Below are 95741 nucleotides of genomic sequence, written 5' to 3'. Positions count from 1 at the left end.
TTCGAGCCCCGTCCGTTCCGCCACCCTTTTAGGGGCGTAGTTCAATTGGTAGAGCACCGGTCTCCAAAACCGGGTGTTGGGGGTTCGAGTCCCTCCGCCCCTGCCAGAAAACAATCCTTTGCTTCGGCAAAGGATTTTTTTTGTCCAAAATTTGGTATTTACCTCATAAATTCGCCAGTGAAAAGGGTTTGAGTTTCACTGCGCGACACTCAAACCCCTCTCAATTTCTGCTTTATTGCGTCAATACTGGAAATTTAAGCAGCTGACGAATATGCGCCTGTTGATCGCTATTCTGCAGCCACACCGCATAGAGTGGGCGAACGGCAACGGGTGTATCTGGAATAACCATCAAATCGCTATAAATGCTGTGCCATGAGTCCGGTAAAAACGCGCAAGCGCCGGTGGTGTGGAGTAATTCACGTGTCACATGCGCTGAAGTTGTGGTCAATACTGGCACATCATCACTGGATAAATAACTTTCATGTTGATGAAAATCCGCACCCCATTCCAGTTTAATGTAATCATATTTTTCACGTTTCTCAGTCTTACGTGCACGGAAGAGCGCGAGTGAAATATGACCAATCTGTTGGCTGGTTAATTCATCCATTTTTGGCGCTTCGGTGGTGATCAAAAGATCCAATTGACGCTCATGTAATTGCTTTACCAGCAAATGCCGTTGTGCGATACGTGCTTCAAGATGAAGGCTTTCACGGTTCTCATAAAGCGTTTTTAACCAAGGGGTTAGATAAGCTTCCCATAACGACGCGCTGGCGCCTATCGATAGCTCATGATGCTGTTGTGTATGTGAAACTTCCTTTTTAGCCATCAGCCAGGTACTCATCAGGCTCTCTGCATAGGGTAATAAACGCTCACCCGCAGAGGTCAGCCGAATATTATTTCGATGACGGGTGAAAAGGTTGACTCCTAACTGATTTTCTAGCTGACGAATGCGAAAACTAACGGCAGATTGCGTGAGGTAAAGCGCTTCAGCAGCACGCCCGAAATGGCGTGTTCTGCTCACTTCGAGGAAAGTTTTCAGTAATTCCGTATCCACAGCATTCTCCCAAAAAATGTTTGTCGTACTGATTTAAATGTTTTGTTTTACACTCTGTCAAGCCTATCTAATACTCCGCGCCATAAATAGCACGGCCATAAGAGAGTCGGGAGCGTGTAAAATGGCGGATAGCTTCGCAACAACAAATCGTTTCTTTGATAACAAACATTACCCTCGTGGTTTTTCACGTCATGGTGATTTCACCATTAAAGAAGCTCAGCTTCTGGAACGCCACGGTTACGCCTTTAATGAACTGGACCTCGCCAAGCGTGAACCAGCGACTGATGAAGAGCGTTCGTTTTTAGAAGTATGTCGTGGTCTGCGTGAGCCGCAAACGGAAGCTGAACGTGTCTGGTCGAAATATACCGCACGTATTAAACGTCCTAAGCGTTTCCACACATTGTCTGGCGGTAAGCCACAGATGGACACTGTGGAAGACTTTAGCGATAGCGATGATTAAAAATAGCGGGGCTTCTAAAGCCCCGTTTTTTATTCCAGACTGTTGTGCAGAAAGATTAGCAATCGGTCAATGCTGCGATAACCCACCGCCTCCTGCAAATGCTGACGTGAAATCGTCTCCTCCCCTGCCAAATCGGCAATCGTCCTGGCGACTTTCAAAATGCGTTGCCACGCGCGCACAGAAAGGCCCAACGAATTCAACACAGCTTCCAGCCATATAGCATCGTCCTGTCTCAGTACACAGCACTGGGCAATCTCCGGATTAGATAAATGAGCGTTTATTTTGCCTGCTCGCTCAATTTGCCTCTGACGAGCAGCAAGGACGCGTTTAAGCACAGTCTCGCTGCTCTCACTGACTTCCTGTTTTTGACTTAAGGTTCCACTGGGTAGCAACGGGATTTCCAGAGACAGATCAAAGCGATCAAGAAACGGACCTGAGAGCCGGCTCAAATAGCGCAGCACCTGTTGCGGCGTGCATCGGTTATGACTGCCTTGATAATGCCCGGTAGGGCTGGGGTTCATGGCGCCAATTAACTGAAAGCGCGCTGGATAAGTGACTTTGGCGCGTGTACGGGAAATTGCGATCTCGCCGGATTCAATGGGCTCGCGTAATGCATCCAGTACCTTGCGGTCAAACTCCGGGAGTTCATCCAGAAACAGGACACCATTGTGCGCCAGAGAGATCTCACCAGGCCGGGGGAGTGCTCCACCTCCCACTAATGCATACAGCGAAGCGCTGTGATGAGGTGCTCTGAATGGCCTTCTGCGCCACTGATGATGGAGGTTTCGGCTGCTGACCAGGCTATTAATCGCTGCGCACTCCAGCGCTTCCTGGTCGTCTAAGGGCGGCATAATGCCGGGCAGGCGGGTCGCCAGCATCGTTTTCCCTGTGCCGGGCGGTCCAAGCAGTAACAAGTTATGCCCGCCAGCGGCAGTGATCTCCAGGGCGCGACGTCCTTGTTCCTGACCGATGATTTCGCTGAGATCCAGGCTTTCCTGTTGCAGCGCCTCAGGTTGATAATGCGCAACGGTGAGTGTCGATTGGTTATGCAGGAAAGCGCAGATCTCGAGCAGATGTTTACCGACAAGCGTTTCCCCTTGTTGGATCAATCCGACATCCTGTTGATTCTCTTCAGCTAACACCATCTGCCTGCCGGCTTGCAATGCGGCCATCGCTGCTGGAATGGAGGCCTGAACGCCACAGAGCGCGCCGTTCAGTGCTAACTCCCCCAGGAATTCATAGTGAGCCAGTTTCGCGTCAGGAAGCTGCTCTGAGGCCGCGAGAATCGCAATGGCGATGGGAAGGTCGTAGCGTCCTCCCTCTTTTGGCAGATCGGCGGGGGCCAAATTGATGGTGACGCGTTTAGCCGGGAAGGTGAATCCGCTATTGATAATGGCACTGCGCACCCGTTCCCGCGCTTCCTTCACCGTGGTTTCAGGCAAGCCAACCAGCGTTAAAGCAGGCAAGCCCTTGCTGATATGCACCTCAACCGTTACTAATGGCGCCTGCACACCGAGCGCCGCGCGAGTGAGAACCTTTGATAAAGACATAACCACTCCTTGTTGTCTTCATCATGCGAGGAGTAAATTCAGATTGCGAATGCGATTTAAAAACATCAGCGCCGGGTTCCAGTGAATCGACGGTTTTTACAATGTTTTCGCCGCAATTGAGGTCGATATCGCAGAATTAACAGAGAGGTTACGCAGTGTGCGTAATGAAAATTTTTCACAACTAAAAATAACCTTTAACTTACAAGGCGATAACCCACACCCATCGCTTGCGTCATAAAAAAACATTATGAAAATAATTGTCAATGCGTAGATAACTATGGTAACTCTGTAGGTATTACTTCGAACAATCGAAAAAACAGACAACACATGAAAGCCCTTCTACAAGTGATTAGCCTAGTCGTGATTAGCGTGGTGGTGATTATTATCCCACCGTGCGGGGCATCGCTTGGAGAAAGAAAGGCTTAAAAATCAAGCCCGGAATTCCAAAAACCCCCGCACCGAAAGGTCCGGGGGTTTTTTTTTGACCTGGCTAAATATCAGCGAATCAGCGAGGAACAGATTATGAGCAGTAGCATAAAATTCTGTTGTTCCCCAAGGAATACAGGAGAATAACGATGACAGGTGCACAGTGGGTAGTTCAGGCTTTACGCGCGCAGAGTGTCGACACAGTGTTTGGCTATCCTGGCGGCGCAATCATGCCAGTGTACGATGCGCTCTACGATGGCGGCGTGGAACACCTACTGTGTCGTCATGAACAAGGTGCAGTGATGGCGGCAATTGGTTATGCCCGCGCCACCGGTAAAACAGGCGTTTGTATCGCCACTTCCGGTCCCGGCGCCACTAACCTGATCACCGGTTTAGCCGATGCGTTTATGGATTCCATCCCGGTTGTCGCGATCACCGGTCAGGTTTCATCTGCGTTCATCGGCACCGATGCCTTCCAGGAAATCGACGTTCTCGGCCTGTCATTAGCCTGCACCAAGCACAGTTTCCTGGTTGAATCCTTCGAAGATTTGCCTTCCGTGATGGCCGAAGCCTTTGCCATCGCCCAGTCTGGCCGTCCCGGTCCGGTTCTGGTGGATATCCCGAAAGACATCCAAATTGCCAGTGGCGATTTAACCCCACACTTGCTGCCGGTTGAAGAGGCGATCAGTCACTCGCCAGAGCATATCGCGGAAGCCCGCGCATTGATGGCGCAGTCGCATAAGCCAATGCTGTATATCGGCGGCGGTGTTGGCATGGCACAAGCGGTGCCTGCATTACGTGCCATGGCTGAAGCAACCGGCATCCCAACGGTGTCCACGTTGAAAGGCCTGGGAAGCGCAGACGCCAGCAGCGATCTCTATCTCGGCATGTTGGGTATGCACGGCACCAAAGCTGCCAACCTTGCCGTGCAATCCTGTGATTTGCTGATTGCGGTGGGTGCGCGCTTCGACGACCGCGTTACCGGCAAGTTAGACACCTTCGCCCCGCATGCGAACGTCATTCATATCGATATCGATCCGGCCGAGTTGAACAAACTCCGTCGCGCGCACGTTTCGTTGCAAGGTGATTTGAACCAGGTGCTGCCCGCGTTGAGTATGCCAATGCAGATTGAAGGCTGGCGCACCGAAGTTAAAGCGATGAAAGCCGAGTTTGATTGGCGTTACGATCACCCAGGTGAAGCCATCTATGCTCCGCTGCTGCTGAAGCAGTTATCCGATCATAAAGCCAATAGCGCCGTAGTCACCACCGATGTCGGCCAGCACCAGATGTGGGCTGCACAGCATATGAGCTTCACCGCGCCAGAAAACTTCATCACCTCCAGCGGCCTGGGCACCATGGGCTTCGGTCTGCCTGCCGCCATCGGTGCGCAGGTTGCTCGCCCGGAAGACACCGTGATCTGCGTGTCAGGTGATGGCTCAATCATGATGAACATCCAGGAACTGGGCACCATCAAACGCGGCAAGCTGCCGGTGAAAATCCTGCTGCTGGATAACCAACGTTTGGGCATGGTGCGTCAGTGGCAGCAGCTGTTCTTTGATGGTCGCTACAGCGAAACCATCCTCACCGATAACCCCGATTTCCTCACGCTGGCCAGCGCCTTTGATATCCCAGGCCAGCACATTAGCCGTAAAGATCAGGTCGACGCCGCGATAGATGCTCTGCTGAACAGTGAAGGTCCTTACTTCCTGCATGTTTCGATTGATGAGCATGAGAACGTCTGGCCATTGGTACCGCCGGGTGCCAGCAACGCAAACATGATGGAGAAAACCGCATGAATCAGCATCAATTGTCTATCGAAGCCCGCTTCCGCCCTGAAATATTGGAGCGCATTTTGCGTGTTGTCCGCCACCGTGGCTTCCAGGTGTGCTCGATGAACATGGCATCTGCGATCAACGCTGAGAACATTAATATCGAGATGACCGTTGCCAGCCAGCGTTCTGTCGATTTACTGTCTTCGCAGTTAAGCAAACTTATGGATGTCGCCTGTGTCGAGATCCAGCAACAGACATCACAACAAATCCGCGCTTAGTCGCCAAAGGAAATAGCAATGAGTACGAAGAAAGCAGACTTTATTTGGTTCAACGGGGAGATGGTTAAGTGGGAAGACGCCAAGGTTAGCGTCATGTCTCACGCACTGCACTATGGTACTTCAGTGTTTGAAGGCGTACGTTGCTACGACTCACACAAAGGCCCAGTGGTGTTCCGTCACCGTGAACACATGCAGCGTCTGCACGACTCCGCCAAAATCTATCGTTTTCCTATCGCCGCCTCTGTTGATGAGCTGATGGAAGCGTGCCGCGAAGTGATTCGTGTGAACAAACTGAAAAGCGCTTACATTCGTCCATTGGCGTTTGTTGGCGACGTAGGTCTGGGTGTGAACCCACCAGATGGCTACACCACCGACGTGATCATCGCTGCTTTCCCATGGGGTGCTTACCTGGGTGCTGAAGCACTGGAAAACGGTATCGATGCGATGGTGTCTTCATGGAACCGTGTTGCACCGAATACCCTGCCAACTGCGGCTAAAGCCGGTGGTAACTACCTCTCCTCACTGTTGGTCGGCAGCGAAGCGCGTCGCCACGGTTATCAGGAAGGTATCGCTCTCGACACCAACGGCTATATTTCAGAAGGTGCTGGCGAAAACTTGTTCGAAGTGAAAGATGGCATTCTGTTCACACCACCGTTCACTTCTTCAGCACTGCCGGGCATCACTCGTGACGCCATCATCAAACTGGCGATTGATCTGGGTATCGAAGTGCGTGAGCAAACGCTTTCGCGTGAATCTTTGTATCTGGCTGATGAAGTGTTCATGTCGGGTACTGCGGCAGAAATCACCCCGGTACGCAGCGTTGACGGCATTCAGGTCGGTGCGGGCAAACGCGGTCCAGTGACCACCAAAATTCAAAGCGCATTCTTCGGCCTGTTCACGGGCGAAACTGAAGACAAGTACGGCTGGTTGGATCAAGTTAATCCATAACAAGACAGTTACGCGGGTGCCGCTGCGCCCGCGTCATATTTCAGACTGGAGTAAATAGAGCATGCCTAAGTACCGTTCTGCCACCACCACCCATGGTCGTAACATGGCAGGTGCACGCGCCCTGTGGCGCGCCACAGGAATGACCGACGCCGATTTCGGTAAACCGATTATCGCCGTGGTTAACTCATTCACCCAGTTCGTGCCGGGCCACGTGCACCTGCGCGATATGGGCAAGCTGGTGGCTGAGCAAATCGAAGCCGCCGGTGGTGTCGCTAAAGAGTTCAACACCATCGCGGTGGATGACGGTATCGCCATGGGTCATGGCGGCATGCTGTATTCACTGCCTTCGCGCGAGCTGATCGCCGATTCCGTGGAGTACATGGTGAACGCGCATTGCGCCGATGCCATGGTGTGTATCTCTAACTGCGACAAAATCACCCCCGGCATGCTGATGGCATCACTGCGCCTCAACATCCCAGTGATCTTTGTGTCCGGCGGTCCGATGGAAGCTGGCAAGACCAAACTGTCAGACAAAATCATCAAGCTGGACCTGGTTGATGCGATGATTCAGGGGGCTAACCCGAACGTCAGCGATGAAGACAGCGATAAAATCGAACGCTCTGCCTGCCCAACCTGTGGTTCTTGCTCAGGCATGTTTACCGCGAACTCGATGAACTGTCTGGCCGAAGCGCTGGGTCTGGCACAGCCGGGCAACGGTTCACTGTTGGCGACCCACGCCGACCGTAAAGAACTGTTCCTCAACGCCGGTAAGCGCATCGTTAGCCTGACCAAAAAGTATTACGAGCAGGATGATGAGCGCGTACTGCCACGCAACATCGCCACCAAAGCCGCGTTTGAGAACGCGATGACGCTGGATATCGCCATGGGCGGTTCCACCAACACCGTTCTGCACTTGCTGGCAGCGGCGCAGGAAGGCGAAATCGAATTCAACATGTCGGATATCGATCGCCTGTCGCGCAAAGTGCCGCACCTGTGCAAAGTGGCACCGAGTACGCCGAAATATCACATGGAAGATGTGCACCGTGCCGGTGGCGTGGTCGCGATCTTGGGCGAGCTGGATCGTGCCGGGCTGATCGACACCAGTGCGCGCAACGTTCTGCAGCAGAGCATGCGTGAGACCCTGGATCAGTACGACATCATGCTGACCCAAGACGAAGCCGTGAAGAAAATGTTCCGCGCGGGCCCAGCGGGTATTCGCACCACCCAAGCCTTCTCACAAGACTGCCGTTGGGACACGCTGGATGATGACCGTGAAAATGGTTGTATCCGTACCCGCGAACACGCGTTTTCTCAGGATGGCGGTCTGGCCGTGCTGTACGGCAACATCTCTGAAGATGGCTGTATCGTAAAAACCGCCAGCGTTGACGCTGAGTTGCTGACCTTCAAAGGCCCGGCAAAAGTCTACGAAAGCCAGGATGATGCGGTAGAAGCGATTCTCGGCGGCAAAGTTGTGGCTGGCGATTGCGTTGTCATCCGTTACGAAGGGCCAAAAGGCGGTCCGGGCATGCAGGAAATGCTCTATCCGACCACCTATCTGAAATCCATGGGCTTGGGTAAAGCTTGTGCGTTGATCACAGATGGTCGCTTCTCCGGCGGTTCTTCCGGTCTCTCTGTGGGTCACATCTCACCTGAAGCGGCGAGCGGCGGCACCATCGCGCTGATCCAGGATGGCGACATGATTGAGCTGGATATCCCGAACCGTCGTATCCATCTGGATCTGCCGGACAACGAAATCCACGCTCGTCGTGAAAAAGAGTTGGCGCGTGGCGAAGCGGCTTACACCCCGCACAACCGCGAACGTGCCGTCTCCTTCGCGCTGCGTGCTTATGCATCACTCGCGACCAGTGCTGACAAAGGTGCGGTGCGCGATAAGTCCAAGCTGGGAGGCTAACAACGAATGGCTGAGTCTCAACCGCTACCCGCGTCGCCTAACGGCGCGGAGTATTTGCGCGCAGTGCTGCGTGCGCCTGTGTATGAAATTGCGCAGGTCACGCCGCTGCAAAAAATGGAAAAAATTTCATCGCGTCTCGGCAACACCATTTTGGTGAAGCGTGAGGATCGCCAGGCAGTACACAGCTTCAAGCTGCGTGGGGCCTACGCGATGATTGCCGGACTGACCGAAGAGCAAAAAGCACGCGGCGTGATTACGGCTTCGGCCGGAAACCACGCACAGGGTGTGGCACTTTCGGGGAGTCGGCTTGGCATCAAATCACTGATTGTGATGCCGGTGGCCACGGCAGACATCAAGGTTGATGCAGTGCGCGCATTTGGCGGTGAGGTTTATCTGTTTGGTGCTAACTTCGACGAGGCAAAAGCCAAAGCCATCGAGCTGGCCGAGCAGCAGGGTTACACCTTTGTGCCGCCGTTTGACCATCCGGCAGTGATTGCCGGGCAGGGCACGCTGGCGATGGAACTGCTGCAACAAGATGCACATATCGATCGCGTGTTCGTGCCGGTCGGCGGTGGTGGCCTGGCAGCTGGCGTGGCGGTGCTGATCAAACAGCTGATGCCGCAGATCAAAGTGATCGCGGTAGAGTCGGAAGACTCAGCCTGTCTGAAAGCGGCGCTGGATGCGGGCGAGCCGGTGGATTTGGCGCGTGTCGGCTTGTTTGCTGAAGGTGTGGCGGTGAAGCGCATCGGCAACGAGACTTTCCGTCTGTGCAAAGAGTATCTCGATGACATCATCACTGTGGATAGCGATGCCATCTGCGCGGCAGTGAAAGACCTGTTCGAAGATGTGCGTGCGGTAGCGGAACCTTCGGGTGCGCTGGCGCTGGCGGGCATGAAGAAGTACATCCAGCAGCACGACATCAAAGGCGAGCGCCTCGCGCACGTCTTGTCGGGCGCCAACGTCAACTTCCACGGTCTGCGCTATGTGTCGGAACGCTGCGAAATTGGCGAACAGCGCGAAGCGTTGCTGGCGGTAACGATTCCCGAACAGCAGGGCAGTTTCCTCAAGTTCTGCCAGACGCTGGGTGGCCGTTCGATCACCGAGTTTAACTACCGTTATGCGGATGCCGACAACGCCTGCATCTTCGTCGGCGTGCGTTTAACGCGCGGTCTGGAAGAGCGCAGCGAGATCATCAGTCAACTGAATGAGAGTGGCTATAACGTCGTGGATTTGTCGGATGACGAGATGGCGAAACTGCATGTGCGCTACATGGTGGGCGGTCGTCCGTCGAAACCGTTGCGCGAGCGTTTGTTTAGCTTTGAGTTCCCGGAAGCACCCGGCGCGCTGCTGAAATTCCTGCAGACGCTGGGCGCGCACTGGAATATCTCGCTGTTCCACTATCGCAGCCACGGCACCGATTTTGGTCGTGTGCTGGCGGCCTTCGAAGCCAACGATCAAGAGCCGGATTTTGAAACCCATCTCACGGCGTTGGGCTACGAATGGCACGATGAGGCGAACAACCCGGCGTTCCGTTTCTTCCTCGCCGGGCAGTAGTTACAGCAGGTTCCAGAAAGCACTGATAAGCGGCTCCCCGAGCCGCTTTTTTTGTACACAGACGCCCAGTTCCAGCGGCGCGACCGACTCCACATTCTCCAGCGTCAGTACGCGATTGCGTACCGGCTCCGGGCTGTTCTCCAGCACCACATCTGGCAGCAGCGCAATACCACATCCCAGCGCCACCATTGAGACAATCGCCTCATGGCCAGAAACCGTGGCGTAAATTTGCGGATTCGGAATGCGATGGCGACGGAACCACAAATCGATACCGCGCCGCACCGGGCCTTGTTCCGGCACGATAAACGGAATCTGCGACCAATCAGGTTGCGCCTGTGTGGCCTGACTGCGCACCGCACACGGCAGGGCGGGCGCGATCAGCACCAGCGGAAGAATGGCGAGCGGCGTGAAGTCGATGCTGGCGGGCAGCGATTCCGGACGTCCGGCAATGGCCAAATCTGCCTCGCCAGATTGCACCATCTCAATTGCGTCGGCGGCATCGCCGGTGGTGAGTTTGATTTCCACCTGCGGATGTTCGGCGCGGAAGCGGTCGAGAATCGGCGGCAAATGGCTGTAAGCGGCGGTCACCGAGCAAAATATGCGCAGTTCGCCGCTCAGGGACGGGCCGTTTAGATCCATCACGTGGCGCAGTTGTTGATATTGCAATAAGGTTTGCTGAGCAAACTGCTTGAGGCGTTCACCAGCTTCAGTGAGCGTGACGGTGCGGTTATCGCGCAGAAACAGCGCGTGACCCACATCTTCTTCAAGGCGCTGAATCTGGCGCGATAGCGTGGAGGGACTGACGTGCATAGCACGCGCGGTGCGACCAAAGTGACAGCTTTCGGCCAGATGAAGAAAGAGCTTCAGGTCTCGTAAATCCATGCGCGTTTCACCTCAAAGGGTTGTTGCAAATTCTGCAATGTGACCTTGCTAATATATCAATTTAAGCAATAGATTTCCTGTCATATGATGGGGTCATTCGCGGCACTGAACAGGGTGTCGTTACCGAACAAAAGCAATCACAACATCTAACCGGAGTACCCATGGCTAACTACTTCAACACATTGAATCTGCGCAACCAGTTAGCGCAGTTAGGCAAATGTCGTTTCATGTCACGCGATGAGTTCGCAGACGGCGCAAGCTTCCTGAAAGGCAAAAAAGTCGTTATCGTTGGCTGTGGCGCTCAGGGTCTGAACCAGGGCCTGAACATGCGTGACTCCGGTCTGGACATCGCTTATGCACTGCGTGCTGAAGCGATCGCTGAAAAGCGTGCTTCTTTCCGCAAAGCGACCGATAACGGCTTCAAAGTAGGCACCTACGAAGAGCTGATCCCACAGGCGGATCTGGTGGTTAACCTGACGCCAGACAAACAGCACACCGCAGTAGTTCAGGCGGTTCAGCCTCTGATGAAAGATGGCGCAGCGCTGGGTTACTCACACGGTTTCAACATCGTTGAATCTGGCGAAACCATTCGTAAAGATATCACTGTGGTGATGGTTGCACCGAAGTGCCCAGGTACTGAAGTGCGTGAAGAGTACAAGCGTGGTTTCGGTGTTCCAACCCTGATCGCGGTTCACCCAGAAAACGATCCAAAAGGCGAAGGCCTGGCGATTGCTAAAGCCTGGGCTGCTGCAACCGGCGGCGACCGTGCTGGCGTCCTGGAATCTTCCTTCGTTGCAGAAGTGAAATCTGACCTGATGGGCGAGCAGACTATCCTGTGCGGTATGCTGCAGGCCGGTTCTCTGCTGTGCTTTGACAAGCTGGTGGCTGAAGGTCACGATGCGGCTTATACCGAAAAACTGATTCAGTTCGGCTGGGAAACCATCACCGAATCACTGAAATTCGGTGGCATCACCCTGATGATGGATCGCCTGTCTAACCCGGCGAAAATCCGTGCTTACGCACTGTCTGAGCAGCTGAAAACCATCATGGCTCCGCTGTTCCAGAAGCACATGGATGACATCATCTCTGGCGAATTCTCTTCCGGTATGATGGCTGACTGGGCGAACGACGACAAAAACCTGCTGACCTGGCGTGAAGAGACCGGTGCAACTGCATTCGAGAACGCACCACAGTTCGACGGCAAAATCGAAGAGCAGGAATACTACGATAAAGGCGTTGTGATGGTTGCCATGGTGAAAGCGGGCGTTGAGCTGGCCTTCGAAACCATGATCGACGCAGGTATCATTGAAGAGTCTGCTTACTACGAATCACTGCACGAGCTGCCGCTGATCGCGAACACCATCGCACGTAAGCGTCTGTATGAAATGAACGTGGTTATCTCTGATACTGCAGAATACGGTAACTACCTGTTCTCCTTCGCGGCAGTACCGCTGCTGAAAGAGTTCATGACCACGCTGCAGCCGGGCGATCTGGGTAAAGCAATCGAAGGCACTCAGGTTGATAACGCACAGCTGCGTGACGTCAACGAAGCCGTTCGTCAGCACCCAATCGAAGCGGTTGGCCGTAAACTGCGTGGCTACATGACCGACATGAAACGTATCGCGGTTGCTGGCTAAGCCACGCGCGACACAGTTTTCAGCATAAGAAGAACCCCGGCTTGCCGGGGTTTTTTTATGCCTGATCAGATAGGTTTCTCACAGCCAGCCACGACATAACTCTACAAGCCGCAATGCCATGGCGATTACGCAGTCCGTGTGTTTTGGGTCATTTAAGCGACGGGTGATAACGCAGTCTGGTGTCGTACAGGGGCTGGCGGTCCTCGCGCCGCTGCGCGGTACCTTCACTTCATTCGTCAGCCTGACGGAGCGGCGGGGAATGGCACATCCTGTGCCGCCCCGCCTTACGCCCGCGTCCTGCGGACTATCCTGGCATACTCACTACGTTCAGCACTGCGGATTGCCATCCCCTGTACGGCCCCAGCCTGCTCTTAAGCTTCAGTGCGTGTGGTAAAAAAGGGCACGATAGTGGAGGCCAGAGCGCCTCTGCTGCTGCAAGGGCTATCCGCAGCGGTGAGGCTTTTACGTTGGGCCAGGAGCCAGGTGCATGGATGCAACTGGCAGTTCGGGTTGGCCAGGATGGCCTTACCCTAACGGTCCGTCAGCACGACGTGAAAGCCGATGGCACCGCGTCAGCGGCGCGAGGACGGCCCGGCAGCAGCAGAGGTGCGCAGGCCAGCACTCCGGCATTCGTACCCAAACAAAAAAAGCTGCCACTTTAACAGTGACAGCCTTTGCATATTGGGCGTTAACTGACGAGCGTTAGGCCTGAGCCGGGTACCTCAAATCAATCTGCAACCATCACACCGCTTCGTACAGCGTCTGATGGCGCGTCTCTTTACAGGCAATCAGTGCAATCAGCGTCAGTACCGCCATGGAAGCCAGATAGAAACCGACCGCCTGCAAACCGTAGTTAGCGTTCAACCAGGTCGCAATATAAGGCGCAACCGACGCCCCGAGAATTGACGACAGGTTATACGAGAACGACGCGCCGGTATAACGCACTTCGGTCGGGAACAGCTCTGGCAGCAGCGCGCCCATCGGCCCAAAGGTGAGCCCCATAATGCTCAGACCCAGCAGCAGGAAGCCCATCACCAGAATTTGCGAACCGGAACCCAACAGCACCGGGAACATCAGCGCGAAAGCGATAATCATCAAAGTAATGGTGATCATGGTGCGACGACGGCCATAACGATCCGCCAATAGACCTGCAATCGGCACCATCACACCAAAACCAATCACTGCCACCATCAGCATCCACAGGAAGCTATTACGGGAGTAACCCAAGCCCGCAGGCGCTGGCGCAGTGCCGTAACTCATCGAGTACACGGTCATGATGTAGAACAGCGTATAGGTCGCCAGCATGATGAAGGTGCCAAGAATCGTAGCGGTCAGATGCTTGCTCAGCAGCGTGCCGATGGGCATTTTGACCTGCTTGTTCTCTTTCTGCACTTTGGCAAAAACCGGGCTTTCATGCAGCGAAACGCGCACATAGAGGCCAATCAGTACCAGTACGGCAGAAAGGATAAACGGCACACGCCAGCCCCAGTTCATGAACTGCTCATCGGTCAGCAACCAGGAGAGCAGCAGGAAAGTACCGTTAGCGAAGAAGAAGCCAATCGGCGCGCCGAGCTGTGGGAAAGAGCCGTAGAGCGCACGTTTCTTCGCGGGGGCATTCTCGGTTGCCAGCAGAGCCGCGCCGCCCCATTCACCACCCAAGCCCAGACCCTGACCAAAACGCGCCAGCGCCAGCAGCAGTGGAGCGGCGACGCCAATGGTTTGATAGCTCGGTAGCAGGCCGATCAATACCGTGGAGACGCCCATGGTCAGCAGCGATGCTACCAACGTCGCTTTACGGCCGACACGGTCGCCGAAGTGGCCGAACAGCGCAGAACCAATTGGACGCGCGACAAAGGCGATAGCGAAGGTCGCCAGCGACTGTAGCGTCGCGACGGTGGGATCGCCCTGCGGGAAGAAAATGTGCGGGAAAATGATCACTGCCGCAGTGGCATAAATATAGAAATCGAAGAATTCGATCGCGGTGCCGACAAGCGATGCCACGACCACTTTGCCGCGTGAGTTTACGGGCGTGTCGTCGTGTTTTTTGTCGAGTGTTTCTGTGATGGAGGCTTGCATGACTGTTTCTTAATTGTAAATGTAGACAGAGAATCTTACGCACCTGTTTTGCGGCATTCAATGACGAAAACCCGCGCCAGAACAGGCATTTTCGGCGAAAAAGTGGATAATTTCTGAGTTGTGGCAATCGACGGGGGATGGGAACGGGAAGTGTCACTTTTTTGGCGGGAATCTCTGCAAAAGGGCCAAATTAAAGTGACCCTTTAGCGTTTCCTGCTGGTTTTTGCTGAAATAATAGCCCGCAGGAGACATTTTTAGCTGTTAGGGCAAATGTAACAAATTTGCGATGTTAATTGCCCTGATGCGGCTGCGGCATCTCTTTATCATCCTTGTATTTTGCGGTGGCGATCCACGCGGCGCAGAACAGTGTCAGACGGGCGAAGAAGTAAAAGAACGCCATTAATCCCAGCACCGAACCAAAGGCTGCGCCGGACGGTGAGGTGGCCAGCTTTGGCAGCGTCAGCGTCATCACAAACTTAATCACCTCAAAGCCAATCGCCGCCAGCAGCGTGCCGCGAAACAGCGCTTTTTTGCGCGGCTTGTGGCGCGGAAGAATCCAGAAAATCCACAGGAACAACAGATAGTTGGCAAAAATGGAGATCGACAGCGCAATAATGGTCATCGCCGGACGCAGCCACTCGATATCCTCTAATCCCAACGCGTTGACGATGGCATTCTGCGCGGCACCGGCAATGGAGGTCAGCGACAGCGTAATCACCAATGCCAGCATCAGGCCGAGCAACGACACCAAATCACGCGCATACTTCTTCCACAACTTCTCTTGATCGTCCGGCTTCCGCTCCCACACATCGCGCGACTGCGCGCGCACCGCCTCGCGCAAATTGCCCATCCAGTTGATGCCGGAGTAAAGCGCCAGCAGCAAACCGGTTAGCCCGACCGTCGCGCGCTGCTGAATCGCGGTGTTCACGGTGTTCTTTAGCGTAGTGGCCAGCGTAGGATCGCTGATGCTGTTAACGATTTTGTTGATCAACTCGGTGAGTAAATCCTGATTCGACGCCAGCACAAAACCGACTGCCGCAAAGGAGACCATCAAAATCGGTATCAGAGATAGGAAGGAGAAGTAAGTGATCGCCGCACCAAACTGACTGCCGAGGCGATCGTTAAACCGATCCAGCGCGCGTATAAAATGCGCCACCGCCGGAATGGCCTGGAACCAGGTCGCAAAGCGCGACACGTTCTGGATTGAGCCATCCACGGTTTTGTTACCGGTCTTGATATCAATAAGCGGCTTCTTTTCAGCCGTGGATTCTTGGTTAGGTTTGTCTGTCATAGACGATAATCATCCTGTTCACTGCGAAATTAAAATTATAGCCCTTTATGTCACATACTCCTGCAACACCTGACTCAGCCACTCCATAAACACCCGCACGCGGCGTGCTACGTTGCGGCGATGTGGGTAAAGCAACGAAATCGGCATCGGCTTGGCCGGGAAGTGATGCAGCACTTCCACTAACTGGCCTGATTCCAGCAGTGGCTGCACGCCAATCGCGGGCACCTGAATAATGCCTAAACCCGCGATGCAGGCGGCACGATAAGTTTCGGTGCTGTTCACCGTCACCACGCCGCCGGTCTGAACATAGTGGCACTGCTTACCATCAAAATATTCAAACCCCAAAGAGGGCTGCCCCAGCTGCTGGGTGTAATGCACCATCGCGTGCTGTGCCAGATCTTCGAGGCGCACCGGCATGCCGAAGCGGGAAAGGTAGTCGGGACTGGCGCAGTTAATCAAGGCATGTGATCCGATTTTTCGCGCAATCAGACCCGAATCTTTCAGCTCGCCCACGCGGATCACGCAGTCAAAACCTTCACGAATCACATCCACCTGGCGATCGCTGCTGCTAAGCTCAATTTCGATGCCGGGATAATGCTGCAGAAACTCAGGCAAACGCGGCAGGATAAATCCGGTGGCCATGGCCACCGACATATCGACGCGCAACTTGCCGCTCAGGGTGGCGGGGTCGTGTTGGAACAGGCTGTCCATATCGTCGAGCATCGACAACAGATCAAGACAACGATCGTAGTAGACCAGCCCATCCTGGGTGAGATGAACACGTCGGGTGGTGCGATGCAGCAGACGCGTGCCCATTTGATTTTCCAGCGCCTGAAGCTGGCGCGATACGCTGCCTTTCGGTAGTCCAAGACTTTCAGCTGCACGGGTAAAACTGCCCATTTCTGCCACCCGCACAAAAACCTGCATTGCGTGAATTTTATCCATGTTGTTCACCGATTGTTGTTGTTAGTGAAACAGTGCTGCGTATTCCTCTGCGTTTATAGATCAATTTATAACGAATATCCTTATCCCGTGTTCAATTTTCCACTTGGAGCGAAACATGAGTCATAAAATTGCATTGATTACCGGCGGCAACCGCGGTTTGGGCAAGAATGGTGCGCTGAAACTGGCGGCCAAAGGTGTCGATATTCTTTTCACCTATCGTGGTCACGCGGAAGAAGCGCAGGCCGTGGTGAAAGAGATTGAGGCGCTGGGCGCGCGTGCTGTGGCACTGCAGCTGGATGTTGGCGACAGCAGCACCTTTAACAGTTTCGTGGCACAGGTGAGAGAGGCACTGCAAAAAACCTGGCAGCGCGACAACTTTGATTATCTAGTGAACAACGCCGGTCACGGTCACTACAAGCTGTTTGCAGAAACCACGGAAGAAGAATTTGATGCGCTGATCAATGTGCATTTCAAAGGGCCTTACTTCCTGACGCAGAAGCTGCTGCCCTTGATCGTTGATGGTGGTCGCATCCTGAACATCTCCAGCGGATTAACGCGCATGACGTTGCCGGGCTCAGGCACCTATGCCTCGGTGAAAGGAGCGATGGAAGTGCTGACGCGCTATCAGGCCAAAGAGCTGGGCGAGCGCCGCATTCGCGTCAATATTCTGGCACCGGGTGCGATTGAAACTGACTTCGGCGGTGGACGCGTGCGTGACACCAAAGATCTTAACGATCACATTGCCTCGGTGACATCGCTGGGTCGTGTGGGTCAACCGGATGATATTGGTGACGCGATCAGCGCCATCCTGAGCGAAGAAATCGGCTGGATCACCGCGCAGCGCATCGAAGCGTCAGGCGGACAGTCGCTGTAATCATGCACGCAGAGTGACGCGGCATTCATGCACGATAAATCGCGGCGCTACGCACTCCTTAGGATGGCCGTAGCGGCGCAATTTATTGCGCGTGTTTGAGATCTCAATCGCCCTGCTACGCAATCATGCGGTTGGTCGTTAATTGCCCATGTTTGAGATCTCAATCGCGCCGCTACGTAGCGATGCAGAGGACCGTAGCGGCGCAATGTATTGCGCGTGTTTTTAGATCTCGATCGTCCCGTCAATCACGGTCACTGTCTGGCCGCCAATCCAGATGTTATCACCGCTAAAACTCACCCGAATTCGCCCTTCACGCTGGATAGCGCTGCCTTGACGCGCACGATAATCCTCGGTTATCCCCTGCGCCGCGAAATAGCGCGCCAGACAGGCGTTGGCGCTGCCTGTTACCGGATCTTCGGTCAGGCTGCCGTTCTCAACCAGCAGCGCGCGCACCTCATACTGCTCACCGCACTCCTCTGGCAGCGGGCCAAACAACGCAGTGCCATTAACGTCGGCATGTTTTTGCAAACGCAGCAGATCCGCTGCGCTGGCCTGCACATCCAACACCGCCTGCGCGCTGTTCATCGGGATCAGCAGCCAGCGAATCCCCATATCGACAATGGTCGGCGTCTGGTGGGTATCAAAGGCTTCGCTGTTCAGTGCGCTGCTCATCAACGCGTCATCAAATGGCGTCAGCGTGACGTCGGGTGCGGCGAAGGCCAGCGCGCCATCCTCGCTAATGCGCACATCCACCAGGCCAACGCCGCACTCCTGCACGATCTTACCCGGTGTTTTCACTGTCCATCCCGCTTCCAGCAAGGCGTGAGCCGTGCCCAGCGTCGGATGACCGGCAAAGGGCAATTCCCCTTCAGTGGTAAAAATGCGCACCCGATAATCGGCCGCAGCATCCTGTGGTGGCAGGACAAAGGTGGTTTCCGACAAATTGGTCCAGCGGGCGATAGCGGCCAGTTGGGCGTCACTTAATCCCTCTGCATCCATGATGACTGCCAGCGGATTACCTTTAAACGCTGATGAGGTAAACACATCCACCTGCTTAAACGCGACTTTCATTTTCACTCCTTGCTGGTTGAGGCACTCTGAAATCCTGATTTACATCCTGCAGATTGCTAATGTCAGTCAACAGGACTATGAATAGGTTAAGAATTCTGGAATCGGAGTCCGCTATGTTAAAAGTTCTTGGTCGTACTTCTTCAATCAACGTGCGCAAAGTTCTGTGGTTGTGTTCAGAACTGGATCTCGCGTATGAGCTCGAACCCTGGGGTGAAGACCCGCAATCGCTGCACTCGGCGGAATTCATGGCGCTCAACCCTAATGCCATGGTGCCGGTGATCATCGAAGATGACTTCGTGATGTGGGAATCCAACGCCATTCTGCGCTATCTCGCCAACAGCAATGGCGGCGACTGGCTCTATCCTGAAAACCCACGAGCGCGTGCACCGGTGGATCAGTGGATGGACTGGCAAGCCACCGAACTCAATACTTCCTGGCGCTATGCGTTTATGTCACTGGTGCGCAACTCGCCCGCCCATCAGGATCCGCGTTTGCTGGCCGCCGCGATTAAAGGCTGGACGCACACCATGAATATTCTTGACCAGCATCTGCAAAAAACCGGGCGCTACGTCGCAGGACGTAACTTCTCGCTGGCAGACATTCCGGTGGGGCTTGCGGTCAATCGCTGGTTTGAAACCCCACTGGAGCACCCTGAATTTCCAGCCGTGCAACTCTATTACGAGCGTCTGACCGAGCGTGAGGGTTACACCACCTGGGGCCGCAACGGCAAGCCTTGATCCTGTCCCGGTGCGAGGCCTGTGATTTCGCAGGCTAGCGCACCGGTGCGTTTTAGTGCCCACGTATAACGCTCATCAAACGGATAACAGCAGGAGAGGCGCAGTGCATGTTTATAACGGTCGCTCAGCGAGTAGAGCGCTCCCGGCGTCACGCAAATCTGCTCCTGCAATAACCGATGGAACATCTCCACGGTATCCACTTTTCCGGGCAACTCCACCCAAAAAACAAAACCTCCTTTGGGCAGGGTAGCGCGGGTCCCCTGCGGAAAATGGCGCGCCATGATGCCGCGCGCCGCATCGAGATTGGCGGCATAGCGACGGCGCAGCGATCGCAAATGATGGTCGTAGCCACCACTTGCCAGAAATTCGGCGAGGGTCTCACACAATAGGCGCGACTCAGACATGGAAGAGACGGCTTTCAAACGGGCGATGGCCTGATGGAAGCGGCCGGCAGCGGTCCAGCCCACGCGGAAATCCGGCGCCACCGTTTTGGTAAAGCTGGTGCAGTAAATCACCCAGCCCTCGCTATCAAAGGCTTTCACCGGCGGTGATAGAGGCCAGTCAAACTGCAACTCGTCATACAGCCCATCTTCCAGCATCGGAACGTGGTAAGTATTCACTAACTTTGCCAGCCGCTTCTTATTCTCCAGTGGCATCACATAGCCAAGAGGATTCTGCGCGCCAGGCATGGCGATCAGCGCCTGAATACGCTTCTCCTGCAGCAGCATCTCCAGCGCATCCAGCGACAGCCCTTGCTGTGGATCGGTGGGGATTTCCAGTGCTTTCAGGCCCAGTGACGCCAGCAGTGGGAACAGGAAGAAGTAAGTGGGGGATTCCAGCCCAATGCAATCGCCAGGTTTCGTGACCGCACGCAGCGCCAGTTGTAAGGCTTCCATGCAGCCGTGGGTGAGGGTGATCTCTTGCGCAGTCAGATTGATGCCGGTGTGCAGACTGCGGCGCGCTATCTCCTCCCGTAAGCGCTCACTACCAGGCGGAAGCGCATAGCGCCCGATGATGTCGGGATTGTGCCGTAAAATGCCTGAGGTGATTCGTCCTAAGCGTGCTGCCGGATAGAAGGTGCCATCCTGCGGACAGGCCAGAGAGATATTGGTGTAATCGGCATTATTCTGCGCGGCAAACACCTGCTCAATCAGTTCCAGCTTCTGCGTGCTGGGGTCGTTGATTTTCGCGGGCAGCGATTTGACCGGACGCGTCACGGCCGGCATCACGCCACGCACGTAATAGCCCGATTGCGGACGCGCTTCTATCAGGCCGCGATCTTCAAGGATTTGCCAGGCATTAAGCACAGTATTGACGCTAACCTGATGCGATTGTGCCACGCGGCGGATAGCGGGTAGCCGTTTGCCCGGCTTCAGCGTGCCTTGATGAATCGACTCGGCAAAGCTATCAGCCAGCTGCTGATACAGCGTTTGACCGGATGAAAGGGGAAGGGACACAAAAGCCTCCGCGTGCAATGGGTACAATCTAAAATTAAGAAAACTGTATCCATTACAATAGTCGTTTTGTGTCTCTGTTTCCATTGCCCGGCACGCATTAGCATGATGTTAACTTTGAACCATCAGGAAGCGCATCATGCTCGACCCTTCATTCTTCAGCTACGTCACGGTGATGTCGATCACCCCCGGACCGAACAACCTGCTGCTCGCTACATCGGGCGTCAATTTTGGTTTTAAACGCACGCTGCCCATGCTGTTTGGCATTCTGCTCGGCTGTGCGATACAGATGCTGCTGGCTAGCATGGCGTTGGATGTGTTGCTGCACTGGATGGCATCCATTCGTTTGCCATTAACGGTGGTGGGGTGCAGCTATTTGCTGTGGCTGTCATGGAAAATCTTTCGGGCCGCAGCACCAGAAGCGCGTGAACGTCCGCGCCCGATGACGCTGGTGGGCGGCATCTGTTTTCAGGCGGTGAATCCCAAGGCCTGGCTGATGGTGACTAACGTGGCGCTGATGTACGCCAACAGCAACGGCGTCATCACGGTATTGCTGGGGTTTGCCGCATTGAACTTACCTTGCATCCTGATCTGGGCCGCGATGGGGGATCGTCTGCGCAGTCATCTGCAGGTGGCGTGGAAACGTCAGGCGTTTAACAGTCTGATGGCGCTGTCGCTGGTGGCCACCACGGCCTGGATGCTGTACGACGCGGTACTGCTGAGCTGAAATGAAGTGCACCCATAAAAAAGGCCGCTTGCGCGGCCTTATCAGTATTCACAGCAATCAGGATTGCCTTGTTACTTCCCCACCACGTGCGCCGTCTCGCGGGCTTCGTCGTTGGCTGCGTCAGGCGTAACGATTGGTGCGTAATCGAGCTGCAGTACGCGGCTGGTTTCCGCCAGAATCTTCTCGGTCAGCGCTACGTCACCGTTCATTTTACGGCCCCAGGTTGGGATCACCGCGCGGATTTTGGTCTGCCACTCTGGTGAACGCATCTGCTCAGGGAAGGCTTTCGCCATCAGCTCCAGCATAATCGGCGCTGCCGTAGATGCCCCTGGCGAAGCGCCGAGCAGGGCTGAAATCGAACCATCTTCAGAGGTCACAACTTCCGTGCCTAAACGCAGTACGCCGCCCTCTTTCTCATCGTTTTTGATGATTTGTACACGCTGGCCGGCAGTGACCAAACGCCAGTCTTCCTGCTTAGCCTGCGGTACATAAGCACGCAGCGCTTCCATCCGATCGTCATCGCTTTGCAGCACCTGATCGACCAGATATTTCACCAGGTCGAAACTCTTCAGGCCGACCTGCATCATCGGCAACAGGTTGCTGCCATTCATCGCGCCGAACATATCGAGCAGCGAACCCTGTTTCAGGAATTTCGTTGAGAAGGTGGCGAAAGGCCCAAACAGCAACACCTGCTTACCATCCAGCACACGCGTATCCACGTGCGGTACCGACATCGGCGGTGCGCCAACGCTGGCTTTACCGTACACCTTCGCCATGTGTTGTTGCACCACTTCTGGATTCTCGGTCACGAGGAAGGAACCGCCCACCGGGAAACCGGCGTAGCCTTTCACTTCCGGGATGCCGGATTTTTGCAGCAGTGGCAGCGCGGCACCACCCGCACCGATAAACAGCTGGCGCGTGATCAGCTGGCGATTTTGACCGCTGGCCAGATTATGCAGCGTCACTTGCCAGCGGCCATCGCTCAGGCGCTTGATATCACGCACTTCCTGACGCAGACGCAGGCGGAAATTGGCTTTCTTCTGTAAAGAGGCAATCAGTTGACGCGTCACTTCACCGAAGTTGACGTCGGTGCCCATTTCGGTCCAGGTGGCAGCCACTTTCTGTTTGCTGTCACGGCCATTCATCACCAGCGGAATCCACTGGGTGATCTGGTCGCGATCTTCTGAATAGTTCATGCCACGGAACAGGGTACTTTTTTGCAGCGCCTGGAAACGTTTGCGCAGGAACTCAACGTTATCGTCGCCCCAGACGAAGCTCATGTGCGGCGTACTGTGGATAAAGCTTTTTGGATTACGCAGATTGCCTTTCTGAACGTGGTACGCCCAGAACTGGCGAGAAATCTGGAACGATTCGTTGATCGCCACCGCTTTTGCAATGTCGATGCTGCCATCCGCCTTCTGCGGCGTATAGTTCAGCTCGGCCAACGCAGCGTGACCGGTCCCGGCATTATTCCAGCCATTGGAAGATTCCACCGCGACATCGTCAAGGCGTTCCACCATCTCAATCGACCAGTCTGGCTCCAGATCCTGCAGCCACGCGCCTAAGGTGGCGCTCATTACGCCTGCGCCGATCAGCAGTACGTCGACATCCTTTCGTTCCTGAAGGTTTGCGCTATCCATACCAGCGGCGGCGAGCGCCAGGTTTACCGCAGTAGTACTCATGAGGCGACATCTCCTCTCTCTGTTGACCTGAAGTTCAACAGGTTCGCAGGCGAAACAGCCACGCTTCTTTCGAGCGCGTCGCGCTATTTCTCAAAGGTTAAGACTCAGGTTTAAGTCAGGGGACGATAACGGTTAACTGCACGTTATGCATATGCATTTGAATATAACATTCTCGTATCGGAATTAAACGTTTGTTTATTTTTTAAAGGCCGAAATGATTCAGCATAAGAATTAATCAGCTCGACCCCGCTGTCATAAGGGATTTTTATCCCTTAATCAGAGGGTTATGGTAATGCAGTTGTTGCGATATTGTGAGAGGAATGCGCAGGGTAATGTTCAGAGAGTGAGCGGCGTCACATATTAACTGTATGATTAATATCAATTTGTAGTGGATTGATTTTTTATGCGGTTTTTATGTTGCGTGATATTTCGCCAGATCGTGTAAAACTAATGTTACATTTTTGTGGATGTTAATTTTTCGCCGCGTCAGACAGTGGTCAGAGGAAAAAAGCATTACGCGGCGGTGGGGATCACTTCTTAGCGAGGCGACGCCATGCAAAGCGGATGACAAAAAATTCAATCGCGCCCAGCAGCAGGAACCACAGGCAAAACACGATAGTGTAGAGCTGATTCAGGTCCTGCAAATGCAGCATCTCCTGAATCCGTCTGGACAATTCCAGGCCGAATTTCGGCGCGGGCAGCAGTAGCGCGGAGAGAAAGCCCAGCAGCAGGATTCCGCCAGGGATAATCAGCGTTTCAAACGGGTTTTTCATCGCAGGTTTCCTATTAATTAGCGCGGGCATTAGCGCATAAAAGCGTGCTGGCGTGCAATCCCTGTGCCGGGTAACCCTAAGAAAATTCTTCTATTCCATCCACTTAGCGTCATAAATAGCGCAAGTTAAGAGTTATAGCCTTTGCTATACTTAAATCCATGATTTTACTGTCTTTTTTTTGGTGATTTTGCGTGCTAGACTGCGCGCACTTTTTCATTACTGAACAATAGATGCGGAAAATCGCTCGCTTGAAAGCATTTTTCGCGGCATTGATTGAAAACCCATGACATTTATCGCAACTCTGATTCTGGCCTTTGGTATGTCGATGGACGCCTTCGCCGCAGCACTGGGCAAAGGCGCGTCGCTGCATCGCCCGAACTTCAAAGAAGCGCTGCGCACCGGCCTGATCTTTGGTGTCATTGAAATGCTGACGCCGCTGATTGGCTGGGCGATCGGCCTGGCGGCCAGCCGCTACATCATGGCATGGGATCACTGGGTGGCGTTTGCCCTGTTAACCGTTCTTGGTGGCCGCATGATGATGGAAGGTTTCCGCCAGACGGCGGATGATCCGTGCGAAGCGCCGCAGCGTCATGGCTTTATGGTACTGGCGATGACCGCGGTAGCAACCAGCCTTGATGCGCTGGCGGTGGGCGTCGGCCTGGCATTCCTGCAGGTGAATATTGTGCTCACTGCACTGACAATTGGCGCCGCCACGACGATTATGGCCACCACGGGCGTGATGGTCGGACGCTTTATCGGTCCGGTCATGGGTAAATGGGCTGAAGTGTTAGGGGGTGTCGTATTAATCAGCATCGGCTGCACTATTCTCAGCGAGCACCTTGGCCTGTTCAGCTAATTCAGGCATCTGCCAAACCCCTCATTTTGTGATCTGGCTCAAAAATAATTGCGTGAAAAACGCGCGTTAGTTATACTTTTCGCGTATTTCTTCAACAATTTTTGAGCCAGGTGTCCAATGAAACGTTTTTTCCGCTACGTGTTTCGTGCATATGTTGAGACTTTCAAGCACGTCCCGCCAGGCGCACTGCATTAATCGCACTTTATACCCTCGATAATCGCGGTCAGGGATCGACCTGTGGTTATCAATGATTTTCTTATCTCCCCCGCTCAATAACGCCGCGAATTTTCTCTCTATCAAAGGCTTAGTATCGTTAACCATCAGTTTTCGATCTGGCTATAGCCTGATGTTATACCCCGCTACCAAACAAGCATTCGTCACCTCTTAACCCGCATGGAATAGTCGATTCAGACCCTCTAACCCGTCTGAAACGAGAAACATCATGCTGATCCCACAACCCTATTTATTGTTCCTTGGCGATGTCACCGATCCACTGGCCGCTAAAACGGCGCGCGGCATTCACGTCTGGCGCCCTGAGCAGTGCGTCGGTGAAATTAAACTGCCGGGCTGTACTGTCAGCTTAGGTCTGGACGTGCTCGATATCGCCACGGCAAAAGAACGTGGCGCGAAAACGCTGGTATTGGGCACCGCCAATGCGGGGGGCTATCTGCCCGAGCACTGGCTCGACACGGTTAAAGGCGCCATCAAAGCCGGTATGAACGTGGCGAGCGGTTTGCACCATCGTCTGGTGGATGAGCCAGAACTGGTCGCGTTAGCCCAGGAATTTGGCGTTGAGCTGTTTGACCTGCGTCATATGCGTCCAAAACTGAATGTCGGCAGCGGCAAAAAGCGGACAGGTAAGCGTGTACTTACTGTCGGTACGGACTGCTCAGTTGGCAAGATGTACACCTCGCTGGCGCTGGAAGCGGCAATGCGTGAACGCGGTATGAAGGCGGACTTCCGCGCGACCGGGCAAACCGGCATTCTGGTTGCTGGTGAAGGCATTGCGATTGATGCGGTGATTGCCGACTTCATCGCCGGTGCAGTGGAAGCCCTGTCACCCGCCAATGATGCCGACCACTGGGATATCGTTGAAGGTCAGGGCTCGCTGTTCCATCCTTCTTATGCGGGCGTCAGCATGGGCCTGATTCACGGTGCACAGCCGCACTGGCTGGTGATGTGCCACGAAATGGGCCGTCCGCACATGCGTCATTTACCGCATCAGCCGATGGTGAGTTTGAAAGATTGCGTGGAGGCCAACCTGCGCGCAGCCGATGTAACCAGCGACAATGTTCAGCTGGCCGGTTTTGCTATCAACACCTCCAACTACAGCGAAGAAGAGGCCCGCGCCTATTGTGCGGAAGTCAGCGCTGAATTCGGCGTGCCTGCTACCGATCCGGTGCGTTTTGGTATCGCAGATATCGCCGCCCTGCTGCAGGAGCGTGGCTAAGATGCGGCGCATGCAGATTGAAGTGCTGGAGCTGCCGCTGGCGCGTCCCTTCGCTATTTCGCGTGGCACGCGTACCGCCGTTACTGTCATTCGCGTCACGCTGGAGCAAAACGGCTTTATTGGACGTGGCGAGTGCACGCCGACGCCGCGCTACGATGAAACACCAGACAGCGTTGAGGCGCAGCTGGAAGCGATGCGTGAAGATGTTGAAGCGGGCTTAAGCCGAATCGATCTGCAAAGCCGTTTATCTGCCGGTTCAGCGCGTAATGCGCTGGACTGTGCGCTGTGGCGTCTGGATGCCGCGCTGGCGAAGCAGACGCTGTGGCAGCAGTGCGAACGCGCTGCACCGCCTTCGGTGATCACGGCGGAGACTTTAAGCCTCGACTCCATCGAAAACATGGCGGCCGCAGCGGCTGATGCCGTGTCGCGTGGCGCCATCCTGATGAAAATCAAACTGAATCGTGACGAAATATTAGAGAAGGTGGCAGCCATCAGAGAGGCTGCGCCGCGTGCCACCTTGATCATCGATGCCAATGAAGCCTGGTCGGGCGTCGATCTGCACAGTCTGCTCACTGCGCTACAGGCTTACAACATCGCTATGGTTGAACAACCGCTGCCTGCCGGACAAGACCAGGATCTGCAACGATTTAACCACCCGATTCCGGTGTGTGCTGATGAGAGCTGCCATACGCGTGAAGACATCGCCGAGCTGCGTAATCGCTACGAGATGATCAACATCAAGCTGGATAAGTGCGGCGGCCTGACCGAAGCCTTAGCGATGGTCGAAGAAGCGCAAAAGCGGGATATGCGTCTGATGGTTGGCTGCATGCTGGGCTCCTCACTCGCAATGGAAGCTGCGCTGCCGGTGGCGATGGCTGCAGAACACGTTGATCTGGATGGCCCCATCTGGCTGGCCGCCGATAGCTCACCCTTCCTTTCCTACGCTCAGGGCCGAATCTGGCTGTAACCGCAAGAGGCAACGATGACGGACACTTTACTTACCCCCAACGCCGCCAGCGTTGCTGGTCCCGCGCCGGTACTCGCGATACAGGATCTCAGCGTCTCGTTTCGCGGCCGCAGCGGCGAAAATCAGGCACTGAAAGGCATCACTTTTGCCATTTATCCCGGTGAAATTGTCGCCGTAGTGGGTGAAAGCGGCTCAGGAAAATCCGTCACTTCGCTGGCGGTAATGGGCCTGCTGGCCGCTTCAGGCCGTATCGATCGCGGCAGTATGCAGTTCCGCGACCGTCGCGGCACAACCCACGCACTGGAAAAGTTGGACGACACTCACCGCCGCACTTTACGTGGTCGTGAGATGGCGATGATTTTTCAGGAGCCGATGACCTCACTCAATCCGGTGCTGCGAGTGGGCGATCAGTTGACGGAAGCGCTGCGTGATCATCAGATGTGCGATAAAGCCGCAGCGGATGCGCGTGCGCGGGCACTGCTGCGCCAGGTTCGCATTGCCGATGTTGATCGCGTCATGAAAAGCTACCCGCACTCGCTGTCGGGCGGCATGCGTCAGCGCGTGATGATTGCGCAGGCGCTGGCGTGCGATCCACAGCTGCTGATTGCCGATGAACCGACCACCGCGCTGGACGTCACCGTGCAGGCGCGCATCCTGCACATCCTGCGCGACCTGCAACGCGAGAAGCAGATGGCAGTGCTGTTTATCACTCACGACATGGGCGTGGTGGCGGAAATCGCCGACCGCGTGGTGGTGATGTTACGCGGTGAAGTGGTGGAACAGGGCACGGTCGCCGACATCTTCAATGCGCCGCAGCATCCTTACACCAAAGCGCTCCTCGCCGCCGTACCTAAACTGGGCGACATGCGCGAACAGCGCTGGCCGCAGCGCTTCCCACTGTTGGGCGCCACTCAGCCCGCCGATAGCGGTGAACAGCGCACCGCTCGTTATGACGAAACCCCGCTGCTGGATGTGCGCGGTTTAAAAGTTTACTACCCGATTCGCAGCGGCATCTTTTCTGCCTTGACTCATCAGGTGCACGCGGTGGAACAGATTGATTTCAGCCTGTGGCCGGGCGAAACCCTGGCGATTGTCGGTGAGAGCGGGTGTGGCAAATCCACCACCGGCCGCGCGCTGATGCGCCTGATTAAAAGTCAGGCCGACAGCATTCATTTCCAGGGCAGTGAAATCGCCAACCTGAAAGAGGCGGAGTTTCAGCCGCTGCGCCGCGAAATCCAGATGGTATTTCAGGATCCCTACGCCTCTTTAAACCCGCGTCTGACCGTGGGCTTTACCATTGCCGAGCCGTTGCTGCTGCACGGCCTGGTGAAATCGCTGGAAGAAGCCACGCCACAGGTCGATGCCCTGCTGAAAAGCGTTGGTCTATTGCCCGAACATGCCACGCGTTATCCCCATGAGTTTTCCGGCGGCCAGCGTCAGCGTATCGCGATTGCCCGTGCCATGGCGTTAAAACCCAAAGTTATCATCGCCGATGAGGCCGTTTCGGCACTGGATGTCTCCATTCAGGCGCAGGTGGTCAATCTGATGATGGACCTGCAAAAGGAGACTGGCGTCGCGTGGATTTTCATCTCGCACGACATGGCGGTGGTGGAGCGTATCGCTAACCGCGTGGCGGTGATGTATCTCGGCCAGATTGTCGAGCTTGGCCCGCGTCAGTCGGTGTTCAACCAGCCGCAACATCCGTATACCCAACGTCTGCTGGCCTCGGTGCCGGTGGCCGATCCACAGAACCGTCAGACCCGTACTTTCGAAGATAGCGAAATTCCTTCGCCGCTGCGCAAGTTGGGCGAAACGGTCACCAAACCCCGTTATCGCCAGGTTGCACCGCAACACTGGGTCGCTGACGACATTGCATCGCGCTAACGCTCAATACCAGGAGATTTCATGAAAACCCTTTTTCGCCGTTCGTCACTGGCTTTTGGCTTGACCCTAGCGCTGGCTGCCGCCGCGCAGGCGCAGGATCTGCGTATTTCGATGTATGCCGATATCACCGGTCTTGACCCACACGATACTTCGGACAACGTCAGCTATTCGGTACAGAGCGGCATCTTTGAACGCCTGTTCCAGTTCGATGCGCAGATGAAGCTGCAACCCTGGCTGGCGACCGGTTATACCCATAATGACAACGCCACCGAATTTACCCTGACGCTGCGTAAAGGCGTCACTTTCCAGGACGGCACGCCGTTTGATGCTGAAGCGGTCAAGGCCAACCTCGATCGCCTCGCCGATCAGACCAAAGGCCTGAAGCGCAATAGCCTGTATAAGATGATTGCCAAGGTCACGGTGCTGGCGCCGGACCAGGTGAAAATCGACCTCAATCAATCCTTTGGTGCCTTCATCAATACCCTGGCGCACCCATCAGCGGTGATGTGGAGCCCGGCGATCCTCAAACAATACCCAGAAGAAGCACAGTTGCGCCTGCATCCGGTCGGCACCGGTCCGTTCAAGTTTGTCGACTGGCAGCCGGGCAAGGCCGTTTCGCTGGTGAAGTATGATGGCTACTGGCAAAAAGGCTGGCCGAAGGTGGATAAAGTGACCTTCTCGCCCAGCCCGGAAGATGCCACCCGTGTTGCCGCACTGAAATCAGGACAGGTGGATGCGATCTGGCCGCTGCCATCGGATCTTATCGCCACCGTGCAGAGCGACAGTAAATTAGCGATCCAGCGCGATCCGAGCATCTATCTCTACTACATGGCGATCAACACCCAGCACAAGCCATTGGCAGACGTGCGCGTGCGTCAGGCGATCAACTACGCCATCGACCGTAATCTGTGGTTGAAAGTGGCGTTTGCCGGTATGGGCAAACCCGCTTCTTCCGCGATGCCGGAAGGGGTGCAGTTCTATCAGAAGCAGAGCGAGCCGAATTATCACTACGCTCCGGATGAAGCCAAAGCCTTGCTGAAAGCGGCCGGATACCCGAACGGTCTGGATTTGAAACTGTGGACCACTAACACCACCGCCAGCGTGCGTGCGGCGCAGGTGCTTAAAGCCCAGCTGGCGACCGTCGGCATTCGTGCCACAGTGACACCAATGGATTCCGGTACACGTAACGCCAAGCTGTGGGGCGTAAAAGATCCAAAACAGGCAGAGTTTGACCTCTATTACGGCGGTTGGTCGACCTCAACCGGTGATGCGGATTGGGCATTGCGCCCGCTGTATGCCACTGAATCCTGGGTACCAACGTCCTATAACGTCTCGTACTTCAGCAATCCGGATGTCGATAAAGCCATCGCCGGTGGGTTAGCCACTGCCGATCCCGCCAGGCGTGGTGAAGCTTATGCCGAAGCTCAAAAACTGCTGTGGAAAGAGGCGCCAGTTGCCTTCCTCGGCACGCCAGACAACCTGGTGGGCAAGCGCAGCAACCTGACAGGCGTGTCCATGCTGGCAGATGGCAACTTCCTTTATACCCAGGCGGCCTTTAAGTAAGAACTTGTCGTGATGGGTCGTCGCAAAGGGCGACCCTACGGCTCATCAGCACATTTTACGTAGGGTGCGCATTTATACGTACCTGGTCGCCATCCAAAAGGAACTGCATGTTCGCATACATTATTCGCCGACTGCTGGAGATGATCCCGGTCTTGCTGGTGGTCTCGCTGTTGGTGTTCGGCTTTATCAAGCTGCTACCGGGCGATCCCGCACGTATTTACGCCGGGCCAGACGCACCGATTGAAGCGGTTGAAGCCGCGCGCCAGCATCTTGGACTCAACGATCCGCTGCCGCAGCAGTACGTTAACTGGATCGGCGGGCTGCTGCGTGGCGATCTTGGCGTCACTTACCGCACGCAACAGCCGGTGCTGCAAGTGATCAAGCAAGGCTTTATGCCAACCCTATGGCTGGCGCTGGCGGGCTTCGCCTGGTCGGTGATCCTCGGCCTGTTTCTCGGTGTGCTGGCCGCACTGAAGCGTGGTAAATGGCAGGACTGGACATTGATGAGCGTCGCCGTCGGCGGCATCTCGATGCCCACTTTTTGGTTGGGCCTGTTGCTGATCCAGTTCGTTGCCATGCCCTTTGGCCTGTTCTCGGTGAGCGGGTTCAACAAGGCCAGCGACATCATCCTGCCTGCTATCACTTTGGGTTCCTCGGTGGCCGCCGTGATGGCGCGCTTCACCCGTTCCGCCTTCCTCGAAGTGGCGCAGGAAGATTATGTGCGCACCGCCAAAGCCAAAGGGCTGCGCAATCGGCTGGTGACGTGGAAGCACGTGATGCGAAATGCCCTGATCCCAGTGATCACCATGCTCGGCTTGCAGTTCGGTTTTCTGCTCGGCGGATCGATCGTCGTAGAGAGCGTTTTCAACTGGCCCGGTTTGGGCTGGCTGTTGATCGAGTCGATCAAAGCACAAGATCAGCCGGTGATTCAGGCGCTGGTGATGCTGTTCGTGTTTGAATTTATTGTGATTAACTTGCTGGTGGACCTGCTCTACGCCGTGGTCAATCCAGCCATTCGCCTGCGACAGGAGTCGTGATGAGTACAGAATCTCTCTCTGCCGCAACGTCACAGACCATCCGCTCACCGTGGCGCGATTTCCTGCACGCCTTTGTGCGTAATCCGCTGGCGATGGTCTCCGGTGGTTTTGTATTGCTGCTGGTTATTGTGGCGATCTTCGCGCCCTGGCTGGCGCCGTGGGATCCGATGGCACCGGACTGGATGGCCTTATCATCACCCCCTTCAGCGGCACACTGGATGGGCACCGATGATCTGGGACGCGACCTGCTGAGCCGCATCATCTACGGTGCGCGCATTTCACTCTATGTTGGCGTGCTGTCGGTAACGCTGGGCATGGTGGTGGGCGTACTCCTCGGTTTGCTGGCGGGCTATTACGGTCGCTGGATCGATATGCTCATCATGCGCGGTTCCGACGTGCTGTTTGCTTTCCCCGGCATGCTGTTGGCGATTGCGGTGGTGGCGATTCTCGGTCCGGGACTGAATAACGTGATTATCGCCGTGGCGGTGTTCAGCGTGCCGGTATTTGCCCGCATCGTGCGCGCCTCAACGTTATCGCTCAAACAGGCTGCGTATGTCGAAGCGGTGCGCTGCGCCGGGGCACCCGATCGTGTGATCCTGCTGCGCCACATTCTGCCCGGCACGCTCTCCAATGTGATTGTCTATTTCACCATGCGTATCGGCACCAGTATTCTAACGGCAGCGGGGCTCAGTTTTATCGGCTTAGGCCCGGAACCGGATGTGCCGGAGTGGGGTAATATCCTGGCGATGAGCCGCAGCATGATGATGGGCGGTTTATGGCACGTCAGCGTGTTCCCCGGCCTGGCGATTTTCATTACTGTGCTGGCGTTTAACCTGCTGGGTGATGCGCTGCGCGATACGCTCGATCCCAAACTAAAGAGTTAAACATGGATTTCCAACAATTGCAGCGCGATGGGCTGCTGCAACGCTGGCGCACTGAACGCCAGCTTGGGCAACCGCGCAGTGCTTGCGGCGCCACCAATCGCATTAGCGATGTGCCCGGCGTGCGCGTCGGCCATCACACGCTGGCAGACGGTGAGAGACAAACCGGTGTGACGGCGATTGTGCCGCCGGGCGATAATCTGTTTCTCAAGCCGTTACCCTGCGGCGCGGCGGTCTTTAATGGCTTTGCCAAGCCGGTCGGGTTGGTGCAAGTGGAAGAGTTAGGCGTGCTGCAAACGCCGATCTTGCTCAGTAACACGCTGGCAGTCGGCACGCTGTTTACCACGCTGGTACGCGATGCCATCAGCCGCAACCCGGAGCTGGGTCGCAGTTTGCCGACCGTCAATCCGCTGGCGCTGGAATGCAACGATGGCTGGCTGAACGACATTCAGGCGTTGTCGGTGACTGAAGCGATGGCGCAGGATGCATTGAACTCGGCGCAGGCCGATTTCGCCCGTGGCAGCGTAGGTGCCGGACGTGGCATGAGCTGTTTCAGTTTGAAAGGTGGCATTGGCAGCGCATCGCGCTTAATTCCTTCACTGAATGCCACTTTGGGCGTGCTGGTGCTGGCTAACTTTGGGGCACTCAATGCATTCACGCTGGATGGTGTGCGCATGGGTGACATGATTGGGCCGCTGCTGCCAGAACTGGCGCCGCAGCGTGATGCCGGGTCCATCATCATTATCATGGCCACCGATGCGCCGCTGGATGCCCGCCAGCTCAAGCGTATCGCCAAACGCGCCGGTGCCGGATTAGGCCGTTTAGGCAGCTATTGGGGACATGGTTCAGGCGATATTGCCGTGGCCTTCTCCACGCAAACACAGCCAATTCCGCCGGAGGATGCGGCGCTGGAACCGCTGCTCGCCGCCGCTGCCGATGCCACTGAACACGCAGTGCTGGATGCGTTGTTAAGCGCCGAAGCGGTGGGCGGTTTTCGCGGCCATCATCGTCCGTCACTGACGCAGGTGCTGGATGAATTGGCTAAATCTTAGGGTTGCGATTGGCTGTACTGCTAATGACAGGATCGCCATTCATAGCGTAATGCGTGTCACTTCAGTGCGTTTCGGTCGCCATTAATGGCGCCTTTTACAGCAGCGCTTGCGGTCAGCCTGAATGCTGCACTTGACCCACAATTACCCGTAGGGTCGCCATTTATGGCGACCCCGTCTCAACCCGCACGGAATTGAACTGACTCATGAAAATTTTCATCTCTGCTGACATTGAAGGTATCGCGGGCGTGATGCGTCCAGAACAGTGCTCGCCGGGCCAGGCGGAATACCAGCTGGCACGCGGGTTGATGGAACAGGAAGTGAACGCCGCCATCGACGGTGCATTTACCGGCGGCGCTACCGAAGTGGTGGTGGCAGACAGCCATGCGCAAATGACCAACCTGCGCGCAGAAAACATCGATCCGCGTGCGCGGATGGTGCAAGGCAAGCCGCGCGGTTTGTCGATGGTGGAAGGCATTGAGCAGCAGCCGTTTGATGGCCTGTTCTTTATCGGCTATCACAGCGCGGCGGGTGAACCGGGCGTGCTGGCGCACACCATTAACGGCCGTGCGTTCTGGCGCATTCATATCAATGGCAAAGTGATGGGCGAAAGCGATATCTACGCTGCCGCCGCCGCCGAACAGGGTACGCCGCTCTGGCTCGTCAGCGGTGACGACCAGCTACAAGGCTGGATCGCCGAACACTATCCGTCGGTGGATTACGTCTGCGTGAAACGCGCGATTTCCCATACCTGCGCCGAGTCCATCAGTCCGCAAGCGGCACAAAACGCCATTCGTGCTGCCGCCACCGCAGCGGTACAGCGTGCGCGCCAGGTCAGCACCACACGTTTGACCGCGCCGTATGAGATGCAGTTGCAGGTCAGTAAACCGGTGCTCGCGGATTTGTTCAGTCTGATTCCCGGCGTGAAGCTTATTGATGCCGTAACCGTGGGCTATCGTGCCGATCAAATGGGCACCTTGATCAGCCTGCTGAGTGCGTTCTCCTATCTGGCCAGCACCCAGTCATAATGCAGCCAGCATCGAAGGCCACTGAATGTGTAGCGGCGCAATATATTGCGCATCTGCCCAGCATCGAAGGCCGCTGGATGTGTAGTGACGCAATTTATTGCGCACCTTGCATCAACAATGCCGCTCCAGGAGAGTGCGATAAACCACGCCGCAGCGGTGTAGAGCAAGGCGTGGTGCAGGCATATTCCTGGCAGGTCGTACCGCATTTCCTGCTGGCTTTTGGTAACCTGCGCGCAATTTATATATAACAACGAGGCAGTCATGCAGCTCTGCAGTTTTTATCTTATTGACCAGGAAAGAAAAAGTTACGGAATCGTGCGGGAAGAGGGCATTGTTGACGTCGGTTCGCGCCTCGGCGCGGAGTGCCCGGACCTGAAATCTTTGTTACAACGCGGCGCGGTCAGCGACCTGGAAGCCTTTCGCTCACTGCCTGCGGATCACCCATACAGCGCGATTCGCTTTCTTCCGGTAGTGGAAAATCCTGGCAAAGTGTTCTGTGTCGGCATGAACTACGCGGACAAGCGTAAAGAGTTTGCCGAGACTATAGAAGCGCCAACGCTGTTTGTGCGTTTTGCCGATTCACTGGCAGGCCACGAGCAGCCGCTGTTAAAACCGGCCACCACACAGGAGTTCGATTACGAAGGCGAACTGGCAGTGATCATCGGCAAAGATGCCTATCAGGTTAAAGCGGCCGATGCGCTGCAACACGTTGCGGGTTACAGCTGCTTTATGGATGCCACGGTGCGTGACATGCAGTTCACCTGGTTTACCGCCGGTAAAAACTGGCAGCAGACCGGTGGCTTTGGCCCGTGGATGACCACGGCGGATGAAATTCCCGATCCGCAGCAATTGGCGATCAAAACCTGGTTGAATGAGCGTGAAGTGCAGAACGACACCACCGCCAGCATGGTGCATCCGGTGGCGAAAATCATCGAATACATTTCGGCGTTCAGCCCGCTGTCAGCAGGTGATGTGATCATCACCGGTTCACCGGGCGGCGTCGGTAAGAAACGCACGCCACCGCTGTTTATGTTCCCCGGTGATGTGATTGAAGTCGAGATCGAGAAGATTGGTCGTTTGCGCCACCACGTTGTTTGATCATTGGCGCTTAAATGAACCCATTGCCATTTAGGTGAAATAATAGTTCATTCTGTGGCAGGTGATAACGCCGTCTGGTGCCGCTCAGGGGCTGGCGGGCGGTCCGGCAGCAGCAGAGGTGCGCTGGACCGCACTCCAGCATGTCCACTCAAAGGAAAAAAGCGGGCATTATTAAAATGGCCGCTTTTGCGAATGTGATTTTCATTGACCAACGCCATGTAGCAATGGCGTCCGCTTAGCGCGTAAATCTCACCACGCGGCTGCGATTGAGCAGCAGCCGCAGCGAGTCACCTTCGCGCGCTATCACAAAGCGTTTTTCCCAAGGCCCATCCTGTGCAGTGGCGAGCACGCGATCGCCGCCCAGCGATTGCAACGTGGCATGAATGGCCGCTGGGCCAATGCCCATGATCAGCCGATCACCCTCAATCACCATTTCACTGCGCCAGGCATGCGCGAACCAACGGCCCTGAAGCTGTTCAAGGCTGGCACTGTCTGCTTGTACCGGCACAAAACGACGCGGCGCATGACCGATTTCACCGACAATGGCATCACCTTCATGACGCAGTTTTATCGGGAAGGTGCTGGAGAGCGACACCGCATCACCGTGCGGGTCGGCGCGCCATAGCGTTTCGCCAGCACCCAGCCAGGTCGCCGTGACACCTTTGATCTCCAGCCAGTCGGCGGCGTTTTCCGCCACGTATAAGCCCGGCGTCAGATCATGACCTTTCTCCGGCAGCGTGCGATTCAGCAGTGCCGCCATGACACGCAGTGCACTTTCTGACGTCGTCACATCTTCGCGGTTGGCGACAATCGCCACGCCCAGCTTCAACTCCGGATGCAACAGGAAGTAGCTCTTGTAACCCGCATGTGAACCGCCATGACCAAACAGCGTTTGGCTGCCCAGTGTGGAGCTGGTGATGCCTAGCCCGTAGCCGCTGATGCGGCCATCATTGAGGCTGCGCGGTGCGGTCAAACGTTGCAATACCCCTGCGCCGGGACCACTGTCCGCTAACAGGCTTTGCAGCCAGCGCGTCAGATGATTAACGCTGCCGGTGACACTGCCCGAGGCGGAAAGGTGTAATCCGGCGCTGGAGAGCTGCCACTGTTGGCCATTTTGCCAGTAACCCGGCACCAGTCCCGGCACGATGTCGAACCAGGTTTCCGGCGCGATCAAACTGATATCCAGCGGCTCGCAGATATATTGCTGCAGCAGATCGTTGAACAGTACACCTTTGGCTTTCAGCGCCTCTTCCACCAGGCGGTAACCGGTGTTGGTGTAAGAGATCTCGCTGCCCGGTGGATAGCTGAGGTCTCCTTCCTGTGCGACAAAATCCAGCAGATCGGCAGCGCTGGTGGCGTTGTACACCGACAATCCCAGCAGCGACAGGGTCTCGCGCACATCAGGTAGGCCACTGCTCATATCCAGCGCCTGGCCGACGGTGATCTGGCCGTTGGCGCCCGTAAGCTGCGGTAGATGCTGCACCAGCTTATCGTCGAGTTGCAGATAGCGGCGGCCCGGCCCGGTGACCAGCGCGGCAAACAGATGCTTGGTTATCGAGGCAAAACGCACCACGCTGTCGGCGCTGAAGGGGGTTTGCTGCGCCAGATCGGCCAGACCGGCGCAGTGTGTCGAGTGAATCTGATGGGCATCAAACAGGACTATCGCACCACCCGGTGCGCCGGGCTGCTGCCAGCCTTGTGTTATCTGCTGTGCCACCTCGGCGGCCTGTTGCCAGTTCGCGGTCATACTGGTTCCTCCCGCGTCACGCTGAGATCGAAAAGTGGTGCGATATCAGCGGCCTGTTGCCAGTTTGCGGTCATACTGGTTCCTCCAGCGTCATGCTGAGATCGAAAAGTGGTGCGATATCAGCGGCCTGTTGCCAGTTCGCGGTCATGCTGGTTCCTCCAGCGTCATGCTGAGATCAAACAGTTGAGCGGTATGCGGATGCTGGATGCGCCGCGCGCGCAAATCCTCCGCGCTCAACTGCTCCACCATCTCACCGTGCTGCATCACCCCAATGCGCTGGCACAGATGGGTCACCACCGCGAGGTTATGCGTCACCATAATGTAGGTGAGTTTGCGTTCGCTGCGTAGATCGCTGAGTAAATTCAGGATTTCGGCCTGCACTGACACATCCAGCGCCGACGTGGGCTCATCCAGCAGCAGCACTTCCGGTTCGGCAATCAATGCGCGGGCAATCGCCACGCGCTGACGCTGACCACCCGAAAGCTGGTGCGGATAACGAAAACGTACCGCTGCGGGTAAGCCAACTTCACTCAGCGCCTGGCTGATACGCTGTTCGGCGCGATCAAGCTGATGCACCAGCAACGGCTCATGCAAAATGCGGTCGATAGTTTGACGCGGGTGCAGCGAGCCAAAGGGGTCTTGAAACACCATCTGTACCTGGCGATAAAAAGCACGGCTGCGTTTGGCGCCCAGCTCCATGCCACCAAATTTCATGCTGCCTTGCCAGTCGGCATTGAGCCCGGCGAGAGCGCGCAGAATAGTGGATTTGCCCGAACCACTCTCGCCGACCATGCCAAAGCTTTCGCCGTTGGCGACGGCGAAGCTCACACCTTTCACTACCTGATGCGCACCAAAGGCGATGCGCAGGTTATCGATTTCAATCATGAAGCTGCCTGTAAATTCTGTGCGTTCGTTGAACGGTACGCATCCCTACGCATCCTGCGGGCGTAAAGCGGGCATGGGGGTAAAACCGCGTTGATGGGCAAGGCGTTATTCCCGCCACGCCGCATCGCGCTGCAATACCGGTAAACGCTCGCGCGGATGTTTTAACGAAGGCAAACAGGCCAGCAATCCACGGGTGTATGGATGTTGCGCCTGCTGCAATTGTCCTGCCTCCAGCAGTTCGACAATGCGTCCGGCGTACATCACCGCTACGCGATCGCAAAAGTGCGAAACCAGCGGCAGATCGTGACTGATCAGGATCAACCCCATGCCGCGTGCTGAAACCAGATCGTCAATCAGCTTGAGGATCTCTGCCTGTACCGTGGCATCCAGCGCGCTGGTAGGCTCATCGGCGATCAGCAGTTCTGGATCCGGTGCCAGCATCATGGCAATCATCACGCGCTGGCCCATCCCGCCGGAAACTTCATGCGGATAGCGCTTCGCCACCGCGGCGGCATCACGAATTTTCACCTGCTCCAGCAGATCAATCGCCGCCAGCATCGCTGCTTTGCGGCTGCCCCCTTTGTGCTCGCGCCAGGCTTCCGCAATCTGCTGCCCAATGGTCATCACCGGATTGAGCGAATATTTCGGGTCCTGCAGGATGAATCCCACCCGTTTACCGCGAATCTGGCGCAGTACCTTCTCGCTGGCGCCGCGCAGATCGATACCGTCAAAACGCAACACGTCGGCGGTGACTTCCGCATTACCCGGCAGCAACTGCATCAGACAGCGTGCGGTCAGGGATTTGCCAGAACCACTCTCACCCACGATGGCGAACTTCTCGCGGCCCACGCTAAAACTCACGCCGCGTACCGCTTCAAAGGTTTCTGTGCGACTGCGAAAAGCAATGCGCAGGTTTTCAATTTCCACCAGCAATTAGCGCTCCTTAGGGTCCAGCACGTCGCGCAGACCGTCGCCGAGAAAGTTAAACGCCAGTGAGGTCACGAAGATGGCGATGCATGGCATCAGCGGCACCCACCATTCGCTAAACAGGAAGCGGCGCGCGGTGGCAATCATGGTGCCCCATTCAGGTGACGGCGGTTGCGCGCCCATACCCAGAAAACCGAGGCTGGCGGCGGTGATGATGATGGAACTCATATCGAGCGTGACACGCACAATCAGGCTCGGCACGCACAGCGGCATGATGTGGCGCAGGATAATGCGCAACGGCGAGGCACCGGTGAGTCGGCTGGCGGCGATAAAATCGCTGTGGCGGAACTGCATGGTTTCGGCACGTGCCAGACGCGCATACGGCGGCCAGGCGGTTAAGGCAATCGCCAGAATCGCGCTCTCCACGCCGGGTTTTAGCGCGGCCACAAACGCCAGCGCCAGAATCAAACGCGGAAAAGCGAGAAAGATGTCGGTAATACGCATCAGCGTCTTATCCACAATCCCACCCGCGTAGCCTGCGATACAGCCGATCAGCAGGCCGAGCGGGGCGGTGAGCAGCACCACGGCGATCACCATACCGAGCGTGGTACGTCCGCCATAGATAATGCGCGTCCAGACATCGCGGCCGAGTTCATCCGTGCCGAGCCAGTGCGCCACGGAAGGCAGCGCCAGGCGGTTTTCCAGATGTTGTGTGCCGGGGGCAAAGGGCGTCAGCCACGGGGCGAACAGTGCCAGCAATAGCATAACGGCAATGACCGCCAATCCGGCCATTGCTAGCGGGTTGCTGCGCAGGCTGAGCCACAAGCGATAGCGTCGGCCCCACACCGCCTGACGGCGATTGGCTGGCGTATCGTCCAGCAGCCAGTCACGAGAGAAGAAGATCATTTTACGCGTGGGTCCCAAAGTCGATAGAGAAGGTCAGCCAGCAGATTCAGCAACACATACACAGTGCCGACCAGCAGCGTGGCACCGACCACCGGATTCATGTCGGCGTTCATCAGCGAGGTGGTGAGATACTGTCCGAGGCCGGGCCAGGAGAAGACGTTTTCGGTGACGACCGCGCCCTCCAGCAAGCCGGCGTAGGTCAGCGCCAGCACGGTGACCAGCTGCACCGCCACGGTAGGGAAGGCATGCCGCCAGATTACCCGGCGCGATGACAGTCCTTTAGCACGCGCGGTGATCACGAACTCGCCGCTCAAGGCATTGAGCATAAAGGTGCGCGTCATACGCGTGATGTAGGCCATGCTGAAGTAGGCGAGGATCAATACCGGCTGCGCCATATGTGCCAGCGCATCCCAGAAGGCGTCGGTTTCACCCGCGAGCAGCGAGTCGATGGTGAGAAAGCCAGTGACCTGCGGCACCATATCCTGCCAGATGATGTCCTGTCGCCCTGGGCCGGGAGCAATCCCCAACACCGCGTAGAATACCAGCAGGCTCAGCAGCGCCAGCACAAACACCGGCAGTGAATGCCCCGCCAGGCACACCACGCGGATGGTCTGATCGACCCAGGTGCTTTGCCGCACTGCCGCCCAGACACCCAGCGGAATACCGACCAGCGCAGCGATAATAATCGCCGCTGTCGCCAGTTCCATGGTGGCGGGGAAGAAGCGCGCAATATCGGTGGTCACCGGATTGGAGGTGAGAATCGATTTACCCAGATCGCCATGGAGTAATTGGTTGAGATAGTGGCCGAACTGAATGTAGAGGGGCTGATCCAGCCCCATCTCAATGCGCACGCGATCCACCACGGACTGCGGTGCGTTATCACCCACCGCCGCCAGCACTGGATCGGTGGGCATCACTCGACCAATAAAGAAGGTCAGCACCGACAGACCAAACAGCGTCAGCACCAGGCTTCCCAGGGTGCTGACGATTTTCTTCAGTAAAGGCATCAGGCTTTTTTCACCTGATCGTATGGCCATTGCTCCAGCACCGTCATGTGCACATCCGAGATGTTTTTGCCGCAGGCGACATTCTTGGTCTTCTGCATCATATAGATGAACGGACTTTTCTCGCGGCCCAACTGCTGAATCTGCTGATAGAGCGCAATACGCTTCGCCGGATCGGGTTCGTGCAGTGCCTGCTCGGTCAGCTTGTTGAACTCTTCATCTGACCAGCTGCAGCGCCAGGCTAGCGTGCGGCTGCGGGCATTTTCGCTGTTGTCGGTATTCACACAGAAGGCTTCGGTGTTGGAGTTAGGATCGAAATAGTCCGCGCCCCACACGGTCAGCGCCAGTTGATGCTGGCGCGCACGCATCTTGGTCAACACCTGGCGGTTCTCGGCAGCAATCAACGACACCTTGATGCCAATGGCGCCCAGTTGGGTCTGGATCGCCTGAGCGATATCGGGATAAGGCTGCATTGAGTAATGGTCGAGGGTGATCTCGAATCCATTGGGATAACCCGCTTCCGCCAGCAGCGACTTAGCTTTTGCCACGTCTTTATGGAACGGCGTGTCGTCCAGCGCGGCCGGGAAGCCGCTTGGCAGGAAGCTTTGATGGGTAATAAAGCTCATCGACAGAATGTTCTTCTGGATGCTGTCGTAGTCCAGCGCCCACTTCAGGGCTTGCCACACCTGCGGCTTTTTCAGGTATTCATTATTGGTGTTGCATGACATCAGCATGATGGCTGACAGCGACTGATTGACCAGCGACACGTTGCTGTCGTTTTTCACCTGCAACAGCTGCTCGGTGGTGAGATCGTAGGCCGCATCGACATCCCCTTTCTTCACCATCAACGCCTGGGCTGCTGGGTCAGTGATGTGCTTCAGGATCACGCGCTTAATCTTGCTCTGCGCAGCATATTGCGGGCTCAGTTCCAGAATCACCGTTTCGCTGGCTTTCCAGGTGCGCAGGGTGAAGGCGCCCGAGCCGGCGCTGTGCTGTTTCAGCCACGCATTACCGAAGTCGTTGTTCTGCTGGTTGGCTTCACAGGCTTTCTTCGACACGATGCTGCCGACGGTGGCGGAGAGGCAATACAGCAGGAAGGTTTCGGCTGCTGGCGCACCCAGCTTCATCTCCACGGTATGCGCATCTTTCGCGGTAACTAACTGCGTCACATTGTCTTTGGTGAAGCCAAACTGGTTGATGATAAACGCCGGGCTTTTATCCAGCTTGACGATACGTTCAATCGAATAGGCGACATCTTCCGCGGTGAGCGCTGTGCCATCGGCGAATTTCGCTGCCGGGTCGAGGTGGAAGGTGTAGGTGCTGTTATCACTGCTGACATCCCAGCTTTTTGCCAGCTGGCCGATCACCTTGTCGGCTTTTTGTGGATCGGGCGTGACCAGGCGCTGGTACATGTTGCCGCAGATCTGGCCGCCGGTGGCTTCAAAGCTTTCGTGCGGGTCGAGGCTGGTGATGTTGTCCAATTGCATTGCCATCACGAACATACTCGGTGGCGTATCAGCGAAGGCGGTATTGAGACTCAGATAGGAAAAAGCAGGGACGGCGGCGCATCCTGCGAGAAAACGTCTTCTGGTTACCATGACAACTCCAAGTTATTGATTATTAAAATTAAATTTATTTATTTTGCTGTTTTTTGTCTTGACTTTCCCGCAGTGCGGGAGGATTAATAATGGGATTAAGCCATTTGTTTCATGCGTAAAGACTTGCCTCTTTTTGGTGCAATTTGCCCCGCCAGCTGGCAGCGCTTGCGCTTTCTCCCGAATATGGAACCGATAAAACATGTCTGACATCTTCAACATTCCGGTCTTTGACGGTCACAACGATGTGCTCAATAAACTCTGGCAGCACCATCAGCCTGACGCAGTGCGGGCCTTCATGCAGGGCACCGGACGCGGTCAGATGGATCTTCCCCGTATCCGTCAAGGGAATATGGTAGGTGGGATATTTGCCACCTGGGTGCCATCTCACCCTCTGATTGCAAGAAGTGCGCCAGACCTCTCAGATTTTCCTCAGGAAATTATTGGCGCTGCGCGCGATGCCACTTTTTCGATGCTGGCGCTGCTGCTGCGAATTGAGCAGGCCTCTGAAGGACAAGTGAAGATTTGCCGCAGCGTGCGCGATATTCGCGACTGCATGGCAAAGGGCGTGCTGGCGGTGGTGATGCACGTGGAAGGAGCGGAAGCGCTGGATACCGATGGCGAATTGCTGGATATCCTGTATGCCAGCGGCCTGCGTACCCTGGGTCCGTTGTGGAGCCGACCCAATCAGTTTGGCGAGGGCGTGCCGTTCCTCTATCCGTCTTCACCCGATGTCGGTAACGGTTTAACCGCAGCGGGTAAGCAGCTGGTGCGTGACTGTAATCAGCGCCGCATCATGGTTGACCTGTCGCATATGGATGAGAAGGGCTTCTGGCACACGGCGGAGATCAGCGATGCACCGCTGGTGGCGAGTCACTCCAACGCCCATGTGATCAGCGCCCAGTCGCGCAATCTTACCGATCGCCAACTGGCGGCGATCAAAGAAACCCACGGCTTTGTTGGCGTGAACTTCGCCGTACCTTTCCTGCGTGAAGATGGCGATCGTCATGCACCCACCACCGTGGATGCCATCGTGCAGCATGTGGAGTATCTGCTGGAAAAAGTGGGTGAAGATGGCGTGGGCTTTGGTTCCGATCTGGATGGCGCCACCATGCCGGGCGACATGAAAGATGTGGCCGGTTTTCCGCTGGTGGTGAACGCGCTGGCGGCACGCGGTTATTCACGTGAACTGCTGGAAAAAATTTGCCACGGCAACTGGCTGCGCGTGCTCGAAGCGACCTGGGGCGAGTAATTATGCGATTACGACACATTGAAGTCTTTCAGGCGATTGTGCAGACCGGCAGCATCAGTGCGGCGGCGCGATTGCTCAATGTGTCACAGCCGAACGTGAGTCGCGTCTTGACGCATGCCGAGCAGCAGCTGGGTTTTGCCCTGTTTGAGCGTCGTGCGCAGGGCATGGTGGTCACCGCAGAAGGTCGGCGTTTACTGCCCGAAGTGGAAGATCTCTACCAGCGTTTACACTCCATCACCCAACTTACCGAGCAGTTGCGGCGCGGCGAGGGGCAAACAGTGCGTGTGGGTGCTGCACACGCTTTTGGTCAGATGGTATTAGCACCCGCACTGGTCAACTGGCGACAGCAGGCTGCATCGGTGAGTGTGGAGTTAGTGACCGAACACTTCAGCACGCTGTGTCAGATGATCATGGATAACCAGCTCGATTTCGCGCTGGTGTTTGGTCAGCAGGTGGATGCCGATCTGCTGGCGGAACCGCTGTTTCAATCCTCAATGGTGGCACTGTTGCCGCAGCATCACACCCATAACGAACCCGCCACGCTGGAGTGGTTGTGTGCCAATAACCTGTTGATGATGCAGAACCAGGATCCACTTGGGCGCGTGCTGCACCGTGCGTTGCGTGACAAAGGGCTGGACCCGGCGGTGTCGTTGTCGATCAAAACCTATTCGGTGATTGCCGATATGGTGCTGGCAGGCGGTGGCGTGGGCGTGGTGGATCTGTTTACCGCCTGCCGCTATGCCGACCAGCTAAAACTGCTGCCGGTGGCACAACCGCTGCCGTTTGAAGTGATGTTGATCAGCCGCCGCGATCAGCCGCAATCGCAGTCAACGTTGCAGCTGAAACAGGTGATTCGCAATAAGCTGTGGGAGATTGCGCGACAGTGTGAAACGCGGTTTTTTACCCGGTCGCCATGAATACCCTAATGCTTGCCACTTAAGCGCGTTTGGGTCGCCATTAATGGCGACCCTACAATGGCTTGGTGCGGTTTTCGTAGGGTGCGCATTAATGCGCACCGGGAATCAAACCCCATCCGTAATCGGTTTACGTACCAGCACCAAATACGCCAGTGCGCCCACCACGGCCACGCCTGCACAAATCATCAGCGCCAGGCTAAATGACTTGGTGGTGTCCAGCACCCAACCGGTGATCACTGGCGCGAACGAAGCAAACACAAAGCTGGCGAAGTTCTGGATGCTGCCCACGGAAGCGGTCATACGTGCGGTGACGTTAGCGTGAATCAAGCCCCAGCAAGATGTCCCGGCAAAGTGAATGCAGAACAGCGCCATGCCAATCAGCGTCACTGCACTGGTGGTGTCTGTTGCACGGGTGACGAAGGTGGTGAAGGCCGCAGACAGCAGCATGCCGCTGACAATCGATACCTTACGCACTTTCACCGCATCCATTCCACGACGCACCAACGCATCCACCACATAGCCGTTCAGCAACATGCCCGCGGCGCCAAACAGGAATGGAATCGCCGCCAGCAAGCCGGTGCTTTTCAGATCCAGATGGTAGGTCGATTGCAGATAACCCGGCAGCCAGGCGATGTAGAGCCACGCGGTATAGTTGATGCCGCTGAAGCCAATCATCATGCCCCACATGGTGCGCTGCTTGAACAAACCGCGCCACTCGGCAAAGCTCAGCGGCTCTTTGCGTGATGCCACGCTGCCGGCTTGCAGATAGTGAATCTCTTCACCGCTCAGTTTGCTGTTATCGCGGTTGCGATACATCAGATACCAGCCAATGGCGAGGAACATCCCGAGCACGCCGATGGTGACGAACATGCCGCGCCAGCCCATCACCAGCATCATCGCCGCCAGAATCGGTGGCGCAATCGACAGACCAATCATCGATGCCGCATTAAACATGCCCATCGGCATGCCGCGATCTTTGATGTTGAACCAGTCGTTGATCACCTTAACGCCGCACGGGTTCATCGGCGCTTCACCGATGCCCAATCCGATGCGTACCAGCACAAACTGGGTGAAGTTATGCACCAGACCGGCAGCGGCCTGGAACAGTGACCAGACAAACATCCCCAGCGCCAGCATGATGCGCGGACCCTTACGGTCCAGCAGCGCGCCGCAGGGCAACTGTGCCAGGCCGTAGGCCAGCGAGAACGCCGACAGCAGCACACCAATTTCGGTGGCGGATAAACCCAGTTCTCCACGAATGGTCATGTTTGCCACTGACAGCGAGCTACGATCGAGATAGTTGATGATGGCAGCAAACAGCAGCAGCAACATGGCGGTCAGCTGAATCTTCTTAATGCGCGGTGAGCGCACCACATCGCCGCGTGCCGGGACAAAGTCTTGTCCATCGGCGACGGATGTTGGCGCAGCGTCACGGCCACGTGCAGATGTATTTTCCATTGCAACCTCCCAGGTCTGGGGTCTTATCGTTATCGAGGGTTGGGGTCCTGCGGCAGCGAAACGGTGCTGCCACAACGGATTGCTTTGGAGACTAGAAGTAAACCGGTTGGGATGTTGCGAGGATGTTTCAGATTCGTGCGGGCGCTTCAGAATTGTGGTTTTTAATCGGTTTTTAATTGTACTGACGAATGCAGCGGATCATCGATGACTTCGCCGTACCAAGATGGTTATGTAACGCGCACAAAGCTTCGACATCCCGGCGGCTGATTAGCGCGGTCAGAATAGCCATATGTTCCTCCAGTGCCACGATGTTACGCTGTTTTAAATCCGTTTCATCCCATTGATAATGCGAGTGAAAAATCACAGAGATGATCTCCAGTGACTGATTGAAGAACGGATTATTAGCCGCTGACAGAATCAGCGTATGCATCTCTTTATCCAACGCGGCAAAGTGGCGGTAGTTACTGGCGATGGTGTCACGCATGGCACGGTGGCGATCTAACAGGTCGCGCGCCTGAATCCAGCGCTCATCACTGGAGGGGAGGTTGAGAAAGCGGGTAAGTGCATGTGTTTCCAGCATTTCACGCAGTTCGAACAGGTTCTCAGCGTATCGCTGATCAAACTTTTTCATGCGCCAATGGCCGCGCTTTACCGGTTCCAGCAGATCGTAACGCATAAACCGCAGCAGAAACTCGCGCACCACCACGGGACTGGTTTTCACTTGTTGCGCCAATTGCAACTCGCTAAAGCTGTCGCCGGGCATGAGTTGGCGTTGATTGATCAGATTAAAAAACGTCTGTTCAAACTGTCGCGCTTGCTGGTCAATCGGAGGCGTTAATGCACTAAAGCCATCCTCTTCGCTGGGATCGCGCACGATAACGTAGGTTTCCTCAACCTTATCCAGCACGCCGCGCTCATGCAGATGCTGCAAGGTATGGCGCACGGTGGTACGGCTGATATTGAACATTTCAGCCAGCGCAGCCTGTGGTGGCAGCGGAGAACGGATGTGCCGTTGGGCGATGCCTTCCAGCATTTGATTGATCACGTTCTGGCGTAAATTCAGGCTTCGGCTCATGCGGTTCTCCGGTTTTTTATTTATTAAAAACCACACAAAGCCCAAAAAAATTGGCCTGCCTCACAGTTCGGGATGTGCAAAAAGCGGATATCAGCGATTTTCGCCATAACTGCGACATCAGCACAGGAGAATCCCATGACAACAATGAAAACTCTGGTGGTTGCCGAACCACGCAAAATGGTGTGGCAGCAGCGAGAGAAACCGACAGCGGCCGCCCAGGAGGTTGTGATTAAACCGATCGCCGCCGGGATTTGCGGCACCGATATTCATGCCTGGGCGGGTAACCAGCCGTTCTTTAGCTATCCACGCGTGCTGGGCCATGAGCTGTGTGGCGAAGTGGTGGAACTGGGCAGTCGGGTAACGGGTTTCCAGGTTGGCCAGCGCGTGGCGCTCATTCCTTATGTTTCATGTCAGCAGTGCGATGCGTGCCTGAGTGGGAAGACCAACTGCTGCGAAAATATATCGGTGATTGGCGTACATCAGGATGGAGGCTTTTGTGAGTTCCTCAGCGTACCCGCCAGCAACCTGTTAGCTGTTGATGATGTAGAGCCGGAAGCGGCGGCACTGATCGAGCCTTTTGCCATTAGCGCGCATGCGGTACGTCGGGCGGCGGTGGCAGCGGATGAGCAGGTGTTGGTGGTCGGTGCCGGGCCGATTGGTCTCGGCGTCGCGGCAATAGCGGCTGCGGCGGGTGCCCAGGTAGTGGTGGCCGATACCAGCGAACCGCGACGCGCGCATGTCACAGACAAACTGGGGCTCGCGACCCTCAACCCTATGGCCGAGGATTTCGAAGCCACGTTGCGTGCGGAGTTTGGCGGACGTCTGGCGGTGAAAGTGATTGATGCCACCGGCAGCCCAGCGGCGATGAACGGTGCGGTGAAGCTGATTCGTCATGGCGGCACCATTGTGTTTGTCGGCTTGCATAAAGGCGATTTGGTGATCCCGGATATCGAGTTCCATAAACGCGAAACCACCTTGATGGGCAGTCGCAATGCCACGCACGAAGATTTCGCGAAAGTCGGCGAACTGATGGCGAGTGGGCAGCTACGCGCCGATATCATGTTGAATCGGCATTATGATTTTTCTACTTTGGCTGAGACCTTTGAGACAGAGGTGATTAATAATCGTGAGCTGATCAAAGGTGTGATTCATTTTGCGAGGTAGTCGGTGCGCTTAACTGCGCGCTGGGCCAGGCTCTGAGAATCCGTAGTATTGCCATTTATGATGCAATGCTTGTTTGTTAAAGCCTCATTCAACTAAGCTGCCTTTTAGAAATGGCAGCTTTATTTGCGTTTGCGCGCAAGTGCAATCTGGGGCTTTTAAGGGGCAGGTGATCCGCAGCAATGAACCGAATCTATTAAACCACTACAGGGTATTATAGCGCCAAGTCAACGAAGTCCCACATAGAATTTATGTTTACCGTACGTTCTATGAAGGTTGGCCTTCAACTCTCGATGTCATATTAACAGACGGAATTACGTGAAGTAGCGGTCTAAATTGATAAGGTCGATTGATAGTAAAAATTCTGCTATATCTGCCTGCAATCTGATTCAAAAAATTTAGGGATGAAGGCTATGTTAGTCAGCGAAGAGGGGCTGTTACGTTCTGGGTTCAGTTCTTCGGAATTGCAGATAGTTAAAAATAATGTCCAAAGCTATGGCGGGACGCTTGATGAGGCAATCCTTGACCTTGCAAGGCGATTCCGTACGCTCACCTGGATCATCGCCGCGTGCACAATCGTTTTTTTATTGCTGGTGTTGTTTAGTACCGGAATAAAAATTATTGCTGGTGGAGTGGCTTTCCTGTTTGGCATTGCGATTATGATGATTGGCCAGCCCCCAGTGCTTTGCTACAAGTCATGGCGCTACTGGCGGGCAAATCGGCCTTAATGTGACGAATGGTCTAAAGTCAGTAGGTCAAACACGACTTTTGCTTTTAGGCCATAGCCCACGATGTTCATTGTGAGCTTTGGCCTGCTCATACTGTCAACTTTTCGGAAAAAATCGGTAGGCATCGATCTGAAAAGACGCCACGCCCCGGCTTTTCTAGCTACTCCGAAAACACTGTATACACTGGCTGTAAGTGTGACTGCATTGTAAAAAGCGAGTCCAGTCTCAGGCTTAAAACCTAAGAACTCAGCCCCTTCCATAGCGGCGTCACCAAAAATACCTTCTGAATGAGCACTACCTGCAGGCGATAAATGATTGATAACTTCCTGTGATACACCATTAAATCCATCAGTAACGAGCACAGCCCCGGCCAGCATCCCAATCGGCGTCATCGTTGATATCATCATGAAGCCGGTAAAGAGAGCAATACCCGATATGGCAATATGGACAGCAGATAGGGTGTAACCAACAATTTTGTTGTTCTGCCTGACAAATTCGACCTTAGCGTACAGTTGCGCAGTCTTCATTCTTAATAACCTGTCTTGCTCAATAAGGTTATCTGTTTCTTCGCGAAGATTCTTTATGCAGGCAATGCATTCCTCATCGGTCTTTGCCCGCCTGGCAATCTTGAACTGAGCTTCAATAACATCCCTTATTTCCTGCACGAACTGGAGTCGGGTCAGTCCATCTTTAATGTGGAAGCCGCCTAGACGGTTGGCTGTTTCAATCAGTTTCCGGGCTTCAAGATTTACCATCGTTTCTGCCCAAGCCTTATTACGCCCATTCGAGCGCATCATAGCGAGTAATGCTTCATCCATTTCACAAATCCTTTGTTTGGTAGATGACTTGATAATACTTATTCAGACCCTTCTGTAAAATGAGAAATTAACGTGGGTGTTGGGTTTACACATATCCAGAATAACTTAGCGTGATTTTTCTTTTTATTGAGCGTCAGATACCCTAATACCTGTCGCTTAATCTACAGGTATTAGGCTATTGATCGCGAACAAGAATATTATGCCCGCAATGTGGCAAAAAAGTGTTCCCGCACCGCTTCGGCATCCACGCCGAGGCACAAGCGCTGTGGGCGGAGTCCGGCAAACGGATCTTCGCGCGAGGCGAGGGCGCTAAGGCGTCGTACTGTTTGACCGCGGCTGATGCCTTCCGTTATCACGCGCACTGGGGCTTCGGTCACGGTAAACGCCTGCGGCAATGCCAGCCAGGAAAGTGTCAAGGTGTCGTGCAGCGCCATGCCATCAAATCCCTCTTTTTGCAGGCTGTAGGCCAGATAAGGACGGCAGATGGCGCTCAATACCGGTTGATTTAACTGCCGCACTTCATCGCCGGTAATCAGAACCTTGTGCGTCACATCTAGCGGGAGAACCACCACCGGCAGCGCCGAGGCCAGCACCTGATCGGCAGCATGCGGATCTTTCCAGATATTGAACTCGGCAAACGGTGAGACGTTACCGGAATGGCCGTCAGTGCCAAAGGCACCACCCATGATCACTAACTCTTTCACCAGTGGAATGATATCCGGCGCTTGATTGATGGCGCTGGCGATATTGGTCAGCGGACCAATCGCCACGATGGTGATGGCATGAGGCTGCGCGCGCACGCTATCAATAATGAACTGCACCGCGCTGGGCGCATCTTCACTGTGTGAGTTCTCGAACGCATCACCCAATCCATCCAGACCGTGCAGCGTGGCGGGTGCAGAAGGGGCCAACGCCAGCGGACGCGAGCAGCCGCGATATACCGATGCTTCAATCCCCATCATTTCGCAGAACAGCCGGGCATTTTTCACCGCCTGGCCCACCGCCACATTGCCGAATACCGTGGTGATGCCCAACAGCTGCTGAGTTTTCGCCGCATAGGCCAGCGCAAAGGCATCATCCACGCCAATATCAGTGTCAAAAATCAGGGTACGCATCGGGATCTCCTTTTGTTCTTAAAATGGGTGATAAACAACCATTGCCACCAGGACATAAAAAGTCTAAATTTAGTCTATTAAGGAGGTGTTTATGAAAATCGAAACGATTAGCTATATCAAAAAAAATGCAGCCGCTCTCGATCTTTCCGAGCCAATTCTTGTGACGCAAAACGGCACACCAGCGTATGTTATTGAGTCTTGGGAAGAGCGCCAACAACGGGATGAAACGCTAGCTCTACTTAAATTGCTGGCCCTCTCGGAAGAGGATAAAGCTGCTGGGAAAGGTATGACTCGCGAACAGTTACTCGAAGGCCTGTGAGGATGATATGGAGCACAAGGATGAGCAGTTCACTATTATTTATCTCCCCACTGTTCGATTAAGTCTGGAAAAGATTTCTGCTTTTCATCGCCGTTTAGGTAACGATTACAACGCTATCATTGCGCGAGTGATTGACGAGTTTGAATCGCGAGTACGCAATTTTCCTTCAAGTTGCCCCGTGAGTTCCCAATTGGCTGATTTGGGTGTCACGCGTTACCGCGAATTCAACAGCAGTGAAAACTACCGCATATTATTTTCAATTGAAGAAAACACGGTGTTCGTTCATGTGCTTGTGTCATACCGGCAAAGCATCCAACAATTATTACTGCGACGCATACTTGTGCATTAATGACGCACTGATCTCTGGTGTATTGTCACCCCCGCTGCGCCAGCGTATTATCGTCCTTCTAAGGTGATGGCGTGCCACCTTCCCCAACCGCCGTTCTGGAAACAGACGGCTGATGACGCCTGACAACACTCGTATCCCTGCGCGGGAGACGGCGGTGTGTCAGGCGTTTTTCTGTCCTGCCGCGGCCCTGCGCGTAACTCATTTCAGGAGCTCCAAAAGTATGTTGAAGTCGTTACTGGCTGTTGTGCTTGGCGGTGCCGTGGGCTGCTCGCTACGCTGGCTCATTTCCCTGCGGTTCAACGCGTTGTTTCCTAATCTGCCGCCGGGCACCTTAATGGTGAATCTGATTGGCGGGTTTATCATCGGTGCAGCGTTGGCGTTTTTTGTCCGCAATCCGCATACTGACCCTTTCTGGAAATTGCTGATCGTCACTGGCTTGTGCGGCGGTTTAACCACCTTCTCTACCTTTTCAGCGGAAATTGTCGGCTTGCTGCAAACCGGTAAATACCTCTGGGCGATGTCGAGCGTGATGGTGCATGTGATGGGTTCACTGCTGATGACCTTCGCCGGCTTTGCGGTGGTGAATCTGCTGGGATAAAGGCCCTGCGCATCACGGGCTTGAAATAACGCCTAAGAGGTAGATACTGGTCGCTGTTCTGTTTGCGTGACAAGCAGAACCTGTCACCGATTTATCCGGACGATTAGGGAGCCCGTTGATGCGAAGTAACCCCAAATTCCTTAACCTGGTGTTGTTAAACGGTGAACCTGAGCAGAAACTGCGCGCGGCCCGTGCCGCCGGTTTCGATCAGGTCGAAATCTGGCGGGATGATGTGGAGGCCAGTACGCCGCAGCTGGCCCAAGAGTTAAACCTGGGATTTACCAATGTTCAGGTACTGCGCGACTTTACCGGCAGCCCTGACCGCGAACGTTTACAGAAGCGTGAAGAGCTGCGGCAGTTTATCCAGATTGCGCAGTCTATCGGTTGCAACACCATTCAGGCTCCGGCCACCACGCGTGAAGATTGCGTGGCGGAGCGCATCGATGAAGATCTGCGTTGGATGGCCTCGGAAGCCGCGCGCTATAACATGCGCATCATGTACGAACCCATGGCGTGGTGCAGCGTGGATAATACGCTGCCGCTGGCGTGGGAACGATTGCAGCGTCTGGACCAGCCGAATATTGGACTGGTGGTCGATCTGTTCCACATCTGTGCTTTAGGCGGTGATGCCTCGCAGCTGGATGGCATTCCTGCCGATCGTATCTATGAAGTGCAGCTGTGTGATATGGCAGAGATACCGCCGCAAGAGAGGGGCGCGTTGAGCGATTTTGCGCGTCACCAGCGCTTATTGCCCGGTGACGGCATTATTGAAGTGGATCGCTTTGTCGATAAGCTAAAAAGCGCCAGCTATCGTGGCCCGGTCGGCATTGAAGTGTTTAACGATGGGCTGAAAGCGCAACCGCCGGAAGTGGCCGCGCAACAAGCCTGGCGCGCATTAAATCGCTACTGGCCTTAGTCCTGCAAACACTGGGCAATGAATGCGGCTGCCTGCATCGCACCCTGTGACGAAATGGTGTGGCCGGTAGCGGCTTCATAGCGCGCTTCCACCGTGACGCCTGCCGCCTGCAGACGCGCTACCGCAGATTCACTCTCGCTAAACGGAATCACATCATCCACTTTGCCGTGAATCAGCAGGGCCGGGGTCTGCGGGTTGGGTGTTAATGCACCCTCAAAAGACAACCGGCCGGAAAACGCCACCACGCCCGCTAGCGGATAACGGCCAGATGCCAGTGCATCCAGCGCCATAATCGAGCCCTGAGAAAAGCCCACCAGAATGACTTTATCCCAGGCATCCGCCATACCGTGCTGCGCCATCAGCTGTTGCAGTGTTTCATCAAACGCCGCGCGGGCTTGACGCACGCGAGCGGGACGATTTTCTGGGGTAATGCCCGTTAGGCTAAACCACTGATAACCCATCGCATGTTCAAACGGATAGGGCGCATTCGGCGAGGCAAAAGCCACATCCGGCAGCAGGCTAGCCCAGTGCTGGCCGAGTACCGCCAGATCGTCGCCATTACTGCCCACACCATGTAAAAAAATCACCAACGCTTTTACCATCATCCTGCTCCTTAAAGTCCGTAATCCGCCATATCCGGGCCTACCGGCACAATCCCATTCGGGTTCAGCGCCTTAATCGAGTAGTAGCCCTGTTTGATATGGTCGATGTTCACTGTCTGACGCACACCTGAAACTGCCAGCATACTCTTCAGATAGCGATCGAGCAGCGGATAGTCGCGCAGACGGCGCAGGTTGCATTTGAACAGGCCATGATAGGCAACGTCAAAACGCACCAGCGTCACGAACAACCGAATATCGGCTTCAGTCAGGCGCTCGCCGAGCAGGAAGGTACGGCCATCTTTCATACGCTGTTCAAGTTCGTCTAACTGGCTGAACACATCATTAAACGCCTGCTGATAGCTCACCTGCGTAGTGGCAAAACCAGTGCGATACACGCCGTTGTTGAGACGTGGATAGATCGATTCGTTGATCGCGTCGATCTCAGCACGCAGATCCTCTGGATAAAGATCGAGGCTGTTGTCCGCCAGATAGCCAAAACCGCTGTTGAGCATACGCAGGATGTCAGCAGATTCGTTGTTCACAATGGTCTGCGTCTTTTTATCCCACAGCACTGGCACCGTGGCGCGGCCGGTAAAGTCAGCATCGGCGCGGGTATATAACTCATGGATGTACTCGGCTTTATTGAGCCAGTCACGATCAGCACCCGGATAATCACCAAAATGCCAGCCCTGAGCACCCAGTTGTGGCTCAACCACTGAGACGCTGATCACTTTCTCCAGTCCTTTCAGACTGCGTGCGACCAGCGTGCGTGAAGCCCAGGGGCAGATCAGCGCCACATACAGATGATAGCGATCCGGCTCGGCGGCAAATTCGCTGGAGCCGTCTGCGGTAATCCAGGGCGAAAACTGGACGTCTGACGGACAAATCCGCCCTGTTTATCGGTGGCTTGAACCGGATGCCACTCTGCGCTCCACTTACCGTTAACCAACATATGCTCGACTCCTCTCTGGTGATGGAGTGAGCATACCGCGCTGCCGCTTAGGTGATAATCCGGGCAAAACGGCTTTCATTGCTTCCAAATTGGAAGGAATCAGCCGGGAGGATGCTGCTGGAAATGATCGGCGAGGAAATCGATCAGTAAGCGGGTCTTCTGCGCCAGATGGCGGGCGGGAGGATAGAGGGCAAACAAGCCCATCGGCGGCGTGGCGAAGTTATCCAGCAGCGAGACAATTTCGCCTCGTTGTAGCGCTGGTGCGGCAATAAAACCGGGCAGACGGGCGATACCCAATCCGGCAATCGCTGCCTGCAAACAAGCTTCGGTATTGGAGAAACACAAGCGGCCACGAATCGGCATGCTGACACTGTCGCCGCAGGGCGTCACAAATGGCCAGTGCCAGGGATCGCGGAAGTTGGTGTCGCTAATACATTGATGCGTCGCGAGGTCACGCCAGTGCTGCGGTGTGCTGTGTTGCAGTAGATAGCCCGGCGAGGCCGCCACGCGAATCGGTACATCACCCAGACGACGTGCAATCAGGCTGCTGTCATCCAGTTTGCCAATGCGAATCGCCATATCGAAGCCCTCGTCGACGATGTTCACTGCACGATCGGAGAAGTTAACATCCAGTTCAATGAGCGGATAGTGACGTGCAAACGCCACGAGTACGCTGGCGAGCACCGCTGTACCAAAGGTGCCGGGCGCGCTGATTTTTAAGCGCCCCGTCGGTGTGGTGGCGTTTTCTCGCACCGTGGCGTCCAGCGTGTCGAACGCCTCCAGCAGCGTTTTCACGCGTTCGTAATAGGCGCGACCCACTTCCGTGGGTGACAGTGCACGCGTGCTGCGTTTAAACAACTGCACGCCCAGTTCTTGTTCCAGCCGGGAAACCAGCTTGGACGCCTGCCCGCTGCTGGTGCCAAGGCGCTCGGCGGCACCAGCAAAACTGCCGACTTCCAGCACAGCGACAAACATGCGGTCACAATCGAGGCGATCCATGGCGGTTCCTGAGGTGAAAAGGGTGAGTATACACACTCGTTAATGATCAACGATAAATCGCGTTGCTATCATAAATTGCTAAATGCGACAAAATGTCGCACAATCTCATCTGCTGTACGTCAAACAATGACGTATTGATAGTACACCCTCACCACACCGTCGCGGGTGGCGACAACAAGAGGTTTATATATGGCAACCAGCATTCGCTTAGACGATGATTTCGTTGAAGATGTGAGAACACATGCCGAAGCAATGAGTCGCAGCGTGCCGAAACAGATTGAGCACTGGGCCAGGATTGGTCGCATAGCAGAGGATAATCCCGATCTGACGTTCTCATTCATCAATGAGATCTTACTGGCTAAAGCAGAAATGGATAACGGCAAGGTCAAAAAATATGTGCGCAGAAAAGACCGGACAGGAAGTTGAAGTATATCAAACAGGTCGTTTTGAGAAGGCTTTTAACCGCCTGACGGAACAGGACAAAGAGGGTGTTGATGAAGAGATTGATCGCATCATTGCGAACCCAGAGATAGGCGAACGCAAGAAAGGTGATCTGAGCTATCTCTGGGTGCACAAGTTTTACTTGGGTAAGCAGCAATATCTGTTGGGTTACAGTTGGGTAGATCAGAGATTGGAAATCTATTTGCTGAGTCTCGGCACGCATGAGAATTACTATGATGAGCAGAAACGCCACCGCAAAGGTGACCTGAAACTTATCGGCTAAACGATCCTGCACTACAGCTTCCTCAAGTGGTGGAAGCTTTTTTTCATCCTCAAGCCCCTTCCAGTCGATTCACATTCAGTGCGCCCCCTCTTTTCCCTTGCAACAAAACCTGTTGAACTAGTTGTTCGCCTTTAGCTGGCCGGGAGCCATGCATGTCTTTGCTTCATCTGTCATCGCTGGCGGAGATTTCCGCCCTCGAATGGGATGCGCTGTTACCTGACGATCAACCGTTTTTACGCCATGCCTTTCTGCTCACTCTGGAAGAGAGCGGCAGCGTGCGGCCGGAAAACGGCTGGCAACCGGATCACTTGCTGTGGCGGGAAAAGGGCGTGCTCAGCGCCGCGTTGCCGGGCTATCGCAAACGCAATTCGCAAGGTGAATACGTATTCGATCATGCGTGGGCCGATGCCTGCCACCGCGCCGGCATTCAATACTATCCAAAATGGCTGGGTGCGATCCCGTTTAGCCCGGTCACCGGTGCGCGTTTATTGGGTGAAGGAGCCGCTATCAGCCAACTGCTCGCGGCGTTGCCTGATGAACTGGTACAGCATGGCCTGAGCGGTGCACATATCAATTTCACCACGCCGTTCGCCAACGATGTGATGGAACAGCAGCCCGACTGGCTCGCGCGTCTCGGCATCCAGTATCACTGGCATAATAAAGGCTACCGCGATTTTCAGGATTTCCTCGACACGCTGATGTCACGCAAACGTAAACAGCTGCGCAAAGAGCGTGAGCAGGTGCAAAGCAGCGGCTTTGAGTTCAACTGGTATCGTGGTGACGAACTCAGTGAAGATCAGTGGGATTTCGTCTACACCTGCTACGCCAACACCTATGCGGTACGTGGTCAGCGTCCTTACCTCACCCGGCAATTCTTTAGTCTGCTGGCCGAACGCATGCCGCGCTCGATTCGCGTGGCCATGGCCACGCTGCAGGGCCATCCGGCCGCCATGGCGTTCTATCTGGTGGATGGCAATTCGCTGTACGGGCGTTACTGGGGCTGTCTGGCAGAGTTTGACCGTCTGCACTTTGAAACCTGCTTTTATCAGGGCATGGATTTCGCCATTGCCGAAGGATTACAGCGTTTTGATGCCGGTGCGCAGGGCGAGCACAAACTGGTGCGTGGCTTCGAGCCGCAGATTACCCATTCCTGGCACTACCTGTGCCATCCGGGATTGCGTGAAGCCGTAGAAGAGTATTTAGTGCAGGAACGTGCAGGGATTCGCGCCTATGCCATTGAGGCGCGCGAAGCCCTGCCGTATCGACGCGGCGATTAATCTTCGCCGACAAAGCCGCCGGTCTGATGCTGCCACAGGCGCGCGTAGAGTCCATTGTGCGCCAGCAGTTCACGGTGGTTACCCATCTCCACGATTTCACCTTTATCCAGCACCACCAGTCGATCCATTTTGGCGATAGTCGAAAGGCGGTGCGCGATGGCAATCACCGTTTTGCCTTGCATCAGCGTTTCCAGGCTCTCCTGAATCGCCGCTTCGACTTCGGAATCGAGGGCGGAAGTCGCCTCATCCATAATCAGAATCGGTGCATCTTTCAGGAGCACGCGGGCGATGGCGATACGTTGACGCTGACCGCCCGACAGTTTCACTCCGCGCTCACCCACATGTGCATCCAGCCCGGTGCGGCCCTGTGGATCGGACAGCAGCGGAATGAACTCGTCGGCACGGGCGCGAATAATCGCCGCCTGCAGTTCATCTTCCGTGGCGTTAGGTCGCCCGTACAACAGGTTTTCTCGAATCGAACGATGCAGCAGTGAGGTGTCCTGAGTAATCATGCCAATCTGGCCGCGCAGACTCTCTTGCGTCACTTCGGCGATGTTGTGATCGTCAATCAGGATGCGCCCGCCGTTGATGTCGTACAGTCGCAGCAGCAGGTTCACCAGCGTTGATTTACCCGCGCCGGATGGCCCAATCAAACCGATTTTTTCACCCGGTTTGATATTCAGGTTGAGGCGATTGATCACCTGACGGCTGCCGCCGTAATCAAAGCGTACATCTTCAAATCGAATCTGCCCGCTCGTCACCTGCAGGTTTTTCGCCTGCGGTTCATCCTGCACGCTCAGTGGCTGCGCGATGGTGTTCAATCCATCTTGCACCATGCCGATGTTCTCAAAGATGCCGTTCACCACCCACATAATCCAGCCGGACATGTTCACCAGGCGAATCACCAGGCCGGTGGCTAATGCAATCGCACCGACGCTGATCAGCGACTGGCTCCACAGCCACAGTGCCAGCCCGGAAGTGCTGACAATCAATAGGCCATTCAGCGTCGACAGCGTGATATCCATGGTGGTGACCATGCGGCTGGCGTGCTGGGTTTTGTCGGTTTGCTCCTGAATCGCTTCGCGCGCGTAGCGCTTTTCCAAATCGTTGTGCGCGAACAGTTTGATGGTGGCGATGTTGGTGTAGCCATCGACTATGGTGCCCATCAATTTAGAACGCGCTTCTGAAGAAACCACCGAACGCTGCTTTACGCGCGGCACAAAGAAGCTCAGCGAGACGCTATAGGCAACGATCCAGATAATCAGCGGAATCATCAAACGCCAGTCGGCTTCGGCGAACAGCACCAGTGACGTCACGGCGTAGATCACCACATGCCAGATGGCATCCACCAGCTGCACTGCGGAATCGCGCAGGGAGTTACCGGTCTGCATGATGCGCTGAGCGATGCGCCCGGCGAAATCGTTCTGGAAGAAGTTCAGGCTCTGACGCAGCACGTAGTTGTGGTGCTGCCAACGGATCATGCTGGTCATGCTCGGGTTAATGCTTTGATGCACCAGCATATCGTGCAGCGCGATAATCACCGGCCGCAGAATCAGCGCGACAAAACCCATCCATAGCAGTACCTGCCAGTTGTCGGTGAACAGCGTGGCGGGCGTTGAGTGATTGACCAGATCGATGATGCGACTGAGATAGCTGAACAGCGCCACTTCAATCAGCGCCTGCGCTAATCCCACAATCAGCAGGGCGACAAAGCTCGGCCACACCTGACGCAGATAATAGAGGTAAAACGGCCAGACGCTGGAAGGGGGAGAATCGGTTGGTGCATCCTGGAAAATATTGATAAAACGTTCAAAACGACGATACAACATACAGTCACTCTTTCCGTTTGGTAAGAGTTAACAGCTTAGTGCAATTGAAAGGGATTACCGACATGGATCTGATCATTCGCGGTCGCGAACCAACCGATGCGGCCGCATACCAACGCCTTTATAGCCACCCTGAGGTCTATCGCTGGACCACGCAGCTGCCGTTTCCCAGTGTGCAAACCTGGCAGAAAAAATTCGAGAACATGGACGCGGCAGGCTATATCGGCTTTGTGGCCGAAATTGATGGCCAGATGGTGGGCGAGCTAACGCTGTTTGTTGAGCAGCGGCCGCGCACGCGCCACAGCATCAGTTTTGGTATCAGCGTCGATCCGGCGTTTGGCGGGCGGGGCATCGGTGAGAAACTGATTCGTAACGCCATGGATTATGCCTTTAACTGGCTCGGCATAGTACGTATTGAGCTGGAAGCGTTTCACGATAACGCACGAGCGCTGCGCCTCTATCAGCGTCTGGGTTTTGAGCAGGAAGGGGTGAAACGCAAAGCCTGCCTGCGTGAGGGGGAGTATCACGACATCGTGGTGATGGCGAAACTGCGCGATTAATGCTGAGTTGCGTTATACCTTGCGCCGCTACAAGACGGTGCGTGAGCCGTAGCTCACGCCTTGCTTGTAGGGCGCGACCTTTTGGATTGCGGGCGCGGGGGCACTCCATATTTGTGGTAATCGAGTCCAACTTTTGGGGTTCACTCCACAAGGTACGCCCTAATACCGTCTCTGTAGCGGTGCGATTTATCGCGCGATGTTGACCTGATTACTGACTCTTCTCCACGTACTTCTGCATGTTCTCTTTGGTCACCAGCTCGAACGGGATCCAGACGTGTGAATCCACTTTCTCGCCTTTAATCAGCTTCTGCGCCACATCCACCGAGGCTTTACCCTGACCAATCGCATCCTGGAACACGGTGACCTGCATTTTATCCTGCGCCATGGCTTTCAGGCCATCCGGCGTGGCATCGATCCCGCCGACCAGAATCTTCTTGTTGCTCTTCGCCAGCGCCATCGCAGCACCAATCGCCATTTCATCGTTGTTAGCGGCGACGATATCAATCGCCTCGCCGTTACCGATCCAGTTGAGCATCAGATCCATGCCTTCATTACGTGCATAGTTGGCCGGCTGCTTCTGCACCACTTTTATGCCCGGATATTTCGCCACCACCTGCTCCACATCTTTGGTGCGTTGCAGCGCGCCCGCATCAGTCAGATTGCCGATCATGATCGCCACATTGCCTTTGTAGTTGGCCATTTTCGCCAGGGCTTCCATTTGCAACGTGCCGGACTCGCGCTCATCCGAACCGACAAACACCACGCCCGACGGCAGCGTTTTGTCGCCTGGCGTGCGATTCACATACACCAGCGGGATTTTTGCCTGCTGTGCCAGCTTGGTCAGCTGCGGCGTGCTGGCGGAATCCACCGGATCGACGATGATGGCATCGACGCCCGCCCCGATAAAGCTCTGCACCTGATCGGTCTGACGGCCAACGTCGCCGCGCGCATCTTCAAATTGCACATCGAGTCCGCGCGCCTTGGCCTCTTTATCAATCGACTGGCGAATAATGGTTAAAAAGTTCTGATCGAAATACGCCATTGATACGCCGATTTTCTCTGCCAAAGCGGAGGCAGAACTGGACAGCAGGCCAAGCAACAGTATCGCCTTGAGGGTTTTCATCGCGGACTCCAGGGTAAGCTTGTTATTAGAATGAATGTTTCAATGAGAGTTAAAATGGCTCAATGAAATCATTTTCAGACTACGAGGGGGTAAGGACCCTGACAATCAACATGTATGGATTTTGCAGCTAAGCGCACATTTTGCTCGCGGGTGCATCATGCTGGCGGCCTCATGTGACGGGCCGGTGGATGATGATTTGCAGGCTCATAGTGATGTTGCGAAGGTTTTTCTCAGAGCTGGCGCACATTCCGGTGCAAAAGCATCGGCTTATTTAAGGTTCTGTGCAGCGCCGCACCCTGCTTTGTGGCAGATGCCAAAACGGACGCAAAATTACCGCAAGGATTCCTCCATTCGCACAATGACCACCTCACATCTGGCTCTCTATAGTTGCTGAACAGTGAAATTTAAGCGGTATTCCTGAACATCATCGCTTCGGAGCAGGACGCTCCTTCATCAAGGGGTTCAGCCATGTTACTAAGCAAAAAACGCAATGAGAACAGCCATGTGCGTATCTGGATCCTCTGTCTGATCCTGTTTCTGTCCGTGGTGGCGTATGCCGATCGTTCGATCTTGTCGATCTCCGGATCGGCGATCAAAGAGGAGTTTGGTCTGTCGGCGATCCAGCTTGGCCTGATCCTCTCGGCGTTTAGCTGGGCGTATGTGATCGGTCAGATCCCCGGTGGGATATTCCTTGACCGCTTCGGCACTAAAAAAGTCTATGGCGTGACGCTGGCGCTGTGGTCGGTTTCTACCATTTTGATGGGCTTTATAGGCGAATTTTCCAACGGCATGACCATGGCGCTGGTGTTGATGTTTGCGCTGCGCTTCGCGCTCGGCCTGATTGAAGCGCCGAGTTTTCCGGCCAATGCCCGTACCGTGATCATGTGGTTCCCCGGTGCCGAACGTGGCCGTGCTTCGTCTCTGTTTGCCTCAGCGCAGTATTTTGCCGTTGCCATCTTCTCACCGCTCTCCGGCTGGCTGGTGTCTCGCTTCGGTTGGGAGTGGCCGTTCTTTGTGCTGGGAGGCATTGGCGTGCTGGCGGTGTTTGTGTGGGGTTGGTATATGCGCAGCCCAAAACAGCATCCGCATGTGTCAGCCGCAGAGTTGAAATATATTGAGGAGGGGGGTGCGCTGGTGGATATCGATTCAGCGCAAACGCTGAAAGCCCGCCCACCGCTGAGCAAAGCGATGTTCAAGACCTTGCTCAGCAATCGCATGCTGTGGTGCGCCTATATCGGGCAGTACTGCATCATTGCGCTCAGCTACTTCTTTATCACCTGGTTCCCGATTTACCTGGTGCAGGCGCGTGGCATGAACATCATGGAAGCGGGCTTTGCCACCATCGCCCCGGCGCTGTTTGGCTTCCTTGGCGGCATCAGCGGTGGCTATATCTCTGACAAATTACTGGCTAACGGCTGGAGCCTGTCATGGGCGCGCAAAACGCCCTATATCGTCGGCATGCTGATGGCCGCCTCGCTGATTCTGGCAGCCGTGATCCCCACTAATGCCGGCATTATCGCCATTATGTCGTTTGCCTTCTTTGGCAAAGGCGTGGCGGCGGGCGCGGGAACCTGGACGATTGTTAGCGATACCGCACCGAAAGAAGCAGTGGGTCTGGCGGGCGCGATCTTTAATGGTATCGGGAATATGGCCGGATTTATCACGCCACTGCTGTTTGGCATCATCGTCGGTGTGACCGGCAGCTACAGTATTGGATTGGTGTTCGTTGGCGCGCATTGCATTGTCGCGGCGCTGCTGTTCCTGCTGGTCATGGGCCCGATTGAACGTGTCGGCGACGAGCAGGATTCGTCTGCAACATCCTACGAAACTCAGGGGAAACAAGATGGGATCAAAGCCGTTTAACGTGCTGCTGAAAGGGCCGCTGTTGCCGCAGCGGCTGCAGGATAATCTCGACGCGCATTTCACTACCTCGCGTCTGTGGCAACAGGAAGACCAGGCAGCCTGGCTGGCAGATCACGGTGCCAGCATCGATGCGCTGGTGACCAGCGGTAATGCGCTAATGGGTGCCAATGCAGAATTGCTGGCGCGTTTGCCCAATCTGAAAGTGATTTGCAGTAATGGTGTCGGCTACGACGCCATTGATATCGCGGCTGCCGAAGCGCGTGGCATTGTGGTGACTAACACGCCAGGCGTGCTCAACAGTTGCGTGGCCGATACCGGCATGGCGCTGCTGCTGGATGTGGCGCGCCGCATCAGCGCATCGGATCGTTATGTGCGCGCCGGTAACTGGCAAGCGAAAGGACGCTATCCGCTTACCACGAAAGTCGGCGGGAAAGTGTGCGGGATTGTGGGGCTAGGCGGTATTGGTAAACAGTTGGCGAAGCGCGCGCAGGCGTTTGATATGGAAGTACATTTTTACAACCCGCGCTCTCGCCCGGATGTGCCTTACACGCGACATGATTCGCTGCTATCACTGGCAAAGCAAGCGGATTTCCTGGTGTTGACGCTGCCGGGTGGCGCATCGACGCACCACCTGGTCAATGCTGAGGTGCTGCGTGCGCTGGGGCCACAAGGTTTTTTGATTAACATTGCGCGCGGCAGCGTGGTGGATGAGCAGGCGTTGATTGCGGCGCTTGAAGCCGGTGAGATTGCGGGTGCCGGTTTGGATGTGTTCGAGCACGAACCGGCGGTGCCTGCCGCACTGCTAAAGCGTGATGATGTGGTGATCACTCCGCATCTCGCCAGTAGCACCCATGAAACCATGGCCGCGATGGCAGATCTGGTGTTTGAAAACCTGCTGGCATTCTCGCAGGGTGAAGCGGTATTGACGCGGGTGGTATAGCTTCTGCTGCACGATAAATAGCGCCGTTACCGATGTATAGAGGAAAACGTAGCGGCTGCATAATGCTAAGTTGCTCACAGTTCATATGAAGTTTTCTTGAATCTCAAAATAATTTTGTAGTCTCGCTAGAATATTTCATATAATGTTAAATATTGCACTTTGATGTTGTGCGTTTCGGCGTTAACTTGCCTGCCTGATTTAATTTTCAGGCAGGGGAGCATATGAAGGGTGCAATTAGACATTTTCGGGATGATTGGCTTGAGCAGTTTTTTATTTATGCCTTACCACACAGGTGCCTCCCCAAAACAATTGAATCCGCGCTCGCGCTTAAGCTCGATATCATCAATGCCGCTAAAACGCATCGTGACCTGCGCTCGCCGCCCGGCAATCATTTGAAGCCCTAAAGCCTCCTTTGCTGGGGTATTACTCCATTCGCGTTAATGAGCAATATCGACTCATATTTCGCTGGATGAATGGCGAAGCCAGCGATCTTTATCTCGATCCGCATTCTTATAAAAACCACCGATAACCACTGCTTGTGGTCGAAAATTACCAGCAAAGAGACACAAAAATGAATCAGGCAAAACGTAAGCCCGCCAGTGTGGGTGATGTGCTGCAGTATGAGTTCCTCGAACCCCTCCATCTCAAAGTGAATGATTTAGCTGGGATGCTGAATGTACACAGGAACACCGCCAGTGCGATGGTCAATAACCATCGCAAACTGACTACAGAAATGGCATACCGTTTAGCGGCCGTTTTTGATACTTCCGTTGATTTCTGGCTCAACCTCCAGCGTTATCAGGACCAATGGGAAGTTGAAAATGATGCCCGCACGCAGGAAGAGTTAAGCCGTGTCATCCCGCTAAGCACTTTTGTGGCACAGCGCGGTATGCAGGTTGCCTGACGAGTTATAGCCCTAAACCCATACAGAAAAGCGTAGCGGCGCAATTTATTGCGTATCTGTCAGCAGCTCTGCGGCTGTAAACACGTACGATGAATCGTGCCGTTACCGCTCGCTGAGTTTTTCGTCCATCCATCTCCTGAATGGCCGCTCGAGATATGAGCGATAAATCACACCGCGAAAGATCGCACAAATCACTCCTGAAGAATATTTGCTCAGCTGCCGATACCTCTCCTTACCATCCACTGATATTAAGGAGCGATATCGTGATAAAGCTGATTAACGTTGACGAACTGCGGCAAGGAATGTTCATCCACAAACTGGAGGTTTGGTGGCTCAAGGACAAACGCATTCGCAACCAAATGCTGATCACCGATAAACGCCAGATCGCGATGATCCGCAATGAAGGGATCCAGCAAATCTGGATCGATCTCGATAAGTCGGTGCAGGCACCTGCAAAGCCTGCGCCGAAGAAAGCCATTCCGCAAACCCCCTTTTTTAAAGAGCTGGACCAGGCGCAAACCATCTTTAATCAGGGCAAGCCGCAGGTACTGGCGATGTTTAACGAAGCCCGTATGGGGCAGGGGCTGGATCTCGACTATACGATGGATCTGGTGGATGAGATTGCCGGGTCAATAACCCGTGAACCCACTGCACTGCTCAGCGTGGCGCGGCTGAAAAATCACGACGATTACACCTATTTGCACTCCATGGCAGTGTGCGGTTTGATGATCTCGTTGGGTAAAAAAATGGGGCTTGATGAGCACCAGCAGCGGCGTGTAGGCATGGGCGGATTGCTCCATGATGTGGGGAAATCGGCGGTGCCGCTTGAAATCCTCAACAAACCCGGCAAGCTCACTGAAGAAGAGTTTACCGTTATGCGTCAGCACCCGATTGTTGGTGCGCAGATGCTTATGGAGGCCGATGCGGGCGAAGACCTGCTGGATATCGCGCTGCATCATCATGAGAAATTTGACGGTAGTGGTTATCCGCATGGCCAGAAAGGGGAAGAGATCTCGCTGTTTTCCCGCATGGCCGCGGTGTGCGATGTCTATGATGCTGTCACCTCTAATCGTCCTTACCGCAAAGGCTGGACGCCCGCCGAGGCGATGCACAACATGCTGAGCTGGCGCGGCCATTTCGATAACACGCTATTGCACGCCTTTGTGCGCACCATTGGCATTTATCCGGTGGGATCGCTGGTGCGACTCGCGTCTGGGCGCGTGGCGCTGGTGGTGCAGGCTGGCGAAAAATCATTGCTGAAACCCAAAGTGCATGTGTTCTGGTCTTTACACGCGCAACGTGAAGTGAAACCTGAAGAGCTGGATCTCGGGGATTCGTTCTGCACCGACAGTATCACGGGGGCCGAAGACAATAGCCTGTGGCAGAACATCGACCTCAATCGTATCTGGGCACTGGAAACCGCCTAATTCGACTGCATTTTTATACTTTCTTTACGCCGGATTCCCGCCTTTTTACCCCTTCTTTATGCCGCGCCGCGCATGCTTGCAGCACTACCAAATCCTCTGGAGGTTGCTGTGAGCGTGGGCGTGATTACCGGCATCGTGCTGGTGTTTATCTTGTTGGGCTACCTGATTTATGCCCTGCTTAATGCGGAGGCATTCTGATGGCTGCGAATGCGTTTTTACTGATTGCGGTGTTCCTGCTGGTGCTGATGGTGCTGGCACAACCGCTGGGGCGTTTTCTTGCGGTACTGGTGGCCGACAAACCGCTGCTGCCGCGAACCGAGCGGGCGCTGTGGCGGCTGGCGGGCGTAGAAAACGGCGCGATGCGCTGGCCGCACTACCTGCTGGCGATTCTGCTGTTCAATGCGCTGGGTTTCTTGTTGCTACTGGCAATTTTGATGCTGCAAGGTTCGTTGCCACTGAACCCGCAACACCTGCCTAATCTGAGCTGGGATCTGGCGCTGAACACCGCCATCAGTTTTGTCACTAACACCAACTGGCAAGCCTACGCCGGCGAAAGCACGGTGAGCTACTTTAGCCAGATGGCGGGCCTCACGGTGCAAAACTTCCTGTCGGCGGCGACCGGTATTGCGGTGGCATTCGCGCTGATTCGCGGTTTTGCCAATCGCTCACTGGCTACGCTGGGTAACGCCTGGCGCGACCTGACGCGCATCACCGTTTATGTGTTATTGCCGATCAGCTTGTTGATGGCGCTGTTCTTCGTTTATCAGGGCAGCATTCAGACGTTTGAACCTTATCACGCACTCACCACGTTGGAAGGGACACAGCAAACGCTGCCGCTCGGTCCGGTGGCCTCGCAGGAAGCGATTAAAATGCTGGGCACTAACGGCGGGGGCTTCTTCAACGTTAACTCGGCCCATCCGTTTGAGAACCCGACCGCGCTGACCAACTTTGTGCAGATGCTGAGTATCTTCCTGATCCCCGCTGCGCTGTGCTTCACCTTTGGTCAGCATCTGGGCGACCGTCGTCAGGGCCATATGCTGCTGTGGGCGATGACCATCATGTTTGTGCTGGCAGTAGTGACCGTGATGTGGGCGGAGCTGCGAGGTAACCCGCACTTCCTGACGTTAGGGGCGGACAGCGCCATCAATATGGAGGGCAAAGAGACGCGCTTTGGCATCCTCAACTCCAGCCTGTTTGCGGTAATCACCACCGCTGCATCGTGTGGCGCGGTGAACGCCATGCATGATTCCTTCACCGCGCTCGGCGGAATGGTGCCGATGTGGCTGATGCAGCTGGGTGAAGTGGTGTTCGGCGGCGTAGGTGCCGGGTTGTACGGCATGCTGCTGTTTGTGCTGCTCGGCGTATTTATTGCCGGTCTGATGATTGGCCGCACACCTGAGTACATGGGTAAAAAGATCGACGTGTGGGAGATGAAAATGACCGCACTGGCGATTCTGGTGACGCCGACCCTGGTACTGCTGGGGACCGCACTGGCCATGATGACCGATGCCGGCCGCGCCGGTATGGCTAACCCCGGCATTCACGGCTTCAGTGAAGTGCTGTATGCCGTTTCGTCTGCATCTAACAACAACGGCAGTGCCTTTGCTGGCTTAAGCGCTAACACGCCGTTCTGGAACCTGTTGCTGGCCTTCTGCATGTTGATCGGGCGCTTCGGCATCATCATCCCGGTGATGGCAATTGCCGGTTCGCTGGCGGTGAAGAAAATCCAGCCGGTGGGCAACGGTACGCTGCCGACCCACGGCCCACTGTTTATCGCGCTGCTGATTGGCACCGTGTTGCTGGTGGGGGCGTTGACCTTTATCCCCGCGCTGGCACTCGGCCCAGTGGCGGAACATCTGCAATTAATTCAGGGATAACGGAATCATGAGTCGTCAACAACTGGCGCTGTTTGATGCGGCGTTAACGCGCACCGCCATGATCGATGCGGTGAAAAAACTCGACCCGCGCGTACAGTTTCGCAATCCGGTGATGTTCCTGGTGTGGCTGGGCAGCGTGCTGACCTCGCTGCTGGCTATCGGGATGCTCACCGGCCATCTGAGCGGCAATGCCGGATTTACCGCAGGGGTTGCCATCTGGCTGTGGTTCACCGTGCTGTTTGCCAACTTCGCCGAAGCGCTGGCGGAAGGGCGCAGTAAGGCGCAGGCCAACAGTCTGAAAGGCATCAGCAAAACCAGCGATGCGAAAAAACTGGCTGAGCCGCGCCACGGTGCCCAGTGGCACAACGTGGCGGCCGACACACTGCGAAAAGGCGATGTGGTACTGGTGGAAGCCGGTGACATCATCCCGTGCGACGGTGAAGTGCTGGAGGGGGGTGCTTCAGTGGATGAGAGTGCGATTACCGGTGAATCGGCTCCGGTGATCCGCGAATCCGGCGGCGATTTTTCGTCGGTCACCGGCGGTACGCGCATTCTTTCTGACTGGCTGGTGATTCAGTGCAGCGTCAATCCAGGCGAAACCTTCCTTGATCGCATGATCGCCATGGTGGAGGGCGCCAAACGCCGTAAAACACCAAATGAAATTGCGCTAACCATTTTGCTGGTGTCGTTGACCATCGTGTTCCTGCTGGCAACCGCAACCTTGTGGCCGTTCTCCGCTTATGGCGGTACGCCAGTGAGCGTGACGGTGCTGGTGGCGCTGCTGGTGTGCCTGATTCCAACCACCATCGGCGGCTTGCTGTCGGCGATCGGCGTGGCGGGGATGAGCCGCATGCTCGGCGCTAACGTTATCGCCACCAGCGGCCGTGCAGTGGAAGCGGCGGGTGACGTCGATGTGTTGATGCTGGATAAGACCGGCACCATCACGCTGGGTAACCGCCAGGCGACGCAGTTTATGCCTGCACCTGGCGTCACCGAGCAGCAGTTAGCGGACGCCGCGCAGTTGGCCTCGCTGGCGGATGAAACCCCGGAAGGGCGCAGTATCGTGGTGCTGGCGAAGCAAAAATTTAACCTGCGCGAACGCGATCTCAGCAGCATGGGGGCTAGCTTTATTCCGTTCTCAGCACAAACGCGCATGAGCGGCGTCAATGTGCAAGACCGCCTGATCCGTAAAGGCGCCGTTGATGCCGTTCGTCGCCATATCGAAGCCAATCACGGTCGTTTCCCGGCTGAAGTTAACGCCAGTGTGGAAGAAGTGGCGCGTGCCGGGGGCACACCGCTGGTGGTGGCTGAAGGGGCGCAGGTGCTGGGCGTGGTGGCGCTGAAAGATATTGTGAAAGGCGGTATCAAAGAGCGCTTCGCTGAACTGCGCAAGATGGGTATCAAAACCGTGATGATCACCGGGGATAACCCACTGACGGCGGCGGCGATTGCGGCAGAAGCGGGCGTGGATGATTTTCTTTCGGAAGCGACACCGGAAGCCAAGCTGGCGTTGATTCGCCAGTATCAGGCAGAAGGGCGCCTGGTGGCGATGACGGGTGACGGCACCAACGATGCCCCTGCACTGGCACAGGCCGATGTAGCGGTGGCCATGAACTCGGGTACGCAGGCGGCGAAAGAGGCTGGGAACATGGTCGATCTCGACTCCAACCCGACCAAACTGCTGGAAGTGGTGCACATCGGTAAACAGATGCTGATGACGCGCGGTTCGCTGACCACCTTCAGTATTGCCAACGACGTGGCGAAGTATTTCGCCATCATTCCAGCCGCCTTTGCGGCGACCTATCCGCAGCTCAATATGCTGAACGTGATGGCGCTGCACTCGCCGAACTCGGCGATTTTGTCGGCGGTGATCTTTAACGCGCTGGTGATTGTGTTCCTGATCCCGCTGGCACTGAAGGGCGTGAGTTATCGCCCGATGAGTGCTGCTGCTCTGTTGCGCCGCAACCTGTGGATTTACGGTGTGGGCGGACTCGTGGTGCCGTTTATTGGTATTAAAGCCATCGACCTGCTGCTGACGCTGTTTGGCCTGGTTTAAGGAGAAGAGAAATGAGTCAGTTACGTCCGGCTATTGTATTGTTAATACTGCTGACGCTGTTAACCGGCGCGGTTTATCCGTTGCTGACCACGGGTTTGGCGCAGTGGTGGTTCCCGTCTCAGGCCAACGGCTCGTTGATCGAGCAAGATGGCGCGGTGCGCGGCTCCGATCAAATCGGGCAAGCCTTCAGCCAGCCGGGACACTTTTGGGGCCGCCCGTCGGCCACCGGCGATACGCCTTACAACGCGTTGGCTTCCAGCGGTAGCAATCTGGCGGCGAGTAATCCGGCGCTGGATAAAGCCGTGGCGGAACGCGTGGCTGCGCTGCGCACCGCCAATCCACAGGCTCCTGCTGCGGTACCGGTTGAGCTGGTGACGGCATCGGCGAGTGGACTTGATCCGGATATTTCGCCGGAAGCCGCACTTTGGCAGGCACCCCGTATCGCTGCGGCACGCAATATGGCGCTGAAGGATGTGGAAGCGTTGATTGCCCGCAACACCGAACGCCCGCTGCTGCCGTTTATCGGTGAAGAGACGGTGAACGTGCTGCGACTGAATATGGCGCTGGATGCGTTGCAGGGATAAAACCCGGTACACATCAATACGGCATTGAATACGATGCGGTTTATAACGAGGTGCGCATCAATGCGGCATTGAATACGATGCGGTTTTTGACCAGGTGCGCATCAGTGTGCACCCTACAGGTTTGTAGGGGCGTCATTTATGGCGACCGTTTTGATGAGCGCGCCGATGACGACTACGCGATTTGTCGCACGTTGGTATGACGGATAACGAATGAACGATGAAATCACCCGCCCGGACCCCGATGCGCTGTTGCTCAATCACAGTGACAGCCATCGCGGTAAGCTGAAAATCTACTTCGGTGCCTGTGCGGGCGTGGGCAAAACCTTCGCCATGCTGCAGGAAGCACAGCGCTTACGTTCGCAAGGCCTTGATGTGCTGGCGGGGGTGGTGGAAACCCATGGGCGTGAAGAAACCGCTGCGCTGCTCAACGGCCTGGCGGTTTTGCCACGTCGCGCCACTGGGCGTTCACGGCACGCTGAATTCGACCTCGATGCGGCACTGGCACGCCACCCGGCAGTGATTCTGATGGACGAATTGGCGCACACCAACGTACAGGGTTCGCGTCATCCCAAACGTTGGCAGGACATCGAAGAGTTGCTGGAAGCGGGCATCGACGTGATCACCACCGTTAACGTGCAGCATCTGGAAAGCCTCAACGATGTGGTGGGCGGCGTGACGGGCATTCAGGTGCGCGAAACCGTACCCGATCCGTTTTTCGATAGCGCCGATGAGGTGGTGCTGGTGGATCTGCCACCGGACGATCTGCGTCAACGGCTGAAAGAGGGCAAAGTCTACGTCGGCGATCGCGCTGAACGTGCGATTGAAAACTTCTTCCGCAAAGGCAACTTGTTTGCCCTACGCGAACTGGCGCTGCGCCGTACCGCTGATCGTGTTGATGATCAGATGCGGGCCTGGCGCGATCAGCAAGGCCGCGACAAAGTGTGGCACACGCGCGACGCTATTTTGCTGTGCATCGGTGACGACACCGGCAGCGAAAAGCTGGTGCGCACCGCTGCGCGTTTAGCCGCCCGTCTCGGTAGTGAATGGCATGCGGTGTATGTAGAAACCCCGCGCCTCAATCGCCTGCCGGAAGCGCGTCGTCGCGCTATTCTGCGCACCCTGCAACTGGCGCAGGAACTCGGTGCGGAGACGGCCACGCTCTCTGATCCCGATGAAGCCCGGGCCGTGCTGCGTTACGCACGTGAGCACAACCTCGGCAAAATTGTCACCGGACGCCAGCCACAGCGACGCTGGCGGCGCGACAGCTTTGCTCAGCGTTTGGGGCAGCTCGGCCCAGACCTCGATTTACTGGTGGTGGCACTGGATGAACCGGTGCGCGACGCGCCGCATCCGCTGGGCGGTAAACAGGCCAACAGTGATAAGTGGCGGCTGCATCTGCGCGGCTGCCTGATGGCGATTGCGCTGTGCATTCTGGTGACGACCGTGGGTCGCTGGCTGTTGGTGGAGTTCGATCCGGCCAACGGCGTGATGATTTATCTGTTGGCCGTGGTGTTAGTCGCGCTGCGCTTTGGCCGCTGGCCTTCGGTGTTTGCCACGGTGATCAATATCCTGGCCTTTGACCTGTTCTTTGTCGCCCCCACCGGCACCGTGGCGGTATCGGATTTGCAGTATCTGGTGACCTTCGCGGTGATGCTGGCGGTAGGGGTGATCGTCGGGAACCTGACAGCAGGCGTGCGCTATCAGGCTAAAGTGGCGCGCTATCGTGAACAGCGTGCGCGCCATCTGTATGAGATGGCGAAATCGCTCGGCAGCGCGCTTACGCCGCAGGATATCGCCGCCACCAGCCAGCGCGTGATTGATGTCACCTTGCAGGCACGCAGCCAGCTGCTGCTGCCGGATGAGCAGGGTGAGTTACAGGCGGTGGGTGAGAGCAGTATTGGTACGCCGCCCGATCTCGGCATCGCCAAATGGAGCTTTAGCAAAGCGCAACCCGCAGGGGCAGGCACCGATACCTTGCCTGCGGTGCCGTATCAAATTCTGCCGTTGAAAAGCGGGAGTCACTGCCGGGGTTTATTGGTGGTTGAGCCAGAGAATCTGCGCCAACTGATGATTCCCGAACAGCAGCGTCTGGTGGAAACCTTCACGGTGTTGATCGCCAACGCGCTGGAGCGCATGGCGCTGTCGCAGAGTGAAGCGGCCTCACGGCTGGCGGCAGAGCGTGAGCAACTGCGTAATGCCCTGCTATCGGCACTTTCACACGACCTGCGAACCCCGCTGACGGTGCTGTTCGGTCAGGCGGAAATGCTGATGCTGGATTTGGCCGGGGAGGACTCAAAATATGTCGGGCAGGCCAATCAGATTCGTGAGCAGACGTTAAGCACCATTCGGCTGGTGAGCAATATGCTGGATATGGCGCGTATTCAGTCCGGCGGTCTTAACCTGCGCGAAGAGTGGGTGGCGCTGGATGAAATGATTGGCGGCGCGCTGAGCAGTATGGGGCCGTCGCTAACAGGACACGATTTTGCACTCGATTTGCCGCCGGAATTGGTGCTGATCAAAGGCGACAGCGCGATGTTAGAGCGCGTGTTCACCAACCTGATTGAGAACAGCCTCAAATATGCCGGTAACGCCGCGCAGCATGGCATTCGCGCCTGGCGTGATAAAGAGCGGCTGGAGATTGCGGTGTGGGACAACGGTCCGGGCATCGCCGTTGAGAACATGACGCGTATTTTCGACAAGTTTGCGCGCGGTGATAAGGAGTCGGCTGTGCCCGGTGTCGGGCTGGGTTTGGCGATCAGCAAAACCATAATTGAATCCCATCGCGGACGCATCTGGGCGGAAAATCGACCGGAAGGGGGCGCAGAGTTTCGCTTGTCACTACCGCTGCCAGCGGCCCCTGAAATTTCTGAAGAACCGCTGAAATAACTTCACACAAGTTCGGTTATAATCGACCACTTGTCTGTTGATTAATGGGAAATTATGGAACGTTTTATCGAGAACCTGATGTATTCATCGCGCTGGTTGCTGGCACCGGTTTACATTGGACTTTCGCTGGGGCTGCTGGCGCTGACCGTTAAATTTTTCCAGGAAATTTTTCACCTGTTGCCCAACATTCTCAGCATTGCTGAGAACGATCTGATTCTGCTGCTGCTGTCGTTGGTCGACATGACGCTGGTCGGCGGCTTGCTGGTGATGGTGATGCTCTCTGGCTATGAAAACTTTGTGTCCAAGCTGGATATTGATGAGAACAAAGAGAAGCTGAGCTGGCTGGGCAAGATGGATTCCGGCTCGCTGAAGAACAAAGTCGCGGCCTCAATTGTGGCGATTTCATCGATCCACTTGCTGCGCATCTTTATGGACGCGCGCAACGTCGAGAACAGCAAGCTGATGTGGTACGTGATTATCCACCTGACCTTTGTGCTGTCGGCCTTTGTGATGGGCTGGCTGGATAATATGTCGAAGGTGGAGAAGAAGTAATGTCGTGTGCCGGGTGCGCATCAATGCGCACCTTACGATAATCAGCATCACCCCCAAAATCTGCACCCTACGAAAAATCCACATCATTCCCGAAAGTCTGCACCCCTGGTAAAATCAGCATCATCCCCGAAAGTCTGCACCCCTGATAAAATCAGCATCATTCCGCGTAGGGGCGCCACTCATGGCGCGCTGGTCAAACACCGCAATAATATTGCGCCCTGGTTAATCACGGCGTTGCTACTTCACCCTGTTCAAACACCGCGTTGATGTTGCGACCTGGTCAATCACCGCACCGGCTGTGCCCCGGCCAGTTTCGGCATAACTTCCCTAATCATCGCGAAAAAATGCCGCATCCTGGCAGGATAATAACTGGCCCACGGATAGGTGAGCCACACCGGTAGCGGCGGTGCTTGCCATTCGGGCACCAGTTGAATCAGATTCCCTTCGGCCAAATCCTCCTGTACCACCCACGAAGAGATAATCGCGGCGCCCATGCCCGCCAGGGCGGCTTTGCGGACGGCATATAAACTGTCACTGGCGAGACGGGGCGCAATCGCCAGGTTCATCGGCTGAGCATCACTCAACCGCTGTAGCGCCAGCTCGTTGCGATAAAAGCTGGTTAATGCCAGCCAGGGCAAGTCGGGGAGTTGAGTGACGTCCTCCACGGGCGGATATTGCGCCAGCAGTGAGGGCGCCGCCACCACAAAGCGTGGGACCTCAGCCAGTAGAATCGCCACCAGCGAGGGATCGTTCACCACGCCAACCTGAATCGCGCAGTCGACATTTTCGCTGATGAAATCTGGCGTGCGGTCATTGAGCATCCACTCCACCGTCAGGCGTGGATAGCGCTGCAGATACGCCACCAGTGGGTCAATCAGTTGGTCCTGGCCAAAAGCGTGCGGCGCCCGCACGCGCAGCGTACCGATTGGATCGTCGTTGGAACCGGTTAGCTCATCTTCCAGCGCATGCCAGGTTGCCAGCAACTGTCGCGCCTGGGCATAGCAGCGCTCACCATCATCGGTGAGTTTCAGTGCGTGGGTGGTACGCAGAATCAGCTTGAGACCCAGCCGCTGTTCTAGCGCCTGCAAACGGCGACTAATGGTGGGCTGCGTGGTGCCCAACTGTGCCGCCGCCGCTGACAGCGACCCACTTTCAACAATGCGGATAAAGGTCTGCATCAATTCAATGCGGTCAATACTGGTTGGATTGTTCATACGCACCACGCATAACAGTTCTGTTATTGATGAGTCTACCGCGTATGGCCGTGACGCGCTTTAATAAGCGCACTTTCACGGGGGAATCCACTATGTCAGCCATTTCGCAATCTACTGCATTGCCAGCTGAAAAACTGCCAGCGCCGCTGGTGTTCACGCTTGCTGCAGGTGCCGGGCTTAGCGTGGCATCGATTTACTACAGCCAGCCGATGCTGGATATCATCAGCAAACAATTTAACGTCGGTATCGGCAGCGTGGGTATGGTGCCAATGCTGACCCAGGCGGGATATGCACTCGGTATTCTGCTGCTGGCACCGCTCGGTGACCGCCATGACCGCCGCACCATTATTCTGATAAAGGGCCTGATGCTGGTCGCCGCGCTGTTGCTGTGTGGCTTCTCTGGCGGCCTTAACGCGTTACTGATCGCCAGCTTTGTCACCGGCTTAACCGCTACCGTGGCGCAGGACATCGTGCCTGCTTCGGCGGCTCTCGCGCCAGAGCGCAGCCGCGGTAAAACCGTTGGCACGGTGATGACCGGCTTGCTGGTCGGTATTCTGCTGTCACGCGTGGTGAGCGGCGTGGTGGCGGAATATCTGGGCTGGCGTACCATGTACATGGTGGCGGCGGTTGCCGTGCTGTTGATTAGCCTGGCGCTGTGGCGTGTGTTGCCGCGCTTCAAACCGGGCACCTCTGTCAGCTATCCGCGTCTGCTGCTGTCGCTAGCGCACCTGTGGCAGCATCACCAGACGCTGCGCCGTGCGGCGATAGCACAGGGTTTGCTGTCAGTGGCATTCAGCGCTTTCTGGTCAACACTGGCGCTGATGCTGAGTGAACGCTTCCATTTTGATAGTGCAATAGCGGGGGCATTTGGTCTGGCGGGTGCAGCGGGTGCGCTGGCGGCGCCGTTGGCGGGAAGCGTGGCGGATCGCATCGGCCCTGCACGTGTCACCCAGTATGGTGCCACGCTGGTGATGGCGTCCTTTGCGCTGATGTTCCTGCTGCCACTGTTGCCGGTTCCGGCTCAGATCGGCCTGATCATCATCAGCACCATCGGCTTCGATTTGGGCGTGCAGGCCACGCTGGTGGCGCATCAGACACTGGTCTACAGCCTGGCACCAGAAGCGCGTAGCCGACTGAATGCGCTGATGTTTACCGTGGTATTTATCGGCATGGCGACCGGTGCGGCACTCGGAAGCCTGGCGCTGGCGCACTTTGGCTGGACCGGCGTGGTGGCGCTCTCCACACTTGCCGCTGCGCTTGCGTTGCTGATTCGTCTGGCGAGTCGTCAATTGAAAAACTGATCGTCAATCCTGTGCCAGGATTAAGGGAGAATGTTATTTAAAAACGGAGCGTTATGAACTTCCTGGCCTGGACCGCCGCCACCGGTGGTCTGTTACTTCTGATGTCACTGGCTTCCGGTTGGATACACCGTGGGCCAGTGACCTCGTTTGGGCTCTACCTGCTTGCAGGCATCTTGTGTGGTCCGTGGGTCTTCAATCTGCTGCAAATCGACATCATCGGGCACGCCAATCTTGCCGCCCACCTCACCGAAATCGCCATGGCAGCCTCGCTGTTTATCACCGGGCTCAAGTTACGTCTCCCGCTCAACGCACATGCCTGGCGTGTCGGCGTGCGATTGGCCTTCCCCGCGATGTTGCTTACCGTAGGCGGTATGACGCTGCTGGTGCATTGGATGACCGGCTTCGATTGGGCGCTGTCACTGGCATTTGGTGCCATCGTGGCACCCACCGACCCGGTACTGGCGAGTCTGATTTCCGTCAACGATGCGCGTGATGATGACGCGTTGCGTGTGGCGCTCTCCAGCGAAGCGGGCATGAACGATGGTTCGGCGCTGCCGTTGCTAATGTTGGCGCTGCTGTTGCTGGCGCCTGAAAGCATGGATATCAGTCATTGGGGCACATGGGCGTTGAAAGACGTGTTGTGGGCTATCGCGGGCGGGCTGGGTATCGGTTATTTGCTAGGACGTTTGATCGGGCAATTAGCGACCCAGTTGCGCAGCGCCCACGAGGATATTGCCCCCAACGATTTTCTCGCACTGGCCCTGATTGCGCTGAGTTATGCAGCGGCGCAAGCCGTGGATGCTTCTGGCTTCCTCGCCACCTTTGCGGCGGGCGTGGGGCTGCGACGTGCGGAACTGCGGGTGGTGAAGCACTATCCGCAAGAGGAGTTGTCAGAAGAAGAGCAATACCTGCCCGCAGAAGCGCGGGTCAATCCCAACCAAAGGCTGGCACACGGTGGCAGCGGTATGGTGAAATCAGTGGGCCTGGTGGTCGGCGATGCGTTGTCATTTGGTGATACCATCGAGCGGCTGCTGGCCGCCGCGATGATGGTGGTGCTGGGAGTCACACTGGCGCAGCACTGGAACCTGACCGGCATTGGCCTCGCACTGCTGCTGTTCGTGATAGTGCGTCCGCTGGCGGTGTGGATCACCACCTGGCGCTGCGAAATTCCCCTGATGCGCCGCCTGCTGATTGGCTGGTTAGGGATTCGCGGCATCGGCAGTATTAATTACATCGCTTATGCCTGGGTGCACGGCATGCGTGGCCCGCAGGCAGAGCAAATGGTGGATATGGCGTTGACGTTAGTGGTGTGCAGCATCGTGCTGCACGGCATCACGGTGACGCCGTTATTAAACTGGCGTGCCGCCCGTCAGGCGGCGCGTGCGCAACATAATCAAAAGTGATTTTCTGGAAATTACTGGAGTCTGTTATGAAAGCCATATTGATCGCCCTCGTTGGGCTCTCGCTTTCCGCCCCTCTCTTCGCCGCTGACGGTGATAACACCAGCGAAGAGAATGTGTATGCCAGCCAGCTATGCCATCTGGTGAGCACGGAAAAAAAGACCAGCGATCTGGATACCTATACCGCGAAGATGAAGTCTCAGCTGGCCGCCAGCCAGTCTTCTTCGGCGATGGATAAGCCTGAATTCAATGAAGAAACGGCGCAGGAAGTGATCAGCGCCTGGATGGAACTGGGCGAGGATGAGCGTGCGCAGCTGCGCCATAATCAGCAGCAGTGTGAGCAAACTGTGATGACCCAATTCCAGCAGCAAGATTAAATCCCCGTCATACTTCAAACTGTAGCGGCGTTGGCTGCGTTTGTTCGCCCCGGTCACTTACTACAGTAAGCTCCCGGTGACTCACGCACTTGCCGCCTTGCCACAGCTCGAATTATTTAGGGGATTAAATCCCCGTCATACTTCGCACTGTAGCGGCGTTGGCTGCGTCTGCTCACTCCGGTCACTTACTGGAGTAAGCTCCCGGGGTGAGAGGGATTGCATCCACGCCATACCTTGAGCGTTAGCGGCAAATGTTATGCAAATTAACGATAAAATAAGCGCCTTTTTAGGCGCTTTTTTAATGGATCTTTTGTACAAAATGCGTACATAATCGCCAGCGTTGAAATCAGACACGCATCACATAACGAGACGCAGCCCACAAGGCTGACATGTTTTTTTCAATACTGGCTACTGGGCATGAAACTTACACGGCGTCACTTTTTGTTGGCAACCGGGGCAACCGCGCTCTCGATGACCACAGGCAAACTGTTTGCCCGTGATGACATCATCCCATTGTGGCCTGACGATCCGCCGGGCGGCGGCGGGCCGTCTGGACTATTGAAAGTCAGTATGAACGGCTCCTGGACAAATATCGTTTCTCCAGCCATTCAACGCTTCCGGCCTGAAAATCCGAATGGCGAAGCGGTGATTGTGGCGGCTGGCGGCGGCTACCGCTTTATCGGCATGGGGCGCGAAGCCTGGCCCGTCGCGCGTTGGTTGAATGCCAATGGCTATACCGTTTATGTGTTGAGTTATCGCTTGCCAGGAGAAAAGTGGCAGGCGGGCAACCTCGCGCCGCTGCAGGATGCGCAGCGCGCTATTCGTCTGGTGCGTTCGATGGAACGTAAAGTGCACTTGCTCGGCTTCTCTGCCGGCGGACATCTGTTGGGTATGGCGGCCGCGCGCCCCGATTTCACCACCTATCCTGCGCAAGACCCGCTTGACCAGATCCGTCCAACGGCCGATAGCGTTGGCCTGATCTACCCGGTCATCACCCTTGAAGCGCCGTATCAGAACACCAAGACGCACCTGATGATGGTAGGCGATCACGCGACGCCCACCCAGGAAGCGAACTGGTCAGTGCAGAATTATGTCACCCGACAATATCCACCGACGTTCCTCGCCCAGGCGGAAGATGATCACACCTCCAATCCCCATAACACTGAAATGATGCGCGATGCCTGCCGTCGTATGCAGGTACCGGTCGAGTTGATTGAACTCAGCAGTGGCGGGCACGGGTTTGGTCTGGGTAAAGCGGGTTCGCCTGCCGCGCTGTGGGATCAGGCGTATGTGCGCTGGCTGGATCTGCACAGCTAACCGGACAGAAAAACAGATTACCCAAAGAGACTGACCACAAAAGTGTTATCTATGGAGTCGGTCTGATCTGCTCGTCCTGTGCCGGTTGTGCGCGTCTGACACATGGACGCATCACGTCAAATTAAAATAGCGATCCGGCTGATGCGGTTCCGGCAGCGGGAAATCGTTATTCATCGCCTTCAAATTACGTTCGATATTGACGCACAGCGCATCCAGCGGCAGATGATTAGGCGCAGTGCCAAACGGATCTTCCAACTCCTCGGCCAGTGACTCCAGCGACAGGAAGGTGTAGGAAATAAACACCGACACCAGCGGCGTCATCAGATGCAAATCCGCCACCAGCGCAAACGGCAGCAGGGTACAGAACAGATACACAGTGCGGTGCAGAATCAAACTGTAGGCAAACGGGATCGGCGTGCTGGCCAGACGATCGCAGCCTCCCAGATATGCCGACAGCAGATTGAGATTCTCATCAATACTCTGCCAGACAATATCCGATACCAACCCTTCATCGCGCCGCTGCGCCAACCACTCGCCCATACATAACAGCGTCTGCGAGGTCGGCATAGGGTGGCCCAGCACCGCGCGTTGCCATTTTTCCGGCAGCAAACGCGCTAAGTCAGCCTGCGCATCGGTTTTGCGCAGTCGGTGTTTCAAGGCCCAACTGAATGCCAGCTGCAATCCAATAAACTCCTGCACCTGTTCTTCACTGACGCCACGAATCGTTTTTATCTGACGCAGCAGCGAGCGCTGGGCGATGTGCGTATTGCCCCACAGCGTGCGTGCCTCAATAAAGCGTGCATAGCTGGCGTTGTTGCGGAAGCCGAGAAACACCGCGATCGACACACCAATCAAGCTGAATGGTGCCGTGGTGAGGTGAATGCCGAACGTGGAATACCAGGGATAACCGATGATGGCGATCACCGACATCAGCAGGTTGAGTGACAGGCGAAATACAATGCTTACCAGTACCGAGCCATGCCAGTCGAACAGCCGGAGGAACCAGTGTTGATGAGGACGTACGATCATTTTTGCGATGGTGTTTTTTATGATTTAGTCAGCACAGGTTACGCCCGTCATTGCCGTATAAGCAATGCGAAAGTCAGGTATTTTCACCACAAATACAGACGCTGTAAGCTGGTTTTATCTTTATAAATCAATCTTCTAAAAACAGTTTGAACAAGTTGTAAAATTCTTTGCGTTATCTCTTCGCGGCCCCTTTCTCTAAAGTTCATTCCAGCAGCACAACACCCAAATTTAAAAACACTTTAGAGGAATACATCATGTCTAAACTTGACCTGCTCGACCCACAGAACTCTACTCTGATCTTCATCGACCACCAGCCGCAGATGGCCTTCGGCGTCGCCAATATTGATCGCCAGCAGCTCAAAAATAACACCGTCGCTTTGGCAAAAGCGGGCAAAGTTTTCGACGTGCCGGTGATTTATACCTCTGTAGAAACCGAAAGCTTCAGCGGCTACATCTGGCCAGAACTGCTGGCGGTGCATCCGGAATCCAGGCCGATTGAGCGTACTTCCATGAACTCATGGGAAGATGCCAAATTCGTTGAAGCCGTAAAGAAAACCGGTCGTAAAAAGCTGATTATCTCCGCACTGTGGACGGAAGTGTGCCTGACCTTCCCGGCCCTGATGGCGCTGAAAGAGGGCTTTGAAGTGTACGTGGTGACCGATACTTCAGGTGGCACCAGCGTCGATGCCCACGAGCGTTCGATTCAGCGCATGGTACAGGCCGGTGCGGTGCCAGTGACCTGGCAGCAAGTATTGTTGGAGTACCAGCGCGACTGGTCACGCAAAGAAACCTACGATGCGGTGATGGATCTGGTGCGTGAGCACAGCGGCGCATACGGCATGGGCGTGGATTACGCTTACACCATGGTGCACAAAGCGCCACAGCGTCAGGCTTGAGTTACGACTGGCGCGGCAGGCTGATTTTCAGCGCATCGATAAACAGCCGCAGCGCCATCGACTGATGCTGGTTGGGCGGGAACCACAATGCCATCCCCGCCGACTGCACCCGCCAGTCGGCGAGCAGTTCCACTAACTGACCCGATTGCAGCGCCGCTTCGGCGTAAAGCGACGGTACATAAGCAATGCCCAATCCGCTGATGGCCGCGCTGGTCATCAGCGCGTTATTGTCCAGCGTAATCAAGCCCGGCACATCTATCTCACCGCTCTCTCCCGCCTTTGCATACTCCCAGCGATAGCGCTTGCCGCTTGGCAGCCGGTGGCGAATGCACTGCTGTTGCAGTAAATCCTGCGGCTGCTGCACCGGCGGGTGCGAGGCCAGATATTCAGGGGAAGCGACGGTGATAAAGTGCAATGGACCACCCAGCGTAATCGCCACCATATCCTGCGGCACATCTTCCATTAACCGAATGCCGGCATCGAATCCGGCTGCGGTGATATCCACCAGTTCACCTTGCGCGGCTAGATCGAGCTGGATATTGGGGTACTCGGCGCAAAATCCCGGCACCACCTTTTCCAGCAGGATGCTAATTGCCGCATCGCTGGCGCTGATGCGTAAGGTGCCTGTGTGCTGCTGGCGGCGCGCGCTGACATCGTGCAGCACTTCATCCATTTCATTCAGGAGTGGAGCGAGGCGATCGATGAGCTGTTGCCCGGCATCGGTGAGCGATACGCTGCGGGTTGTGCGCTGAAAAAGCTGTACCCCCAGATTCTGTTCAAGCGTTTTCACCAGATGGCTGAGTGAAGAGCGTTTCAGGCCGAGCATCTCAGCGGCGCGACGGAAGCTGCGTTGCTCACCCAGTGTTTTAATGGCCTGCAATTCATGCCAGGAAGGTCTTCTCATTGGTGGATTTTCCTCACCAGGTCATGCGCGATTAGGGAGACGATAGCCACCAGTAAAGCGATCTATCATCGGGTTTTCAACCGGAGGACGACAAAATGAAAACCTGGTTAATTACCGGTGCCAGCAGTGGGCTGGGCCGTTTAATGAGTGAAGATTTACTGGCGCGTGGCGATCGCGTGCTGGCTTGCGTGCGCCGCATTGAGGCAATGGCAGATCTGCAAGCGCGATACGGTGAGCAGTTACAGGTCATGATGCTGGATTTGGCGAACACCGCCAGCATTGCGCCAGCCATCGCGCAGGCATTTGCCAATGTTGAGCGCGTCGATGTGGTGGTGAGCAATGCCGCTTATGGTCTGTTTGGTGCTGCGGAAGAGCTGAGCGATGCGCAGATTGATCGCCAGATCGCCACCAACCTCACCGGCTCCATTCAGCTGATTCGCGCCGTGATTCCATTGTTGCGCCATCAGGGCGGCGGGCGCATCGCGCAGGTTTCCTCGGAAGGTGGGCAGGTGGCTTATCCCAACTTCAGCCTTTATCACGCCAGCAAGTGGGGCATTGAAGGATTTGTTGAAGCAGTACGGCAGGAAGTGGCCAGCTTTGGCATCGATTTCCTGCTGGTAGAGCCGGGGCCAACCGCCACTAACTTTGGTGCCGGATTGGATATTGCCGAGCCGCTGGATGCTTATCATGATTCGGCTTCAGGCCAACTGCGCCGCGCGATCTTGTCGGGTGATTTCGTGATTAAGGGAGATGCCGCAAAATCTGTCACCGCCATGATCGCCACACTGGATCAGCCTGCCATGCCGCTGCGCTTAGCGCTGGGCAGCACAGCGTTTGACAATATTGAGGCCGCACTGGAACGGCGCCTGGCTGAGTTACGTGCGCAAAAAGCCGCCGCGTACGGGGCGGATGTTTAATCCAGCAGTTGCTGCAATACGGTAATGTGGCTCTGCTGATCGAGTTTGGTGGCGGTCAGCAGCGTCACTTTTTGCTTTTCCATCCGCTGTTTCAGCTCGGCGAGCGCTGCGTTTTGTTGCAACTCGGCACGATACTGCTTTTCGAAATGGGCGAAATCAATGGTTTCGCTGTGTAGCGCTTTGCGTAATGCGGCAGAAGGCGCGATGTCCTTCAACCACGCATCGCAGTGCAGATCGACTTTTTTAATGCCACGCGGCCACAGCCGATCGACCAAAACCCTGTAGCCATCCTGTTCGCTGATCTCGTCATAGACCCTTTTCACATCAACCATCATTGCGCTCCTTTACCGCACATTGTAGCAGGCAGGGATTGAGCATAACTGCCACACTTAGCGTCAGTTTTTACCAGGTGCGCATAAATGCGCACCCTACGATTGAACATGAAACCCTGGGATTGCCATTTATCTGGTCGTATACACGGCATCCAACAGGGTGGGGTCGCCATGTATCTGATCGAACACACTGCACCCAACATTGTAGGGTTGCCATTTATGGCGACCGTTACCAAGGAGAACTGCAATCATGCAAGCGATGATCCTGAAACAGCCCGGTGGTTTAGCGCATCTGCAACTGGCGGATCTGCCCGATCCGGGTAAACCCGCCGCCGGAGAGATCCGCGTGGCGATCCACGCGACGTCACTCAACTTCCACGATCTGCTGGTGGCTGATGGATCGATTCCTACCGAGCAGGATCGCATCATGATGGCGGACGGCGCGGGTGTGGTCGAAGAGGTCGGGGCGGGCGTCACGGACTTTAAGCCCGGTGACCACGTGGTGTCCTGCTTCTTCCCGCAGTGGCAGGACGGTTTACCCTTTGCCCAGGTCGGCAATTTCACCCAGACACCCGGCGATGGAGCAAATGGTTTTGCCGCTGAAGTGGTGGTGCGTCCGGCCCATCACTTTACGCTCGCCCCGCGTGGCTGGCGCCATGCTGAAGCGGCAACCATTACCACGTCCGGCCTGACGGCGTGGCGCGCATTGGTAGGGGATGCACAAATCAAAGCGGGCGATACCATCGTCACGCTCGGTACCGGCGGCGTGTCGATCACCGCACTGCAAATTGCCAAAGCGATGGGTGCACGGGTGATTGTCACCTCCTCGTCAGATGAGAAGCTCGCCAGAGCACAGGCGCTGGGTGCCGATGCGGGCATCAACTATCGCAGCACGCCGGAGTGGGGCAAAGCCGTTCAACAGCTGACGGATGGCAAGGGGGCCGATGTGGTGATTGAACTCGGTGGGCCGGGCACCATGGCGCAGTCGATCGAGGCAGTGCGCGTCGGCGGTCATATTGCGCTGATTGGCGTACTGACCGGGCGCGAAGGGGTGATCCCCACCTCGCTGTTAATGGCAAAACAGGCACGTATTCAGGGCCTGATTGTCGGGCATCGCCGTCAGCAGCAGGACTTTGTGCGGGCGTTAGAGCAAACCGGTATTCGCCCCGTGATCAGCGACAGCTACGGTACCTTGAGCGACCTGCCAGCGGCGTTTAAACATCAGCAGTCAGCAGGGCATTTCGGCAAGATTACGGTGGAGTGGTAATAAGGTGAGCCTGTTTCCCCTATAAGGAAACAGGCGTCAGCACATCAGTAGTAATCACCGTGGCGGTAATCCCATGATGGGAAGATATCTGACAGCAGCGCCATGATTTTATCGACATCCAGGCCTTTACGAATCAGCACCGGGCACGGCGTGATTTTACGTTCACCGTTTTGCTGCGGGATCAGACGACCTTCGCTATCCACCATCGACACCATCACACCCTGTTCGTAGCGCACTTTATTTTCGTCGTTGGGCTGAATGGATTTCACGTAGTCATTGGCTTCAATAATTAAATCAGCACGCGCTTCAATACGTTCGCCAATACCTTCAACCAGACCACGGTTTCCCTGACCCGATGGGTTGGCGGAACTGGCGAAGGAGAATTTCCCGTGCTCTTCCCACAGCGCTTTCGCAATATTTTCACCGGGACGGCCAAATTTAATCACGAAGCAGCTGGTCTGGCGTCCATCCATCATCAGTTCTTTAGAACCGTCAGCCGGAATACGCGCCAGCGCCTCTTCGCGCCACGGTAAAATACAGCCCAGCAGGATATCTTGATCCCAATGCTGCTGATAAAGCTGGTCAATTTCCGGCGTCAGTTGAGCCAGTGAACGCAGTTGTTCCAGCGAGCCACACAGCACTACGCCAGGCTTGTTGCGCTTGCGCTGCTTGGCTTCGAACTTACGCTCTAACCCGGCTTTATCGGAGGTCATGATGATGTAACCGACTTTCGTTGGGCTCACAATCATACCGCCGTCTTGTGACAGAATGTCGATGGCTTCAGGTTGTAACCCGCCATTCCACGTTATTTGTTTACCGCTCATGGATCTACCCTATCTGCGTATCAATAGATGACGTGCAGGAATATTACCTGCAATGAAATTAAGGAATTAATTAACCGGATATTAAGTCGGGATTAATTTTTTTGCAAAACCATGCTGGCGATAATAGTACGATATTTAAAAGCTTTGCAACTGATGAAAATAACGATGGAATGTATAGGGTTAATTTAAAATAACACGCGGGAATTGTAGTGTTATTTAAACAGGGCGCTGAATAAGCCTTTCAGCGCCAGGGTTAATTAAAATATCAGGGCGTGTGCCACACCGCGTAGCGCGATGCCAAGAATAATGCCCGGCACGGCGAAACGAAACAGACGCGGGAAACGGCTCGACAGACCCAGGAAGATACCAATACCCGGCAGGTCAAAGGTCTGAATCAACCAGCCCGCCGAGGCATTAATGTTATGCGCGCTGTAGAGCCCCTTTTCCACCAATCCCGCCACCACGCCGTAATACGCAGTACCGCCTGCCAGACATTTGGTCAGGGCAGGCAGAATGTAGACTTCGGAGATGTTGAGCCTATCCAGCAGCGGAGAAACCAGCCGGGTGAGCATCTCAATGCCACCGGATTCTTTCAAAATGCCGACCACCGAAAGAGACAGAATCAGCATCGGCAGTGAGCCCAGCGCCAGGCGAATCGCATCCGCACCCGCACTGTTGATGATGGCAATCAGCCCCATCTTGCTTTCATTATTCGCAACGGCTTCATCTTCATTGAGCAGCGCCGCATCAGAAAGTTTGCGGCCAAAGAAGTGGTAAGTGGCCGCTGCGGCCAGCACGCCGCCGCAGATGGAGATCAGCAGTGCCGCAGTCCAGTTCAGTCCTGCGGGAATCAACGGATAAAACGCGTTGGCTTGCCCCATGGCAAACAGCATCGCCAGCGTGGCCGCCATATGACGATCGGAGGTGCCGCGCTTTTCCATAATCGCTAATGCCGCTAACGGCGCAGCGAAACTGACAAAGTTCAGTTGGATCAGGGCAAATAACGCCAGCCCGGTAATACCCAAAGGTTTTAATAACGGAGTGGAATGACGAACCACAAAATCCAGCACGCCTTTCACTTCCAGATATTTCATGATGAATAGCATCACCACCATGATAGGAATAAGCGTGTACAACGCGACATCTACCGAGGCTTTGCCCGCAGACATAATAATGCTGATGATATTCATGCGGTTGCCTGAACCTCGAACCACGGCTTAATACCGATAAACATGCTGCTCCCCTTGCCTTAAAAAATGCATAAAAATGCCAGCGCGAAGTGCGCTAGCTAAGGGATTAATAGTATCCCGGTGGCGTAAGCTTGAGTAGTGAAGAAATTAAATTTTATCTTGCAGGAAATGGCAGGGTGAAATAACCGTGCACCGACGTTTGTGCGGCGCACGGAAATATTATTCGACGTTTATTCGCTTATCTGACGAATATTACGCGCGGTACTCTGCAATAATTTAAATGCATCATAACGGTGCTGATGCAGTGGCGAAACCGACGGCTCCGGATGCCAGCCCTTTTCATCGGTGGTCATGTTGGCCATCGCCGAGGTGACGTCGGAATATACGCCACTGGCGGCAGCGGCAAGAATCGCTGAACCCAGTAATACCGGCTCAGGGCAGTGGGTGGATTGCACAGGAAGCTGGCAGCTGTCCGCCAGCAGTTGGCGTACCAACGAGTGTTGCCCCGCGCCGCCGCTGATGACAATCGACTGCGTGACAATGCCTTTGCTGGTTTGCGCCTCAATGATTTGGCGCAGGCCGTAGCCGAGGCTGCACAAGCCAGCGATATACAGTGCGATCAGGCTGGCCTCGTCATTATCCATGCCCAAACCGCAAATCACCGCTCGCGCGTAAGGGTCGCCAAAGGGGGCGCGATTACCCGCAAATTCCGGCACGATATGCAGACCTTCGACTAAATCCACCGTTGCTGATTCACCGCGAGCGTGCTGCAAAGCCTGTTCCGCGAGGTACACCGGCAGTGAAAGGCCAGCGGTATCGGCGGCCTGCTGTGCCCTTGCAGCCGCTGGATGCATCTCCAGCAGGCGATCGATGGCGGCGCCCGCCGCGCTTTGTCCACCTTCACTCAACCATAAACCCGGCACCATCGCCGAGTAATACGGGCCCCACACACCTGGCACAAATGCGGCCTCACGCGTGGGTGTCATGGTGCAGGATGAGGTGCCAAATACGTAGGCGAGTTTGTCTTCCGGGCTGCCATCTGCGCCCAACGTACCGACGCCACCTGCATGGGCATCGATTAACCCAGCGGCCACTGGCGTGCCTGCGGGTAAACCGAAGTCGGCGGCGGCCTGAGTGGTTAAACCGCTTCCACATGGCGTGCCAGGCTCGACGATGCGTTGCCCAATGCGCGCAAACTTCTCCTGGGCGAATTCCGGTAAACCAATGGCGTGGAAGTAGTCGCTATCCCAGCGCTGTTCATGCGCCAGATAGTTCCATTTACAGGTGACGGTGCAGGACGAACGGGTACTATCGCCCGACGCGCGCCAGCTCAGGTAATCGGTCAGGTCAAAGAAGTGAGCGGCGGCCTGGAACGTCTGCGGGTTGTATGTTTTCAGCCACAATAGCTTTGGCATCTCCATCTCCGGTGAGATGCGTCCGCCCACATAGTCGAGCACCGGATGTTTCGTCGCGTTGATGGCATCGGCCTGCTGCGTCGCGCGATGATCCATCCACACAATGATATTGCGCTCCGCCTCGCCATCCGGGCTAACGGGCAACGGTTGCCCCTGTTCATCGATCACCACCAGCGAGCAGGTGGCATCGAAGCCAATGCCCGCCACCGCAGCGGGATCGATAGCGGCAGTGGCCACCGCCTCGCGCACGCAGCGGCTGACCGCCTGCCAAATCTCATTGGCGGATTGCTCCACCACATGACCGTGGGCGCGGAAGGTGGTGATGGACTGCTTTGCATGACCGAGCAGATTTCCCGCGCGGTCAAACACGCCCGCACGAGCGCTGGCCGAACCCACATCGACACCAATCAAATATTTTTCGTTACTCATGCTGCTGCACCTCGGCTGGTTACAGGTCAACGCTGTTGGGGAGGATAACGATATCGCGCACCGTGACACCCGGCGAACGCGTCACCATAAACAGCACCGATTCCGCTACTTCAATGGGCTGCATCAGGCTGCCATTGGCCAGCGCGTCCTCCAGCTTCTCCTGCGGCCAGTCATCGAGCAGGGCAGTGACCACCGGCCCCGGCAGCACTGCACCGACGCGCACACCATGCTGCGCCACCTGACGACGGGTTGAATGCACAAAAGCCTGCACCGCAAATTTAGATGCGGTGTAGATCGGTTCCCAGACCACTGGCACCACGCCCGCAATCGAACTGGTGAAAATGATGTCCCCCGATTTCTGCGCGATCAGATGCGGCAGCACCGAACGCACACAGCGAAAGGCCGCGCTGGTGTTGAGTTTCAGTACGCGATCCCAGATATCGGGATCGCCTTCCGCCACCGGCCCGCCAATGTAGGCACCGGCATTGGCGTGGAAAATATCGAGGCGGCCCGCCAGCTTGAGAATGTCATCGAGAATCCCGTCAACCTGTTTGCCGTCCATCAGGTCAATCTGCAGCGGCAGCGCTTGTGGACCCAGTTCCGCCACCAGCTGCTGCAACTTGTCGCCATCGCGATCGATCAGGACGACTTTCGCCCCGGCCTGCAGCAGCACTTTGCTGCATTCCAGACCGATACCGGAGGCAGCGCCAGTAATGGCGGCGACTTTTCCGTTGAGTGGGTTATGCATGGAGAAGAGGTTCGAGTTCATCTTATAATCCTTTATCAATGGCGTTTTGGGTGGTGCTCAATCGATGAAGCACAAGTATCACCCCGACTTTTAACCAGCAACAAAAAGCGCAATAAAGGGATGGGTTCTGTGACGGGGATCGGCAAAAACAAGAAAACCACCATTTATGACCTCGCGGAACTCACGGGGGTTTCGGCAAGCGCGGTGAGCGCGATTTTGAGTGGGAACTGGAAGAAGCGACGCATCAGTGCCACTACCGCAGAGAAAGTCAGCCGGATTGCAGAAGAGCAAGGCTACGCATTAAATCGACAGGCCAGCATGCTGCGCACCACGCGCTCGAAAACCATCGGTATGATCGTGCCCAAATACGACAACCGTTATTTTGGCTCAATCGTGGAACGTTTTGAGCAGATGGCGCGCGATCGCGGTCTGTTCCCGGTGATTACCTGCACGCAGCGCGATCCGGGTTTGGAGCTGGAAGCGGCGCGCACCATGCTCTCCTGGCAGGTGGACTACATGGTGGTGACGGGGGCAACCGATCCCGATCGTATCACTGTACTCTGTCAGGCCGCGGGGGTACCCTCGCTGAATCTTGATCTGCCCGGTTCGCTGGCCCCTTCAGTGATTTCGGATAACTTCAATGGCGCATTGAGCCTGACGCGCAGCCTGCTGGAGAAGTGTCCGCAGCCGCTGATTTTTGTCGGCGGACGCGCCAGCGATCACAACAGTAAAGAGCGCCTGCGCGGCTTTTTGGCAGCACATCAGGAACGAGGCATTTCCGTGCCGGAGGAGAATTTGCTGCTGTGTGGCTATGAGCCGGAAAAAGCGCAAACGGCGTTGAAAAATCACTTTCAGCAGTATGTAACGGGGCAATTTGGCCTGTTTGTGAACTCGACCATTTCGCTGGAAGGGGTGGTGCAGTTTCTGCGTGCTGAGGGTCTGTTATCTGATGATAAACATCCGGCGATTGGCTGTTTCGACTGGGACCCGTTCGTCGCGCTGCTGTGTAAAGACATCAGCATGGTGAAACAGGATGTGGCAGGCATGATGGAAACGGTGTTCCGCCTGATGGAGAGCGGCGAGCAGGAAGTGACAGTTGTAGAAGTGCCGGTGCTGCAGATGCAGTAAAAAGGGCGGCAAATGCCGCCCCATTCATCAACGCATGGTGACAAACTCTTCTGCCGCCGTCGGGTGAATCGCCACGGTGTTGTCGAAGTCTTTCTTGGTAGCGCCCATCTTCAGTGCCACTGCGAAGCCTTGCAGCATCTCATCCATACCGTTACCGATACCGTGAATGCCGACAATCTTCTCCTCCGCGCCGACACACACCAGCTTCATGCGGCACGGCTGGCGATGCTGGGTGACAGCGGTGTACATCGCGGTGAAGGAAGATTTATACACTTTCACCTGATCGTCGCCGTACTGCTCGCGCGCCTGCGGTTCGGTCAATCCAACGGTACCAATCGGTGGATGGGTGAATACCACGGTTGGCACATTGCTGTAATCCAGGTGCTCGTCGGGCTTGTTGTTGAACAGGCGTTCTGACAGACGACGCCCTGCGGCGACGGCCACTGGCGTCAACTCCACAGCACCGGTGTTGTCACCGACCGCATAAATGCCCTTCACGTTGGTGTTCTGGAACTTATCAACGTTGATATAGCCTTTGTCGTTCAGCGCCACGCCGGTCGCGGAGAGGTTGAGATTGTCGGTAGCCGGTTCGCGACCAATCGCCCACACCAGGCAATCGACGGTTTGCTCATGACCGCTTTCCAGTTGCAGCGTCAGGCTGCCGTCAGCGTTCTTGATCACCGCTTTTGGAATCGACTCGGTATGCAGCGTTGGGCCTTCGGCCTGCATCACTTCTACCAGCGTATCGACAATCAGCGGATCGAAGCTGCGCAGCGGCGCGTGTTTGCGCACAAACAGATGGGTTTCGGCACCCAGTGCGTTGACCACACCGGCCAACTCCACCGCGATATAGCCTGCGCCCACCACCGCAACACGCTTCGGCAGCGCATCCAGCTCGAAGAAGCCGTCAGAGTCGATACCGTATTCCGCGCCAGGTACTTTGGGATGGCTTGGACGGCCGCCGGTGGCGATCAGGATGTGATCGGCCGTGATGGTTTCGCCGTTCACTTCCACGGTATTAGCATCAATAAAGCGGGCGAAGCCTTTGATCACTTCAACGTTATTTTTACCCAGCACGTTATCGTATGAGGTATGAATACGGTCGATGTAAGCGCTGCGGTTTTTCACCAGCACTGACCAGTCAAAATGGTTCACGGTGGTATCGAAACCGTAGTCCGGGCCGTACAGGTGGATGGCTTCGGCAATCTGCGCGGCATGCCACATCACCTTTTTCGGCACGCAGCCAACGTTGACACAGGTGCCGCCCAATTCTTTCGCTTCGATCAGCGCGCATTTCTGGCCATGCATAGCTGCACGGTTAATCGAGGCGATACCGCCGCTGCCGCCGCCGATGGCGAGGTAGTCAAAATGTCTGGTCATCCGTTGTGTCCATCTGTTGGAAGAAAATTGGCATAGAGTGTAACGCTGCTTACACAAGCGGCGCAAAGTTTGCACCTATGATTATGATAGGGTTCTATTCAGGTTTCGCTTACATGGAAGAAAACTATGCATCTGACTTTTCTCGGCACCGGCGCGGGTGCGCCGAGCCTGCAACGTAACGTCACGGCGATTGCGCTGACGCTGTCAAAACGGGGCGATACCTGGCTGTTCGACTGCGGCGAAGCCACTCAGCACCAGTTTATGCGCTCTGCACTCAAGCCGAGCAAGCTGGAAAAAATCTTTATTACCCATCTGCACGGTGACCACATCTTTGGCCTGCCGGGTTTACTGACCAGCCGCTCAATGGCCGGGCTGCTGGAGCCGATGACGGTATATGGTCCGAAAGGCATCAAACAGTTCGTCGAGACAGCACTCAGCCTCAGTGGCTCTTACACCGGATTTCCGCTGGAGATCGTGGAAATTGAAGCGGGCGAAGTGCTGGATGATGGCGAGTTCCGCGTCATTGCCTATCCAATGAATCATGTGGTCGAGTGCTATGGCTATCGCATTGAGCAGCATGACAAGCCGGGCTTTCTTGATGCGCCACGACTGAAAGCAGAAGGCGTGCCGCGTGGGCCCTGGTATCAGGATTTGAAAGAGGGCAAATCCATCCGGCTAGAAGACGGGCGTGAGATTAATGGCGCGGCGTATCTTGGCCCGGCGACCAGGGGCAAAGTGGTGGCGATATTCGGTGATACCGGTCCGACCGAAGTGGCGCTTGAGCTGGCGGCTGGTGCGGATGTGATGGTACACGAAACCACGCTGGAAGCCGCAATGGCCGAAAAAGCCAATGGTCGCGGCCACTCCACCACGATTCAGGCTGCCGAAGTAGCAAAACTGGCAGGTGCAAAACGCATGATCGCCACGCACTTCAGTTCGCGTTATTTGTCGAGCGATCGGGAGAGACTGCTGGCGGAGTGCCAGTCGGTATTTGCAGCGACCGAGCTGGCACGGGATTTCGCGGTGTTCGAGATTTAATGCTGTAACGCCGGATAGGTGAAGAACAGCAGGTGCGTCATGTTGAACAGGAAGTGGACGCCGGTGGCGACCCACACGCGCCCGCTCCAGTGCCACGCCAGGCCGTAAATCAACCCGGCCAGAGTCGCGAAGACCACTAACATCATCCCGCCAGGGAAATGCGCCAGTCCAAACAGCACTGACGCAATCAACAGCGCCGCCACGCCACCGATTTTCTGGCGCAGGCGCTGTTGCACATAGCCGCGGAAGAACGCCTCTTCTGCCAGCGAGACAAAGAACAGGTTTGCCAGCATAAAGCTGCCGAGCCAGTCCGGCCAGTGTGGCTCAATCGCCAGTCCACCCAGCAGCACGGCGACGTACAGCAGCAGCGGGATTGCCGCCAATAACAGCAGCCACAGAATCTTGTGCGGTGCGGGAAATTTCTGCGTACGGAACAGCGTGGGCAACGCAGCCAGCAGCACAAAGGGAATCAGCGCTTTATCAAAGTTGTAGTAGAAGCTGAATGGCACACTGTTGGGGCCAACCTGCATCACCTCGATCTGGCGCGGGTTGTTAAAGCCCGGCAACAGGTGCAGGAACAGGCCGCCGGCGATCAACACCAGCAGTGCTTCGCTGATGAGCAGCACCGCACGGTTGGTGGGATTTTCCACCCGCACCCACGCCAGCAAAGCGATAGCACCTAAAATGGCGAGAGCAGGCCAGTCCAGCACATCCTGGAACAGGCCCATTATCGTCGCCAATAACAGCAGTAGTACGGCAAGGCGTTTGGCAGGCGACAGCACAGTGAGTGCGCCAGCCAGAATGATCCACATAAAGAGTGTCCTTAGAAGGGCAACGGCAAAGGGCGGCCGGGGAGCCGCACCCGATCAGCACGTTATTCTGGAACGATTTGCGTGACGCTGTAGTGACCAGTACCCGCCGGCACCAGCTTCTTATGCAGCCACGGCAACAGTTCTTCCATCTGCGCTTTCAGTTTCCACGGCGGGTTAATCACGATCATGCCGGAGGCGGTCATACCGCGTTGATCGCTATCCGGGCGCACCGCCAGTTCGATCTGCAGAATGTTGCGGATGTTGCTGGCTTCCAGGTCTTTGATCATGTGCTTAATTTGCTGGCGCAGCACCACTGGATACCACAGCGCATACACACCGGTGGCAAAGCGTTTGTAACCTTCCTGAATGCCTTTCACCACGTCCTGATAATCGCTTTTCATTTCGTACGGCGGATCGATCAGAATCAGACCACGGCGGCTCTGCGGAGGCAGTTTGGCTTTTAACTGCTGATAGCCGTCGCCACGCGCTACGCGTGCGCGCGCATCTTTACTGAATTCAGAACGCAACAGCGGATAGTCGCTGGAGTGCAGTTCGGTCAGCTCCAGCTTGTCCTGTTCACGCAGCAGGTAGCGGGCGATCAGCGGCGAGCCTGGATAGTAGCGCAAGGTGCCATGCGGATTGAGGTTGCGAACGGCCGTCAGATAAGGCTTCAGCAGTTCTGGCGCGTCCGGCTGCTGCCAGATGCGCGCAATGCCTTCCAGATATTCACCGGTACGCTCGGCGTGCTCTCCGCTCAGCTGGTAACGTCCGGCACCGGCGTGGGTATCCAGATAGAGGAAAGGTTTTTCCTTCTCCATCAGGGCGGTGAGGATCAGGCTTTCAACGGTATGTTTGAGCACGTCGGCATGGTTGCCGGCATGAAAACTGTGGCGATAACTCAGCATAAAAAAGAGGGGTCCGCGGTTGGATCAAAGGAGATAAAAAACATCGTGTGTGGCGCGATTATAGCCGCGCTGCGTAAAAA

General features: G+C 55.7%; 87 protein-coding genes, 1 tRNA gene, 2 pseudogenes and 1 riboswitch. Of the genes and pseudogenes, 54 read left to right on the top strand and 36 right to left on the bottom strand.

What is annotated here, in order from left to right; genetic code table 11:
* The first annotated feature begins 30 nt into the window (after positions 1–30).
* A tRNA-Trp gene (locus tag VI01_RS04755) sits at positions 31–106 on the top strand.
* 126 nt (positions 107–232) lie between these two features.
* Here VI01_RS04755 and hdfR read toward each other — a convergent pair.
* Positions 233–1054 (bottom strand): HTH-type transcriptional regulator HdfR, encoded by an 822-nt coding sequence (hdfR, locus tag VI01_RS04750; protein ID WP_034820037.1) that lies wholly within the window; start codon positions 1052–1054, stop codon positions 233–235.
* 121 nt (positions 1055–1175) lie between these two features.
* Between hdfR and VI01_RS04745 the strand changes: the two genes are divergently transcribed.
* Positions 1176–1514: a DUF413 domain-containing protein gene (locus VI01_RS04745; RefSeq protein ID WP_045814168.1), complete on the top strand. Its 339-nt coding sequence runs from the start codon at positions 1176–1178 to the stop codon at positions 1512–1514.
* A gap of 29 nt (positions 1515–1543) precedes the next feature.
* Here VI01_RS04745 and VI01_RS04740 read toward each other — a convergent pair whose 3' ends face one another.
* Positions 1544–3064 (bottom strand): YifB family Mg chelatase-like AAA ATPase, encoded by a 1521-nt coding sequence (locus VI01_RS04740; protein WP_045814167.1) that lies wholly within the window; start codon positions 3062–3064, stop codon positions 1544–1546.
* Positions 3065–3391: 327 nt separating this feature from the next.
* On the opposite strand from VI01_RS04740, the gene ilvL reads away from it, so the two are divergent.
* The 6 genes from ilvL to ilvA all read left to right on the top strand — a co-directional run bounded on the left by ilvL (position 3392) and on the right by ilvA (position 9954).
* The gene (gene ilvL, locus VI01_RS24655; RefSeq protein ID WP_071531048.1) at positions 3392–3490 is read left to right on the top strand and encodes an ilv operon leader peptide; all 99 of its coding nucleotides are present in this window, start codon (positions 3392–3394) and stop codon (positions 3488–3490) included.
* A gap of 149 nt (positions 3491–3639) precedes the next feature.
* Complete coding sequence (gene ilvG / locus VI01_RS04735) at positions 3640–5286, top strand: acetolactate synthase 2 catalytic subunit (protein WP_045814166.1); 1647 nt, start codon at positions 3640–3642, stop codon at positions 5284–5286.
* Positions 5283–5540, top strand: coding sequence for an acetolactate synthase 2 small subunit (gene ilvM / locus VI01_RS04730; protein WP_034820026.1), 258 nt, complete (start codon positions 5283–5285; stop codon positions 5538–5540). Before ilvG ends, ilvM begins: the two co-directional genes overlap by 4 nt.
* Positions 5541–5558: 18 nt before the next feature.
* The gene (locus VI01_RS04725) at positions 5559–6488 is read left to right on the top strand and encodes a branched-chain amino acid transaminase (protein WP_034820022.1); all 930 of its coding nucleotides are present in this window, start codon (positions 5559–5561) and stop codon (positions 6486–6488) included.
* Between the two features lie 61 nt (positions 6489–6549).
* Positions 6550–8400, top strand: a complete 1851-nt coding sequence (ilvD, locus tag VI01_RS04720; protein WP_038644127.1) for a dihydroxy-acid dehydratase — start codon at positions 6550–6552, stop codon at positions 8398–8400.
* A 6-nt stretch (positions 8401–8406) separates the two neighbouring features.
* On the top strand, positions 8407–9954 hold the full coding sequence (gene ilvA / locus VI01_RS04715; protein WP_038644129.1) for a threonine ammonia-lyase, biosynthetic: 1548 nt from the start codon (positions 8407–8409) through the stop codon (positions 9952–9954).
* On the opposite strand, the gene ilvY is transcribed toward ilvA, so the two are convergent.
* On the bottom strand, positions 9955–10836 hold the full coding sequence (ilvY, locus tag VI01_RS04710) for an HTH-type transcriptional activator IlvY (RefSeq protein WP_034820008.1): 882 nt from the start codon (positions 10834–10836) through the stop codon (positions 9955–9957).
* Positions 10837–10997: 161 nt separating this feature from the next.
* Between ilvY and ilvC the strand changes: the two genes are divergently transcribed.
* Positions 10998–12473, top strand: coding sequence for a ketol-acid reductoisomerase (ilvC, locus tag VI01_RS04705; RefSeq protein ID WP_038644132.1), 1476 nt, complete (start codon positions 10998–11000; stop codon positions 12471–12473).
* Positions 12474–13214: 741 nt separating this feature from the next.
* Here ilvC and VI01_RS04700 read toward each other — a convergent pair.
* From VI01_RS04700 to VI01_RS04690, 3 genes are all read right to left on the bottom strand, one after another.
* Positions 13215–14549: an MFS transporter gene (locus tag VI01_RS04700; protein WP_045814165.1), complete on the bottom strand. Its 1335-nt coding sequence runs from the start codon at positions 14547–14549 to the stop codon at positions 13215–13217.
* Positions 14550–14838: 289 nt separating this feature from the next.
* Positions 14839–15840, bottom strand: coding sequence for an inner membrane protein YhjD (gene yhjD, locus VI01_RS04695; protein WP_045814164.1), 1002 nt, complete (start codon positions 15838–15840; stop codon positions 14839–14841).
* 45 nt (positions 15841–15885) lie between these two features.
* Positions 15886–16785 (bottom strand): LysR family transcriptional regulator, encoded by a 900-nt coding sequence (locus VI01_RS04690; protein ID WP_045814179.1) that lies wholly within the window; start codon positions 16783–16785, stop codon positions 15886–15888.
* A gap of 115 nt (positions 16786–16900) precedes the next feature.
* Here VI01_RS04690 and VI01_RS04685 point away from each other — a divergent pair, with 115 nt between their 5' ends.
* The gene (locus tag VI01_RS04685) at positions 16901–17659 is read left to right on the top strand and encodes an SDR family NAD(P)-dependent oxidoreductase (RefSeq protein ID WP_045814163.1); all 759 of its coding nucleotides are present in this window, start codon (positions 16901–16903) and stop codon (positions 17657–17659) included.
* Positions 17660–17881: 222 nt separating this feature from the next.
* Here the strand turns inward: VI01_RS04685 and VI01_RS04680 are convergent, their stop codons facing one another.
* Positions 17882–18730, bottom strand: a complete 849-nt coding sequence (locus VI01_RS04680; protein WP_045814162.1) for a PhzF family phenazine biosynthesis protein — start codon at positions 18728–18730, stop codon at positions 17882–17884.
* 113 nt (positions 18731–18843) lie between these two features.
* Between VI01_RS04680 and VI01_RS04675 the strand changes: the two genes are divergently transcribed.
* Complete coding sequence (locus VI01_RS04675) at positions 18844–19467, top strand: glutathione S-transferase family protein (RefSeq protein WP_038644142.1); 624 nt, start codon at positions 18844–18846, stop codon at positions 19465–19467.
* Here VI01_RS04675 and VI01_RS04670 read toward each other — a convergent pair.
* Positions 19434–20924, bottom strand: a complete 1491-nt coding sequence (locus VI01_RS04670) for a PLP-dependent aminotransferase family protein (protein WP_045814161.1) — start codon at positions 20922–20924, stop codon at positions 19434–19436. The two genes, VI01_RS04675 and VI01_RS04670, sit on opposite strands and share 34 nt — an antisense overlap.
* Positions 20925–21060: 136 nt before the next feature.
* Between VI01_RS04670 and VI01_RS04665 the strand changes: the two genes are divergently transcribed.
* Positions 21061–21648: a LysE family translocator gene (locus VI01_RS04665; protein ID WP_038644144.1), complete on the top strand. Its 588-nt coding sequence runs from the start codon at positions 21061–21063 to the stop codon at positions 21646–21648.
* A 71-nt stretch (positions 21649–21719) separates the two neighbouring features.
* On the opposite strand, the gene mqo is transcribed toward VI01_RS04665, so the two are convergent.
* Together mqo and VI01_RS04655 are read right to left on the bottom strand one after the other, a co-directional pair.
* On the bottom strand, positions 21720–23330 hold the full coding sequence (gene mqo, locus VI01_RS04660) for a malate dehydrogenase (quinone) (RefSeq protein ID WP_045814160.1): 1611 nt from the start codon (positions 23328–23330) through the stop codon (positions 21720–21722).
* A 530-nt stretch (positions 23331–23860) separates the two neighbouring features.
* Positions 23861–24103 (bottom strand): DUF1158 domain-containing protein, encoded by a 243-nt coding sequence (locus VI01_RS04655; RefSeq protein ID WP_045814159.1) that lies wholly within the window; start codon positions 24101–24103, stop codon positions 23861–23863.
* Between the two features lie 283 nt (positions 24104–24386).
* On the opposite strand from VI01_RS04655, the gene mntP reads away from it, so the two are divergent.
* From mntP to VI01_RS04595, 10 genes are all read left to right on the top strand, one after another.
* Entirely contained in the window at positions 24387–24959 is a 573-nt protein-coding gene (gene mntP, locus VI01_RS04650) for a manganese efflux pump MntP (protein ID WP_045814158.1), read from the top strand.
* Between the two features lie 442 nt (positions 24960–25401).
* On the top strand, positions 25402–26409 hold the full coding sequence (dgcN, locus tag VI01_RS04640) for an N-acetyltransferase DgcN (RefSeq protein WP_038644154.1): 1008 nt from the start codon (positions 25402–25404) through the stop codon (positions 26407–26409).
* 1 nt (position 26410) lies between these two features.
* A complete protein-coding gene (dgcA, locus tag VI01_RS04635) occupies positions 26411–27376 on the top strand; it encodes an N-acetyl-D-Glu racemase DgcA (protein WP_045814156.1) in 966 nt (321 codons plus the stop codon).
* A gap of 15 nt (positions 27377–27391) precedes the next feature.
* Positions 27392–29260: an ABC transporter ATP-binding protein gene (locus tag VI01_RS04630; RefSeq protein ID WP_045814155.1), complete on the top strand. Its 1869-nt coding sequence runs from the start codon at positions 27392–27394 to the stop codon at positions 29258–29260.
* A 21-nt stretch (positions 29261–29281) separates the two neighbouring features.
* Positions 29282–30823 (top strand): glutathione ABC transporter substrate-binding protein, encoded by a 1542-nt coding sequence (locus tag VI01_RS04625; RefSeq protein WP_045814154.1) that lies wholly within the window; start codon positions 29282–29284, stop codon positions 30821–30823.
* 107 nt (positions 30824–30930) lie between these two features.
* The gene (locus VI01_RS04620) at positions 30931–31860 is read left to right on the top strand and encodes an ABC transporter permease (protein WP_045814153.1); all 930 of its coding nucleotides are present in this window, start codon (positions 30931–30933) and stop codon (positions 31858–31860) included.
* Positions 31860–32744 carry an ABC transporter permease subunit gene (locus VI01_RS04615; RefSeq protein WP_045814152.1) on the top strand — a complete coding sequence of 295 codons (885 nt, stop codon included), beginning with the start codon at positions 31860–31862 and terminating at the stop codon, positions 32742–32744. The genes VI01_RS04620 and VI01_RS04615 overlap by 1 nt, the downstream gene beginning before the upstream one ends.
* Positions 32745–32746: 2 nt before the next feature.
* Positions 32747–33793: a P1 family peptidase gene (locus tag VI01_RS04610; RefSeq protein ID WP_045814151.1), complete on the top strand. Its 1047-nt coding sequence runs from the start codon at positions 32747–32749 to the stop codon at positions 33791–33793.
* 203 nt (positions 33794–33996) lie between these two features.
* A complete protein-coding gene (locus VI01_RS04605; RefSeq protein ID WP_045814150.1) occupies positions 33997–34818 on the top strand; it encodes a M55 family metallopeptidase in 822 nt (273 codons plus the stop codon).
* Positions 34819–35079: 261 nt separating this feature from the next.
* Positions 35080–35916: a fumarylacetoacetate hydrolase family protein gene (locus VI01_RS04595; protein WP_045814148.1), complete on the top strand. Its 837-nt coding sequence runs from the start codon at positions 35080–35082 to the stop codon at positions 35914–35916.
* Positions 35917–36151: 235 nt separating this feature from the next.
* Here VI01_RS04595 and VI01_RS04590 read toward each other — a convergent pair whose 3' ends face one another.
* The 6 genes from VI01_RS04590 to VI01_RS04565 all read right to left on the bottom strand — a co-directional run bounded on the left by VI01_RS04590 (position 36152) and on the right by VI01_RS04565 (position 42983).
* The gene (locus tag VI01_RS04590) at positions 36152–37663 is read right to left on the bottom strand and encodes a serine hydrolase (RefSeq protein ID WP_045814147.1); all 1512 of its coding nucleotides are present in this window, start codon (positions 37661–37663) and stop codon (positions 36152–36154) included.
* Between the two features lie 144 nt (positions 37664–37807).
* A complete protein-coding gene (locus VI01_RS04585; RefSeq protein WP_045814146.1) occupies positions 37808–38548 on the bottom strand; it encodes an ABC transporter ATP-binding protein in 741 nt (246 codons plus the stop codon).
* Between the two features lie 105 nt (positions 38549–38653).
* Positions 38654–39481 carry an ABC transporter ATP-binding protein gene (locus VI01_RS04580; protein ID WP_045814145.1) on the bottom strand — a complete coding sequence of 276 codons (828 nt, stop codon included), beginning with the start codon at positions 39479–39481 and terminating at the stop codon, positions 38654–38656.
* Positions 39482–40381 (bottom strand): ABC transporter permease, encoded by a 900-nt coding sequence (locus VI01_RS04575; RefSeq protein ID WP_045814144.1) that lies wholly within the window; start codon positions 40379–40381, stop codon positions 39482–39484.
* Positions 40378–41388 (bottom strand): ABC transporter permease, encoded by a 1011-nt coding sequence (locus VI01_RS04570; protein ID WP_038644180.1) that lies wholly within the window; start codon positions 41386–41388, stop codon positions 40378–40380. Before VI01_RS04570 ends, VI01_RS04575 begins: the two co-directional genes overlap by 4 nt.
* Positions 41388–42983 (bottom strand): ABC transporter substrate-binding protein, encoded by a 1596-nt coding sequence (locus tag VI01_RS04565; protein ID WP_045814143.1) that lies wholly within the window; start codon positions 42981–42983, stop codon positions 41388–41390. Before VI01_RS04565 ends, VI01_RS04570 begins: the two co-directional genes overlap by 1 nt.
* Before the next feature lie 199 nt (positions 42984–43182).
* On the opposite strand from VI01_RS04565, the gene VI01_RS04555 reads away from it, so the two are divergent.
* Both VI01_RS04555 and VI01_RS04550 read left to right on the top strand, forming a co-directional pair.
* Positions 43183–44232, top strand: a complete 1050-nt coding sequence (locus VI01_RS04555; protein WP_045814141.1) for a dipeptidase — start codon at positions 43183–43185, stop codon at positions 44230–44232.
* A 2-nt stretch (positions 44233–44234) separates the two neighbouring features.
* Positions 44235–45149, top strand: coding sequence for a LysR family transcriptional regulator (locus VI01_RS04550; protein ID WP_038644186.1), 915 nt, complete (start codon positions 44235–44237; stop codon positions 45147–45149).
* Positions 45150–45254: 105 nt separating this feature from the next.
* Here the strand turns inward: VI01_RS04550 and VI01_RS04545 are convergent, their stop codons facing one another.
* Both VI01_RS04545 and VI01_RS04540 read right to left on the bottom strand, forming a co-directional pair.
* Positions 45255–46607 (bottom strand): MFS transporter, encoded by a 1353-nt coding sequence (locus VI01_RS04545; RefSeq protein ID WP_045814140.1) that lies wholly within the window; start codon positions 46605–46607, stop codon positions 45255–45257.
* A 172-nt stretch (positions 46608–46779) separates the two neighbouring features.
* A complete protein-coding gene (locus VI01_RS04540) occupies positions 46780–47682 on the bottom strand; it encodes a GntR family transcriptional regulator (RefSeq protein ID WP_045814139.1) in 903 nt (300 codons plus the stop codon).
* A 135-nt stretch (positions 47683–47817) separates the two neighbouring features.
* Here VI01_RS04540 and VI01_RS04535 point away from each other — a divergent pair, with 135 nt between their 5' ends.
* Both VI01_RS04535 and VI01_RS04530 read left to right on the top strand, forming a co-directional pair.
* On the top strand, positions 47818–48846 hold the full coding sequence (locus tag VI01_RS04535) for a zinc-binding alcohol dehydrogenase family protein (RefSeq protein ID WP_045814138.1): 1029 nt from the start codon (positions 47818–47820) through the stop codon (positions 48844–48846).
* 410 nt (positions 48847–49256) lie between these two features.
* Positions 49257–49571, top strand: a complete 315-nt coding sequence (locus VI01_RS04530; RefSeq protein WP_045814137.1) for a hypothetical protein — start codon at positions 49257–49259, stop codon at positions 49569–49571.
* Here VI01_RS04530 and VI01_RS04525 read toward each other — a convergent pair.
* Complete coding sequence (locus VI01_RS04525) at positions 49568–50389, bottom strand: DUF4225 domain-containing protein (RefSeq protein WP_045814136.1); 822 nt, start codon at positions 50387–50389, stop codon at positions 49568–49570. The genes VI01_RS04530 and VI01_RS04525 overlap by 4 nt on opposite strands.
* A gap of 197 nt (positions 50390–50586) precedes the next feature.
* On the bottom strand, positions 50587–51504 hold the full coding sequence (locus tag VI01_RS04520) for a nucleoside hydrolase (RefSeq protein ID WP_045814135.1): 918 nt from the start codon (positions 51502–51504) through the stop codon (positions 50587–50589).
* Positions 51505–51595: 91 nt separating this feature from the next.
* Here VI01_RS04520 and VI01_RS04515 point away from each other — a divergent pair, with 91 nt between their 5' ends.
* From VI01_RS04515 to VI01_RS04500, 4 genes are all read left to right on the top strand, one after another.
* Positions 51596–51823, top strand: coding sequence for a type II toxin-antitoxin system Phd/YefM family antitoxin (locus VI01_RS04515; protein WP_034819917.1), 228 nt, complete (start codon positions 51596–51598; stop codon positions 51821–51823).
* Between the two features lie 7 nt (positions 51824–51830).
* The gene (locus VI01_RS04510; protein WP_045814134.1) at positions 51831–52172 is read left to right on the top strand and encodes a plasmid stabilization protein; all 342 of its coding nucleotides are present in this window, start codon (positions 51831–51833) and stop codon (positions 52170–52172) included.
* Between the two features lie 53 nt (positions 52173–52225).
* Positions 52226–52301: riboswitch (Fluoride riboswitch) on the top strand.
* A gap of 91 nt (positions 52302–52392) precedes the next feature.
* The gene (gene crcB / locus VI01_RS04505) at positions 52393–52770 is read left to right on the top strand and encodes a fluoride efflux transporter CrcB (protein ID WP_045814133.1); all 378 of its coding nucleotides are present in this window, start codon (positions 52393–52395) and stop codon (positions 52768–52770) included.
* A gap of 118 nt (positions 52771–52888) precedes the next feature.
* A complete protein-coding gene (locus tag VI01_RS04500) occupies positions 52889–53686 on the top strand; it encodes a sugar phosphate isomerase/epimerase (RefSeq protein WP_045814132.1) in 798 nt (265 codons plus the stop codon).
* On the opposite strand, the gene VI01_RS04495 is transcribed toward VI01_RS04500, so the two are convergent.
* The 3 genes and pseudogenes from VI01_RS04495 to VI01_RS04485 all read right to left on the bottom strand — a co-directional run bounded on the left by VI01_RS04495 (position 53683) and on the right by VI01_RS04485 (position 56239).
* Positions 53683–54288 (bottom strand): alpha/beta hydrolase, encoded by a 606-nt coding sequence (locus tag VI01_RS04495; protein WP_045814131.1) that lies wholly within the window; start codon positions 54286–54288, stop codon positions 53683–53685. The genes VI01_RS04500 and VI01_RS04495 overlap by 4 nt on opposite strands.
* A gap of 11 nt (positions 54289–54299) precedes the next feature.
* A pseudogene (locus VI01_RS04490) lies at positions 54300–55240 on the bottom strand (glutathione S-transferase family protein).
* A gap of 99 nt (positions 55241–55339) precedes the next feature.
* Complete coding sequence (locus tag VI01_RS04485; RefSeq protein ID WP_045814130.1) at positions 55340–56239, bottom strand: LysR family transcriptional regulator; 900 nt, start codon at positions 56237–56239, stop codon at positions 55340–55342.
* Between the two features lie 189 nt (positions 56240–56428).
* Here VI01_RS04485 and VI01_RS04480 point away from each other — a divergent pair, with 189 nt between their 5' ends.
* The 3 genes from VI01_RS04480 (at position 56429) to VI01_RS04470 (ending at position 58240) form a co-directional block, all read left to right on the top strand.
* On the top strand, positions 56429–56665 hold the full coding sequence (locus tag VI01_RS04480; protein ID WP_045814129.1) for a ParD-like family protein: 237 nt from the start codon (positions 56429–56431) through the stop codon (positions 56663–56665).
* Positions 56634–56963: a type II toxin-antitoxin system RelE/ParE family toxin gene (locus tag VI01_RS04475; RefSeq protein ID WP_045814128.1), complete on the top strand. Its 330-nt coding sequence runs from the start codon at positions 56634–56636 to the stop codon at positions 56961–56963. Before VI01_RS04480 ends, VI01_RS04475 begins: the two co-directional genes overlap by 32 nt.
* Before the next feature lie 152 nt (positions 56964–57115).
* Entirely contained in the window at positions 57116–58240 is a 1125-nt protein-coding gene (locus VI01_RS04470) for a GNAT family N-acetyltransferase (protein ID WP_045814127.1), read from the top strand.
* Here VI01_RS04470 and VI01_RS04465 read toward each other — a convergent pair.
* Complete coding sequence (locus VI01_RS04465; protein WP_045814126.1) at positions 58237–60069, bottom strand: ABC transporter ATP-binding protein; 1833 nt, start codon at positions 60067–60069, stop codon at positions 58237–58239. The genes VI01_RS04470 and VI01_RS04465 overlap by 4 nt on opposite strands.
* Before the next feature lie 62 nt (positions 60070–60131).
* Here VI01_RS04465 and VI01_RS04460 point away from each other — a divergent pair, with 62 nt between their 5' ends.
* On the top strand, positions 60132–60626 hold the full coding sequence (locus tag VI01_RS04460; protein ID WP_045814125.1) for a GNAT family N-acetyltransferase: 495 nt from the start codon (positions 60132–60134) through the stop codon (positions 60624–60626).
* Positions 60627–60834: 208 nt separating this feature from the next.
* Here the strand turns inward: VI01_RS04460 and VI01_RS04455 are convergent, their stop codons facing one another.
* Entirely contained in the window at positions 60835–61749 is a 915-nt protein-coding gene (locus tag VI01_RS04455) for a sugar ABC transporter substrate-binding protein (protein ID WP_045814124.1), read from the bottom strand.
* 468 nt (positions 61750–62217) lie between these two features.
* Here VI01_RS04455 and VI01_RS04450 point away from each other — a divergent pair, with 468 nt between their 5' ends.
* The 11 genes and pseudogenes from VI01_RS04450 (at position 62218) to VI01_RS04405 (ending at position 74838) form a co-directional block, all read left to right on the top strand.
* Complete coding sequence (locus tag VI01_RS04450; protein ID WP_045814123.1) at positions 62218–63612, top strand: MFS transporter; 1395 nt, start codon at positions 62218–62220, stop codon at positions 63610–63612.
* Entirely contained in the window at positions 63593–64552 is a 960-nt protein-coding gene (locus VI01_RS04445; RefSeq protein ID WP_045814122.1) for a 2-hydroxyacid dehydrogenase, read from the top strand. The genes VI01_RS04450 and VI01_RS04445 overlap by 20 nt, the downstream gene beginning before the upstream one ends.
* 221 nt (positions 64553–64773) lie before the next feature.
* A pseudogene (locus VI01_RS04440) lies at positions 64774–65081 on the top strand (type II toxin-antitoxin system RelE/ParE family toxin).
* A 42-nt stretch (positions 65082–65123) separates the two neighbouring features.
* Complete coding sequence (locus VI01_RS04435) at positions 65124–65456, top strand: HigA family addiction module antitoxin (protein ID WP_045814121.1); 333 nt, start codon at positions 65124–65126, stop codon at positions 65454–65456.
* A gap of 263 nt (positions 65457–65719) precedes the next feature.
* On the top strand, positions 65720–66883 hold the full coding sequence (locus tag VI01_RS04430) for an HD-GYP domain-containing protein (RefSeq protein WP_045814120.1): 1164 nt from the start codon (positions 65720–65722) through the stop codon (positions 66881–66883).
* A gap of 108 nt (positions 66884–66991) precedes the next feature.
* Positions 66992–67081 carry a K(+)-transporting ATPase subunit F gene (gene kdpF, locus VI01_RS24645; RefSeq protein WP_064511346.1) on the top strand — a complete coding sequence of 30 codons (90 nt, stop codon included), beginning with the start codon at positions 66992–66994 and terminating at the stop codon, positions 67079–67081.
* On the top strand, positions 67081–68760 hold the full coding sequence (gene kdpA, locus VI01_RS04425) for a potassium-transporting ATPase subunit KdpA (protein WP_045814119.1): 1680 nt from the start codon (positions 67081–67083) through the stop codon (positions 68758–68760). The genes kdpF and kdpA overlap by 1 nt, the downstream gene beginning before the upstream one ends.
* A gap of 7 nt (positions 68761–68767) precedes the next feature.
* The gene (kdpB, locus tag VI01_RS04420) at positions 68768–70816 is read left to right on the top strand and encodes a potassium-transporting ATPase subunit KdpB (protein ID WP_045814118.1); all 2049 of its coding nucleotides are present in this window, start codon (positions 68768–68770) and stop codon (positions 70814–70816) included.
* A gap of 11 nt (positions 70817–70827) precedes the next feature.
* The gene (kdpC, locus tag VI01_RS04415) at positions 70828–71400 is read left to right on the top strand and encodes a potassium-transporting ATPase subunit KdpC (RefSeq protein ID WP_045814117.1); all 573 of its coding nucleotides are present in this window, start codon (positions 70828–70830) and stop codon (positions 71398–71400) included.
* A 210-nt stretch (positions 71401–71610) separates the two neighbouring features.
* Positions 71611–74286 (top strand): two-component system sensor histidine kinase KdpD, encoded by a 2676-nt coding sequence (gene kdpD, locus VI01_RS04410; protein ID WP_045814116.1) that lies wholly within the window; start codon positions 71611–71613, stop codon positions 74284–74286.
* 54 nt (positions 74287–74340) lie between these two features.
* The gene (locus VI01_RS04405; protein ID WP_045814115.1) at positions 74341–74838 is read left to right on the top strand and encodes a TIGR00645 family protein; all 498 of its coding nucleotides are present in this window, start codon (positions 74341–74343) and stop codon (positions 74836–74838) included.
* A 284-nt stretch (positions 74839–75122) separates the two neighbouring features.
* On the opposite strand, the gene VI01_RS04400 is transcribed toward VI01_RS04405, so the two are convergent.
* A complete protein-coding gene (locus tag VI01_RS04400) occupies positions 75123–76052 on the bottom strand; it encodes a LysR family transcriptional regulator (protein ID WP_045814114.1) in 930 nt (309 codons plus the stop codon).
* Positions 76053–76144: 92 nt separating this feature from the next.
* On the opposite strand from VI01_RS04400, the gene VI01_RS04395 reads away from it, so the two are divergent.
* From VI01_RS04395 to VI01_RS04380, 4 genes are all read left to right on the top strand, one after another.
* On the top strand, positions 76145–77353 hold the full coding sequence (locus tag VI01_RS04395; RefSeq protein ID WP_045814178.1) for an MFS transporter: 1209 nt from the start codon (positions 76145–76147) through the stop codon (positions 77351–77353).
* A gap of 53 nt (positions 77354–77406) precedes the next feature.
* The gene (locus VI01_RS04390) at positions 77407–78756 is read left to right on the top strand and encodes a sodium:proton antiporter (protein ID WP_045814113.1); all 1350 of its coding nucleotides are present in this window, start codon (positions 77407–77409) and stop codon (positions 78754–78756) included.
* Positions 78757–78782: 26 nt separating this feature from the next.
* The gene (locus VI01_RS04385; RefSeq protein ID WP_045814112.1) at positions 78783–79130 is read left to right on the top strand and encodes a YaeQ family protein; all 348 of its coding nucleotides are present in this window, start codon (positions 78783–78785) and stop codon (positions 79128–79130) included.
* A gap of 471 nt (positions 79131–79601) precedes the next feature.
* Positions 79602–80447, top strand: coding sequence for an alpha/beta hydrolase (locus tag VI01_RS04380; protein WP_038649806.1), 846 nt, complete (start codon positions 79602–79604; stop codon positions 80445–80447).
* Between the two features lie 111 nt (positions 80448–80558).
* Here the strand turns inward: VI01_RS04380 and VI01_RS04375 are convergent, their stop codons facing one another.
* Complete coding sequence (locus VI01_RS04375; RefSeq protein ID WP_045814111.1) at positions 80559–81476, bottom strand: bestrophin family protein; 918 nt, start codon at positions 81474–81476, stop codon at positions 80559–80561.
* Between the two features lie 254 nt (positions 81477–81730).
* Here VI01_RS04375 and VI01_RS04370 point away from each other — a divergent pair, with 254 nt between their 5' ends.
* The gene (locus VI01_RS04370) at positions 81731–82372 is read left to right on the top strand and encodes a hydrolase (protein ID WP_045814110.1); all 642 of its coding nucleotides are present in this window, start codon (positions 81731–81733) and stop codon (positions 82370–82372) included.
* Position 82373: 1 nt separating this feature from the next.
* Here VI01_RS04370 and VI01_RS04365 read toward each other — a convergent pair whose 3' ends face one another.
* Entirely contained in the window at positions 82374–83276 is a 903-nt protein-coding gene (locus tag VI01_RS04365) for a LysR family transcriptional regulator (protein ID WP_045814109.1), read from the bottom strand.
* 95 nt (positions 83277–83371) lie between these two features.
* Between VI01_RS04365 and VI01_RS04360 the strand changes: the two genes are divergently transcribed.
* Positions 83372–84193 (top strand): SDR family oxidoreductase, encoded by an 822-nt coding sequence (locus VI01_RS04360; RefSeq protein WP_045814108.1) that lies wholly within the window; start codon positions 83372–83374, stop codon positions 84191–84193.
* On the opposite strand, the gene VI01_RS04355 is transcribed toward VI01_RS04360, so the two are convergent.
* Complete coding sequence (locus VI01_RS04355; RefSeq protein ID WP_369801858.1) at positions 84190–84528, bottom strand: DUF488 domain-containing protein; 339 nt, start codon at positions 84526–84528, stop codon at positions 84190–84192. The genes VI01_RS04360 and VI01_RS04355 overlap by 4 nt on opposite strands.
* 247 nt (positions 84529–84775) lie before the next feature.
* On the opposite strand from VI01_RS04355, the gene VI01_RS04350 reads away from it, so the two are divergent.
* Positions 84776–85792: an NAD(P)-dependent alcohol dehydrogenase gene (locus VI01_RS04350; protein WP_045814107.1), complete on the top strand. Its 1017-nt coding sequence runs from the start codon at positions 84776–84778 to the stop codon at positions 85790–85792.
* 44 nt (positions 85793–85836) lie between these two features.
* On the opposite strand, the gene VI01_RS04345 is transcribed toward VI01_RS04350, so the two are convergent.
* The 4 genes from VI01_RS04345 to VI01_RS04330 all read right to left on the bottom strand — a co-directional run bounded on the left by VI01_RS04345 (position 85837) and on the right by VI01_RS04330 (position 90419).
* On the bottom strand, positions 85837–86616 hold the full coding sequence (locus VI01_RS04345) for an L-threonylcarbamoyladenylate synthase (RefSeq protein ID WP_045814106.1): 780 nt from the start codon (positions 86614–86616) through the stop codon (positions 85837–85839).
* Positions 86617–86873: 257 nt separating this feature from the next.
* Positions 86874–87806, bottom strand: a complete 933-nt coding sequence (locus VI01_RS04340; protein ID WP_038644224.1) for a nucleoside recognition family protein — start codon at positions 87804–87806, stop codon at positions 86874–86876.
* Between the two features lie 230 nt (positions 87807–88036).
* Complete coding sequence (locus tag VI01_RS04335) at positions 88037–89650, bottom strand: FGGY-family carbohydrate kinase (RefSeq protein WP_045814105.1); 1614 nt, start codon at positions 89648–89650, stop codon at positions 88037–88039.
* A 19-nt stretch (positions 89651–89669) separates the two neighbouring features.
* Positions 89670–90419 carry an SDR family oxidoreductase gene (locus tag VI01_RS04330; RefSeq protein WP_167540443.1) on the bottom strand — a complete coding sequence of 250 codons (750 nt, stop codon included), beginning with the start codon at positions 90417–90419 and terminating at the stop codon, positions 89670–89672.
* A 108-nt stretch (positions 90420–90527) separates the two neighbouring features.
* Between VI01_RS04330 and VI01_RS04325 the strand changes: the two genes are divergently transcribed.
* The gene (locus VI01_RS04325; RefSeq protein WP_045814176.1) at positions 90528–91526 is read left to right on the top strand and encodes a LacI family DNA-binding transcriptional regulator; all 999 of its coding nucleotides are present in this window, start codon (positions 90528–90530) and stop codon (positions 91524–91526) included.
* A gap of 27 nt (positions 91527–91553) precedes the next feature.
* Here VI01_RS04325 and gorA read toward each other — a convergent pair whose 3' ends face one another.
* On the bottom strand, positions 91554–92906 hold the full coding sequence (gene gorA / locus VI01_RS04320; protein WP_045814104.1) for a glutathione-disulfide reductase: 1353 nt from the start codon (positions 92904–92906) through the stop codon (positions 91554–91556).
* Positions 92907–93032: 126 nt separating this feature from the next.
* Here gorA and rnz point away from each other — a divergent pair, with 126 nt between their 5' ends.
* The gene (gene rnz, locus VI01_RS04315) at positions 93033–93944 is read left to right on the top strand and encodes a ribonuclease Z (protein WP_045814103.1); all 912 of its coding nucleotides are present in this window, start codon (positions 93033–93035) and stop codon (positions 93942–93944) included.
* Here the strand turns inward: rnz and VI01_RS04310 are convergent.
* Both VI01_RS04310 and VI01_RS04305 read right to left on the bottom strand, forming a co-directional pair.
* Entirely contained in the window at positions 93941–94756 is an 816-nt protein-coding gene (locus tag VI01_RS04310; RefSeq protein ID WP_045814102.1) for a CPBP family intramembrane glutamic endopeptidase, read from the bottom strand. The two genes, rnz and VI01_RS04310, sit on opposite strands and share 4 nt — an antisense overlap.
* A 62-nt stretch (positions 94757–94818) precedes the next feature.
* Positions 94819–95661: a 23S rRNA (adenine(2030)-N(6))-methyltransferase RlmJ gene (locus VI01_RS04305; RefSeq protein WP_045814101.1), complete on the bottom strand. Its 843-nt coding sequence runs from the start codon at positions 95659–95661 to the stop codon at positions 94819–94821.
* Positions 95662–95741 lie beyond the last annotated feature (80 nt).

The organism is Pantoea sp. SM3 (assembly GCF_000963995.1).
Classification (GTDB): Bacteria; Pseudomonadota; Gammaproteobacteria; order Enterobacterales; family Enterobacteriaceae; genus Pantoea; species Pantoea rwandensis_B.
This window is presented reverse-complemented; position numbering and strand designations above follow the sequence as displayed.

Coding starts and splice junctions, on each gene's coding strand:
- VI01_RS04550 (WP_038644186.1), top strand. CDS start 44,235: ATGCGATTACGACACATTGAAGTCTTTCAGGCGATTGTGCAGACCGGC.
- kdpC (WP_045814117.1), top strand. CDS start 70,828: ATGAGTCAGTTACGTCCGGCTATTGTATTGTTAATACTGCTGACGCTG.
- VI01_RS04525 (WP_045814136.1), bottom strand. CDS start 50,389: ATGGATGAAGCATTACTCGCTATGATGCGCTCGAATGGGCGTAATAAG.
- ilvL (WP_071531048.1), top strand. CDS start 3,392: ATGAAAGCCCTTCTACAAGTGATTAGCCTAGTCGTGATTAGCGTGGTG.
- kdpD (WP_045814116.1), top strand. CDS start 71,611: ATGAACGATGAAATCACCCGCCCGGACCCCGATGCGCTGTTGCTCAAT.
- VI01_RS04475 (WP_045814128.1), top strand. CDS start 56,634: ATGTGCGCAGAAAAGACCGGACAGGAAGTTGAAGTATATCAAACAGGT.
- VI01_RS04725 (WP_034820022.1), top strand. CDS start 5,559: ATGAGTACGAAGAAAGCAGACTTTATTTGGTTCAACGGGGAGATGGTT.
- VI01_RS04485 (WP_045814130.1), bottom strand. CDS start 56,239: ATGGATCGCCTCGATTGTGACCGCATGTTTGTCGCTGTGCTGGAAGTC.
- VI01_RS04390 (WP_045814113.1), top strand. CDS start 77,407: ATGAACTTCCTGGCCTGGACCGCCGCCACCGGTGGTCTGTTACTTCTG.
- VI01_RS04385 (WP_045814112.1), top strand. CDS start 78,783: ATGAAAGCCATATTGATCGCCCTCGTTGGGCTCTCGCTTTCCGCCCCT.
- VI01_RS04455 (WP_045814124.1), bottom strand. CDS start 61,749: ATGAAAACCCTCAAGGCGATACTGTTGCTTGGCCTGCTGTCCAGTTCT.
- VI01_RS04500 (WP_045814132.1), top strand. CDS start 52,889: ATGCGAAGTAACCCCAAATTCCTTAACCTGGTGTTGTTAAACGGTGAA.
- dgcN (WP_038644154.1), top strand. CDS start 25,402: ATGCTGATCCCACAACCCTATTTATTGTTCCTTGGCGATGTCACCGAT.
- VI01_RS04470 (WP_045814127.1), top strand. CDS start 57,116: ATGTCTTTGCTTCATCTGTCATCGCTGGCGGAGATTTCCGCCCTCGAA.
- VI01_RS04690 (WP_045814179.1), bottom strand. CDS start 16,785: ATGGATAAAATTCACGCAATGCAGGTTTTTGTGCGGGTGGCAGAAATG.
- VI01_RS04520 (WP_045814135.1), bottom strand. CDS start 51,504: ATGCGTACCCTGATTTTTGACACTGATATTGGCGTGGATGATGCCTTT.
- kdpA (WP_045814119.1), top strand. CDS start 67,081: ATGGCTGCGAATGCGTTTTTACTGATTGCGGTGTTCCTGCTGGTGCTG.
- VI01_RS04595 (WP_045814148.1), top strand. CDS start 35,080: ATGCAGCTCTGCAGTTTTTATCTTATTGACCAGGAAAGAAAAAGTTAC.
- gorA (WP_045814104.1), bottom strand. CDS start 92,906: ATGACCAGACATTTTGACTACCTCGCCATCGGCGGCGGCAGCGGCGGT.
- VI01_RS04700 (WP_045814165.1), bottom strand. CDS start 14,549: ATGCAAGCCTCCATCACAGAAACACTCGACAAAAAACACGACGACACG.
- VI01_RS04740 (WP_045814167.1), bottom strand. CDS start 3,064: ATGTCTTTATCAAAGGTTCTCACTCGCGCGGCGCTCGGTGTGCAGGCG.
- VI01_RS04460 (WP_045814125.1), top strand. CDS start 60,132: ATGGATCTGATCATTCGCGGTCGCGAACCAACCGATGCGGCCGCATAC.
- VI01_RS04395 (WP_045814178.1), top strand. CDS start 76,145: ATGTCAGCCATTTCGCAATCTACTGCATTGCCAGCTGAAAAACTGCCA.
- VI01_RS04745 (WP_045814168.1), top strand. CDS start 1,176: ATGGCGGATAGCTTCGCAACAACAAATCGTTTCTTTGATAACAAACAT.
- dgcA (WP_045814156.1), top strand. CDS start 26,411: ATGCGGCGCATGCAGATTGAAGTGCTGGAGCTGCCGCTGGCGCGTCCC.
- VI01_RS04350 (WP_045814107.1), top strand. CDS start 84,776: ATGCAAGCGATGATCCTGAAACAGCCCGGTGGTTTAGCGCATCTGCAA.
- VI01_RS04340 (WP_038644224.1), bottom strand. CDS start 87,806: ATGAATATCATCAGCATTATTATGTCTGCGGGCAAAGCCTCGGTAGAT.
- ilvM (WP_034820026.1), top strand. CDS start 5,283: ATGAATCAGCATCAATTGTCTATCGAAGCCCGCTTCCGCCCTGAAATA.
- ilvG (WP_045814166.1), top strand. CDS start 3,640: ATGACAGGTGCACAGTGGGTAGTTCAGGCTTTACGCGCGCAGAGTGTC.
- VI01_RS04495 (WP_045814131.1), bottom strand. CDS start 54,288: ATGGTAAAAGCGTTGGTGATTTTTTTACATGGTGTGGGCAGTAATGGC.
- VI01_RS04575 (WP_045814144.1), bottom strand. CDS start 40,381: ATGATCTTCTTCTCTCGTGACTGGCTGCTGGACGATACGCCAGCCAAT.
- VI01_RS04405 (WP_045814115.1), top strand. CDS start 74,341: ATGGAACGTTTTATCGAGAACCTGATGTATTCATCGCGCTGGTTGCTG.
- VI01_RS04610 (WP_045814151.1), top strand. CDS start 32,747: ATGGATTTCCAACAATTGCAGCGCGATGGGCTGCTGCAACGCTGGCGC.
- VI01_RS04655 (WP_045814159.1), bottom strand. CDS start 24,103: ATGAAAAACCCGTTTGAAACGCTGATTATCCCTGGCGGAATCCTGCTG.
- VI01_RS04675 (WP_038644142.1), top strand. CDS start 18,844: ATGTTAAAAGTTCTTGGTCGTACTTCTTCAATCAACGTGCGCAAAGTT.
- VI01_RS04565 (WP_045814143.1), bottom strand. CDS start 42,983: ATGGTAACCAGAAGACGTTTTCTCGCAGGATGCGCCGCCGTCCCTGCT.
- VI01_RS04345 (WP_045814106.1), bottom strand. CDS start 86,616: ATGAGCGGTAAACAAATAACGTGGAATGGCGGGTTACAACCTGAAGCC.
- crcB (WP_045814133.1), top strand. CDS start 52,393: ATGTTGAAGTCGTTACTGGCTGTTGTGCTTGGCGGTGCCGTGGGCTGC.
- VI01_RS04620 (WP_045814153.1), top strand. CDS start 30,931: ATGTTCGCATACATTATTCGCCGACTGCTGGAGATGATCCCGGTCTTG.
- VI01_RS04545 (WP_045814140.1), bottom strand. CDS start 46,607: ATGGAAAATACATCTGCACGTGGCCGTGACGCTGCGCCAACATCCGTC.
- VI01_RS04530 (WP_045814137.1), top strand. CDS start 49,257: ATGTTAGTCAGCGAAGAGGGGCTGTTACGTTCTGGGTTCAGTTCTTCG.
- mntP (WP_045814158.1), top strand. CDS start 24,387: ATGACATTTATCGCAACTCTGATTCTGGCCTTTGGTATGTCGATGGAC.
- VI01_RS04665 (WP_038644144.1), top strand. CDS start 21,061: ATGCTCGACCCTTCATTCTTCAGCTACGTCACGGTGATGTCGATCACC.
- VI01_RS04515 (WP_034819917.1), top strand. CDS start 51,596: ATGAAAATCGAAACGATTAGCTATATCAAAAAAAATGCAGCCGCTCTC.
- VI01_RS04540 (WP_045814139.1), bottom strand. CDS start 47,682: ATGAGCCGAAGCCTGAATTTACGCCAGAACGTGATCAATCAAATGCTG.
- VI01_RS04355 (WP_369801858.1), bottom strand. CDS start 84,528: ATGATGGTTGATGTGAAAAGGGTCTATGACGAGATCAGCGAACAGGAT.
- VI01_RS04585 (WP_045814146.1), bottom strand. CDS start 38,548: ATGATTGAAATCGATAACCTGCGCATCGCCTTTGGTGCGCATCAGGTA.
- ilvA (WP_038644129.1), top strand. CDS start 8,407: ATGGCTGAGTCTCAACCGCTACCCGCGTCGCCTAACGGCGCGGAGTAT.
- VI01_RS04445 (WP_045814122.1), top strand. CDS start 63,593: ATGGGATCAAAGCCGTTTAACGTGCTGCTGAAAGGGCCGCTGTTGCCG.
- VI01_RS04330 (WP_167540443.1), bottom strand. CDS start 90,419: ATGAACTCGAACCTCTTCTCCATGCATAACCCACTCAACGGAAAAGTC.
- VI01_RS04480 (WP_045814129.1), top strand. CDS start 56,429: ATGGCAACCAGCATTCGCTTAGACGATGATTTCGTTGAAGATGTGAGA.
- VI01_RS04615 (WP_045814152.1), top strand. CDS start 31,860: ATGAGTACAGAATCTCTCTCTGCCGCAACGTCACAGACCATCCGCTCA.
- VI01_RS04680 (WP_045814162.1), bottom strand. CDS start 18,730: ATGAAAGTCGCGTTTAAGCAGGTGGATGTGTTTACCTCATCAGCGTTT.
- ilvY (WP_034820008.1), bottom strand. CDS start 10,836: ATGGATTTACGAGACCTGAAGCTCTTTCTTCATCTGGCCGAAAGCTGT.
- VI01_RS04590 (WP_045814147.1), bottom strand. CDS start 37,663: ATGACCGCGAACTGGCAACAGGCCGCCGAGGTGGCACAGCAGATAACA.
- VI01_RS04375 (WP_045814111.1), bottom strand. CDS start 81,476: ATGATCGTACGTCCTCATCAACACTGGTTCCTCCGGCTGTTCGACTGG.
- VI01_RS04685 (WP_045814163.1), top strand. CDS start 16,901: ATGAGTCATAAAATTGCATTGATTACCGGCGGCAACCGCGGTTTGGGC.
- VI01_RS04400 (WP_045814114.1), bottom strand. CDS start 76,052: ATGAACAATCCAACCAGTATTGACCGCATTGAATTGATGCAGACCTTT.
- VI01_RS04535 (WP_045814138.1), top strand. CDS start 47,818: ATGACAACAATGAAAACTCTGGTGGTTGCCGAACCACGCAAAATGGTG.
- rnz (WP_045814103.1), top strand. CDS start 93,033: ATGCATCTGACTTTTCTCGGCACCGGCGCGGGTGCGCCGAGCCTGCAA.
- mqo (WP_045814160.1), bottom strand. CDS start 23,330: ATGAGTACTACTGCGGTAAACCTGGCGCTCGCCGCCGCTGGTATGGAT.
- VI01_RS04570 (WP_038644180.1), bottom strand. CDS start 41,388: ATGCCTTTACTGAAGAAAATCGTCAGCACCCTGGGAAGCCTGGTGCTG.
- VI01_RS04335 (WP_045814105.1), bottom strand. CDS start 89,650: ATGAGTAACGAAAAATATTTGATTGGTGTCGATGTGGGTTCGGCCAGC.
- VI01_RS04450 (WP_045814123.1), top strand. CDS start 62,218: ATGTTACTAAGCAAAAAACGCAATGAGAACAGCCATGTGCGTATCTGG.
- VI01_RS04605 (WP_045814150.1), top strand. CDS start 33,997: ATGAAAATTTTCATCTCTGCTGACATTGAAGGTATCGCGGGCGTGATG.
- VI01_RS04360 (WP_045814108.1), top strand. CDS start 83,372: ATGAAAACCTGGTTAATTACCGGTGCCAGCAGTGGGCTGGGCCGTTTA.
- VI01_RS04435 (WP_045814121.1), top strand. CDS start 65,124: ATGAATCAGGCAAAACGTAAGCCCGCCAGTGTGGGTGATGTGCTGCAG.
- VI01_RS04305 (WP_045814101.1), bottom strand. CDS start 95,661: ATGCTGAGTTATCGCCACAGTTTTCATGCCGGCAACCATGCCGACGTG.
- VI01_RS04380 (WP_038649806.1), top strand. CDS start 79,602: ATGACCACAGGCAAACTGTTTGCCCGTGATGACATCATCCCATTGTGG.
- VI01_RS04555 (WP_045814141.1), top strand. CDS start 43,183: ATGTCTGACATCTTCAACATTCCGGTCTTTGACGGTCACAACGATGTG.
- ilvD (WP_038644127.1), top strand. CDS start 6,550: ATGCCTAAGTACCGTTCTGCCACCACCACCCATGGTCGTAACATGGCA.
- VI01_RS04510 (WP_045814134.1), top strand. CDS start 51,831: ATGGAGCACAAGGATGAGCAGTTCACTATTATTTATCTCCCCACTGTT.
- VI01_RS04310 (WP_045814102.1), bottom strand. CDS start 94,756: ATGTGGATCATTCTGGCTGGCGCACTCACTGTGCTGTCGCCTGCCAAA.
- ilvC (WP_038644132.1), top strand. CDS start 10,998: ATGGCTAACTACTTCAACACATTGAATCTGCGCAACCAGTTAGCGCAG.
- VI01_RS04465 (WP_045814126.1), bottom strand. CDS start 60,069: ATGTTGTATCGTCGTTTTGAACGTTTTATCAATATTTTCCAGGATGCA.
- VI01_RS04625 (WP_045814154.1), top strand. CDS start 29,282: ATGAAAACCCTTTTTCGCCGTTCGTCACTGGCTTTTGGCTTGACCCTA.
- yhjD (WP_045814164.1), bottom strand. CDS start 15,840: ATGACAGACAAACCTAACCAAGAATCCACGGCTGAAAAGAAGCCGCTT.
- VI01_RS04365 (WP_045814109.1), bottom strand. CDS start 83,276: ATGAGAAGACCTTCCTGGCATGAATTGCAGGCCATTAAAACACTGGGT.
- VI01_RS04370 (WP_045814110.1), top strand. CDS start 81,731: ATGTCTAAACTTGACCTGCTCGACCCACAGAACTCTACTCTGATCTTC.
- VI01_RS04630 (WP_045814155.1), top strand. CDS start 27,392: ATGACGGACACTTTACTTACCCCCAACGCCGCCAGCGTTGCTGGTCCC.
- kdpB (WP_045814118.1), top strand. CDS start 68,768: ATGAGTCGTCAACAACTGGCGCTGTTTGATGCGGCGTTAACGCGCACC.